Below are 115,343 nucleotides of genomic sequence, written 5' to 3'. Positions count from 1 at the left end.
CGCAGCATATATAAAGGAGTATGAAGAGATAAAAGACGAAATCGATCATTGGGGAGACAAACGCGAGGAAGGGGAACTGAACGTAAGCGTTCCGGCGCTTGTGATGATTGGAAGCAAAATCATCGAAAAACAAATAGAGAACATTGCGTCTTCTCTGACAATCGGGTTGAACTATTTCCTGAATTATCAGAACAAGGGTAGAGGGGACATTGAAGCTGTGCCTTGCACGCTCACTGAATATGTCTCGTTCGTGGCCATTCGGACGACCAAAACATTGAATTCAATTTCGAAGTTACTTGAGATTTCCGAGCCAGGTTCCATTTATGCGTTAGGCAGAAGCCTCTTCGAAAGCTATGTATACCTGAGGGCCATCAATTGCGATACAGAATTCTTCTCGAGCAAGATTTTTCCGTCACTATCTTTCAATGAATATGGATTTGAAATAGAAGACGGTATTATCAATTACAGAAAAATAAAAGTCGATTCGTTGTTCGGCTCTAGTGCTCCAAAACGCAGCAATAAGGATGTGCTGAAGTTTGGTGATGTGTGTAAAAAATACGGAACTGATGTAGATGAAGAGTTACGGAGTCTTTTCTATAGATATGCGTGCCAGTTCGTTCATATCGATGCGTTGACCGCGCGCTCTATCTTCTACGAACCAGATCTTTACACGGAATTCGATGAAAGTTTGATAGCGGCGGCTTGTTCTCTGTCGATGGCAACAATACTTCTAGAGGAATTTGCGAACTTGTCGATTACTCCGAACCAGCAGAAAGCCGATCTTCTGTTCTTGGTTGGGAATCTAGCGAGTGACCTATGCGATTGCTTTATGATCCTCGTCATGGACGGCGAACAGTCTGATGAAATGTACGAAGTGTTTCTTAAGAGGCTCTTGAAGGTCGAATCCAATACTTGGAAACGCAAGGAAGAATATCTTGCAATGCGCGAAGGGGGTGCGTAGCCGGGCATCTTTATTGTGATGAACGCGCTGGTTCGAGCCAGACGAGATGTATCCGAGATCGCGAGCAACTGATTCGAACAGTTGCCAATGGCAACCAATATGGGATTCTGGGCGATCATGACGAAATATATCTGTTAGGGGTGTTCTATTCGACGCGAAGGAGCGTGTATGGCTGTCGCGATATATCACAGGGTGATGAGGAGAGAGGGCTTTGAAGAAACTGCGAAAACCCTGCTGCAACTTGTTAGGGATGCGCAAAAGAAGATGCCCGATGAGCCACGCGATCTGTACTTGGATATAGACGATCATCGCAATGAAGCAGGTGGCTTTGATAGCGAGATGGTTGAGTTGCAGCGGGAGTTCGTCCTCGGTTTTCTCATGCCTTTCCTTAATGAGGCTCATATGCCGCTCGTATCGGTGTCGAATCCACACGAGCAGAGCAATGAAATACCGGACAAGCTCGTCTTCTTCAATTTCGATGAAAACAAGGGCAATGAATCCAATGAACTAGCTTCGCTGTATATCAAAAACTTGAGCAATACCGAATTCGTTTCAGAAAAGCCAGTCTACGCCTATTTGACACAGGTATCCGATTTTCTGGTCGAGCTGCAATCTATTCATCCGATGTATTCCAGCAAAAATGCCGAGGGTGTTCCTGAGTGGCGCTTTTACTGGCATTCGTATTTGGTGGATCTAATGACGGAACTTTTCAATGGATTTGTTTTGGGAAATCTGATATCGGTGTCGGCCATGACGCGAACCCTCATAGAGTCTTATGCGTATATACGCTTATTCGATAAAGACGTAGAAGGGAGGCTTGTTTACCGCTGGTATGCTTCAGCGCTCTTCACGGTCGCCAAGAAGGCATCTGATCAAGATGGCGCTAAAGAGCTTGAACTGCTCAAGGAATATTGTGATTCGGTAGGTGTTTCGTATGAAGAGATGAAAAAAGATCGCCGTAAGGGAGGAGATAATGCATGGCTAAAGCCATTGTTTGGAAAACAACGGATTTCGTTTCGGGACATTTGCGATCATCTTGTTGAACAGGACATGGCCGACGATTATTTGCGCGCGAACTCATTTGTTCACGCGCAAGATGCATCCACCAAAACGAGCCCCTTTACGTATTTCGCCACTATATACGGCAAGTTGTACTTAATGATGGATTATATCTTCAAGGTTGTTAACCTTTTGATTCCTGCGGAGGAAGCCATGCAAGAACGTATTGTGGAACTCCGTGAAGAACTTTATATGCTTGGTGAGAAAATGGTGAGGCAATAGAAGCACCCACATGAATCGCTGCCCTTTAGTGCCTTTTCGTTAGCAGCGCAACACTCATGGGCTTTCTCCACCAGCTTAATGTCGGAAGAAGGCAAGAATGTTGTTTGCTCGAATTCCGAATCACTGATTGGTAGATAGACACCATTTGCAATTGGTTCTCTTCCGTAAAGGTCAAAAATAACTCGATGTTTTCTCCGGTGTCCTCAAGCCTTGACGCATTATTCTGGTCTTCTGGAATAATCTGAGCATTTCCAATGATTCTTATCTTCGTTGCATATATGAGATAGTCTTGGAATGCGCTCATGAGCAGCATCTCGGCTTGCGACTCGCTCAGCTTTAGATTGAATTCGTTCCCTTTCGCAGTTTCGAGTTGCATCTGCTTATTTGATTCCTGGAGCTCAATACTAGGAGATTTGACCTCATTACGGGCCCGTAATTCAATCTTCCGCTTGATTGTTTGGGCGACCGAGCTAGCTCTTGGCGCAACATATTCGTTGATAAGTCGCTGTACGTGTGGTTTTACTCTGGATATCCCGAAGGCAGCCAACGCAGTTGCTGCAACCCCAATTAAAACACCGGTTGCAACCGAGAGTTCGTCTAGACTGCCGTCTCTCTCGTCTTCGCCCGAGGGATATACAGGTTCCCACTCTGCAATATCAACCGTACTTCCATTGTCATAGCTATATACGGTTGAGGCTTTACACTCTTCCGTTCGGCGAGAATCACCAAGGCGTGTTTTCGTCTAAGACAGGTCTGTAAAGAATTTCATCATCATTGGGCATAAATTATTCCTATCGAAGTTCTAGCTAAACTATTCTACATCCTGAGAGCAAGCGAACACTGTCGTTCGAGGATTCCACGTTTGATACGAGCAGGTGATGAAAGCGAAGAACTGCTCTGCCATTTATAGGTTCGTTGAGTATGAGTTTCGTATCGGCAAGCTGATCGGGACCGACCCGTATTCCCACGTGCTTCGGATCTGCAGGAAGAAGGAACGGCAATCGACGAGCAGGCCTCGGATCGCTGCCGATCCGGGTCCGCTCGCCATGGCGGCATAATGAAAACATTTGCACTGAAACTATGCTAATATATCAGTGTGATTGTTTATGGCAAATAGGAACGAACAGAAGATCGAACGACTGCTCGACGAGAACAACGGCGTCCTCATCGCCTCGGAGGCGATAGGCTCGGGGATCCCGAGGAACGCGGTCTACGACTTCGCGAGGGAGCGGGGGCTGGAGAAGGCGTCCCCGGGTATCTTCGTGGACGCAGACGTGTTCCCCGACGAGCTCTACCTGCTCCAGGCGCGCTACCCCAAGGTCGTATTCTCGCACGAGACGGCCCTCTACCTCCACGACATGGCGGAGCGTGAGCCCGTCCCCATCGCGCTCACGGTGGAGTCGGGCTACCACTCGGGGTCCCTCAAGGAACAGGGCGTGAGGATCTTCTACGTGAAGCCGGAGTGGTACGGCCTCGGGATCTCCGAGGCGGAGTCGCCGGGCGGCCATATTGTGAGGGCATACGACAGGGAGCGCACCGTCTGCGACGTCGTGCGCAGGAAGGCAGCCATGGACCCCGCCGCCTACGGGTACGCCCTCCGAAGGTACACGGCGAGCAGGGAGAAGGACCTCGCCAGACTCGGGCGCTACGCCAAGGAGATGGGGGTCGAGAGGCAGGTGCAACAGGCGATGGAGGTGCTTCTGTGATCAAGGGCGCGCGCAGGGTGAAGGACCTGATCCGCAACAAGGCCAAAGGGGACAGCAGCAGGTCCCAGGCGCTCTTGCGCCACTACACCATGGAGCGGTTCCTGGAGAGACTCGCGAACTCCCCATACCGGGACAACTTCGTGCTCAAGGGCGGCATGCTGATGTCCTCTCTCGTGGGCGTGGACCAGCGCAGCACGATGGACATCGACGCGACCGTCAAGGGATTGACGCTCGATACGGGCAACGCCCTCAAGGTCGTGGAGGAGATCGCCTCCGTCGAGCTCGACGACGGCATGGAGTTCCAGGTCGGCGGCGCAGGAGAGATCATGGAGGACTCCGAGTACGGCGGCGTGAGGATTGCACTCACGGCCCGTATGGAGAAGACCCGCATCCCCATGAAAATCGACATCTCGACGGGGGACGCGATCACCCCCGCCGAGGTCATGCACAAGTACCGCCTCATGTTCGAGGACCGCAACATCGGCATATGGGCGTACCCGGTGGAGACCGTGCTTGCGGAGAAGATCGAGACCGCCCTCGCGCGAGGGACCCTCAACACGAGGATGAGGGACTTCTACGACGTCTTCATGCTCCGCGAGCTGGACGAGGGCCTGGAGCCGTCCAACCTGAGAGCGGCGCTTGAGGCCACCATCGAGAAGAGGGGCAGCGGCGTCAGTGCATCCAGCTACGCTCAGACGTTGGCCGAGATAGAGGGCAGCGCGACCATGGCGGAGAGATGGCGTTCCTACGGCCTGTCGAACCCCTATGCCTCCTCGATCGCGTGGCCGGACGCCGTCGGGTCGATTCGCCTCCTGTGCGACGCGTGCTGGCAGGGCGCGCGAGAGTCCGATTAGCCGGTCTCCGACCTGGGAATCCAGCTAAAACGCTAAGGAGGAAGAACAATGAGCGAGGGGCTCGAAGAGCTGCTTGAGCTTCTGACGCTTCAAGACAACTCACAGGCTTATCGGGCGCTGAAGGCGCTAGAGGAAATGAGCGCCGAGGACAACTGCCTCTACCCGCACATGGACGAGTTCATCGCAATGACAGGCAGCAGCAACTCATATATCCGCACGCGCGGGCTCGCGATGATAGCCCACAACGCGAAGTGGGATGCCGACGGCAAGATCGACGGAATAATCGACGAGTACCTAGAGCACATAACCGACGAGAAACCCATCTGCGCGAGGCGGTGCATAAAGCTGCTGCCCCTGATTGCCAAGGCCAAACCCGCCCTTGCGCCCAAGATCGTCTCCGCGCTGAGAGACGCCAACGTCGCCTGCTACCCAGACAGCATGCGGCCCCTGGTTCAAAAGGATATCCGCGACAGCCTGCTCGCGATAGAGTGCTATATTGCAAGGCAGAGGGCCGAACTCATCGTAGACTCACTTTGAACTCATGGTTTTACATTTGAGCAGCTCATGCTTTTACACCCATGCCCTGGTTTTACTCCTGCGTTATTCCTGGGTGTAAAAATGCGTCCTGCTTAATAGATAGCTGAACTCAACTATAATGTGTGCAGAGAGTTTCGGCTGTTCAGGCAGTGAGTTTTCTAGATTCCGGATTTACTTCCTCATGTTAAAACCTGAGGCAACAAAACGAGTGAGTTCAAAATGGTACTGGGAATGTTTGGCGCTAGCTGGACATCCTATAACGAGGTGATACAACATGACTCTGTTCGGACAACTACCCGTCACTCCCACCATCGAGTGGGAATAAACAAATGTTCGCTTTTCAGATGATGGGGTTAAATACTCCATCTGAGGGAACCCTTCAAGCCCGCTGGAGCTGATCAGCGGGCTTCTGTTTTCCCTGCTTGAAGCCGATAAATGCTACATTTGGCGCGATTTGCTCCCCTTGTCACAGGTCTCCATAGCTGACAGCATGCTCCATCAGTTTCATCAGAAGGAATATAAGCCACCAGCAACTATCGTGTTTTGCCGAATGAAGCCGAATAGGTGTATTTACAGCATTGGTTTGAACTCACCCCACTTTTTAGGGATTACAGGACACGTTTTGCCTGTTCAGAAAATGGAATATTTTTTCGGGCGATTCTACGATTTCGAAGACATTTCTACCAAATTTCATGCGATCAAACTGTTCGCAGAATAGTATCGCGCAAGCCACTTCGGAGGGAATTCAGTGACCTTAGATAACCGTTATCAAGAGGTGTTTTGAGATGCTTCGAATTCGGGGGCAATACTAGCAGGTCAGAGCGTCCTAGTTTTAAGGTAAGGAAAGAACGCCGCCTCATGCTGTTTTGAGTCAATCGTGAGCGTTCCGTCCTCATTGGGCTTCATGCCGAAGGCGTCTTCCAGTCGGAAGAGCGCTTCCAGCGCCTCGCGTTCGCTTGGGATTTCGTAATCCTGCAACGCTTGGAGGAGCTAACGTAGTGAGTGTGCAGCTTGGGCTTGTGCCGAACCCAACCACCAAGGTAAAGAAAACCGGATTCACGAAGTCGCATGAGATGGAGATCTGAACAAAGGAGGAATACACAAAGTCCCTCGATGCGGTTTCCGACAAAGACCTCTCGAGAGAGGCGACCTCAGAACATCAGCGAATGCGAAGCGCAGATTTACCACCAAGGCATATCCAGTACATCGCGCACTTCATAGGCAATTGCCAACACCCCACGTCCGGCAGTGTCAACAACCACATCTGCCAGCGCGACAAGAGCTTTTGCATCGGGTATTGAAGTGCCACGCTCCCACTTCGAGACAGTTTGACGCACAACATGCACGCGCTCGGCCAAATCATCTTGACTGAGACCCTTTTCCGCCCGCAGCTTTTTGATGTTGTCTTTGAGCATGCCACCAGCTTTCCGAAGAGTCGTATCTTCTCCTTCGCCCTAGCAGCAACCCCAAAGCCACATAAGCAACGATGTTTAACAAAGTAATGTGACCAGGCATAACACCGCTTCAGATGTGAAAGCGCCCGCCGGAGGGCGGGCGCTTTGGGAGGGCTCCTTGCTTACAGGGCTGCTGAAACGATGCAGCCGGCGAAGGCGAACACGGCGATAGCAAGGAGGGCGGCTGCGCAAAGTGCGGTAATCATCATGGGCTCCTTTCCCTGAGGGATTTCACATCCCTTCAATTCGATGAGTCTATGATGGCAGGCGCGACTTACGTCGCCGTTGCACGCACCTTACAGTTTTGTCACTTAGGCACCGGATTGGAGCAGTTCGAGCATTCCACCATCATCGCAACACCTTCGCAGCGTCTTTTCGCGCCAGAACACGCGGTTCAGCCTACGCGCCATTCGACAACACTCCAAACAGCAAATGCGCCCTGCGAGAATTCCAGCAGGGAGCATTTCGCACCTTAAAATCCTCCTGACCTTTAGCGCTCGGAGTTATTTATCAGCATAGTATTCCACCAGTATGTCAATCTCCTCCTGAGTGAGAGCTGGGCTCATAAGAGCGGCCATCTCCTCCATCTCCTGCTGCACCTCGTCAGGACTCGCCGACCAAGCCTGAAGCTCGGCCACCTTATGGCACGACTGACTGCAGGAGGCCAACAACTCGTCGGCCGTCTGGGGCTGAGAGGTATCGCCCTGCGGCGCTTTCCCCTCGCTGTAGGGCTCGTTTGCCGGCTCGGCGCTGCCCTGGTAGTAGATATCCTCAGTTAGAGGTGCCAGCTCGCCTTCTGCATCGCCCGTCGCAGGCAAATCCGCTGGAGAGGCAGGCGCGCAACCGACACAGAGCAGGACCGAGAACGCGCACGCCACCAGAGCGCCTCGCCAAATCGCAGCATGGAACAATTTCATATTCTTCCCTTCCTCGTCCTAAATCGCTTCCACAAGGGCGCCGGCCTTCTCAGCCAGGCCGCGCTCGCGCGCCTTCTGCTGTAGCTGCCCATGGGCGTCGATGTGGTTGATGCCCACGGGGCACACCGAATCGCATTTCCCGCACAGCTGACAGGCCATAACGCCGCTCTCCACCGCCTGCAGCACACGGTCGGCTTCATCGAGTCCGTCGGATGTCCGCAGGAAGATCTGCGAGAATACGGCCGGCCCCGCATACCCCGCCGTATTCTCGGCGTACACCGGGCAGATGGACACGCAGTTCCCGCACTCGCGGCACTTCTGCAGACGATCCAGCACATTCCAGTACAGTTCATAGGAAATCTCCGGCGACGTGGCCATATCGGCTTGGCTCATAACGGCCACCACTGAATCGTCCAGCTTCCGCGTGAAACCCGACTTGTCTACGGTCAAGTCACGCACCACAGGAAACGCCGCCAGTGGCTCCAGCGTGTGCTCACCGGGCTCCAGCACGGTGTAGCATGCCAGGCGAGGCGTACCGTCCACCATGCAGCCGCAGCGCCCGCACAGGCCGCCCCGGCAGGAGTAGTCGAAGCTCACCGGGTCGTAGTGTTCATTCACGTACTGCAGCGCCTGAAGCACCGTCAGACACTCCTTCCAGGGAACGTCGTGCTCGGTCACGTAGGGTTCGCCGTCTAAGCTCGGATCGAAGCGGGTTATCTTCAGCGTCACAATGGAATCGTTCATTGTTTTCCTCCTTTTCCTCTCGCCCGGCCGTTACGCCTGGGGATACTCGCCGATGCCAATCTCGGGCAGGATCTCGCGAATCCTCTCTGCAGAGATGTGCTTGTCGGCAATATCTTCCACCTCAGTGCTCCAGGCCCCGTCGCGCTTCACGGCGAACACCACCTTCAGCCAGTTCTCGTTGTCCATATCGGGGAAATCCAAGCGATGATGGAATCCGCGGGTTTCGGTACGCGCCAGAGCGCACTGGGCGATAGCCATGCAGCAATCCACCATGAGCGGCACTTCCAACGCCTGGCGCCACTCACCGTTGGCCTGGCGGCTGGAATCGGCCACCACCATAGCGGGCACGTCCTCGGCGGCGATACGATTCAGTTCGTCGATGGCCGTCTGCAGCCCCTCGGCCGTGCGACCACCGAACAAATACTGGTTGGCCAGCCGCTGAACTGCGCGCTGCACCTCGCTGGCGCGCTTTCCATCCCCTTCGCGTTCAAGCACCTCGTAGGCCTCGGACAGCACGGCCTGCACGGCCTCTTGATCGATGGCCGGCGCCACGGCCATGGCAGCTGCGCGCTTTGCAGCGGAACGACCAGCCACGGCCCCACCGGCCAGGGTGTTCCACCCGGCCATGCCATCCATGACGCCTTCCAGGGTACTGGCGTAGAACAGACCCGGGATGACCGTCTCGCCCTCGACGGTAAGCTTAGGCGCACCGGCGGAATCCCATGGCGTGGGCACTAGCTCAATGGGGTTCTCGGGCGTGTAGGAGAGGTTGCGCTCCTGCAGATACTCGTTGCGGCGCCCGAAGGCCTGGAAGTTGTCGGGCTCGGAAAGCCCCGTGATGTCGAAGCGGATGCCGCCATTTTCGGTACCGCGCCCCTCGTAAATCTCCTTCATGGCGATCTTATTGTAAGTGGAAAGCATCGGGAAGTCGTTCCATGCCGCCTGATCGGGCGAGAGAATCTGTTCCAGCTGGCCGTTGAGCACGCTTTCCGGACGATCATAGCAGCTGAAGCCGATATTGTTGCAGAAGGCAGTACCGTCGGGGTGCACGTTGTAGAAGTAGAGCGCGTACTGCTCCATGTTCTTCAGGGGCACGCCATGGCGCGCCAGGATGCCGTAGGCGTCACCAGTGTTCTCGGGCGAGGAATTCGTTTTGGCGCCCACACCGCTCCACCCGTTCACCCAGCAGTATGATCCCATAGCGAAAACGACGCTTTTGGCACGCACCATCACGGCCTCACCAGTAGAAAGGTTAATGCCCACGATACCCGCAGCGGCGCCGTCCTCGGCAGTGAGCACGTCGAGCACCATCGTATGATCGAGCACCTGCGCACCGCTGCGACGAATATGCTGAGCGATCATGCGCGGCATCACATTCACGCGATCGACTGACCACTCGTTCCAGCCCTCGGCGCCCCAGATGGAGCCGTCGCTTTTGCGATCCCACACGCAGCCCATCTTCTGCAGAATAGCGTGCACGTCCTCGTCCATGGACCATTGCACCTGCGACTCGTAGTACTCTTGATCGAGCAATCCTTCGGTGCCCAGCACGGCGTTCTCCCACAGATCCTCGCGATTCACGTCGTCGCAAATCTCGAAGCCCGAGAGCGCGTGCCCCCAGTTGATGCCCGATGATCCGCTGTGGCCGAAGGGCCCCTTGTCAACGAGTGTCACTCGCTGGCCGCTCTTAAGGACGCTGCGCGCCGCGAACATACCGCTGATGCCGCCACCCACAACCACCACGTCGGTGGTGTAGGTGGTGAAGGGCCGCGGTACGGCCGTCCCCGCATCACCTGTAGATGCCAGATCGCCCCCTTGAGACGCGCACGCCGTCACTGCCGGCGCCGCGCACAAGGCCGCGCCCCCTAGGGCCAAGCCCTTCAGCAGCGAGCGACGGGTTAGGCCCCCTTGCTGTTCCTTGTCTTTTCCTGTCATGAGCCTCTCCTCTCCCATTTTCTCGGAAGCACCGGATCTTTTCGAGAAACCGGTGGATCTATTGTGGGAATCGAAGCCATAGCTATCAATACAACAATTACTGAGACTTAAAGTTTCAAGTTCTGACACTTAGCGAATCAAGTATTATGAGATATACCAATAACGGCCCTGCCAAGAATGGAAGGATCGCAGAACATGGGAAAGACCAGCCACGACTTACTCGATCTTCTGCACGATCCCACCTTCCAGCATTTGTACCAACGCTCAGACAACGAGATCATGAACTGGTCGAAGTTCCGACTCCTCCCCATGCCTGCCGGTTACAAAACTGAGGAAGTGTGGAGAGTGATCGAGGCGCTGCGGCGCCTGAAGTCGCACCGTTTCCCCTATCGGCCCTACACCCACGCCGAGCAACCTGCGGAAACCTGGTGCTCACTCACCAACCACATCGGGGCTCTCCTGCGCGAGATCGTGGTCACGGCCCACGAGAATGCCTCGGAGCAGATTCGCGGTGGCCAGTACCGTTTTCTCGACATCTTGTCCACCGACCTGTCCGCCGCCCTTGAGCGCGACGGCATCTCGTTGCCCTACGAGGTTATACATTCTCTAGCCACCCGGCAACGGCAGGCCACATCCCACGATGAGCACGTGGCTGCCGAGGCCATCGCCCTGATCCTGGAGATCGATCGCTATGCCCGCTATCCGATCTCGCCGTGGATGATTGAGGACGTCCTCTCCCACTTCGGGGCCAAGACCAGTCAACTTCACCGCGCCGAGGACGCCGTCTGCCAGCTGGCCTTCGCCCACAACACTGAGCCGCCCGAGCGCATTATCGACACGCTCTTGCAGACCATGAACGCGCGACACCTCGAGCCTGAACTCTATCTGTTGAACCTTTTAGCTACGTCGACCATCATCTGGGATCTCCTCCCCTTCTGCGCCTACAACGGGCTCTTGGAGCTGTTCATCCGCCACTGGGCGCTTGAGTCACGCGAGCTCTCCCACATCCGCCTGGTACCCTACGGGTACCTCTGCCTTCAGTGGGAGCACGGTGACGCCACCATTGTCGAGGCGGCCGGAGATTACTTTGAGGTTAACCCCATTATGGGCGAGGATCACGATGCCACCCCGAACTTCGGTCATGAGCTCCAGCTCATCGCTAACTGGCTGAGCACCGCAAATCAGGGAGCTGAACCGCACATACCCGAAGAGGTCAAGCGCCTTCTGGAGACCCACGATGAGTTGAACGGACGGCAACGGGACACTCTCGCGAGCCTGGCAGCCGACCCGACGAGCCAGACCACCATCAAGCTGCACATGAACCTCTACCGCGTTTCCTACGGCACCGCCCGCACCGACTTGCTCGATCTCGCCGAGAAGGGGCTGCTCGTACAGGATTATCAAAGTCGCGCCATGGTATTCCGCACGCCGACGAGCACCTGAAGCCTGTAAAGCAGCCAAGGCTCTTCGCGGGTGCCGGAGATGTCGTTGTCGTAGATGGCGCCGGTGCGATAGCCCGCTGCGCGTAGGGTATCCAGCGCGAAGGCCCGATATTGGAAGTGCGACAGCGGGAGCGGATTCACTATCGACCGTAGAAAGATCGATGAAGATCATTGCGTGATAGTGCTCATTGATGGGGCGTACAAGAAGCCATTCGTGGCTCAGTTCTCTGGATATGGCGAAGCTGTGACGTATGAAGTCGGGCTCTGCGATGCTATGGAGGAATGGACCTTCATCGTGCATCGAGGAGAAGTCGATGTCGAAACCGCAATGGAGGACTATCGCAAGGTCTCGGATAACGAGTATGTCTACACTTATGACGAACAGGAACGTGACGAGTTTTTTACAAGTTTTCCCAGTTCAGACTTACGGGGTCAATTTGACCCCGTAAGTTTTGGCTATCGAGAAAGACGGTTTGCCGGAATTTATTGCCATCTTAAAACACGAGAACTCGTTTTGAACTCACTTTGTCCGCAGGCACTAAGAAACCCCAGCTTGTGGGGTAGTTTCGGTGTAATCAGTTTTATTCCATCTTGAATGGGTTAACTCGCTAAATCTGAGTGAGTTCAAATCGATGCTGTTATGAAAAGTGGCTAGTTGGATTGTGGCGTATCAGGTGGAAATGGCCTTGCCCCACATACAAAAAAATGGCCTTTCGACCATAGAGTGGGAGTAAATTGCAAGGTCAGAGGACATTTTTTATCTAGCTCATGTTTTGCAATTTTGTGTAATTTCACCCATTCCGTTAGAGGAAAGCTGTAAGCCACCGGGCAAAAGAATGGTGTTGGTTAACCACTCGCCACAGTTGCACAGGTGTGTTTTTCGCTCGAAACGGCGAAAATAGTACCATTTTGAACTCACTCCCATTTTGGCATGTCCGTTTTCATGTTTGCCCAGTTCAGTATGGGGTGTAAAAATTCAGGCGGCGCTGACGAAAACGCCGATTTCGTGGCGTATTTTGAACAAGTCGCACTCCCGCCAAGACTCGGAAAACAGTACCAGGCGGTCAAATGTCACACGAAATATCCCCTTCATCGCACCGAAATAAGGCTCTCTTGGGAATGCCAGGCACCCCGCACCTTCACCAAGGAGCTCAAGCGGCAGATCGGCAATGCGGGGCGCCACCAAAACCAACACCGCTCAAGGAGACGCGCAGCGAACCGGGCATCGCGCACTCCAGGGGTGCAACCGTCCCCTGTCACACCCGTTATGCGAGGCGCATGTGCAGGATGGGGAAAGGGTCTCCCATGCCATCGGTTTCCGAGCGGTCGAACGTGCGGAAACCGAAGTGCTCGTAGAAGCCGATGGCCTGGTCATTCTGCTCGTTCACATCTACCAGCGTGGCGCCAAACTCGTTTGTGGCGCAGTTGAGAAGAAGCGTCCCTAGCCCTCGTCCGCGAAGGGCTGGGTCGATGAACAGCATTTCCACCATAGCACCATCGACGCCAAGAAAGCCCGCAACTGCGCCGGCGTCGTCTCGGCAAACAACCAGATGCGCAACGGATGCAATCGCGTCTGGCACATAGCCCGCAATGCGCTCGATATCATCCGGCGTAAGGAACGTATGCGTCGCCGCCACCGATGCACGCCAGCATGTCACCAGCTCAGCGAGGAGCCCCGCGTCGTCGCCGATTTCAACGTTCTCGATGTTGAACTGCACGATGCCCCTCCTCTATTTTCGCGAAACGTTCGGTTTTCGCTTGATTGCGAGCAAACGCATGAAGCCGATGCAGTTCTTCCGAGCATATAAAGCGCACAGTGTTTTGCCACCTCGGCGATACTTGTATTCGTACTCCCACGCCTTACCACCGCCGGCCCACTGGCGATTCATATCGTATCTTTCATCAATGGCAGAACAGAGGGCTGCCCAGACCTCAAAAAGAGACTCACCGACGAGTGCCGTCAGCTCCTGATCGGTGGGAGTATGTTCAAGCATGGGTGCTCCTAATAACGGCGGGCGCGGGTGGCGAAGAATTGAGGCTCCATATTAACAAGTCGTCGCGCCACTAGCAACGAGCTCGTGCACACTGCGTGCGATCGTGTCAGGGCGCCGAGGGACAAGGGCAATGGCGTGTCGCCTAGCCGAGGGCTTCTGCGACCTTGGCTGGAAGCGCGTCTTCCGAAATTTCAGACCATCCAACAACTCCGCGAATCGGCTGAAGCTCTAGCTTTAGGAGAGCATCTTGGCGCAGCTCTCGATAGGCTCCGAATTCTATCTCAGTCTTATCGCCTGCCGCGTTGACCGCCTCAAGCTTGTACAGGTACGGTTCGTCCGACCTGAAATTGACGACTCCACCGCTCGACTCGTTCTTGGAAATATGGGCATTATCAATCTTGACGTAGTAGTCTCCAGTCAAGAGTAGATTCGTCGCAGAAGCAACAAAAAGAAGAGCCGCCGTCAATCCGACGATAACAATTGCCGTAACTACCGCTGCTTTTCCCTTGCTCATAGGTTTCTCCTCTCGGTTGTTTTTGACTATGAGACGATGATGCCGCTTTGGCGCCGAGACAGCCATCGATTTGCCTTACAGCTCCCTAACACTCTTGAAAGATAAGGCGCCTGCAAAACAGCAGACCCCAACACCTCACCTTGCGGAGCTGCGGTAGGTGCAGGTGCGGCTTAAGGCTAAGCCTTGGGTATTCTCTTCATTGGGCATAGCGAGGTATAATATTGTCTATCGGAGATAAAAACACAGTCCCCGTCGGGTAGTCGGGGCGTAGTATTAGCTACCAGTAACCTGCCTCCTTGGTTGTCCCTTCTCCGCATGGTCTTACATAAAGGAGGAATTGCCATGCGGAAGGTCAGCGTTTCCTCCACCCTGACCGTATTTCATGATGGTCAGTTTTGGGTGGGGGTCATAGAGCGAAATGAGAACGGACAACTTGCAGTCTCAAAGAATCTGTTTGGAGCAGAACCTTCGAACGAAGAGATTTTTCGTTTCGTAGTGGAGAAATGGCAAGACTTGGACTTTTCCGAGCCAATTGCAGATTCAGAATTGCCCAAGAAAGCCGCTAACCCAAAAAGGCGTATGAGAGAAGCTTCGAAGGCTGTAAAGCGTTGCGGTGTGTCCACCAAGGCACAACAGGCGCTGTCTCAAGAACGCGAGAGCAGAAAAGCAAAAGCTAAGAGCGACAATGCAGAGCGACAACAGCTGCTCAAAGACCAGAGATTTGAGCGGAAAAAAGCCAAGCGAAAGCAAAAGAAAAAAGGGAAATGAAGCTTAAATTCTGTGGGTCTTATTGCATCCGAAATGCATCCGGGTGAAGACTGTATTGTTTGTCTATACTGAGAGAATGCATTTCGGCTTAATATTGAGTGGAATAGTGCGCAAGTGACTTACACGGGTGCGTTTGCTCGGTTCAGAAGACTGCGCATCCGTGAAACGAACTCAAAAAGCTTTATTAGGAGAGTCCGAAATCCACAACTTGCAGCAGGTTTCGAGCATCATCGACCGATACCCCGAATTGGTCTTTCGGATGAATATGTCAGCTAAAAGCGAACCGAATGGGCATCCCTCCTCTTCTAGGACGATCGGATCAATCCGATGGTATTCGAAAGAAGGGATGCCCTTATTCGAGGGCGTCCTGCTAAGGCTCGCTTAGGTCCGCTAAGGTCGTTTTTCGCAGAGATTCCACAATAGAGGCTGCGGGGCAAGCGAAACAGGCCGGCAGTCGCGGCTGAGGTCGACGATCCTCTCCACCGCATCGAACTCCTCTTCGCCGTATCTTGCGAACGCCGCCATGAGGCCAGAGAGTCACCTGAGCTCGTCGAGTAAGGCGTCGCTCAGCTCGCCCGCGCTCGCGAGAGCTTCTAGCCTCTTTGTAATCCTCTCGGATTTCTCGCGCAGGTTCTTCATCACCCGGCTGCTCGGCACTATGACCACCTCGCACTCCGGGGCGCGCGTGAGCAGATAGTCCCGCTTCGTAAGGTCACTCGTCTTCACCGTCTCGTTGATCTCTGCGACTTGCCCCGGCGTTACCCAAAACGCTATCGTCTTGCTGCGCTTGCACGCTTCTTTCAGACAGGTCATCGCATGCCTTCCTCTATTTCGAGTGCCTTCGCCATGTCATGCTGGCGCACTGGGAAGAAATGCGCGTAGGTGAACGTGACGGAGATGGAGGATACCCCATCCTCTCCGCTATCGCAGGGACCGGAAATCCGAGATCGATGAGAAGCGACACGTGGCTGTGGCGCAAGTCGTGAACACGAATCTAGGCAAGCCCGCCCTCTCTGCGCCCTCTTGCAGATGCCTTCTCATCTTGTGGTGCGTGAATGGGAATATGCGCTCGTCGGGAGCCGCTCCCCTTCGCGTACATGAGCGAGCTCGGCTCCTCTTCGAGGAAAGGCGGCATCTGAGCGAGACCTATGCGCACCTCGAGGACCTCGAAGGCGCAATGCAGCTCGGGATCGTCTTACACCTGCTCGGAGAAGGCCAGGTACTCCTCCTTCGTCCAAAACCTCATCTCGCCCGCCCGCTTCTTGCCTATCTTGCGAAGCCTCTTCATGGAGTTGCGGACAAGCCCGTAATGGTTGGCGGCGTGGTTCAATATCGCGTCGAGCTGGTTGCTGAGCGATCGGAGGTAGGTTTGCGTATACGGCGAGCCGTCCTTCTTCCGCGCCCGCGCATCAGATCCTGGCAGAGCAGGATGTCGGGCGCTGCGAGCTCTTCGATCAGAGTGTCGCCGAGGTAAGGCTCGATCCTCTTTCTGAGCAAAGCCTCCTTCTGTACCTAGGTGCTCGCGGCCACGGTCGGTTTGACGTCTCTCTCATAGTCTCAAAAAACGCGACAAGGCGAAGAACCTCAGGTATGGCGAGGCTTTCAGGTCCTCCTCCCAGCTCTTCGCCTCCTCTTCGGACTTGAAGCCTCGTTTGATGGTTCGCCTGGCGACGCCGTTGGTGTCCTCGAACCTGCAGGACACCCACCAGCAGTCAGTCGACCTGTTTTTGTAAACGCTCATTTCTGTCTCCTTTCGTTTGCGATGAGCTTGCAACGAGAGTGCAATCACTCGAAAGGAGGGAGTGCCACTTTCATCGGATCACGCAAGACCTGATGACGACCGGAACTGTTTGAGATCATTTGGAGAATGAGCGTTAAGAGAAGAAATGCCAGATCAAACCCGCTGCGCCAATTTGGCGCAGCGGGTTTGGAAATAAACCATTATAGAATTGGCATGACAAGAGGGTAATACACGTATCTAATTAGTACTCAAGTATTTCGCAATTTTCATTTATGTGCTGACCTGGGCGATCTTATTGTGAATACCTTGAGAAGTGCTTCCTGGATGAGTGAACTTGAAGCACCATAGATCAATGTGAAGATATGCTATAACGCCATCGAATCGACAATTTCTGCAATTTTTATACGAGCATTATCAAATCGATTTCTCGTGATATTGAAGCATTGCCTGAGATTATCTTCTGTTCTTCCAATCCTTCCATTGCCTAGAAAAAACAGGGGCAGATCTCTTAGAGCACCTGCGAGATCAATTATTTGATCTTCAAGTGGCCTTAGGATTTTGGATGAATAACCAATTTGAAGAGCAGCTTCTAAACCTTCCTCGATTTGTTCTTGGTTCGCCCTAATAACTTCAGTGAACTCATCTGTATTGATAGTGCCTCCGAGCCAACGGTCGCCAGCTAAGAAAACACGGGAAGCGCACGTTGCTACTTTGTTCAAGATGTCTCTTGCCTGCTGAATTGCAACTGAGTCCGATACTGCCCCTTCTATGTAGAGTTGTCTCACTTCGTCTAATATACTTGAAGTCCATTGCTCATCTATCCAGCATTGGGCCTTATCGCACCATGTTCCGCGTCTAAGTTTTTCGCTTTGTTGCTGTTTAGACCAAATTGCACAATAAGGAAAGAGCGAATTAATATAGTCGTCTTCATTAGCAGCAAAATAGATGAAAAGCACTTCGGTTTCTTTGGCTTCCCATCGGCGCTGCTGCAAGTCGGTGTCATATACCTCATATTCTTTCAATAATTCAATTAGTTTTGGCAATCCTTGGATTATCGACTCCCGAGTCAAACGTGTTTTTGCTATAACCTTGCAACTATATCTTTTGCGATCTGCGAAGCAAGGCTCTACTTTCTTAACCTCAAACAGTTCCGTTTCAGGCAATTTGTCAGCATGCCATTGATAAGGATTGTATGCCGGATCATGAAACATAATTGGTCCAACCGAGGAGTGAAGGAGAAGCGGGCGCTGGTAGTTCCTGGTATTCTGATTTCGATTTTTAACGAGACAGTGCAATATGCGTTCGATATCTGAAAGGCTTTTGATGCCTGCTTTACATCGCGTAATGCGCATAGCTTCAACAAGCATGTTTGTGAAAGCACTATAGGGCGATTCTGGATCAATATAAGAAACTGTATCTGGGGCACAAGAAGCAAATAGAGCACATCCCTCCCCAGCTTTTGCGTTTAGGCTTCCTAAAGGCTCAGCATCAAATGCAATGGCTCCTGCATGGCACATATCGAAGATTAACCAAGACGTCTGGCATAAGTGTCGACAATAATCAACAATTGAAGAAGCAGGCAATAATCCGTCCGAAAGAACGAGATTTACTTCGTGGTTCTTAGATAAAGCACCATGGCCAGAAAAGTAGATAACCACGGTATCGTCGCCATGTGAGAGCAAGACTTCAAGTTCCGAGTTGAAGCTTGCGAGGGACACCGTTCCCTTTAAAACCCGAATATTGCTAGCGTCAAAAAAGCATTCACGTTGCAAGGTATCGCTCATTATAGCCGCATCGCGTTCGCATGCCGGCAAAGCAGAGGCACCTTGTAACTCGTATTTGGAAACACCGATGATCAGGGCGAGTGACATGTTTGAAATTCATCTCATCAATTTGGCGGGAAGTATCGTTAGCTACTATCTAGCGCCATTGATTAGCGCTTTAAGATTATCCCAAGTCCATCTATAGATTTTGTCTGATGTTTTAGCTCTTGTAGGCTTTTTGTTTACACCTTCCGAGCGACCCGACAAGAGAAAGTAGTCGACCGCCTCCTCTTGGGCTATAGCTAACTCGGCATTTACGCCACTTGCGGTATTTGTGTGCTGTCCACAAATAACAATCACAACATCGCACCCCTTGATTCTTCTTCTAGCGTTGGTCTTCCAGTCGCCCGATATGGACTCCTTAATGGACATATCGATGATCTCAAAAGGGGAATCATCGTTGCGCGCCTGACCAACGAGAAGATTCTTTAAGTCATTGTCGTAGTCATAGTCAAAGCTGATAAAAACACGTTTTTTCATTGCATTTCCTTTCAACCTAAATCATTTCTGATGAAACCAGCCGCCAATATTGTTTACCAAGTTCAGTAAGACAGCATGCTTTGGACCACATCGCGGCATAGTACATGTGATCTGCGCCAAGCGGTCTAACAAGCCCAGCTCCTTCGTACTGTTGAAGCAACGCAAGCTTTTCAGTATTTTCCTTCAAAGCAAAAGGCTCAACGACTTCATGTTCGACATCAGGAGAGTTAGTAGGTTCAAAAGAAGGATCGAGCTTAAAGTATTCATCCTCTGAGTTAAATAAGCTTGTTATCTGACGAAGAGAGTCAAGTGGAACCATAGGATTTACGCACCTTAAAGATACAAAGCTATTTACATTTGTTTTAAATACAGGTCGCTGACCCCATGGCCCTAGGGCTTTGTCGACATAAGAATAGATCGATCCAGGTGTAATGTAGCCGGTAACATCCGCTGCACAACCACGGAGTGCCTCAAGTAGAAGAGAGGTGAAAACGCCATGCCCATTTTTTTCTACGGACGGCTCATGTCTTCTGCTAGAGGAGAGAACCGTCATCCCCTCACCGATTACTGCATTATTCTCTCCTAGAGTTGTGATTTCACCCATTGACCCTGAATGGCAGCAATCAAGAATAATAACCTTGTTCTTACAGGAGGATTGAGTCGCAATTGATAGCACTGATTGAAGTGGGACACCCCAATCATCTTGTGAATAATCTGGTGTGACTAAGTATCCGCCATCTATCGCAATGTGACCATGGCCAGAAAAGAAGAGAAGAGCTGTTTCGCAATCCCCTTCAAAGCAGCGCTTAATAAGCGAAAGCAACTCGCCTTTAGTCATTATGTTTTTATGAAGCTCAACACTGAAGTTCTTCGAGCCATCTTCGTTCTTAGACAGAATGTCTGCAATGGACTCTGCGTCATTACAGCATCCATAGAGTGGAGGATTGTACTCATCAATCCCTATTACCATCGCCTTTCTTGTGTTCAAGTATTCTCCTGACCTTTCTGACTAAATCTTTCTTGATAGGTATTAGCGAACACGCACTAAATCGATAAAGCAACATCAAGTTTGAGCCCAAATGCTCTGACAACTTTCTGTACAGTATCGAATAATGGATTGCCTGTAGGCGAAAGCGCTTTATATAGACCGTCACGAGTGATGCCGGTTTCTCTAGCGAGCTAGGTCATCCCCTTTGCGCGAGCAATGTCGCCTAGTGCAGCGGCGATTACGGCGGTATCCCCATTTTCAAGGGCGGCGTTCAGGTATGCGGCAATATCCGCCTCTGTCTCAAGGTATTCGGATGCATCCCATTTCGTTGCAGTCTTCATCATTATTCCCCATCACTTGTATTCCTGATTCAGTTTCTTTGCCTTCACAACGTCCTTATGTTGCGAGAATTTGTCCACGCCCACAAGGAGTAAAACCATTTCACTTCCTCTTAGCACATAGTAGAGGCGGTAGCCTGGGCCATATACGATGCGCATCTCGAAGACGCCATCACCCACTGGTTTCGCTCACCGAAGTTGCCCGTGACCACAAGGCGTTGGATCCTTAAGAGAATGCGAGCTCTCGCCGCAGTCCCCCCCTACGACAAGTTGATGAATTAGCCTCGCGTGACCTTATTTCCAAAGCGCTTGCATTTGAAATACTTCTTGGCTGATCCATTTCTGGCGTCATCTCGTATGAAATAACCACCACTCATAAACGTATCCATGCAGGTCTTAAGCGACTTCTCGGGATTATACTCTAAAGATCCATCACATTTCTCGCATTTTGGGGCAGCCTAACCATCAAGCAGGTTTCTGAACAGTCCCGTGAGACTCCTTTTGCTACTCCGTGTTTTAGTTCAGAACAAAAACAAAAAAGAGCACACCAAAAATGAGCCCTACAATCAGGGACCCAATGGCCTTATTTCGGATAGATCGTCTTTTCGCCTCGTCGTTAGCTGATGCGACAGTGCCGAAAGCAGAGAACAAGAACTCAAAAGGTCGCACGATCAAGATCATCGGAAGCATCAAACAGCCCCCGAGGCAACCTTGATTGGAGACACCGTAATCGGCCATGCCTTCAGTGGTCGATCCATCATTAGGATTGCTAACTGCCAATAGTGATACGAAAGTGATCAGCGCAACTGCTAGAGAAAGTATTATTACCAAATTCATATTTAACTTCTTCCTTGATGCCGATGATTCGATTCCTCAATTCTTCGAAAGAGTCAAGAATCTAGATAGGAACTCGTTCATTGGCTATCAAATCCAAGCACTCATTTCCATAGATAAAGCTATCCGAAACAAGCGATACAAGTTCCTCAGCCTCTTCCATTATTATTGCAATCTCCTCAGCAGATACACCAAACTCCTTGTGAGCATTAAATTGGTCAAGCATAAATCTTCCGGCTTTGTTTCAGCCGCGCAGTGTCTGAAACCGCTTTAGTGCATGTAACACCTTTCAGTTTCATGAAGTTTACGCTTGCGAAAATAACGCTTCTTCTCTGCGTCATTTTAAAAATATTGTAACGTCCAGATATCAGAATACAAGTGCTTCACTTTGTCGAAGCCTTACATTTAATACTTTGCTTTACAAAGCCCTAAACGCAAAGGAGCAAACCTCCTCTTGACATCCCTTTACTATGTGACCCCCGGAACTGAGTTGTTCCGTTTGATACATTGAAAAAGCACAGGCAAGGGAAAAGCCAAAGTGTACTGTTCTAACTTTTCCCTTTCCACAATTATCTTTATTGGCTGCTGTTGTTCAGTCAAGGGCAAGCATTTAGATACATGGCAACACACTTGACCTCACCACTCTGTATCTAAATGATTACCAGCTACTTCGTCCACTAAACGCTTCTGTCTTTGGTGACTTTAGCGCCTATATCATTTTGAAATTCATTTGAATAAAGTTGCTTTCAAGATGTTTCCCCGATTGCTTATCGCATGGTATTGGGGACTCTGATACATTGTCTAATACATGTTAAAATCCATATTTAGGAGACTCATGGCCAACATCAGACCAGTCACTGACCTCCAACGCAAGTTCGGTGAGGTCGCCGAATTCGCGGAGGAGACAAAAGAGCCCATCTATCTGACGAAGCGAGGAAACAAATACCTCGTACTCATCGATGCCGATGAGTACGATCGAATTCAGGCTATCGCTGATGCTTGCGGAAACGGCGGTGCGGATGAATTATAGTTACTGCCTATCCCTCACTGGTGCGGGTACGTACAAGCAAGAGATGGTTCTGACCGCGCGTGCATATCTTGATAAAGGTAACTGGGATGCCGTTAAGGCTTCCGTGCTTGACGACAACCTGCTTCAGTTGAATACCACAAGCAACAAAAAGCGCATCGGCTCCGAGCTGATAAAGAGGCTTAGGACCCTAAGCCCTGAAGAGCTCGAATATCTCGCTAATTGCTCAGGCGATGACCTCTCGGCTATTACCTGGATCACGTTTTGCCGCACATATCCTTTCATGCGCGAATTTTCTAGCGAGCTAATCGCGGAGCGTTTCGCGAAAATGAAACCCGATGTAACTAAAGAGGTATACCAGGCTTTCGTCGAAGACAAGATGTACGAACATCAAGAGCTCGCGAAACTCACGGATGCATCACGCGAGAAGGTAAAGATCCGCGTCTTCGGCATGGCGCGCGACTGTGGCTTGCTTGACCGTTCCGGCACTATCACGCCGATCTATCCCAGTCCATCCTTTGTCTCGCTCATAAAGCGCGAAAGTTCGGACGACCTATCCCTTTTTCCTAAGGTAGGTGCGATCTCATGACGCGCAAGTTCGACAACATTGCAAGCGCTGAGTGCCGTGGGTTTATCACCAGCCAGCTCACCGACCCTGCTCTTCTGGGCAAGAATGGCTATCTCATGCGGCATAACCTCTACGTGCTGCCCTATAAGCCTGTGCAGGAGGCATATGCCAAAGATCTCATCCGCGTTCTCGCTGATGAAGAGCTGCCTCGGCACGACGTCAAAGCAGCGAACATCAACCTTTATGACATCGTACTCGCATACCTTGATGACCATGAGCTCTGGGAGCCCCTTTGCGAAGCAGAGGGCGACAACTCGCGAGACGAGCTTATCATGATGCTCCAAGACACGATCAGCGTCGGAGAAGCACTCAAGCCAACTGTGGAGCAGACTATTAAGGAGTCGGGATGCGATATCGCCTTCATAACGGGGGTTGGTGAGACCTTTCCCTACATCAGGACCCATGCGCTTCTCTCGGAACTCGATGTCGCCATTCCTGTCGTGCTCGTCTTTCCCGGAGAGTACAAGCAGCTCTCTGATGGGACGACATCGCTTGACATCCTCAATATACCCTCGGGAGCTAACGGTGGTTACTACCGAGCAACCAATGTCTTCGACCTCTAAGGAAGGTTAGCTGCAATGGAATTCAAGGAAATGTATGCAAAGCCCATCGATCGTGCGATCGATCCTGTCGTCAAGGCCGGGAGCGAGGAGCATCTGGCAAACGAGCTCGAAGAGTATGTGGTGACACCCGAGATCCAAGGGCATCTCCTTCGCTTCTTCGATGAGTACAACGATGTGGACGCAACGGGCAACGGGGCTTGGATATCCGGCTTCTTCGGCTCCGGTAAATCTCATATGCTGAAGATTTTGGCAGTGCTCCTCGAAGACCGCACTGTGGAAGGGATGCGCGCCTTCGACTACATCTTGCCCAAGGTCAAGGACAGCCCTTCTCTTCATAGCGCTATGGAAGTCGCACGCGAGAAACACCCTTCGGAAAGCATTCTTTTCAACATCGATTCCGTCGCCCCGAACCAGGGGCGAACAGAGGCGGGCGCGTTGCTAGCCGCATTCATCAAATCATTCAATTCGCATCTAGGCTATTTCGACGGAGACCAGCAGCACATCGCTAAACTGGAGTACGACCTGGATAAGGAAGGGCATCTGGAGTCCTTCAAGCAACAGGTTCAAGCGATCTGCGGAAAGCCTTGGGAAGATGTCCGCAAATCAGCCGCCCTCCATGCGAAGAAGATTGATGCGGCCTTCGATGCGGCGCTTGGGAACCCTGAAGGCGCCACAGACAATATCATCCGCTACTACAAGGACACCTATCAGCCGTCCGTCAAGGATTTCGCGCTCCAGGTCAAAGACTACATCGACACCAAGGAGCCAGGCTTCCGCTTGAACTTCTTCGTGGATGAGGTCGGTCAATTCATAGCCAACAACACCGAGCTTATGGTGAATCTCCAGACGGTCGCAGAGGACCTCAATGACTACTGCGACGGAGCCTCATGGGTGCTCGTCACGTCGCAGGAAAACGTCGAGGATATCGTGGGCGAGATGAGCGAGAACAGCGCTAACGACTTCTCCAAAATCCAGGCACGCTTCAAGATCAAGATCCAGCTCACCTCATCGGATGCGAAGACCGTCATTAAACAAAGGCTGCTAGCGAAGAATCCCGATGCCACTCCCGCCCTCGACAACATGTACGATTCCTATAAGGACGACTTCCGTGTGCTCTTCGATTTCGCCGATGGCTCGAAGAGCTATAAAGTCTACGCAGATGCCGATGATTTCGTGGACACATACCCCTTCGTGCCCTATCAGTTCGATCTGTTCATCACTGCCATGCGAGGGCTTTCGGACTACAACGGCTTCACTGGACGCCATCACTCGACAGGAGCCAGATCGATGCTCGGCGTGTTCCAAGAGGTCGCCATCCGTATGGCGAACGGTCTCAATGGAAATGCTCCGGCAAGCACTGAAGAACAGGCGCTCGCCACTTTCGACCTCATGTTCGAAGGGCTCCGCAATTCGCTCAAGAGCGAGGTCTACGGACAGATCACCATTGCTGAGGGGCAGCTCACAGACGATCCACTTGCAATACGTGTGCTCAAAGCGCTTCTTCTGGTCAAGTACTGCAAGGACTTCAAAGCGACCGCCGGAAACCTGCGCGTGCTCCTCTACGGCTCATTCAAAGAGAACACTTCAGTTCTTGAGCAGAACGTGAAAGATGCGCTCTCCAACCTAGAACGACAGGTCTACATCCGTCGCAACAACAATGTCTATGAGTACCTCACCGACGAGGAAAAAGACATAGAGCGTGAAATCAGGAATACCTCAATATCCACAGCAGACATCGAGGCCACTATAGCGGAGCTCGTAAAGGAAGCTGTAGGTTCCCTTCGTGCGACATACAAGAACGGCGCCTTCGAGCATGTCTATCCATTCAACCTGAAGGTCGATGGCAATGGGCAAGGCATCCAAAGAAACGACCTATCAGTCGATATCCTCACATCGTGGGACGAGGGATCTCCGCTCTCCACCATTCCATCGGCCCCAAAGACCCTCTCTGTAGCTCTCATGGGAGCGGATTCGTTGATCTCCGATATCCGCATCTACAAGCAAACTGAAAAGTACGCCAACGTGCATGGCACTAGCGGCGAAGTCCGTGCCGCCATCCTCATGGACAAGCGCGATGCTAACATGGCCCTTTATTCTAAGATCAGGGATGAGTTCACCGACCTACTCGCAGAGGCGCGCTATAGCGCGGGAGGCGCTGAGGTTACTGACTCGCTTTCCGGTACCGGCAAGGATGCTCTTGCAAACGCCATGTCAGAGCTCGTCAAGAAGTCCTACACCGGTCTTCAGCAAGTATCTGAGAGAATCACCGATACAGATGTCTACAACAACTGCGTAGCGGCTCAGACAAAACTCGATGGGATGCTCCCTGAGTATACTGAAACCCTCTACTCCCAAATTGGCGTGCTCTCAAGCGGGGGCGTCGTGACTGTCGGAGGCGACGGCTTATCAAGTCTCACGGCCTATTTCGGCAAAAGTGTTTACGGATGGCCGGACATCGTCGTGAGAAATGCCGTTGCCATGCTCAGCGGCATTGGAAAGATCGAGGTAAGGCGCACGGGGTCTCTGCTTGAAAAAACCGAGCTTGGAAACGCGCTCAAGAAGAACCAGGAGCTCGACAAGCTCGTAGTGAGCAAGGTTGCTGACGTCGATTCCGACAGGCTCAACGAGATCGTTTTCGGATACAAAGCCTTGACCGGTACGAGTCCTGCTGAGAACGACGCAAAGGCTATCGCTCGTGAGCTATCTGCCTATCTTGAGAACACCTCTTCTCCTTGGCAGCAAAGCGAATCGGCTGCAATGGCGTATCCATTCGCTACCGATTACAAGGAAGGCCTTACTCTCGTGAGACGCGTGATAAATGCGCTCGGCTCGAATTGGCAATGGATCGCAACGGACTTCCCCGAGCATGTAGATGAAATAGCTCTCGCCAAAGAAGATATGGACAAGATGCGTACCTTTGTCGCAGGCTCCCCAATGCAGCAGAAGTGGTCTGAGGCAAGATCGTTCTTGAATAGAGGTCTTCGAGAGGCTCGTGCTGTCGATGCGCCTATCGCTGATGATGAAGAGTTCATCGCAGAGGTGCGTACAGTCGTCGAAGACCCGCAAGTCTACAAGTCAAGCGAAATCGCCCGCGTGAGCGGAAAGATCAGGCGCGCTCAAGACGAGATCGCCTCCCAGCTCGCCTCGCTCAAAGAACACGAAACAGAACAGCTCAAGATAAACCATGATAGGTTCAAGAACATGAACGAATATGTGGCTTTGGATGCTGCCCAGAAGACGTGCATCGATGAGGTTTTCGAGAAAGCCACAAACGAGCTCGATGGCGCCCAGGGCGCATATGAGATAAAGGGCTTTGCTGCGACTTTCATGGAGCGAAACGCCAGCTTCCTCCTCTCACTGCTCAATCCTCCTAGCCCAGTTGTCGATCCCGACTCCGAAGGTGTCGTAGGATCAGACCCGGAACCAGTTCAATCTGTATCGATTTCTGAGGTATTAAAGCGAATTACGGGCTCTCCCTTCATCAAAAATGAAGAGGATGTTGAATCTTATATCGAGGGCTTGAAAGCTGTTTTGCTGAACGAGATCCGCTCTGGAAAAGTGGTGGTTAAATGACTCAGCAGATAACAGAGGATCAGGCTATCGAAATCGCGGGGAGATTGGCTGCGTATTTCGACGGAAAGCACAGGCTCGTCTTCTGGGAGGACGAGGACGGCGGCTATTCCGAAATCTTGGACAACCTCAGCGTAGATGGGGCGACCATAGTCGATGTCACTGGGCGCGAGCTCTCTTCAAAGAGACGGATTCTGCGAGACGAACGTGACGGCAAGTTCGTCATATACAGGCAAGGAGCTCTTCCAGCACCTGCCGATGACTTTCTGTACGACCTCAAACTAGCAGCACTTCCCTTCAACGTATCGATGGAGGGCATCTGGGCCGAGGAGTGCGATATTCCGGTAAATCTGTCCGGCGATCTGAATGCCTATGCCCGTTTCTTCAGTTCCGCAGAGAGGAAGCAGAGATTAAGGGATTCAGTCTTGCCGAAGTCGACCCCCAATGATCTCGCGAAGGCCATCCTCGCCGCCTGCGTTACCACGCCTGCAACCCATTGGCGTGACGCATTGCGAGACGTGGTAAAGAAAGTGGTCTCCGAATGGGCTGAAGACAATAACACGACCTACAAGCTCATTTGCGATTGCGCACTAGAGACGCGTTTCTGGTCTGAGGTCGAATCCGTGCTCGGGTATGCTCCAAGCGACGGCAATCCAACCATTGATGACCTTGCATTTGAAATGCTCGCGTCCACTTGCAAGAGCATCCTGCCACCAGGCACGACCTCGGTTACGGCAGATGCAGAGCGTATCCTTGCTGAAATGGCATCTAACACGCGTAAGAGAGACGCATACGATAGCCTCATCGAGAAATGCGCGCAGTCATTGGTAGATCTGATCCCCGACGATAGTCGCACGCCTGAAGCAATCGGCCAGCTTGACTCTATCTCGCAGTTCGACCAATGGGTGCTGACGTCTCTGGCCGATTCCCTTGTCTCTGGAACGCTCAGGCACGAACAGATTGACCAGGTTCTGTCTTCCCGTAGTTCTTCTCAGTGGTTCGAAAGGTACGAAGACAACTACCACACGCTGCTCTCTGCTTGCAGCTTCTTCGATGCGATAGCCTCATATGAATCGACCAGCCCTAGCGTTTCGAGCGCGCAGGATATTTTTGAGCTCTATTGCAACACATGGTATGAAGTCGATGAGTCCTATCGTCATTTCTTTGCGCATTACGCGAATCTCCAAAACGGGAAGTTCAAGCAGAAGCTCGAAACCCCCAAGCAGCGCATAATTTCCTCATACGATCAGTATCTCATGACGCTCACGGATAAATGGCAACTTGCCTTATTCGCAGATGGGGATCCCTACCCTCCTCAGGGCATTGTCTTCCAGGCGCACTTCTTCAAGGAGCGTGTGGCCCATGCGCTTCCCTCTTCCGAAAAGGGGCGGAGAGTCGGAATCATCATATCAGATGCGCTTCGCTATGAAGTGGGACGCGAGCTCGCCTCTCGAATATCGAGGTCCCGCAACACAAAGCTTCGCGACGGAAAGTCGGTTTCTTGCGAAGGGGCACTTTGCATGTTACCGAGCTATACGCAACTTGGTATGGCGGCGCTCCTTCCAGGCGATACTATGGAGATCGATCCCGCCACAGGCAGCGTCGTCAAAGACGGAATGCCAACAAGCGGCCTGGCAAACAGGCAGAAGATCTTGGATTCGACCGTGCCGGGGAGCATCGCCATCAAAGCTGACGCACTTAGAGCTGAAGGCCCTACAGCCATAGGCGACGCTGCGTCTATTATCTATGTGTACCATAACGTCATCGACAAGATGGGTGATTCCCGCGATACCGAGGACAAGGTCTTCTCGGCGTGCGAGGCTGCGTGCAGAGAACTCGAAGGATTGGCTAGTGAGCTTGTATCTGCCGGGTGCGGAACTGTCTTTATCACCTCGGATCACGGATTCCTCTACCAATCAGGAGATATCGCCGCCTATGAGTACGCGGAAGTAGAGGGTCTCTCCATGCTTTCGAAAGTGGAGGACATGGAGATGAACCGAACGCGCCGCTTCATCGTGGCAGATACTCTCCCGAAATCAGACGCACTTATCGAATATGCTTCAGACGATCTATCGCTAAAAGGTAATGCTAAGGTTGCCTTCCCAAGAGGCATCACTCGACTCAGGTTGCGTGGCAGCGGAGCAAAATTTGTACATGGAGGAGCATCTTTACAAGAAGGCATCATCCCCATCATTTCGATTAAACGTGATGTGAACGCGAAGAAGACTTATGAGACCGATGTCCAAGGATTTGCTACAGGGCGTCTCTCCATCACGGGATCCACGGTCGCAGTCGACGTTTATCAAGTACAACCATGCGACCAGTCTATCCTTCCAGTAACCGTCAAGGTCGGCCTGTATGCTCCAGATGATTCGGAGTCTCCAGGCAAGCTCTTGTCAGCGACAGAGAAGACTCTTGTACTCGAAAGCGAGAATAAGGCCTCAGATGCCCGCAAGTCGCGCGTCACCCTCGACGTCACCAACGATATTGATTCATACCGCACCGCAATGGTACGTATATCCAAACAAGTAGGCCAAACCAAGAAGCACAAGTCGGTCTGGGAGCAGGAATACTCGGTAGACCGAGGCTTCGGCAATGATTTCGATTTCTAACACTTGAAGGAAGAGAGCATATGGATTCCAACCGCATCAAGAAACTCGCAACTGGCATAAGAGCAAGCCTCATGGCAGAAGTATCGGCACGGCTTGACCGCGTGCTCGCCGAAGGCAGCCCTGAGCGACTTGACATGCCCAACGAGGTGAAAGGAATCGAGGCGGCAATCAAAGAGCTCGGTCGTGAAAGAGTGGTTGAGGCGAACGCCTATACCTGGTTCAACCGCCTATGCGCTCTTCGCTTCATGGACGCGAATGGTTATACCCCTGCCGGAATCGTCACTCCTAAGGGCAACAGCACGCAGCCGGAGATTCTGGCCGATGCCATGCAGGGCGTTTTCGACTCCAACTTGGGATTCGACCGCCTTGTACGGGACATGATCGCTGGCCTCATTTCAGGCTCGATTCCTTCTGCTAACCCGATGGAGGCCGCTTACGAGGCAATCCTCAGCACCGTTTGCAAGCATTACGCAAATCCGATGCCTTACCTCTTCAAGGATGGTGCGGATGCCTCCAGGCTCCTCATGCCACAAGGCCTGCTCTCCGAGGGATCGCTCCTTCGTCGCATAGTTACCGAAATGGATGAAGAAGCTTGCGAATCGGTTGAAGTATTGGGATGGCTCTATCAATTCTACATCGCAGAAAAGAAAGTCGAGGTCTTCGCCTCGAAAAAGAAACGCGGAGCAGCCGAGATACCTGCGGCCACCCAGCTGTTCACACCGAACTGGATCGTTCGTTATATGACAGAGAACTCCTTGGGGCGACTCTGGATGCTGAACAACCCCAGTTCTTCATTGAGGGAAATAATGGAGTATTACATAGAAGGTGATACACCTGAGGCCTTTTTGAAGGTCTACTCGCCCGAGGAGATAACGGTGCTCGATCCCGCGTGCGGTTCAGGGCATATCCTCGTTTATGCATTCGACCTACTCTACGCGATATATGAGGAGGAAGGATATCTTCCTGAAGAGATTCCGGCAATGATCCTCACGAAGAATCTCTTTGGTTTCGAGATCGATCAACGAGCGGCCGAGATAGCAAAGTTCGCTCTTGAAATGAAGGCGCGAGCCAAGGATTCGAAGTTCTTCGAGCGCTGCATCGAAACGAACATCACAGTACTTGACTCCATACGTTTCAGCGAAGGTGAACTAGAAGAAGCCGGAATGCTTGCAGAACATGCTGAGCTATTGGAAGCATTCGCACATTTGGACGAGATCGGCAGCCTTTATGTGCCGGGACTCTCTGACGACATTTTTATTGACAACGCCATAGCCAATATTCAGCAGAAGAGCGGCATGTACGCTAAAGCAACCGTCTCGCTCCTTCAACAGATGAAGGATATGAATGGAAAGCTTTCGCACAAGTTCTCTGTTGTCATTGCGAATCCACCATATATGCCAGTGAGCTCCATGGAGCCATGGGCGAAAAAGTGGGTGGAGCAGCATTATCCAGATGAGAAGAGTGATCTTTTTGCCTGTTTCGTTAAGAGAAATCTTGAATTCTCAGTTGATGATGGCCAACTAGGTTTTATGACGCCTTTCGTTTGGATGTTTATATCGTCTTACGAACGTCTGCGAAGACTGCTAATAGATGATTCGACTATTACTTCGCTTGTGCAGCTTGAGTATTCCGGCTTTGAAGGAGCAACGGTGCCAATTTGCACATTCACGGTGCAGAAGCTTAAGCAAGCAGGCTATATGGGATCCTACATTAGACTCTCAGATTTTGTTGGCGCAGTTAACCAAGCACCGAAGACGCTCGAAGCGATCAGTAATCCTGATTGCGGTTGGTTCTATCGAGCCGATGCCGAGGATTTTAAGCAAATCCCGGGAAGCCCGATTGCCTACTGGGCCAGTGCAAACCATTTTCTTGCATTTCAAGAAGCAAATTCGCTTGGCGAATTGTCGAATGTAGCCATTGGTATGGGTACCGGTAAAAATGATTGGTTTGTTCGTGAATGGTGGGAAATAGCTTTTGAGCAAATTGAGTTCGACTACAAAACAATAGAGGATATTGATGGCGCTTCAAAAAAGTATTACCCATACAACAAGGGTGGACATTACCGACTGTGGTACGGAAATCTTTCCCAGGTGATTTGGTTCGATAAAGATGGTCAAAAGAAGATGTTCGAATTAAGCGGTCATCGCGAGAATGGTGGATGGAATTACTATTTCAAGCAGGGTCTAACATGGTCTTTTATTAGCTCTTCTAAACTGGGGATTAGATATCTTCCTTATGGTTGTTTGTTCGATGTAGCAGGCTCGTCAATCTTTCCAGTTGATGTTAATCGAGACTATCTTCTCGGCTTTTTGTCTACTACTACTGCCTACGATTTTCTAAGCATTCTCAATCCGACAATGAATTTTCAAGCTGGCAACTTGAAATCTTTACCTGTACTAGTAGAAGATGAGGAGCATGTTGAGGGAATCGTGCAGAACAGCATTCAACATGCAAAACAAGATTGGAATGCTTTTGAAACCTCATGGGATTTCGAGCAACATCCACTACTTCCTCAGGATAATCGCGTCAATACCCCCCTTGAAGACATCTACTCACGCTGGGCGGTCGAATGCCGAGATCGCTTTGACACACTGAAGAAAAACGAAGAGGAGCTGAATCGCGTCTTTGCAAGGATTTACAACATGGAAGGTGTAGTGGCGACAGAGGTACCGGACGACAAGGTTAGCGTTCGTCTGGCAGATAAAGAGCGCGATATTAAGTCTCTCATTTCCTATGGGGTCGGCTGTATCTTTGGCCGTTATTCTGCGGATAAGCCCGGGATCATCCTTGCCGATCAAGGCTCAACTGTTTCAGACTTCACAACGAAAGTTCCCAACGCCACGTTCACCATTGACAAGGATGGTATTCTTCCCGTCCTTGATGGCGAGTGGTTCGAGGATGATATCGTTGTCGAATTCAAAAGTTGGCTCAAATCAACTTATGGCTCAGAAACCTTACAAGCCAATATCGCTTTTATCGAAGATGCGCTAGGCGAGGATCTGCGTACATACTTCGTAAAGCACTTCTATGACGACCATATTAATACGTATAAAAAACGCCCGATTTACTGGTTGTTCTCCAGTCCTAAGAGGAGCTTCAACGCGCTTGTTTACCTCCATCGTTACGACGAGGGAACAGTCGGTGACATTCTTACTGGTTATCTTAGAGAGTACGTCTCTAAACTCAACGCATCAGTTGCCTCTCTTGAAACAAGTGATCGAGCAACAGACCGGAAGCAAGCTGATAAATACCGCAATATGGTCAAAGAGCTTGAAGAGTGGGAACGAAATGTTATTTACCCCATGGCACATGAGCGCATTGCTATCGATCTTGATGATGGAGTGAAAGTGAATTATAACAAGTTCCCTCATGCTCTTCGCAAGGTTACTGGTCTCTCTGAATGGAAATAAAGGTATAGGCATATGGACGATTTGGATCGCAAATTAAACGACACTTTTCCTGGATATGTAGTCCGTAAAGACCTCGTCAAGCAGGTTCGCGGCAACGCCGCCGTGCCCAGTTATGTGCTTGAATTCCTGCTCGGGCAGAATTGCGCGACAGACGACGAGGAGCAGATCAAGCTTGGTATCGAGCGTGTGAAGGATATCCTTGCCAAGCACTATGTGCAGCGAGCCGAAGCCGGTGCCATCCGTTCGGACATCAAGCAAACGGGGTTCCAGCGCGTCATCGACAAGGTTTCTGTTGTCCTCAACGAGAAGCGCGATGCCTATGAGGCAACCTTCGAGAATCTCGGCATCAGCCGGGTACTTGTGGACAGCGATACCGTGAAGAACAATCGACGCCTACTGGTATCGGGCGTCTGGTGCATCGCAGACCTTTCCTATTCCCCAAACGAGGCGAAGGATGAATCGCCTTACTTGCTGCAGAAGCTCAAGCCCATCCAAATGTCTCGATTCGACTTCGAAAGCTACGCAGAGAAGCGCAGCGTTTTCACCATGGACGAGTGGATCGATGTACTTATCCGCTCCATCGGTCTTGATCCCGCTCAGATGGGCAAGCGCTCGAAGTTCTTCCAGCTCACGCGTCTGGTCGCCTACTGCGAGCGCAACTACAACCTCATGGAGCTTGGCCCTAAGGGCACTGGTAAAAGCCATGTGTACAGCGAATTCTCGCCTCACGGCATCCTCATCTCAGGTGGAGAGGTGACGCCCGCAAAGCTCTTCGTGAACAATTCAACCGGGCGCATAGGCCTTGTGGGCTATTGGGATTGTGTTGCCTTCGACGAGTTTGCGGGCAAGAACAAGCGGCCCAAGGCCGATATCGTGGACATCATGAAAAATTACATGGCCAACAAGTCCTTCAGTCGAGGTATCGAGCAAGTGACAGCCGAAGCCTCGATGGTGTTCGTAGGCAACACGAGCCATGACATCGCGTACATGATCAACTTCTCTGATCTCTTCGAGGATCTGCCGACCGTCTATCACGATCCTGCGTTCATAGACCGCATTCATGCCTATATCCCTGGCTGGGAGATGGATATCATCCGTGGAGACATGTTCTCCAGCGATTTCGGCTTCATCGTGGACTATCTGGCGGAAGCGCTTCGTCATACCCGCGCGCTGGATTACTCTGGACTCTACCGCGATCATTTCGAGATCTCCGACACGCTCTCCACGCGTGATAAAGATGGCATCCTGAAGACCTTCTCTGGCCTCATGAAGATCATCTTCCCGAACAAAAAGGCTACTCGCGAAGAAATCGCGGAGATCCTTGAGTTCTGTCTTGAGATGCGTAAGCGTGTGAAGGACTCCCTCTACCGTATCGATGAGACGTTCTCCCGTGTGCAATTCGCATACCGGCCCATTGAGGGTGGTTCCTGGGTGAACATAGAGACGCTTGAGGAAATCGACTTCCCGACGACATATCACGCTCGCGATCTTGTGCCTATTGACGGAGACCAGGCAAAGGACGCCATAAACACAATCGACGAGTCTTCCAAAGATCCAATTTTGCAAGAGGCAACTGTTGACCTTACAGCAGTTCCCGCGATCAAGGAGACAAACCTATTCGAGGGGCACAAAGCATTTCGTGAGAACCAGCGCGGTGTGTCATTCGATACCCTGTTCAGCAACTACCTTAAAGGGGCTCGTCACATAGAGATCATCGATCCATACATAAGGACATTCCATCAGTGCCGCAACCTCATGGAACTGCTGGAGGTTGCGCTCCGAAACTTCGATTACAAAGCACCCTCTTTAAAGGTTCATCTCGTCACCGGCTCAGATGATTATGACGCGAAAAAGCAGCACGATTACCTCAACCAAATCGCAGAAGCCATGGCACCCCAAGGCCTGGACTTCACCTATGAGATAGACACGTCCGGCTCTATCCATGCACGACACCTGAAGATCGACGATTCGTGGGACATTCTACTCGACCGAGGGCTCGATATCTTCCAGAAGTTCGATAGCGGCAATGCTTTCGCCATCGAGAATCGCATGCCCGAAATGCGACGTGTGCGCCAATTCGAGATAACTTACTTGAAGAAATAGCCGCTAAAGGATTCTGAACTTTTCAAGGAACACGCGGTTACGCGCTTTAGCGTCGTTAAGCACTTTATCAAACTGAAGGATCTCAATATATGCGTTGTAATTGTTGCAATGTCTATACATTTCGGGCACTTCCTGCCATCCGCTCTGACCTGCGATAATACTGCATTTTCCCAGGTCATAATGGGTGTGTATTCATGGCAGGATGAGCCCGATATGTATAATAATGAGGGTTGGCGTGAGAGACGTTGTTGAGGTTACGCAGTGGTAAGAGCGCGCTTGCGGCTAATCTCATCTTCCACACAAGATTAGCCGCTTTTCAGTTGCCGTCACCTCTAACGCAGAACGTTGACTATCCAGGTGATGATGAACGCAACAATAAGACCTACGCCAGCCCCGCAGGTAAGCTTAAGGGCATTATTGATAAACGGATGGCTTCTCCCAAGCGCATTATCGTCTGCAGGGGTTTCCTCTCCTTCCATGAAGGCACTTATTTCGCGATAGCTGACCAGGTTGTGATCCTTCTTAATCCGCTCGATGCGGTTGGCGCACGCAATCCCTAGAGCAAAGAGCACAAGGGCTAGCCCAATCCCTACTATGAATCCCCAAGAGAAATGCGGCAGAACCGAGGGCTCCTCCCAAGCAAAAGGAAGTCCTACCATACAAGCAACTCCTGCCAAAATAAGGAAGACAGCACCCCATGCCAGGCGTTCCATTGTCACCGCATCTTTGCTAATCATGTCCTTCATTGAAACCACGTCTCCTTTCACGAGTTCGTCTATGGAGGTGCCGAAGAGCTGACTGAGCAGAAGCAGGCTCTGTACGTCCGGGTACGTCTTGCCATTCTCCCAGCTAGACATCGTCTGACGTGACACATAGATTTCATGCGCAACGTCTTCCTGGGATAGACCAAGCCGCTCGCGATTGGCTTTTAGCTGCTCTGGCAACTCCATTGGCTCCTCCTTTCGTGAGACAAGGTTTCCATTCGTTGTTTTAAAATACCACCAAAATGGCTTTACATCAGGACTTTTGAATTGACTCATGGTGTCAAAAGTGCTTTACACTGAGCGTTTACCTGGTGTTTTAGATTAATGCATCGTATCTATTGTTCAGTGCCATAAGGTATCTTGAATGTCGCCTTAAACGATAGACTCTTGAAATGCAATGTCAAGCGCTCGCATCTTCCTTGTTACAAGCGCCCAAATGGTTATGAGAATCCAGCAGCCAACAAGGATGAGCGCACCAACATAAACACCAAGTGCCTCAACCACTGCAGATGTAAGAAACACTGCCACTGGCGCAGCTACTAACATCAGCGCATTTTGCGCACCTAAGGCACTTCCGCGGCGTTCGCTGGGAATCCTATCGAAAGCAAAGAAGCCAAGCAAAGCTGAAGCAGGACCGGCGCTTATACCCAACATCAAAGCAGATAACAGCATGACGGGATAGTCAGGCAACATGCCCAAGACAACAACCGAAAGTGCCATCCCAAGCAACGAAATAACATACCACGCGCGCTTGCTGATCTTTGTAGCCAAGACGGTGTATACCAGGGAGCCAACAAGCAGACCTGCGGACAGAGCGGACAACACATAGCCCAAATGAGCCGGCTGTCCTGTTTGAGTGAAATAAACCGGAAGAACAAGACCTTGAAAACTACCCATAACCATAACAATCCCAAAAGTGAGAAGCACCGAAGCCCTCAAGAGTGCGTCGTTTTTGAATAGTACGACGACGCTCTCACGAAGCGAAGCTTGAGCCGCAACAAGGATGCTGCGCGGGGTTGTTGCTTCCTCCTCATTGCGTTGCTCCTGCCCTATCTTGCCCACAACACGAGGCAGCGTGAATGTGACCAAAGCCGCAGAAAAAGAAAGCGCCGCTGTAACCCACAGTACAGGACTATCACCCACAAGCCCAATGAGCACCGCCGCCAAAGCCGGGCCAACAATGGTTATAAGAGACTCAAGCGATTGATTGATACCAAGGAATCGCTGAAGACTAATGCCATCGTGCTCCACCACAGCCGGTAATAACGTATCTCGTGCTGTCATCCCCGGTATGTCGCCAATGGCACCAAGCAAGCCCAGCACGACAAACCAGCCAAAGTCTAAGCCCCAGATCATATCCACCACAGGGAGCAACGCAACACTTGTCGCAGAAACAATATCAGAAATAATGGATACATTTAGACGGTTCACACGATCTAGAACAGCGCCTCCCAAAAGCCCTACAAGCATCTGCGGCACTGCGCAAATCAATGCCAAAGAGCCTGCAGCTAATGCATCGCCGGTTCTAGCCAGTAGGATTAAGGGAAGCACAACGCTGGCCACCGAATTTCCTAACAGGGACAACGTGCTAGAGCAAACAAATCGAATAGTAGTTGTTGGTATCTTTCTTTTTTCTGTCATTGTGCAATCCTCTCGCTTCACTAGGATTGCATTAAAAACTACGACGTAACGTCATAGTCAACAATTCACTTTGCGCTAAACACAAACGGTTCACAAACCATCGGATTGCCTTTGGAGAACTCGCTGCGCAATGGCATCCGCAACGCGCTTTTCAACATCAAGCTGGGCGGCATTCCACGAACTTTGCGCAAGGGAATCAATAAGTATGGCACCTTCCCCGTCCTCGGATGCTTCCCAGTTTTGCGGGTCGAAGCAATCCATTAGCGGCTCCAATAAGTCCAGCACTTCCCTAACCAATGCTTCGCGCTTTTGCTCCGAAGCATCAGCAGGCAGCTTGCCAATTTTCTCTTCCACTCTGCGAATGGAATCCAGAAGATCAAGTTCCTCCACTTTGCTCACAAATCTCTCGAGCTCTTGAAGAGATTCCTCATCGTAGAAGTGCGACGCAAGGAGCAATGCCGCACGGTTCTCCGTACTGGACTGAGCTACCAACGCTTCATACTGGCTCCCATAAATACGCTTTACCGCTTTAGCGAAGCGTACAGGCAGCGAAGGATCAAGCTGCTCCTCGCGCAGCTGAGCAATTACTTTCCTGCGATGTTTTAGGTCCTCAATCTGCAGTTTTAGTTCTTCGTCAAGCTTTGTAAGCTCAATCAGCTGCTTATTGAGCGATCCATTCGGGCTTGACTCATCGGATGCAGCATTTTCCTCATCTATCATCTCTTTGATCTGAGCAAGAGAAAAACCAAGGGAAGATAATCGTTTAATATGCAGCACCCGTGTTAGATCCATAGCGTCATATTCGCGGTACCCATTTTGGGATCGCGGGGGCTCAGGCAACAACCCAATAGAATGGTAGTGGCGAAGCGTACGGGTTGTAACACCTGCAATTCGTGCAATATCGCTACTGCGCATTTAACCCCCTATCACATGTTTTTAGAAATTACCGACCTCTTTATTCTTTCATTATGGTCAGTTTGAGGAGGGAATAATAGCCACAAAACTTGCTGCAAACCAAAAAATCACCCTACGTCAGGTATTGCCTGTGACGTAGCGTCATGTTGTCCAATATGCGAACAAAAGGAGATGTTGCTCCATCCCGACACACTATTCTGCAATTGAAAGCGGTGAGAGACAATGAAACGAATCTATCTTTTCCTGGGTATCACATTTGCCCTCTCTTGGATCTACGAGTTTGCGGTGGTCTACCCGCTTGCGAATTGCGATGCCTCTCAAAGCAGCTCCATGATAACAACGCTTGCTATTGGCGCAGTTATGTTCTTCCCCGCTCTTGCCGTCATTCTGACGCGTCTGATTACTAAAGAGGGTTTCAAAAACTGCGTTATCAAACCTTATCCGTTGAAGCGCTCTTTGCCTTGGTTTTTGGTGGCCTGGTTTGGACCTTCCCTGCTCATTATAGTGGGAGCCGTCGCATACTTTCTGCTTTTTCCCGACAGCTTTGATCCGCACGCATCAAACTTCGCCACCTTGCTTGAGAGTCAAGCGGCTTCCGTCGGCATGACCCAGGAGCTTCCCAACATTGAAGTCTTGGCATTAATCCAGATTGTTATGGGCATCTTTATGGGACCGCTTCTCAACATTGCAACTACATTTGGCGAAGAATGGGGTTGGCGCGGCTACCTGATGCCAAAGCTAGCGCGACGCATGAGCATAACATCTACGCTGCTGATCAGCGGAGTTATCTGGGGTCTTTGGCATGCTCCCATAATCGCTCTTGGCCACAACTACGGGCTTGGCTATCCCGGTTTTCCGCTAACAGGCATACTGGCTATGTGTGGCTTCTGCACCGTTGTTGGCATCTTCCTCTCCTATGTGACTATTCGGACAGGAAGCTCTCTTGCAGCGGCCTTTGGACATGGGGCACTCAACTCTCTTGCTGGAGCCTCCACCATCTTTGCTGTAGCAGGAGTTAACCCCTTCGTTGGCCCTTCTCCAACAGGTATCATCGGGGGTTGCGGTCTTATTGTTGTTGCCATCATTATGCTTGTTGATCTGCAAAAACGCGAAAACCGAGGCGAATTGAAAGTGCCTGAAGCTGGATTGAATTAGTTCTTGGAATACTGCGAAGTTCATTACCGGGCTGTTAGAGCTCATCAGGGCAGCTTTCAACCAATTGTGTAAGATGAACATGGTGGCCCGCGGCTACCTTCTTGGAAATGCTTTTTGGTTGCAAGTGCTCTACGGAAGACCCATAGTCGGTACTATCTCTACGACATTTACGCATTAGAATTCCCCGTAAAGCCCAGAACAAGGAGAAGTCTATGCTTGGTAACACCGATGGTCATTCTAAAAGCTTTGTAAGTGCTTGCGCTAAAGCCAATCAAATAGCAAATACCACAGTTCTCTTTCCAGGAGACTATTTCTCACTCAACTCCCCCAATGACAACTTCAGCGCAGAGCTTGATGCGGTGGTTGCCACAAATGGTTTGGAAGCTGCCTTGTTCAATTACGACGAATACCTTGATGGCGCACCGCTCGCGTTAAACAAAGGCATCGAACACCTTCCTAAGCGCGTGATCTATCGAGGATGGATGATGAAGCCGGAGCAATATCAACGCTTCTATGAGGATCTCACTTCAATGGGATTTAGCCCTTTGGTATCACCTCAAAGCTATGAGCAAATGCATTGCTTCCCCTTTGCGGCAGCATTTTTCTGCAGCCAAACGCCCACTTTTAAGGTATACCCTGAAACAAATGGCCAGGTAAGCATAGACGCAAACGAAGTGAATGAAACATTTAAACGCTTCATGGTTAAAGACTACGTAAAATCAGTTAAGAATACCGATTTCCCGGCTTATATAAAAACACCCTTAACCCAAGATGAGCTTGACGAATATGTTCAGGACTTCATACGGCGGCGTGGGAGCCTCTTCACAGGCGGGATCGTACTCAAGGAACACGTAGATCTCAAACAATACGATGGCGCTTACAATGAATGGCGATGTTTCGTTTTCCTCCAAGACCATCAGCTTGGCTTAAATCGCAATTCTCATCAGCCTGAAGAAGCGCCCGCGCCCCCGCGTTCCCTCCTGTCTGCGCTCAATACCATTTCCGCACCGTTTTATACGGTTGACTTCGCTGAGCTGGCAGATGGCTCCTGGACTATCATAGAGGCAGGTGATGGGCAGGTATCTGGAATTGCCGCATCAGATGAGCCGACACGATTCTATGAGGCAATGGCGGAACTCTTAGCCCAATACGATGAAAGCACGGCCTAGGAGGATCACCAAGCACAAACAACAAAACCTAAGACCAAAACCGATATGCTAACCTTAAGAGCAAGATTCCATGAACCACCCGAGGAGACACCAATGAATTACTCTAGCCTTAAAAAGCATCGTTATCAGACTCCCTCTGGGGTCATTACGTATTGGGTCTCAAGTGAAGTTCTTGCCGATAAACCGTGGTTTGTGTTTCTCCCCGGTCTCACTGCCGATCATCGACTCTTTGAAAAGCAGTTAACTTACTTTGATGGAAAAGCCAATGTGTTTGTTTGGGATGCGCCTTCTCACGGTCAATCACGGCCCTTTGCCCTTACATGGAGCCTTGACGACAAAGCTCGCTGGCTCAAGCAGATTCTTGATGCGGAAGGAATAGACCGCCCCATCCTCGTGGGGCAATCCATGGGTGGATACGTCTCGCAAGCATTCATGGATCTTTTTCCTGGCACAGCAAAAGGGTTTGTTTCCATTGATTCGTGTCCGCTACAGCGCAGCTACTACACAAGCTGGGAGCTCTGGTTTCTCAAGCATACGAAAACAATGTTTCTAATGTTTCCCTGGAAGACACTCGTTGACCTGGGATCAAAAAATAATGCCGTCACTGCCTATGGACAGCATCTCATGGCCTTAATGATGCAAGACTACAACAAGCGCGAATACTGCGAATTATCTGCCCATGGTTTTAATGCCCTTGCTTGTGCGGCGGAAATGGATCGCGCCTCTACACCAGACTGCCCGATACTGCTGATCTGCGGCAAAAAAGACAAAGCCGGATCCGCTAAGCGCTACAATCGCGCATGGTCCGCGCAGATCAACACTCCGATAGAGTGGATAGAAAATGCGGGACATAACTCAAACACCGATCAACCTGAAGTAGTAAATGAGCTATTAGAAGCATTCGCTACAACGTTGTCATAGAAATCACCGCGCACCATTAGTTAAAAGAATGCCTAACTAATTACTATCCATTCGTAAACGAACAAGCACCCAGCAACTTCGTCATAAAAAAGCCGTGATAGCTTGAATGCAGAAGGACTTACTCCTTCAATGGTTTGTTGCCTCGAAAAGGAGATCCCCATGTGCACTGGAGTTCGTTTTACTGATAGTCAAGGCCATCTATTCTGGGGTCGTAATTACGACTGGAATGTCAGTTATGGCGAAAAACCCATCGTGATGCCTAAAGGCTACCTACTCAAGATGCAGTTTTGCGAAAGTGAACCTACGAAATATGCCACCATTGGCACCGCCGTTGAGCACGATGGATTTCCGCTGTATTTCAACTGCGGAAACGAAGCGGGTTTGAGCGTTGGCGGCCTGAACTTCGCCGGATATGCCCAATTTGAATCTGGTCCAGTAGAAGGCAAAACCAGCATTGCCGCCTTTGAACTTCCCGCTTGGATTGGTGCTCACTTCGCCACCGTTGACGAAGCTGAGGCGGCGCTCAAAAACACCGCAATCATTGCAAAAGCGCCTTCACCTGAAATGGGTGTCGCATCGCTACACTGGATGATTGCAGATGCAAAGCGCAGCATTATTGTGGAATGCCAGGCCGACGGCATGCATATTTACGATGATCCGGTTGATGTGCTTACCAATCAGCCGCCTTTCCCGTGGCATCTGGAAAACCTGCGCAACTACCTCTGCTGCAACGGCAGCTGGCCGGGCAGCGTCACATGGGGCAAAGAGAAATTGACACCATTTGGCACCGGCTCCACCATGCGCGGCATCCCTGGAGACCCCTACTCTACCTCGCGTTTTGTAAAAGCTGCCTTCGTCAACAACTTCTATCCCCAAAAAGAGGGCGAACTAGACAACGTGATGCGCATGTTCCACACGCTGGGAAGCGTATCGTTTAGCGACGGTATGGCTGCCATGGACGACGGAAGCTATGAGCTCACTCTCTATTCGGACTGCTTCAGCGCTGCTACCAGCACTTATTACTACAACACCTATAACAGCCCAGCAATACAGAGCGCATGCTTAGCTGATTTTGCTAACACACCTACCAACGCACTTATCTCGCCAAAAACGGAAATATTCGCCTAAGTGCGTGCGTCAACACAAGCAAATCGGGAGTTGGTTCAAGCCAACTCCCGATTTTTGATGCACTTTTTGTCGTGTAGTCCCAAATCGAATATAGCTACCTCGAGCTCTTAAATAAAAGATTGTGGCAGCTATTATTCTGGCAAAATACATTACTCTTCACTTCGCGAGCTTCGCCAAGCTGATCCAGGAATCTTGTAGTAAGAGTCGCCTGACCTTTCAAATTGTTACCAGCGACTACATAATCTCCGGCAGCCCAATTAATTCCTTATGCAACAAATGCTTCTCGTCAATTCATCATCAACGAGAAGCATTGTTGTCGTCAAAATGCGAGAAGCGTATAAGAGGGAGGGATTAATGACACGTCCCGCATTCGTAGACTTCTTTATGATGACAACTCAAACATACATCACCTGCCGTTTGAGCTGCATCAGCCGAGGTGTGCATCTTATGACAACTTGAGCACGCAATTTCTTCATGTCCCGTACCTGTGCTCATAACCTCATGTGGATTAACCACCGTGCCTTCACTATCAGTCAGTACGGTAACATCAGCGGTTTTTTCAATAAGCTCTTCTTCGCTATGACATGCTAAGCAAGCCGTTTCATTAACTTGAGTGCGTTTTAAACTACTCCGTGGCGAATCTCCTACCGATACATCATCATGCGCTTTTTCAAGACTAGCATCAAACTCATGACAAGTCAGACACTCGATAGTCGCATGAGAGCCCAGTCCTGCTAAGCAAGCTGCGTCGTCCATTGACTCGGATTCAACCGTATGACACAGAGTGCAATCTGAATCCTGAGAGAATTCAAAATCAACCATCTCAGTAGACGCTGTGTTGTCATCGTGTGCATGAGGGTCATTCTCGCTTGCCTGTTTTTGCGGCGCACAACCCACCAAACAACCAACAACAGCCACGGCAATAGCAAGAAGTAGGAGTTGTTTATTTCCTTTAAACATGACCTTCTCCTTGATTATGCTTCGTCCCAAGCATCCAAAGTTTGAATGTCTTCAACAGCCATGAGCGCCTGAGTCATATTTCCACGCGCAGCAATAGCTGCTAAATACGATCCTACGGTGCCCACGTTGCCAGCGCTATAGAGGCGAGGAATCGGATTATTTGTCCAGTCAACTGTGCGACCGTTGGCATCGGTCATCAAACCACCAATGGTATACAAAACAGAAATACCGAGTTGGACTGCATAGTAGGGACCTTCGCCAAGTGCAACCAGCATCTCGGGATTGCGACCAAAAGCATCCTCGCCAGCTTCGCAACCTGCATTATATGAAGCGACAGTTTCAACCAGAGCAGCAGGATCTACACCCATCTTCCCAGCAAGCTCTTCAAGCGTGTCAGCCTGAAGAATCCAGCCGTTCTCCAATTCCGCCTTATTGTCTTCGCTCCAAATATAGCCATCACTGGGAATAACATTAGCCCATGTCATATTTGAAGTAGTGTTTCCTACTGAACCAGAATCAAAAGCTGCCTGATCAAATACTTCCCACATAATAGCGTTGTCATAATGAGCGGCTGATTGGCGATATTCCGCCATGCTGCCAGTGAAATACGTACACGGAAGCGTAGTCTTGCTATGCTGCATGTTCAAATACTCATCCTGAAAACGCTTTGCATCGCCATTCACATAGATGAGCGAAGGAACGGGTGGTTTCAGCATTTCGATGCCAGTGCCAATCGCCTCACTTGCCGCCTTGGAAACAAATGCATCAAACTCAACGCCCTTTGAAACCTTGCCAATACGAGCACCAAGGTTTGCCGCCATCAGAAGACCGTCTCCTGTCAAATAAGGACTGCTAATTGAATATGTCTCGATGCCCGGAAGATTCAAATCCCACATCAACTGCTTGTTGCAGGTATAAGCACCTGTAGCAATGAGCACTGCACGTTTTGCCTTAAAATTGACAGGTTGCCCATTGCTTGAAGCTACAACACCAATCACTTCGCCAGCATTATTTTGTATAAGCTCTGTTGCAGGAGTTTCGTAACGAACATCAACGTTTTTCGTGAGCATTGCATCGCGAAGGCATTCATAAACAGCCGGGCCATTACCCTTCAGAAAACCATCTTCTACTGTTTCCCATTCACAACCATGCTCAAGCAAGAAATCAACAGTATCAAGACTGCCTTCAACAATCTTTTCTGCCCACTCTTCATCACAATCGCCAAAAGAGTATGAATTCATAAGAAGATCCATAGTCATATTCTTACGATTCATATAACCACCCATGCAGCGCGTATCACCGCCGGCTGTCTCTTCGGGTTGCTTCTCAAGCAAAATAACACTCAATCCTGCATCTGCTGCATGATAGGCACCATACATACCCGCGCATCCGGAACCAAGAATGACAAGATCGGCTTCAGCCTCCCAAACGTGGTCGTCACCAGTAGTAGCCAGTCCTTCATCAACCGTGCTTTCAGCTTGCGAGCATGCAGTAAGCGCACCCGCTCCCGCAAAACTCGCACCTGCCAGCACTGCACCTTGTAAGAAATTCCTTCTGCTTAAACCGTGGATAGCCATGCTAGCCCCTCCTTCTTGAGGTTCCTCAATAATCCTTGCGACCAAACGTCGCCATCTCAAGGTGCATAGTGCTCTTATTTGGCGGAGATTGCTTCACCCCTAAAAGGCAGTTATGTAGTCTTTTTTACCCATCCAAAAAGGGTAGTATTGCCTCTGTACAGGCGCTTTTCAGTAATCCCAGCATTACAAAAGCAAAGGGTAAGGTAAAATGACTATCGTTTATGGAGGGGAATTATTGAGGCTATGAGCAAAGAGACAAGAATACAATTAGACGCGCGCTCACTCAAAGCCAAAGCGCTATCAATGTCAAAAAAAGACGAAGCTTTCACTCTTTTGCTATCCGCATGCGCATTTGGTTTTGCAATGGCATGGGTGCAATTCTCCTACCATGCATCCAACTATCAATTCGCCATGCAGCCTTCTGATTCGTGGGTGTTTAAACAAGCTGCACGTGTTGCCATTGTTGTTGTTTTGCTAGCGTTTCCAAAAGTAGCCAAACAAAAGAGCTCGGATTTTGTAGGCATTGTCATTTGCGCTGCATCTGCTATCAGCTGCTCCATGCTAACAACTTATGCCCTTTCTGCCCAAATTGCTTCCCTACCTCTTGCGTTTTTGTGTGGCATTTTATGTGGGATAGCATTTGCGATTCCTCTTGCAAAGTGGATAGCCACGTCACTTCAAACGAGCTTTCCATCACTTTTCTTAACAGTAAGCATTGGCTCGATTATCACTGGAATACTCGGCTGGTCCATGAGTTTGCTACCGCTTATTGGCGCTGGTGGAACTTCAGCCGCTCTCCCCGTCTGCGCTCTCGTGTTTTTGCTCTTGTTTGAAAAGAAAAAGGTCGCACATCAGATACTTCCCGACATTGAACGCCCTCATCCAAATTTGGTTTATTTTGTAAGCATGGCTATTGCAGGTGGGCTTGTTTGGTCAATTATTGTTCAAAACTGGATGCCTATCATAGAGCTGAGTTTTCTTTGGTTTTTTATACCCTGCGGAATAGCCGCATCAATCATTATTGTTGCTGTTGCGAAAATGCGTGTTGCTTCCGAGATCGTCTTTTCGCTTCTTGTTGGTTTTTGCAGTATCGTCTCACTATTTGCACTCTCGCCATTTTTCTCAAACATAGTGTTTTACTCAGCTATTTTCATGAGTGCTTGGTTGTTGCTTCTGTTTTCATTAGCAGGATCGGTATGGTATGGATCAGCATACAGCGGTCGCGAGTTACGCATTGCCTGCAACTCCATTGCGGTTATCTATCTCGCGCAGTTTATTATCCGCTTCATTATTTGCCTGTTTGATACATACGATATAGTTCTTTTAGTTACAGCTGTAGTTGCTCTTGTTCTTTCACTTATGCTGCTCCTTATTGCGCAGATGCAACAAAACCTCCCTGCAAAAGCGTCGGGCGCAACCGTTGATGAAAATAGCAATCAACACATCACCAAGATTGCTCAAAAGTATTCATTAACAGAACGCGAAATAGACGTATTACAACTTCTTGCCAAGGGTAACTCCGTTAAAGGCATTGCGGAAAAACTAGTTGTTTCGGAAAATACCGTCAAGTTTCATCGAAGCAATATATACCAGAAGCTCGGAATAAGCTCTCGCCAAAGCCTCATTGACATGATCAACGATATCAAGCAGTAAGCGCGTGTGCTTCCTTGTTTCATCAAGCTTTCTCACTGCGTTTTCTTAAGCAAGTCTCTCTTAGAGCCATTCATGGGACAGGGCAACCGCTAACTTCGTAATAAAATGCGCTCAATATAACACTTGTACGCCACGTTTGGTGATCCACCATCAATCAAGAAAGAGCTGACATGAACGGCTGGCCACTCTTTGTCAAACCCCTTAGCGAAAAGCACTTTGACGACAGAGTAGTCACCTGCATTGCCGACTTAAATGGATGCGGTTTCAATAAAGAAAACCTGCCGGTCTTTTGCAGTGAGCCAGTTAACTTTCAAGCAGGATGGCGCTGTTTTGTTCGCTATGGCAAGATCCTTGATGTGCGTCCCTACCGAGGAGATTGGCGTTGTCACTATGATCCCCGCATTATCGAGAGCGCTCTTGCGGCGTATACAGAAGCACCTGCTGGGTATGGTGCCGATTTTGGTGTTACCGCAGATGGTAGAACGCTCTTGGTTGAAATCAACGATGGGTATGCACTCGGCAGTTACGGCTTACAGCAAAACCTTTACGCACAACTACTCTGCACACGATGGAGTAGACTGATGAACACTCCCGACGAACTTGCTTACCTTAACGCCAACACCAACATCTAGAATCGCGCGACAAAATTATACATTTCGGGCACAAACCGTCATGGTGCCGCACCCCTTATGACCTGGGATAATGCAACATAATCGCAGTTCATAGCGGATGGCAGGTTGTGCCCGAAATGTATAGAAATTCGCCACAAAGGATGCTTCATCAAGTGGCACATTCGACAGGAAGCGCCTGAGATCCAGAACTACTTGTCGTTGACCATCAATGTAATTAAAGATACAATCTTGCGAAATTGTATTTCCTGCCGCCGGGTAGGGTTCCGAACGCTCGGAACGACTTTCATCATCAGGCCAAAGAAGATGAAAGTTCGTTTCCGGCGTTTTTTTATTTTGTGCTACTAACTGGAGGTCTTGATGGATTGGATTATATTGATAGCTGCTGGAATGATGGAATCAGTCTGGGCTATAGCTTTGGAAAAGTCCCATGGATTCACCCAGCCAATTCCCACAATAGTTTTCCTGCTAGCCTTAGCCCTGAGTATGCTTGGATTATCGCACGCGCTCAAATCTCTCCCACTTGGAACAGCGTACGCAGTTTGGGTGGGCATAGGCGCTGCACTAACGGTTGTTTATGGAATGGTTACAGGCATTGATCCTGTAAATATTCCCCGTATAGTGCTTATCATCGGATTGGTTCTTTGTGTTATTGGCCTCAAAATAGTGTGATCCAGAAAAACAGCGGCTCAATAGAACCAGCCCATAACCAAACACGCTTTGGTGTAATTGACCAGGCTTGGCAAGCACGAGCACTCGCGACAATCAAACATGCCGCAACAAAGACTAGTGGCAAAGATTAAAGTATCAGCCTATTAGCAACACACATTACCTGCTTGACGGCTTAAAAGAATATGGATAGGATAGCCACAATTGCATAGTCACTTGTATTAATTCTGCCGCCGGGTAGAGTTCCGAGCACTCGGAACGAATCTTTCATCGTTAGGCCTTCGAAGATGAAAGTTCGTTCGGGTGCTTTTTCTTTTTCAAGGGGCTATAGAGTAACCAGAAAGATGAGGAGTCAACCATGATCTCGGAATTACCGCTTCTACTGTTCACCGTCTTGACGGGATTAGCTTCAGGGGGTTTTGTCATGAGCACGATCCTCTGCTTGATGAGCAAACGACGACAGCGAAGTTGGCTTTTTTCCCTCTTATGCCTCATATTGCTTGGTCTCGGCATGCTATGCGTTTTGGCACACCTTGGTCATCCAGAAAGATTCTTGAATGCCTTAGCAAATCCAACAGCAATGATTACCCAAGAGGCATACTGGTCTATTCCTTTTGGCTGCCTCTTGCTTGCTGACATACTTCTTTTAAAGCTGAAGCATTCCGAGAATATCGCAATTCCGATAATTGGCTCACTTTTTGGTCTCGGCCTTATGTGCGTAACATCAATTGCATATTTCACCAGCTATGGAGTAGCTGGTTGGCCCGAAGTTCCCACATTGTTCCTCTTCTCAATTGGAGACCTAGCCATGGGTGCAGTTTTTGCACTCACCGCTTTCGAATTCACGGCAAACCATGCAGACAAAGCTGCGAAGAAAAACAAAAGTACGCAATCCTTTTCTCTTCTTTCAATACTTTTGAATCTTGCATTGGTACTCACCTTTATTGCCGAAGCAATTGTGTTTGCAAATCTTGCGGTAGGCCCTTGGGGCTTCATCGTTGCGGCGCTTCTCACTGCAGCAGCTACAGCAATGCAAGCATGCGTTGTGCTTGGTAAATTTCGCATCAAAAATCTCAATTTGATTTGCTCTATTTTAATCACAATCGCAGTGATTATTACGCGTTACGCATTCTATGCAATGTACTAATTAGCTCAGAAAGAAACACCTTTAGAGATACCAAGAAACAGATACGAGACAGGGGCTGATAACCTATGAAAGAGTTAAGCTTAAAAGATACGCGCCTAAGCAGACGCGCTTTCATTGCTGCTTGTGCGGCATCTGCTGCCGCTTTTGAGGTAGCCGATTCTCATTTTGGCAGGGATTCTCGTTTGGCTTTTGCCGACAAAAAGGATCTCGCCGACTCAGAGGCCGAATGGAAAACTATCGCTTGTCTGCACGGATGCGGCACGCGCTGCATGAATCAAACGTTGGTAAAAGATGGCATTCCAATCCGCCAGAAGACAGACGACACTCATCCTGATTCCATTCTCTATCCACAACAACGTGGCTGCCTCAGAGGTCGCGCGTTAGTTGAGTTTGAAAACGGTGCGGATCGTCTCAAGTATCCCATGAAGCGCATTAGCTGGTCGCTCGACGATCCACATGGAGAATTGCGCGGCAAAGAAGGTTATGTTCGCATCAGCTGGGACGAGGCTTTAGATCTTGTGTCTGAACAGCTTAAACGCACCTACAAAGAACATGGACCTCGCGCGGTATATATACCTTGCAACATAAGTGGAGGTCGCAAATATGTCGCTCCGCTTCTTAACACGCTCGGCGGATACCTCACGGTTTCTGATTCTATTTCATACGGTTCGTATACCCTTAATGCTGACGCACTCGGAATTACCTATGGTGGCGAATGTGGCGGCAACGACCGTCTGGATATGATAGAAAACGCCGATACTGTCGTTTTGTTTGGACAAAACCCCGGTTGGGGCTCTAACGGTAACCCTGCATATTTTTTCCGCGCCGCAAAAGACAACGGAGCGAATTTCATCTATGTTGGGCCTTCTTATAACGTTTCGGCCGCCATGCTTGATGCACGATGGATTCCTGTGAAGCCCGGAACGGATACGGCGTTTTTGCTTGGTGTCGCACATTCCATGCTGAAACTAGACAAAGAAAAAGGCGACATCATTGATTGGGATTTTTTGCACAAGTACTGCATAGGTTTTGACGCCGAGTCTATGCCCAAAAATGCAAAAACCTCCGAGAATTTCCGCGGATACCTAGAAGGCAGCTATGATGGCGAAGTTAAAGATGCTGCCTGGGCGTCTACAATTTGCGGAACACCCGAAGAAGACATCATGTGGTTTGCAGAAGAAATGAGCAAGCAGAAAAACGTTACGCTCTCTCATGGGTATTCTGCGGCTCGTTGCACAGGAGCAGAAGATATTCCTCAAGCTTATATGACAATTGCCTGCATGGGCGGTCACTACGGAAAGCCCGGCAATGCGTGCTCAAATTATTGGGTTGATCGTCAAGGACCAGTTGGCTTTCAGATCATTTCAACTGGTGATGACGGTACTGCAGACATCACACTGCCCGACCTTGACCCACTCTACGATGCTGACGAATTTGAGCCCGTCGACGAAACCGATTACGTTCAAGCACTCCAAATCTGGGACGCAATCATAGATGGCAAATACACCAGCACGGGTCGTTGTTGGTCAGGTAATTTCACAGAGCCGCAAGAAAAGGAATGCGATATACGCATCATTTACGCCGCTCGAGATGGCTCAGCACGTTCAGTGACTAACGGCTCAAAGGCTGCAGAAGCATATCGCAAGCTTGACTTTATCCTGTATCAACACTTTGTACCGTCACCATCTACCCCCTACGCAGACATCATCCTCCCTGTCACATCAGACATCGAACGCAACGCTATTGCGGAAAACGGAGATCGAGACCGCGAAATGGTGCTTGTGTATTCAAAAATGGGCGGAGACACCTACGAAGCTAAAACCGATCAATGGATAGCCGAACAAATCCTTGAACGTCTTGGTTACAACCCCAAAGATGTATATCCCCTCACGGAAGATCAAATGTTTTTCAATCAGCTCAAAAATACTAAGATTGAATATGCTGACGGTACCTCTTCCCCACTTGTAACCATTACCGAGCAAGACATCAAAGAATGGGGTGTTGAAGGAGAACCACAAACGGGTGAAATAGGCATAAACGAATTGGTTAAGCAGGGAATATACCAGGTAGAACGTCATTTTGGAGACCAATATCAGACAATCACCTATGCCGACTACATTGAGAATCCCGAGGAAAACCCACTTGATTCAGAAAGTGGAAAATTTGAAATCTATTGCCAAGCAAAAGCCGACACGTTCAACATGGCAACACTAACAAATGAAGAATACAAACCATACCCCACCTATCATGCGTTAGTACAAGATGAAAACTATCCCCTTCTTATGTTTAACACGCACTATCCAAGAAGCGCTTGCACTGACTTCAATAACGTAGAAACACTGCGCGAAACATTCCTTGCCCCCGTAGTGATGAACTCTCAAGACGCAGAGGCACGCGGCATTCAATCTGGAGACGCAGTACTCATCACAAGCCCTCACGGAAAAATACTCCGCCCTGTCAGCGTAAGCGAGCTTATAGTTCCTGGCAGTATTGATGTTCCAAATGGATCGTGGCCCAGTTTTGACGAGGATGGCATTGACCGAGGAGGAAATCCCAACACACTGTATGGAGGGAATCCACAGGGTATGGGTGTTTCAGGCTATAACAACGTTGCTGTTCAGGCAGAAAAATGGACCGGCGCCCCGCTGCAACCCGACTACGAGACACGCCTTACGTTGGACATAGAAGAATAAAGGAGAGATAGATGGCACGCAAAGGCTTTTACTTCGACAGTTCAAGATGCGTGGACTGCAAGACATGCCAAGTAGCTTGCAAGAAAAAATTCAACGTTCCAAAACTCTTGAACTTTAGAATTGTGAGCGGTTACGAAGTAGGAAAATATCCTAACGCTCGTTTTTATAGTATTTCAGGATCTTGCAACCATTGCGAAGATCCCGCCTGCGTTAGAAACTGCCCCACACGAGCAATGTATAAAGACGAAGCTGATGGCACCGTTCAGCATAATGACGATATTTGCATCGGATGCCAAGCATGCATTATGGCATGTCCTTATGGTGCTCCCGTCTATTTAGAAGAAGAAGGAATTGTTCATAAGTGCAATGCTTGCATTGACACACGCGAAGAAGACGGAGCAACTACCTGCGAGGCTTCATGCGGTATGCGAGCAATAGAATTTGGTGATTTTGAAGAATTGCAAGCGAAGCATCCGGATGCCGTCGTAAGCATTGCCTGTCGCCCTGATGCTGCAATAACACACCCTTCTATGATCATCTCTGGTCGAGAATATCTCCAAGATGAAGACTATAGAGAGCTGGAGTATTAAAACATGGATGACGAAATTCTGTTAGCCGCCCGAGTATTGGTTTACTCTACACTCACCCGCGCCTATACAGAAGAGCCCGATGCGCTGTTTCTTGGAACACTAACAAGTGACTCGTTTGAAACAGCCATCGGACTTGTCGACAGCAGTTCCTCGTCTTTGCTTTTAGATAAGCTTTGCGAAATCAAAGAGCACATTGAAAGCGACAATTGGTCAGCAATGACCTTGCATGTTTCTCAACTTGCAGAAGAATACAATCGAATCTTTGTGGGACCAACGACGCTGCACGCTTCCCCCTGGGAGTCTATACATATAACAGGCAAGCGCGCACTCTTCCAACCTGAAGTCTTAAGCGTTCGCGAAGCATATAAACGCGCTGGGTTGCTGCCAGAGCGATACCAACAGGTATCGGATGACTACATAGGTCTGGAACTTGATTTCATGACGAAACTAGCACAGTTTGCCCTTGAGCGCTATCAGGCTGACGATATAGCATCATATAGAGAATGGCTTCAACAAGCAGAAGAATTCTTACAGCGGCATCTGCTTAAATGGATAGACAGTTTAGCAATTGCCATAAAGACACATTATGGCAATTGCTTCTATGCTCTTATTACAGAGCTCACGGCAATGTATGCCACAAAGGATGCTTCATATATACAAACTTTAAGACCCTAAAAGACCCTCGGGCGTCTCGCGACTGTCTACATAAGCTCGGGCAAGTCGAGCTACTGCATATACGCCAAATACCGCAACAACCACCATAGTAATAGCTCCCGCTACTTCGCCATCGGTCACAAAGTCACTCAAAACACTCGCGATGACTGCCGCCAGAGAAGCCAGCAGAAAGAGGAAAAACCAGACAGCAACACGCCCTGAAGAACGTCGCTGAGCTTAAACCGCTCCAGAGGCGTTTGAGAATCAACGAAAGTGGTGAAAAGGTATTATTAGCTCACAATAACCAATATAATTCCAAGCACGATGAGCCAGTTCAAGGTAAAGGAGATACAAATGTCACTTGAACGCGCAAAAGAACACTTGGCAAAATTCAACAAAGCAGACGACATTATGGAATTCAGCGAGTCAAGCGCCACAGTTGAACTGGCCGCGCACGCAATTGGGTGCGAACCCGCTCGCATTGCCAAAACGCTTTCATTTGCCGTCAACGATCGCGTGGCGCTTATTGTTTGCGCAGGTGACACAAGAATAGCTAATCCCAAATTTAAGGCAGAGTTTCATACAAAACCTCAAATGCTTAAGGCCGAAGAAGCCGAAACGCGCATAGGGCATGCAATAGGCGGTGTTTGTCCTTTTGGAGCATCAAGTGAATGCGACGTCTACCTTGATGTGTCACTCAAACGTTTCGACACCATATTCCCTGCATGCGGCAGTTCCAATAGCGCCATCGAGCTAACTCCCGACGAGCTTGAGGCTGTTGTACCTGATAGCTCATGGGTTGATGTCTGTAAGCTTGCAGAATAAGTGAACTTTTAATATCAAAACGCACACGCTTGAGCGCTTCGGAGATATCTACGAGAGATACCCTTTACACAAGCACGTCCAATGAACGAGCCAAAAGCAAGGCAGCCTGTCGGTAAAATGTCAGTCTAGTTTCTTCTTGCACCTTTTCGGCAAAGCGCGGCATCCACTGCATCACGTGCGACGTCATGAACTCGGCATATGCGCTCGCAGCAGCATCGGCATCTTCGCCAAGTGCAACACGTGCCGCCAAACACTCCAACAGCTCCAGCTCGGTAGCTACATTATCAAGTGGCTCATTCGTTCCCGCCGGGCGACTCAATCCGCATGATTTGCAAAAGCGCTCAACTTCCATTGAGTGCGGATTAATGAACAGCAACGCCTCTCCCCCGTCGTCAGCTGCACGCCAGATGCCTTCATATGGCGAAATTACCGGCTCCGGCGCACCAATGAACAGCCTTGTTGCCTCCGCCCGAAGCGCGTGAAGCATCTGCTCGGCATCGCCCTGATCGGCAGACTCCTGCACATCGGCAGCCCAATCTACCCCCGCTGCTAAAGCCAACTCATTTGCAGCATCCACCCATTCACCACTGGATACCACTTCAGCCAGCACGCTGTCAGGATATCGGAAGCTCAGCGCCAAAAGCTCGCAGAGCGCTGCTCGAACCTGCCACACATTAGTATCCATCTGCTCGGTCATTTCGAAACTCCGTTCACGTTGTTGAAAGCGAACAATCTCACACTATCGAAGACAAACACATCAAATAAAATACCCCAACCGTTCAAAAAAAGCGGTTGGGGTATCTAAAGGTTACTCAAAGGCAAGACGAGGAGTAGACCTTTGAGCTCAGCCAAGAACCCCGATTACTTCTCGGATTCGGCTTGAATCTTATCGCCTGGTTGCAGCGCCAGGAACTTGATTCCAAGAAGAAAGATAAGACCAGCAAGCGCCACAACGCCAAGCATTACACCAAACTCAAGCGGCGTCGGCCAATACACCATGCCAGCATATGCGTCTGCCCAACCTGACTCCCAATTGGTGATCGTTTGAGGTGACAGCACACCAACGTAATCAAGATTCGGCAGCTGGAAACCACCCACAAGCAGCTGAATACGCTTGCAGAGAATACCGACGATAGCCAACAAGCTTGCAATCACAATGAGCGGATTCGTGCGCAGCTTTGGCGTAAAGCAAATCAGAGCACACACCGCACAGCCCACAACCTCAATCCAGAAGAAAGGAGCCAGCTGTCCGCTTACCAACATTGAAACCACGTCAGCACCATGTGCGCCTGGGAAACCCTCGGTCAAAAGATCGCAGGCGAAGAAATACAAATCAACACAGACAAACGCGCCAAGCAGTTTCGCCAGCTTAACGATATAGGCCTGATCAAGCGAAAGATAGCCCACCTTGCGCAAAGCCTCAACTACGCAGATCACCAATGCAGTACCGCAAACGAGCGCCGAAGACACAAACCACGGTCCAAGAAGTGCGGTATGCCACATTTCGCGACCCTGCTGCAAGCCGAAAATCCATGCCGTAACACTGTGCACCATAACTGCACACAAAAGTGCAATTACCGATAAAATACGCAGCGCTTTATCAGAAACCTTACCGCGCTCGTTGGCCATCTGGGCCCACAGGTAAAAGCACGACAGAATTAGATAGGTGCCCAGCACAATGATGTCCCACATAAGCGGACTGCCAATATTTGAGAAGACGAACAGCTCCCAAATGCGTGTTGGCTGACCAAGATCCACCACAACAAAACCAATGGCTGCAATTGTGCATGCGATAGATGACATAATTGCCACTTTCGAAATGCCGCCAAAGCCTTTGATGCCAAATGCCTTCGGAACCGAAGAAATGATCAGGCCACCAGCAGAAAGACCAACAAAGAACATGAAGAAGGTAATGTAGAGACCCCAGGAATCCAGGTTACGCATACCCGTTTGAATCATGCCGCCGCTCAGCTGCATTGCCCACAAAGCAATACCGGCTATAGTGAGTATGCCGCAGACGATGATTCCCACAGTCAGTCCAGTGCTTTTCCAGGGTGTCGAAGATTTCTTTCCCTGTTGTTGCGTGTTTTGAGACACGTTGATTGGAGCGGCAGCAGCCGCAGAAGTCATATCAGTCATGATTTTCTCCTTAGCCTGTCGCTTAACCCACGTAGTATATTGACGGTTTTGTTCCCTCGTCAGCTAAAAGCTGCTTGAAGGATCGCTTCTTAATGAGTTGAGAAACCTCTGAGTTAGGATCATCAAGGTCTCCCCAGAAACGAGCGCGCGCAGGACAAGCTTCAACGCAAGCAGGCTCTTCGCCCTTTGCTACTCGATGTGAGCACATGGTGCACTTTTCTACCGTATGCTTCTGGTGCTCAGGTGCATCCACACCACCGATGTTCATATCAAGCACATGTGTTGGCTCTTCCCAGTTAAACGAGCGAACACCGGTGTAAGGACATGCGCTCATGCACATACGACAGCCAATGCACTTATCAACATCCTGATGCACAATTCCTGTCTCTTCGTCCTTATAAGTAGCGCCAACAGGACATACTTTTGTGCAAGCAGGGTTTTCGCAATGCTGGCAATTAACCGGTACATACTCGATGGTCGTGTTCGGGAATTCACCCGCAGGAATATCCATCTCAGCACCGCCATCAGTTAAGATGCGATTCCACCACACATTATCAGGAAGATTGTTTTCTATCTTGCAAGCTACAGCACAGGTATGGCAGCCGATGCAACGCTCTTGATCAATGACAAATCCGTAATTCATGGCAACCTCCTATCTCTTTTTCACATCCACGCGAGTGTCATAGAAGTTGAAAGCAACAGCCCATTCATCATGAGTGGGATACGTAAGCTCTTGATAGCCGCCTTCAATAAACTGCTCGCGCTGCCAACCCTTCGGCATGCGGCTCATACCCTGCGGAAGACTAGGATCAATAACGCATTTGAGTACCATGTGACCGCGGTCATTGAATACCTCAACAATGTCTCCCGACTCAATGCCGCGCTCCTGGGCATCTTCAGGACTCATCTTGTAGATAGGCTCAGGATCAAGCTCTCTTAAGACCGGAGAGTTAAACCATTGCGAATGCGTGCGCCAGCGCGAATGCTCCTGAATGAAGATGATCGGGAACTTCTGGGCTGCCTCGCTCTCTTCGCATACCTCAGCAGAGGGTTGATAGTACACCAAGTGCTCTTTAGCGAAGCGCTCTTTGACGTCCTGACCATAATTGACACGAGGAGCAGGCTTTTCAGTGTAGAGTTGCGCAAGTCCTGACTCAGTGGTGAACTTCGTGCGACCTACAATACCGGGCTTACCTGGCAAAAGAGACAGATCAATGTAGCCCTCTTCGCGAAGCCTATCAAGTGTGACATTGAATTTCTCGCAAGCTTCTGAAGACAGCAACAGGTTTGCATAGGTCTCAAAGGTGTTTGACTCAGGGAATGCCTCTTCAAATCCCATAGCGCGCCCGATCAGACCGCAAATCTCAACGTCATCTTTTGCCTCATACAACGGATCAATTGCCTTGCTTTGATGCACGATATAAGGGAGATTGTGTGCCTTGCGGAAGTCTTCGTGCTCATAGAACGATGCAACCGGAAGCACCATGTCTGCATAGCGAACGGTATCGTTCATCTCCATATCCATGGCAAGATAGAAATCAAGCGCCGGCAAAATCTTCTCAAGGAAGTTATTCTGAGACGGCCAATTGCTTACGGCGTTAGAGATAATGCTGACCATTGCCTTGATGGGATAGTCTTCGCCATTAAACTTCTGCGTCTCAGCAACTTCATGCAGCATCGTCATGGGGAAAGCGGTTGTCATTCCCACAAATCCTGGTGCTGCCCATAATGCTTTCATGTTGAGGGCAAGCGCGGTGTTCAAGAAGATACCCGTAAAGCCTGCACCATCCCTACCAAGGTTGCCCGTGAGTGCCATAAGAATTGCGATAGCCCAGCAGCTCTGGTAGCCATTCATATAGTGGTCCATACCAAATGAGATGTTTACCGAAACCGCATCGCCCTTCGTAAATACATCAACCAATTCAAGAATGGTTTCCTCAGGCACGCCGGTAATACGCTGTGCTTCGCTGATGCTATAATCTGCCAGCTGCTGCTTCAAAAGCGTGTAAGAAGTGTCAACAGTTACACCATCTACCTCAAAGGTTCCTTCTAAGGCAGGGTCGGTTGCTTCGCCATACAAAGCAATAGCGCCAGTTGCGTTGTCCCATACATATGCTGGGTTTTCTTCACCCTCGGCAACTTCAGCATAATCGCTCTTGTGAAGCAACATTCCCGTATCACGACGAACCAGCAGCGGAGCAGTAGAACGTGCAGCAATAAATTCATTATCCTGCAGATCGTTTTCCAGAATATAGTTGGCCATGGCAAGCGCCAGATAACCATCGGTCGTAGCCTTGATTGGAACATAGACATCGGCCTTGTGTGCAGTTGCCGATTTCACCGGATCAACAACGATGATCTTAGTGCCCTGCTCTTTTGCGCGTTGCATCCAACGCCAGTTTTGCGGGGTGCTGTGAACTGGGTTTGATCCCCACACAACAATATGAGAAGAGTCAAGAACACTCTTTGCTTCGTTAGCGAAATACATAAGGCCAGTTCCAAGCACACGGTCAATGCCGTAGCCGGTTGCCAGGTCATTCATGCCCGCAGGCTTGCTGGCACCAATTACGCCACCAAGGCGGTTAAAGATACCTGTTTGACCTTGAATTTCACCATAGTTGCCCGTGCCGAAATCAAACACGATAGACTTAGGACCGTATTCTTGTGAGATGCTCGAGAGTTTTTCTGCAATCTCTGCAATGGCGTCATCCCACGAGATGCGCTCCCATTCGCCAGCACCACGCTCGGTGCCCTCCACACGACGCATCGGGTATTTGATACGATGCGGGCTATAGATTCGATGCATGTAAGACATGCCGCGCAAACAGCTTCCGCGATAGAGATCCTCTGCATACTCTGCAGGTGTCAACTTGACCAGCTTGCCATCAACAACATGGGCAGCATATCTGCAAGATTGCATACAATTAGAACGGCACACACCATAGCAGATCGTCTCTTCCGCACTTGAATTGGAAGCCTCACCATCTGCAAAAGCTACGAGCGAGCTTGTACCACCAGCAACTGCCGCAACACCAGCAACAGCTCCTGTTGCCTTCAAAAAGCTTCGACGCGTGATCCCAGGTCTCGTAACCGTAGATTCCGACATCTTCTCTCCTCCATTCTTTTGAACAGAACGCTCAAGAAAATCTCGAAGGAATTCGCTTGTTGTGTACAACAAGCTACTCCCCAATTATTGAACACTTTCGAGATTTCCCCCACACAGAGAACCGGCCGATTCTTCTTGTCTTAGTCTGTCATACGCCTTATAGCTCTGTCAACAAAAATATATGACAAAGTATGACAAATATTATTCTATTTTAAGAATAATCACCAAACAGGGTTACCGAGTAGTACTGCGCGACGCTTTCGATGTCTTTGTTGACTTTGGCGCTGCAGGCGCCTCTCCCCCGTCAACAAAGCCTTCACTAAATGCACTCGGAATCACGAGCGTACCACCTGACTGTTTCACGCTTTCATATGCAAGATGCATCGTGCGCAGGCGCATTGCCTCCACGTCGCCGTCATATACTTGAGATGCATCGCGAAGCATCTCAGAAATATCGTGTTCCGCCTCAGCAAGAATCATTCTTGCCTCGCGCTCACGTGACGCCACCGCTTCAGCAGCCATTGAAGATTGCAGCTCTTTAGGAACAACAATGTCGCGCACTTCTACATCAATAACATCTATGCCCCAAGCCGAAAGCTTCTCCTCAAGCTCCTCTTTGAGTTCAACATCAAGCTGATCGCGCCGTGTGGCAACTTCACTCAAAGACGCACGGCCAATGGCCTTGCGCAGCATTGCTTGTGCCATCCACGACACGGCAACAGAATAGTTTTCCACCTCAGTAGCAGCTTTCTCAGCTGAAAACACCATCCAAAAGACAATTGCGTCTACGTTTACCGGAACCAAGTCGTTGGTTAGCGTTTCTTCCGCGCCAAAATAGGTGGTCATAACACGCTGATCTACTCGCAACGAATAGAACTCAACAATAGGAATGGTAAACACCACACCTGGGCCTGCCACACGATTGAAACGACCAAAGCGCATGACAACAGCTTTTTCCCACTGCATCACAATATGCACCGAGGACGCCACCAAATATCCAACTACTGCAGCCGCAATCAACGCAAACAGATCAATATCTCCCGTCAAACACTGCCACACGCACAGCGTCAATACAACGCCAAGCGCAAAAACTATGACGGTAAACGCTACTGCACCATTGCGCGACGTTTTCCTATGCGCCGACGTGACCTGCGGAACATTCATCATCCGAGACGTCGGGGAAGTAGATGATGTTTGAGTCGACTTCTTTTCGTTGCTGCTGTTTAGCATTGGCCGCTCCTTGCTCCTTATTGCGCTTCACCTTCGCCTTGATGATTCCCTCATTAAAGAGCGAAGTAATCTCTGCCAGTGACAACCCCAGTTCCTGACAACGCTGGATGTATTCCATCGTCATCATTTCAGCGGTAACAGCAAGGCTGACCCCTGGCTTATCACTTACATCGCACACAAACACCCCTTGACGATGATGCGATACGATATAGCCATCCTCTTCCAGGCTTTTATATACTTTACTAACGGTGTTGTAATTGATCTCTATATCAGCCGCCATACTGCGAACCGTTGGCAACTTGTCTCCGGGGAGATAGTGCCCTGACGTGATGAGGTATATGAAACGATTCTTAAGTTGAAGCCAAATAGGAACGCTCGCTTTTTCATCAAGCGAAAAAAGTTCAGCCACATTGGCTTGCTTCTTCTGTTTCATCTCATAAACTCCTCATTGTTAAACCTTATTTGCCGGCAACGCAAAAGCCAAAGACTCTTGCTCTTCTTCCGGCACTTCGTCTGCAGCGGCGCTAACAGGTGCAACCTGTAACTCCAAAGAGCGGTGCTCACCTGCCCCTATTATGCTCACGCGCATACAGATAACGCCAACCAGTACCAATACCGCAGCACATCCCAGCGCATTTGATAGCATATCGGAATCTCGCTCCCCTGCTATCAAGAATACAATTTCAGCAATAAGCGGCACTGCCATCCCGCAGAATACAAAACCGAACCACCAAGTCAGCGACTGTGACCCTTCAAGCACGCTTTGAACGCTTATACAAACACCCGGGTTTGCGTCAGAGAGCGCTCCTGAAACAAAGAGTGCAGCACACACTCCTTCAATAATGACCACCGCCATATCAGCTAACGCCAGCCGATGAAGCATTTTTCTGGAGACTTCATCTTTTACCACGAACGCGCTACAAATAACCACCAAAGCTATTCCGCCTGATAACGACGACGCTACAAACAAAGGCACCAGCCATGGCGAATTCCAAAATGCTACACCCGTAAGCCCGCTTACCAGCAAGCCGGTATACGACATCACGGCAATACCAGCCACCAGTGCTACCAACTCAAGTGCAATCACAAAGCCACGGCGAACTTCCGGTATGTAAAGCACTCTAACCAGCGCAAGCAATGCGCTCACAACAAGTAGAACCGATATCGCATATACGCCAAAAGTCATCCAAGTTAGCGATGGGCTCACAAAAAGCGAGAGCAACCGATCTGGGCGACCAAGGTCAAACACCAAACATGCGCATCCCAAGCAAAACACAGCAAAACCAGCAATAAATGCAAAATCAAGGATATTCGCATCTGTACGAACAAGGGGCCCTTGCTCGCGATCAAAGCCAAAAGGTTCTCGCACAAACATAAGATCAAGCAAAGAGCAGACGCTGATACAGCCAGCGCCAAGACCGCCAAGTATGAGATATGTAGTGGCAAGCTCGCTCAGCACGCAGTCCCTCTCCCCGTCTCTGTCCTTCTGCGTTCGCGTCCTTGTATCTGTATTCTTTTACGTCAAAGTATGGCACAAAAGAACTACGCATGTGACAGGATATGACAATATTTTGTCGCAATCTGCACGCCACAGAGCTTGAATACCTTCGTGATAAAACTTGCATGCAGCGTGCGCGAATCCACTCAGCATCAACGTCTTGAAAGCCAGAAAAAAGATTGGCCGCCCCGCACAAGCAGGGCGACCAATTTTCTGAGAGATTACCAATCTCAGTGGAGGGTATTATGATCAGGCTATTTAGAGCGCCGCAAGAGTTTCGCCAACAAAATAACCAGTAGCCATACACGTTGAAACGCTTGCAAACGATTGAAGCGTTACCGCACCAGCTGCATACAAGCCAGGAATCTCGGCATCAGAGGTATCCAATACCTGGTTGTTCGGACCAACGATCAGACCACCTGATGTCTTGTAGCGGCTCACATTGAGCTTAAGTGCGTGATACGGCGGCTGCAGTGACTCCAACCAGGCTTTCTTGCCAAAATCTGTATCCTCACCAGAAGCAACTAGTTCGTCATAGCGGGCGAAAGTTTCCACCAACGTATCAACGGGCACATCCATGCCAACTGCCAACTCTTCAATGGTGTCGGCCTTTACATAAACGTCACTGTGGCTTTTGATATTGCCTTCAACTGAGTTTGCAATAGCACGAGCATCAAAGGCGCGCTGATCAAAGATTGACCACCACTGACGATATCCTGCATCTATTGCAGCTTGAGCGGCATCATGAGATTGCGCCTCTTCAATAAAGCGCTTGCCGTTCGGTAATACCAACACGATAGGTGTCCAATAGCCCCACGTCGTGCAGTTGGGAATGTCGCCCATGAGGTTGCAGAAGGTAAACGATGAATCCATGCCTACCAGCTGAGCACCTGCTGCTTGAGCAAGTTTGTGACCCTCACCAATGCAGCCATGAACCATCTGTCCGTAATTGGACCACTCCGGCAGATACTCCTGAACCATTTCGCCATTATCAGCAAAGCCGCCCGTTGCAAGCACCGTCGCCGTTGCCTTGATGTCGGTCACTTTACCTGAGGTGGTGTCCTCAAAGCGACAACCAATAATTGTGCCCTCGGCGTCTTTAATGAGAGCCGTTGCACGTTGGCCATTGCGAATATCGGTGCCCAGTTCCTTAAGCTTTGCCACAATAGGTTGCAAAATGTTTTGACCGCCAGAGCCAATACCGTCAGCCGGCAGAATAACTGAACCGAACAAGCGAGGCAGCTCAGCCTCGGTGCAGGGCTCTTGGAACGTAGCGCCAAAGTCGTTGATTGCAGAATCCACAAAATGCGTATTTGCGTAAATCTTTCCCTTTACCCAGTCTTCGAACCAATCATATTGCTCATAGCCTGCGGTTTGCTTCTCTTTGACTGCCTCCCAATACTCATCAATAGTAGTGGTGTAGCCGGCTGCTTTCTGCAGCTCGGTGCCTGTGGCAAACATGAAGCAGCATGATGTAGCAGAGTCGCCACCAACCTGAGATTGTTTTTCAGCAATGATAATTTTCTTGCCTGCAAGTGCTGGCGCCATAGCAGCTGCCAGACCTGCATAACCTGAACCAATAATGAGAATGTCGGTCTCTTCAGTAAAGTTAACAGGCGCATATCCCACAAGCGAAGTCTCGCCAGTCTCAGCAAGCGGCGCGTCGCTTGAACCGCCCGCCGGGCTGCATCCAACCAAAGCTGCCCCAGTACCAGCAACGATACAAGAAGCACCACCAATTTTCAGGAAATCACGACGTGAAAGCGTCATCTAAATCCCTCTCTTTCTTTCTTGCCTTCTGATTGCCACCGCCCTTGCCCCTCTCTCGGCTCGCAAGCTTGTTGCTTAAGCAAGCACGGCAACCATAACAGTCAGCAGTCTAGAAAATGGAAGGGTTTTTCGCTCCCCCAAAAAATGGTTAACTTCAAAACTATTGTTGAAACAGGTCAATGACCTGCTGTTTTTTATTGACACCAAGTTTTACATAGAGTGTCTTAATGTAGCCTTGCGCAGTTGACGTAGAAATATGAAGTCCCTCGGCAATGCTTGCTGCGGTGTTGCCTTGCGCCAAACCTATAAGCACATCACGCTCGCGAGGCGACAGCTCATAAGTTGCAACAAGCTCTTCTATACGTTCCGCTTGAGCTTGCGCAAATGTTTCTGGCACACGCTCAACCACTACCTCCACAACCTGAGTGGCATCCTTTTCGCGCAAGTTGCGATAGCCCCACAACAGTACAACCATCCCCAACACATACACGCATACCACGCACACAATAGACAGATGCACAAACGTGTCGCCTTCTTGAAGGTTGCCGCACCACCAGCCTATAGCCAAACCAACCACAAGACACACGCGCATAGCAGCGGAAAGAACCGCCCCAATCCCATAAATGCAGTCATTGGAACGCCGACAAGCACGAACTACACAATACGTGGAGAGCATGGCTGTAAAGATATATGCGGTGTATATCACCGTGCTTAAGGGGCGACCCCACATGTCACCAAAATACGGCAATGCCAAAAAAACTGATATCACACCAGGAAAAATACCGAGTGCCACGAATCGACCATGCGGCACTCGCGCAGTTATCGCTACGAATAACGACGCCAGGATTGCACATATAACAGAGCCCTCAAGCGGCGCATGCGTTGAAATGGTAAATGACGAATGGCTCTCAAACGCATACATATTCACCAAGCCAACAACAAGCTCAAAAAAGGCAATAGCCAAAATAGGTGTTGCACTTTCGCTCAGTGTTTCGCGAAACGTTGGAAGAACTTCATGAGCAGAAGGACCTTTTGGAATATCAAGCTTTGAGCGTAGCGTCGGCATCAATGGAATTATGGCAAGCGAAATAAAAGCACAGATTATTGCTGCAACTGAATCAGGCAAAAAGCTGAGCACGTACGACCCGAGCGCAAACAGAAATGCCGAAGCAATGATTTGGATAATGAGCGCGAGACGAGACGCGCTTCCCATCAATAACTCTAATGCAGTGAAGCCCACCACCGTGATGGTCAGCCCCCACAAGATACCAAAAAACGAAGATGTCAGCATTTGCGTAAGCTGCTCAGCAGGGATACAAGCCACCACGGCATAGACAAAAGCAATAACGACAAGCGGGCTTCGGTATCCAAGCGTACAGGCTCGTATTCTGCCAGTCGCATAGAGTACAAAAACAAGAATGCTTGAAATCAGATTGCCAAGAGCCGCCCCAGCCATAAAGGGAATATTTGATACATAGGCCAAAGGATCAACCCAAAGGCCGAAGTTTGTTACATAGCTCTCATAAGCCAACAGCCGATAAAGCGCATAGACAACCAGCGCTCCAAACGTCGCCGAAGTAAACGCGTCTTGAAAAGCACTGAATCTCTTCCCCATAAGCGCAGCATCCTCCGTCTATCTATAATCGAGATACCATAGCGTTGTAACACTAAGTTGACAAGCATTTTCTTTACCAGCGCGTTTGCGAAAGCTGTCAGCGTACTTTTTGCCTTCGCTTACACTTGAGTTTACTAATGCTCGCTTTCGCCACACCATCGACCTGGGTTTTCCTATGACCTTTGCGCAACAATGCTCCCTCATGCGCCCAAGCCGCCTATAATGGGAGGTCGGAGCAGGTGGCATCACAGTACACCACCTGCGCAAACTCATGATAGGAGCAATGACATGAGCAAACTCAACGGAAGGACCGCAATTGTCACAGGCGCAAGCTCTGGCGTCGGACGCGGTCTTGCGAAAGTTCTCGCTGAAAACGGAGCAAATGTGTGCGTTTGTGCGCGACGTCTAGAAAAACTCGAAGAGCTCAAAGCTGAGCTGGAAGCCGTTGGCGCTAAAGTTCTTCCTGTCGCTTGCGACGTAATGGAGCCCGATCAAATCAAAAATGTGGTCAACGAATGCGTGAACACCTTTGGTGGTGTAGACATTCTAATTAACTGCGCACAAGGTTCAATGAACTACTGCGAGATTGAAAACATTGATATTGATTATGCTATGACTGCCTACAAAAGCGGCGCATTGGCAACCTTGCTCTTTATGAAAGAGTGCTTCCCCTACCTCAAAGAGAGCGGCCATGGACGCATCATCAATACAGCCTCGGCTGCTGGCTACGATGGCAACGAAGGCTTTGGTGCTTACGGCATGGCGAAAGAGGCTATCCGCGCTATCACCCGTACTGGTGCGCGCGAATGGGGCAAATACGGCATTACTGTTAATGTCTTCTTGCCAATTATTGCAACCGACTTCTTCCGCCAGACGCAACCCGAAGCTCTTAAGAGTCTTGAGGCTAAAAGCCCACTTCATCGCGTCGGTACGACCGAAGAAGATTGCGCGCCTTTGATCACTTTCCTGGTAAGCGACGAAGGTAGTTACTTTACGGGTCAATCTTTCATGGTTGACGGCGGCATCCACATGCACACCTAAGCCGCGCGTGCACCTAAGCCACACGCGCATTAAAGCGCCACGGTAGTGTCAAAGCGATGCTGCCGTGGCGCCCCCACCGTCAGCTCGGGCACCCCTCGTTTCGCAAAAGCAAGGCGAAGGTTGTCCCGTAGCGGGTACACCCTCATGATGTCTCTTTTTATACCATCAATTTCATCAGTATTCACTTGATGAGAAGGAGACACATGAAAAAACTGATTGGAACCCTCTTAGCCACAACCTGTCTAACCTGTTCGCTTTTTGGATGCGCTTCGCAAGATAACGAAGCACAAACAACAACAGGAGAAGAGACCACTCCCACTGAAGAAACCACCGAGACAGAACCGGTTTATGTGGATGAATCAGAAATACCCCTCGTATTCAGTAACCCCGAAGCTTACATAGACCAGCATGTTGTACTTGAGGGCAAAGTGTTCAATTACGTTGGACAAGACGACGGCATTGACATTTACCAGGCTTATTACAGCTTCGACCGTACCGATAACGTGTTCATGCTTGCTGTCGAAGCAGGAACCGAGATTGAAACCGACGATTACATTGTTGCCGATGGCATCATCTTAGGCACATATGAAGGAACCAACGCGTTTGGCTCAACCATCAGCAACCTTGCCATAGTTGCCACCGATATAGAAGTCCTCTCATATATGGATGCCGTAGTGCCAACCGTGTCCGAAATCATTCCTGAAGGTGCCTCTCTTGACCAAAATGGCGTCACAATTTCGGTCGACAAGATTGAGTTTGCCGAGAAGGAAACCCGCGTTTATATTACCGAGCAAAACAATTCCGGTGAAACGTTTAATCTCTATTCGTTCAATGCTGTAATACTGCAAGACGGGCAACAAATTGAACCAGACAGTTCATCTATGTCTCGCTATAACGGAGATTATCCTGAGGTATCCTCAGATCTCCGAAGCGGCGCAACATCCTCTGGTGTAATCATATTTCCTGCCATGGACAGTTCAATCGATTTCACCTTCGAGATTGAAGGCCACAGCGATGATTTCCACATGGACTTTGAACCTTACCGATTTGATATCGCCGGAGCCGTTGAGTAATCACCAGTATTTCGCTACCCGAATCTCGCAGCATCACGCAGAATACGCAAAGATGGGAACACACCTCTAACTTACCCGATAGTGGGGAGAAGATTAAACGCAAATATAGTTATCACTCGATGACCGTATGAATCAAGCTCCCCACTATTGTCTCAAGCTTTTGAATCTCCAGCGAAGAGACAACAGCTATCATTAAACAACCTAAAATTGCATTTATGGAGGTACGCGAAAAATGAACACAGCTGCAGCTAACGATGCCAACAAGCGCAAGGGAGTAATCTATGGTGCAGCAATAGGCGATGCACTAGGTGTCCCCTACGAATTCTTGGAGCGAGACACTTTCAAATGCGCAAATATGATCGGAAATGGATCACACCATAAACCAGCTGGGACGTTTTCTGATGACACATCAATGCTGCTTGCAACGCTTGCCAGTGTCGAAGAGCATCGAGCCATTTGCCCAGATGACATGCGAGAGCGTTTCTGCGATTGGTACTACAACGGAGCTTATACCGCTGATGGAGTAGTCTTTGGCGTTGGTAGAACAACAGCAGTTTCGCTCAAGCAAGGACACGGTCTTAACAGCGAACGCTCAAACGGCAACGGATCGCTCATGCGCATTGCACCACTTGCCTTTATTCAGGCGTCAGATGAGGAGATTTGCGCCGCATCCGCTGTTACCCACGCGCATTGGATCTCCACGGAATCATGCGTCATCTTCGTCAGAATTCTCCGTGAAGTTATGAATGGCGAATCACTTGAAGACGCCATCAAAGCCAACTCCACTCACGATGAGCCATTTGAATTCCTCGAGACTCTCGCAAGCACCCCGCGCAAAGAGATAGGATCCTCGGGCTTTGTCTTAGATACATTGCAAGCATCTCTTTGGTGTGCGCTTCATACGAATACCTTCAAAGACTGCGTACTAGAAGCTGTAAACCTCGGCGAAGACACTGACACCACCGCCTGCGTTGCCGGCGCACTAGCTGGAGCAATGTATGGATTCGACGCTATACCAAAAGAATGGGTTGACGCGCTGCGAGGCAAGCTCGTTATTGAGAGCTACCTTTTCTAAAGCCCTCTAAGTCCTCCCGAGCATCTCAAGGCCTACAGCACTCGCAGCAGCAGTCTCTCTCTGATCCACAGACTGCATACTGCCTCTCTTCGACCCAGGTCGCAAACGTTCTCCTTGTTCTTTCCAGCAAGCCTTCAGCAAGCCGCTTCTTTCCGCGAATTATTATACATTTCGGGCACTTCCTGCCATCCGCTCTGACCTGCGATTATGCTGTATTTCCCCAGGTCATATGGGGTGCAGGGTCGTGACGGGTTGTGCCCGAAATGTATAAAAAGACAGGCAAAGCCGTGGGCTGGGCGTCCCGGCACGCGGGCTGAGCGTCCTGATGCGTGAGCTGGGCGTCCTGACGCGTGGGCTGAGCGTCCTGATGCACGAGCTGAGCGTACTGACGCATGGGCGGCGTGAGGTCAACAGTGCGGGCTGGGCGTCCCGACGCGCGCCGCAGAAACAGCTCCGCCCGAAAAACGGTTCCCGTCGAATTCTCGACTCCTTGTCTTGACATCCACAACTATGCAATATATATTTGTCATGTAAGATATATTTTACATGACAAACGATCATCCTATTGACCAATACGAGTACGGAGACCACAAACGTGAGCACGTCAGACCACGATGCATCAAGAAACGAGCGCCTGCGTTACGCGCGTATAAACGCAGGACTATCACAGCAGCAACTCGCCGATGCGGTAGATGCAACACGCCAAACCATTGGCCTCATTGAAGCGGGTCGATACAACCCAAGCCTCAAGCTTTGTACCGCAATCTGCAAAACACTAGGAAAAACCCTCAATGACCTTTTTTGGGAATAGGAGTCATCATGTACCTCATAAATAAATGGAACGAAATTATGGGTCCAAAGGACGAATATCTTGAGGCTCAGGAATGCAAAGCCACCAAACAAGCAGCATATATTCTGTTGACCGGGTCTATCATCACCTTGTACTACGTAATCATGCTCAACCAAGTTGCCTCAACCACCGAAAACCCCATTACAACACCCCTCGGTGCCAGCCTGATCCCTGTAGAGTACCCGCTCATTGCAACCATACTCATTGCTGGAGTTGCATCATTATCAACTCAAATCAAGGCCGGTTCGTTTTCCAGCTACAAGCGTTTTGCTGAAGTAGATCGCATCCCGTGGAACTTTGTCACCGCAGTAGCGCTCCTTTGCGGCATTATCCTTGCTGTCCTCACCTCTGGAATGAGAATCGTTGCCGAGATTCAAATTGTTGGCTTTGATCAAGTTGCGTGGCTGGGAGACTTTGCTATAGGTATTGTCTTCTTTGTTATTGCCTTTGGGCTTGGTTTTGCTTTTACTGCCTGTGCAATTCACAGTGCTATCATACGTCGCCGCCAAAGCGAGATTGAACTAGACAATCTTTTATAGCGCACCGTCAATCTCAAACCACAAACCTCAACTTCGTCATAACACCTGATCACAAGCGATGTAAAACATCTTTGGCATGGGATATTTGTACAATTTGATCTTTTTGGTCATGTTTTACTGCTACGCTTTTTCTGCACTTCTTAAAAAGGATCCTCAGCAATTACGAAGTGAAGAAATCAGCAGAGAACAAAACGAAGGAGACACTTGTGATTACTGAACATGCTCTTATTATTCTTCTCTTATTGCTTGCCGTAGCCATTGTGGCTATATCCTTTGGATTGACTATAATTTCAAGCAGAATTGATAAAGAGCTTAAGCAAATTCACCGAGAACTGCGCGAAAACCGCATGCAGTAAATCATCGCACCTCAAAATAGCTCGCATTAAGAACGGAGAGAAGTTCAATGGAGTTAGCTCAGCAAATTCGTACGCTTCGCCTCAAACAAGGGCTTTCACAAGACGAATTAGCCGCAGCTATCTATGTAACGCGACAGACGGTCTCCAACTGGGAAAACGATAAAACATATCCCGATCTAGAGAGCCTCATTCTTCTAAGCGAGCACTTTGACATCTCAATAGATGAGCTACTTCGCGGTGATGTTGCCCTTATGAAAAAGATTGCCCAAGATGACGCAAAAAACATCCGACAATTCTGCCAAGCTTCGTTGGTCATGGTTGCGCTAGCGGCAATCTTTTTCATAGCGCTTACGTATGCATGGACAGACCCATTCCCTCACGGCGGTCTCACCAAAGGCATTGTGGCGGGCTTGTTTGTCTTTGCGCCTCTCTATGGTCTGGGATTGTATTTTGCTCTTAAGGTTGAACGAATTAAACACCGCCACAACCTGGTGACCTACCAAGAAATAGTGGCTTTTGTCGACAAAGCTCAAGAGCCAGATGCGTGCGAAGACCATCTTTTTACGCGCAAGTATCCCATAGTTTCAATGATAGTAAAGCTAGCGCTTGCCGCATGCGCAGGCGCAGTTGGCGGACTGCTCCTATATAAGCTCTTGTAGCTAGCAAATTCTAACTCACGCGGTCTCTCTCAAGGCATTGCTGCAAAGACTACCCCAGCGCTAGAGGGTTATAGAGCAAAAAGCGTGTCCTGTTACCCTCGCGCTATTCATGAGGCGCATCTAATGAAAAAATATCAAATAGCTCACTTCTATTGTGCACGCCAAGTTTCTTGTACACATGACGAATATGTGACTTCGCCGTGCCATTTGCTATAACGAGCTTTCGAGCGATCATGCTTGCTGAGTTACCCTCAAGCAGCAACATCAGCACCTCTTTTTCGCGCTCGCCAATATTGTGGTCAGCAACTACTTCGTCAAGCTTTGCCTGATACGAAACAGCCTTATCGTGAGCGGCAGTTTCTTCGTCTTCAAGCGCAAATAATTGCTGAGCTCTTTGCCGCGTGACTCCCTTGCGAATCAAGATAATCATAGCCGCAAATGAAGCAATCACTGAAAGCAAAATGAGAATGTCTGACGAATAACTTCCTGCTCCTAAAGTGCAAATAGCCATAACAATTCGACCAATCACGCACCCGCTTCCAAATGCAGCCATGAGAAGCAAGAATTCGCGAATACGTTTGCGACGATTCCCTATGCCACTTGAGCACAAAAGCACCACGGCAAAGGTTAGGAACAAAAACATGCCAAGTGCTGCAATATCAAATGAAAGCGCAGGGTCAAAATGCAACGTTGATGCCGCTATTGTGGCCGTCACAATAGCAGGTACTGCCACACTGGTTAACGGAAGCCCAACCGGATCAACGAACAACAACAGCACGCAAACAAAAAGCATTGGCGCAAAGAAAGCCCCCGTTGTAAAGGCAGCGCTTTCTCCACCGAGTCCTGCAAACGAAACAGCTATGACAAATGCCAAACTGAACAAAAATGTTGCGACCACAGAATATGAGTATTCAAATTTCGTTTGCGAAGTTGACTCAGCCGGTGATTCAAGCTGAATCTCTTTGAGTTTATACGACAGAATTGCTGTGGCTGTGATTACCAAAATACCCATGCAAACACAGATCTTTAAACCTGCAAGCCCCGAAAATAGCCAGATCACAAACGAGGCAAAAATAGCTGAGAACATAATGTTCCACATAACACGCGTTGGCTTTGATCCCAAAAAGAGTCGTACCCACGAGACCAGTGCAACAGGCAAATACACTCCAAAGAGAAAACCAAAAAACCAGTGAAGCGGGTCAACTATTTCAATGCCTAATTCAAAGAGAACATAGTATAAAACGAGGGTACATTGCACGAGTATTGCGCTAACCCACAGCACTTTAGAGTCAAGCACTAATCTATTTGTCTTTTTGAAATATACAATTAATGCAAGACTGCAAATTAATTGCCCCACATAACTTGCATCAGTATAAGAAACAACAAATACCGATGTATGCCAGAGCGCTGGCCAAAAATACACTTGCCCAATAAAGGCCAGGTTACAAGCCAATCCCACCAGGAGACTCACTGAGCCTTTCGCGGTAAATTGCTGAACAAACCGTACTTTTAGTGTCTGCAAGATTGCCGGGATAGCTCATTCACTCCCCCTCTTTTGTGTCACTAATGAAACCATAAAAACCAAAATAAGGATAGTAAATATTTTCTTAGCTCCCCTAGGTTAGTGCTGGGTTAGTGACTAGTTTATTAAATTCCACACCTTGTTACCCCCATGTTACCTCTCACACTAACCGTTTCGACCTTGATAGGATGTGTGCCATTGAAGGAGGGAACCTTAGACGAATGAATGTGTCCTTCAATTTGTTCCTCAAAGAAAAGGAGTGGAAATGAGTAAAGTTTCTCGCCGCCAGTTCTTAACTGGTACTGCAGGTGTTGCAGCTTTGGCAGGCCTTGGTGCTTTAGCAGGTTGCGCACCCCAGCAAAATGGCGCAGGTCTGGCAGACACTGGTAGCAACACCGAAGGCTTCACGTTTGCCGACACTATCGCTTGGGATGGCGAATATGACGTAATCGTAATTGGCTTTGGTGCTGCTGGTGCTGTTTCAGCTTGCTATGCAGCAGACGCAGGCGCAAAAGTTCTGCTCGTTGACAAAGCCCCGAACGGCATGGAGGGTGGCAACTCTCGCTTCTGCGGCCAGATCATCCTGTGGTCTGACAACAAAGACTCTATGCTTGCATACAATAAAGCAATGGCTGGCGACTTCGCCGTTGATGAAGAGCTCTACGACGTATACGCAGAAGGCTTGACCCAGACGCGCGACTTGCTTCGCGACTTCTTCGGCGTACCCGAGGAGAACTTCCTTGACTGGAAATACGACTCATCTGCACAGCCCCTCATTGGCATGTTTGCACCTGAGTATCCGGAACTTGAGGGCGGCGACGACCTCCATGTTCTGACCGTAAGCGACAACGTTTGCAACTCACAGCTGTGGAAGGTTTACCGCAACAAAGTTCTCAGCATGTCTGACAACATTGACGTGTGGTACAACGCTCCTGGCATCAGCTTGCATCAGGATCCGATCAGCAAGGCTGTTATCGGTGCTGTTATCGAGCGCGACGGCAAGAACGTTAACGTTCGCGCACACAATGGTGTTGTTCTGGCCTGCGGTGGTTTTGAGAACAACAAGCAGATGGTTGAAGACTACCTGGGTCTTACCAAGAGCGCTCCTGCTGGCACCACCTTCAACACTGGTGACGGTATCAAGATGGGCATGGGCGTTGGTGCTGACATGTGGCACATGGAGGCATTTGAGGGCAACTGCTTCGCACTCGGTGGAATTTCATTCAACGTTGAAGAGGGCGAGCATGCAAAGACCTTCAACGACCTTCGCAACCTCTCTGGCAGCATCGTTGTAGTAGGCAACAACGGCGAGCGTTACCTCCGCGAGGATGTTTACAACCGCCATGGTCACGTACCGAGCAATGGTGACTGGATTAGCCCGAAGCGTCCGCGCAATACCTACATGGTGTTCGACCAGGCTCAAAGCGATCTTATCCTGAACGAGTATCATGGTATTCCGGAAGATTTCCAGGATCAGATCGTTTCAGCTAACACCTTGGCTGAGCTTGAAGTTGCTCTTGGCATTGACGAAGGCAAACTGCAGCAGACCATCACCGACTTCAACCGCATGGCTGAAGAAGGCTACGATCCGGCATTCTATCGTGACGCAGCTACCATGAAGGCATTCTCAGCAGAAGGTCCTTACTATGCAATCGAAATGATCCAGGCCTTCTTGAACACCCAGGGTGGTCCTCGCCGCAACGCTGCAGCTGAGGTTATTGGCACCGACGGTGAGCCGATTGGTCATCTCTACAGCGCTGGTGAGCTGGGTGGCATGACCCCTTACCAATACAACGGTGGCGGTAACATGGCTGAGTGCTTGATCTTCGGTCGTCTGGCTGGCATCAACGCTGCAGCTGAGAAAGAGGCTCTGCCTCCGCTGCCTATGGGCATCGAGTCTGACGTTAAGTACACCTCAGGCAGCGGCGACGTTGATCCTGATCCTTCAACCACCCCGGTTGGCGAAGGTGAGTACCTCGGCATCTCAACCTTGTGCATGGGCAACGCCTTGGCTCTCAAGGTCAAGATGGACGGCGACAAGATTGCTGACATCGAAGTTGTACAGCAGCAAGAAACCGCTGGTGTTGGCAGCCGCGCAATCGACGCACTCCCGAGCGCGATCATCGAGGCTCAGTCAACCGACGTTGATGTAGTTGCTGGTGCTACGGTAACCAGTAATGCAATCAAGGATGCTGTTGAGCAGGCTCTCGCACAGGCAAAATAACCTGTCACACTAACTTAACACCTCTCAATACTATTCTCTCCTTTTGAAACAGTCGCTGCACTTCGGTGCGGCGGCTGTTTCTTTACATCCAGCCGCGCACCTCTCCAACCTAAAGCACGCATCCAGCCGCGCACCTCTCCAACCTAAAGCACATCAGCTCTTGGCTCTCGCCATCGTGCGCCAATTTCGCAAGCGCGCTACAATCGCTCATGCTGTGCTGCGTAAAATTTCAGCGCAAGATAAAATAACTTTGCGTAATGTCTTGCTCATAACGCGACGTCACATAGTTAAATGAACCCAGAAAGGAGGTGCAACTATGGCTCAATACTCAACGGGTGAGCTTGCAAAGCTTACGGGCGTAACAGTACGCACAGTTCAGTATTATGACGAAAAGGGTCTCTTGAAGCCAAGCGATTTAACTGATGGAGGGCGGCGCCTCTACTCTGAGACGGACCTCACAACACTTCGAGCAATCTTGCTCCTTAAAGACCTTGGCTTTTCGCTCAAAGATATTCACGTTTGTCTATCCGCCAATGGGTTCTCGCCAATTCTGGCATTACTCATGGATCAACAAGAATCAGAACTCAAATCGCGCATTAAAGAAGACGCCGACAAAATTGAGCGCATCAAAGAGCTACGAGAGCAACTAAAGCATATGAACTCCATCAATACGGATTCTCTTGGAGCCATAGCCACCATTATGGGTAACAGAAAAAAGCTTCGTCGCATGCATTTCGCAATGATCGGCATCGGTCTTGTAATGGACGCCGCGTGGATCGGGGCTCTCATCTACGCAATCATCTCTGGCATCTGGTGGCCGTTTGTACTCGGTTTGCTTTTCGCCATTATTCTGGGTATCGGGATCAGCGTTTACTACTTCTCGCATGTTGCTTATGTCTGCCCAGAAGACGGCACCATTTTTCGCCCCTCAATTGCGAAGATGTTCTTCTCCAAGCACACCCCATCCACAAGAACACTCATCTGCCCAACCTGCCATCAAAAGGAAGTCTGCCTTGAGATTTATGCACCAGACGCCCCTTCATGCAAAGACGGCAAAGACACCATCTGGAATCAGTGCAAAGACAGCAACTAGATCACGTATCAACGCCCAGTTTGCCAACAATAAAGGGCTTGACCTTCACGCTGCGTAAAGGTTTAGACTCTTCAATGTAATTTGAAAGCACGCACAAAGTAAGGCGAAATAACTGTGCAAGACAACTCAAACAAGCATCACCCCCACACTGACGCAACTTACAGCATTAAGGAGCTGTCAGCGATGGCCGGTATTAGCGCACGAACACTTCGCTATTATGACGAAATTGGACTTCTTAAACCGCAGCGCGCACTTAATGGGTATCGCTCATACGACGCCGACGATGTTCGCGTGCTGCAGTACATCCTCTTGTTGCGCGCATGCCAAGTTCCGCTCAGCCAGATTGCTGCCGCACTGCAAGATCCTCAATTCGAGCTTACGAGCATGCTTTCAAACCACTTGGATGATCTACACAAACAAAGATCACATCTCGAAGAAACGATTGCCGTTGTGCAACGCGCATTGGCAGGATTGGAGGCGTTTGAAGCCATGAATGATCAGGAGCGTTTTGAGGAGTTAAAACAACACTCAGTTGCAGAATTTGAGAACGAATACGGTCGCGAAAGCCGTCAGCTTTATGGTGACGAAGCCATAGACGCTGCAAACGAGCGCATACTTACCATGTCAAAAGCTGCCTGGGATGCCAAAGAGGAACTCGAGCAGCGCATCAAAGACAACCTCACACTCGCAATGGACGAGAAAAACGTGCATTCAGAGCTTGCTCGATTGCTGGCTGAGCAACATGCACAGTGGATTCGCGTGCATTGGGGCGAAAATGCCTACACGCCCGATGCGCATGTAGCGCTCGCTGAAGGATACCTGCAAGACCCGCGTTTTGTTGCCTACTACGATAAAGCTTGTGGCGAAGGAGCCACCGAGCTGCTCTGCGCCATCATCAAGGCAAACGTTCACTAACCCACAACAGAGTCCAGATCTCCTCGTGATAAAACTTGCAATAAATAACCAAACTTTGGCAGGAAAAGTGCGCGATTAAGTGGATTGGGCCTCAAAATGGCAGGAAATGTGGCCGATTAGGTGGGGCCTCCTTCAAAAACCGCCTAATCGGCCACATTTCCTGCCAAAGTTCGTCAAAAACCGCTGATTTTTATTTCGTGTCTGAAATAATATCGTCGTACTTTTGAACTTGCCACGCTATAGCGCCGCTCGCTCATTACTCATCCCTAGATTCCAACGTCACTACACGCGCATCCAAGCGCTGCGCATCCTCAGCATGATGAGTCGTCAGCAAGAGCGGTCTGCCGTTTTGATGCGACAGAATAAACGCGCACGCACTCTTGTTTGTCTTGACATCCAAACCAGTCAGCGGCTCATCCATTACAAGCGCCTGACCAGGACTATAAAGAGCGCGCGCAATCTGCACAAGCCTGCGAGTACCACCTGAAAGCTCACTGACAGCCCGATCAAGCGTACCTGCCGGAAGCAAAGCCCTCATCTCCTGCTCAAGCTGATCAACTGATACTTCCGATCCACACACCAGCTGCACGTTTTCAAGCGGAGTGAGCACCTCCACCAAAGCATCTGTTTGCGCCACAACACCCAATAAGGCAGGGGTACACACCGTGCCTTTTTGCGAACGATTCTCTCCCATAGCAAGCGAAATCAGCGTCGTCTTTCCCGCCCCCGTAGGCGCCATAAGACATACGCGCTCACCAGGAGGAACCGCAAGCGAAACTCCCTCCAAAACCATCGCATCTCGGTAAGCAAACGCAACATCTTCAAAAACAAGCGCATCGGGCGAAACACGAGGAGGTGTCCTGCGACACGACATCTTCACCGCAAGCCGCGGGCTATTTGCCGTGAGCCCCAGCAACGCAAGGAGCACCTTTTCGCACACCCAACCAAGCGTCATGACCACAACAGTCCACATGAGCAGCGAAGGCATATCCAATGTCAGCTTCGACGCATAAATAGCCGCTCCAACCGAACCAAGCGGTACGCACAAAAGCTCAGCAGTAATGCCTGCTTTCCAAGAAAGCCCCACCGCCGTTTTAGTGGCAGCTAGCAAAAAGGGCAGCATTGTTGGCCAGGTGCAACTCAAAAAAATGCGAACGCGCCCCACACCAGCACAAGATAGCACCTGCTCGCAAGTGCGCGATTGCCCTGCACGCGCGTTACTCCCCTCAAGAACCGCCACATACATGGGCGGCAGAGTTACAAACGCCACAATAGCAACAAGCGCACCCGCAGACCCTGACATTACCAGCACAATAACAACCACGCATCCCACAGGCGCACTTTTCATGACTTGCAAAACAGGTGCTAACAACACCTGCACAAAACGCCAATTTGCCGCAGCAACGCCAAGGAGTGCCCCCAAAAGCGCACTTGCAAGCCCCGTGAGCACAATGCGCATTGTCGTCTGCCCAACGGATCTCCAGAAGCCATCACCTACAAGCGCCTGAGCTAGTGTTTGCAGTGTCTCAAGCGGGCTTGCAAGCAAAAGCGGATTGCCTATCCCCCCTGCTACAAGTGCCCAAACTGCAATCCAAAATAACACGGCGAACACATGCCCGATCTTCGGATTGCTCTCCGTTTTAAAATCGGTTTTGTTCGCCGTATGCTTCATAATGATTGATTGTATATCGAGCGCTCTGAGCTACTGAGCTATAAAGTAGAAATCTTCATCGGGCAGCGCACCAATTGATTCAGGGTTTTGCGCGTAGAGATTCTCAAGGTAACCCGACAAAGCTTCGCGCATCGGTTCACCCACGAGACAAACCACATTACACTGAGGTATAGCCTTTTGCGCCAAGGCTTCGTTGTCGATAATTCCCAGCTCAGCAACGACGGGCGCAATGGCAGCCGGATCGGCATTTGCAGCCGCAGCAGACTCGCCATGACGCTCCAAAAACAGCGCGATTGCATCTGGGTGCTCTTCTAATGTGGATGCTTTTGCTACGGTGACACCTGTAACAATATCGCCAAGCTCTCCGTCAGTGAGCTCAACCCATGCTTTGTTCAGATCAAGCACTGTATGCACATCTGGGTTTTGCACTGAAATGGCAGTAGCATAGGGTTGAGGCAAGATGCCTACCGCAGTGGCATTTTGTGACACTTGCGCAGCAACTTCAGCAGGCTCAGAGCAAAACTCTACCGTCACCTCGTCAGTGCTCATGCCTGCCGCCCCAAGCAAAGCAACAAACGTATACTCAGGAACTGCACCTTTGCCAGTCATATAGACAGTTCGTCCGCGTAAATCTTCAATCGAAGAAACCGACTCATCAAGCGAAACGCCATAGAGTACCCCAAGCGTGTTCACGTCAATAACGCGAATTGCCCCTTCGGTTTTTTGGTAGAGCAACGCCGCCACGTTGGCTGGCACAAGCGCAATATCAAGCTCGTCTTGAAGCAGCAGTGGCGTGAGCTCGTCAGCAGCCGCAACAACGGTAAAATCCCCTTGCTCTTTTTGCATCATGGAAGCAAGACCAATGGAAGTTGGGCCTTTCATAGAACCAATTCGCAACGAATCCGCCTCTGCCGCAACAGCTTTCTCATCAACGACGGTAGCTTCCTCATCACTATCAGTTGCATCAGTATCTGCAGCAACACGTGCATCCGTGCTGGTCTCTTCAGGTTTTACCTCTTCAGATCCATCTATGCTTGCCGCACAGCCACACATTACCAAAACCACCGCAAGCAAAATTGCCGCGCAAGCTCTGCTGAACTTTTTCATACTACTTCTCCCTCTAAAAGAGGCGCCCATTAAAGGGCGCCCACATCATTTTCTTGCTTGTCACCTCATTAGTTGCTTAATCAGCAACGTGTGTGGTGTGCAGCAAATGGTGAGCCAATTCTGAACACGGTTCGCCAAAGTATTCTTCATAAAGCATCTGCACCTGCGGATTCTCGTGAGAATAGCGAAGCGGTAGTTTGGTTTTATCCAGCTTGCGTAGCGTCTGCCCGCGCTCAAGACCGCGCTCGGCCTCTGACCCGTCAATAGGCTGACCGCCGCCACCTGCACATCCGCTTGGGCATGCCATAATCTCAACGAAGTCATACTCAACAACGCCGTTGCGAATTGCATCAAGCAGCGAATCTGCATTTGACAACCCATGAGCAACAGCGCAACGCACAGCCGCATCACCTAACGCAAAAGTTGCTTCAACCCAACAACCGTGAGGTGATTGCACAAACTCAAAACCATCAGGAGGCGGCAGCTGGCCGGTTGCTACAAAGTAAGCCGTACGCAAGGCAGCCTCCATTACGCCACCCGTTGTACCAAAAATAACACCTGCACCCGTATATTCGCCTAATGGATTATCCAGCGGCGCTGGCTCTAAACTTGCAACATCAATATTTGCGGAACGCACCCAGCGAATAAGTTCACGCGTCGTCAGCGAGCCATCCATATCAGGGATGCCCGGATTTGCCTCCATAGGCAACTTGACCTCGTGTTTCTTTGCCGTACATGGCATGAGCGCCACCGAGTAGATCTTCGCAGGATCAAGATTATGTTTCTGAGCGAACCACGTCTTGATAACCGCACCAAGCATCATCATGGGGCTTTTTGCCGTGGATAGGTGCCCCAAAACATCAGGGTAGCAATCCTTCACGCGACGCACCCACGCTGGGCAGCAACTCGTAAACATTGGCCACGTGATACCGCGCTCATCAGGAGCGGTTCCTCCTAAGCCATGAAGCAGCTCGGTGCCTTCTTCCATAATTGTCAAGTCAGCTGCAAGCGAGGTGTCAAAGACATAATCAACGCCCATTTGCTTAAGCGCTGCAACCATAACCTCAACGTCAAGCTTGCCATCTTCGGCACCCAGTCCAACGCCCCATGAGGTACGCGTTGCCGGGGCAATCTGAACAACCGTGGTAATCTCAGGATCTGCTATAGCCGCTTTCAGCGCCTCAACGTCATCGCGCTCAGTAAGTGCCCCGGTTGGACAGTGAGTGATGCACTGACCGCATCCCACGCAGCCTGCGTCACGCATAGAGAGCCCATCAGCAACTCCCACATTTGAGAAAGCGCCTGAACCTACAAAGCTCCAAACGCCAATGTTTTCCAGCTTGTCGCAAGCGGCAATACACCGACCACACTTTACGCACTTGTTCGTGTCACGCTGCACAATGATCTCGCCCGGCCACTTTGCACGCCGACCCTTCACCAACTGCTTTGCGTACGGATTTGCGGTTACTTCAACCACGTTGCCCCAGTCATCCCAAGCAGCAATTCCGTACTCCAGAAGCAGTTTCTGGAGCTTACAAGTACCACTTCTTTGGCAATACGCGCAATTAAGATCGTGCTGCGAAAGCAACAACCTCAATGCAGTTTCGCGCGCCTCCGTGATGGCGTCAGACGAGGTAATAACTTCCATGCCTTCACGCACAATGGTGTTACACGCAGCCGCCAAACGCTCTTCGCCAACAACCTCAACCACACACATGCGACACGCACCCACATCGTTAAGATCAGCGAAGTAGCACAGGGTTGGTATCTCAACACCCGTCAGTGCAGCTGCTTCCAAAATGGTACTCTCATCAGCAACTTCAACAGCGTTGCCGTCAATTATCACCTTTACCATGCGGATACCTCCTCGGTGCGCGTTGCAGCGAATCCGTAATGATCACAGCGTAAACAACGGCTTGATTCTTGCGCCGCCTCTTGACACGACATGCCAATCTTTGCCAAATCAAAGGTTAAAGCAGCCTCAGCAAATGCCACGTCTTTCAAATTGACGCGTCCACACGCACCAATAGCGGGACGTGCAGGAGGAATATCCACAGAGTCAAACACATCGTGAGCATAGCCGAGCGCCTCATCAATATTTGCCGCCGCAACCTTACCAGCAGCAATTGCCTTAATGACAGTCGCAGGACCACTCACCGCGTCACCACCCGCATAAAGAAGTGACGAAGCATCGGCAATGGCACCGTCCTCACGAGCAACAATGCAGCCTCTCTGCGTATCAACCACATGAGCAAAGGCCGAACTATCAATGTCTTGACCAACCGCCACAATTACCACATCACACGGAATAACCTGCGGCTCAACATCGGCTGGGAAAGGAGCGGGGCGCCCGCCTCGTCCTACCGCACCAATGATCTGCGGCTGCACAATGAGACCCGTGACATCCCCTGCATCATCAAGCTGAATTCCCACCGGAGCAAGCAGCTGCGATATTTGGCATCCTTCAGCTTGCGCCTCTTCAATCTCTTCAGCCAAAGCGGTCATGTCAGCAATGCGTCGACGATAAACACACTCAACCCATGACGCACCAAGGCGCTTGGTGGTACGCACGCAGTCCATAGCAACGTTGCCGCCACCTACCACACACACGCGCTTACCAGCCAAATCAAACGGGGTGCCGCTTCCGGCCGCACGCAAGAAATCAACTGCCGAAATAACGCCCGCAGCTTCTTCGCCTTCAAGACCAAGGCTCTTGTCAGCATGCGCGCCAATAGCAAGATAAACCGCATCAAAAGCTGATGCTATTTCGTCATAAGAAATATCTTCACCAACAGCGCAGTCAACCCGCACATCCACACCGGTACTCAAAATGAAATCAATATCCGCATCCAGGCGCGCTTGAGGAAGACGATAATCCGGAATGCCATATCGAATCATGCCACCAAGTTTTTCGCGCTGATCAAAGATGGTAACCGCATGCCCCATAAGCTGCAGGTAGTATGCCGCCGTCAGACCTGCCGGACCACCTCCAATAACCGCAACCTTTTTACCCGTTGCAGGTTTACACGCAGGAGCCGCACTCCATTCAGCATGGTCAGCAGCAAAGCGCTTCAAACCGCAAATATTAACGGCATCATCTTGGAACGTGCGTCGACACGTTGCCTCACAGGGATGCTCACACACATATCCACAGACCGTTGGCAGCGGATTGTCATTGCGAATCACGCGCAATGCATCATCAAGGCGCCCCGCACGGATGCAGGCAATGTAGCCAGGAATATCAACGTGCGCCGGACACGTCTGGGCACACGGTGCCTCAGGCTTCGCCTTACAAGAGCAGCGATCGTACTCAATATGACAGGTGAAATCCTCTGCAAACCCCTCGAGTGCATCCAGCAAAACTTTGCCAGCGGTAAATCCAATTGCACAATCAGATGCGGTATACATAGTGCGCGCTGTCACTGCAAGTGTATCCAGATCCTTTGCCTCAGCTTCTCCATGCAGCAGAGCATCCAAGATTGTCAAAGCGGCGCCTAAGCCCGTACGACATGGAGTGCACTTACCACATGAATCAGATTGAAAGAGTCGTATGAGCGATGCGGTGAAGTCAACAGGGCACTGCTCTGGCGGCAAGGAAGTGAGACGGCGAGCTGCAAACTCAGCAATCTCGTCCTGTTGCCGACGTGCAGCGTCCTTGGCTTCTACAACCAGACGGGACATAGGATTTCCTCTCAGTTTTCTCTCAATACAAACTAGATACACAACGAACGCAATTGAGATAATTGCCTGGCTTCGTGAGCGTAAAAACATGTCAAGACTAACACTGTTACCTCAGCGCCCTTTGAGTCAATCGGTCAAAGGTGGGTGCAGCGCCTATAAAAAAAGCGAGCAACCCGAAGGTTGCTCGCACACTATCACTTTATTTCCTGCGTGTTGCTTTCAGCTCAACATCATCTGCTTTATGTTGGCTTGACTGCTTTAGTCTGCAGAGAGAACCTCAACAACAGGCTCAGCTGCAGGAGCTGCAGAAACAGCAGGTGCCGGCTTGAGTGCTGAAGCCAAGAAGCGCACATAATGGCCGAGCACAAAAAGAACCATTGCAGTTGCGAAAATAGTCTCAATACCTACCAGTACATTGAGCCACTCAATGAAAACCGGAGAAACACCTTGAGCCGCCCAAATTGATACTACTTTTCCAAGAGCGGTGGCAGTAATCACGAAGGGGAAGGTCATGGCAGCAAAGCTCGGATAAAAGCCACCTGCAATGAACTTCGGGAGCTGCGTGAGTACAACAACAAACAATACCTGAGCAAGAACAGCCAATACACTTACGAATGCCACATTCGGATCTTCCGTCACAGCAAGATATCCAGCAATTGAAAGGCTCATAGGCGCTGAATAGATGCAGAACAGCGGACGAGCCGGCTCAGGAATCTCGTGCTTGAGGTAGCGCAGCGTAATCAGGGCAAACATTGCGCCATAAGCAACAAATCCAAACCAGAATAAAACCGTTCCTACGCTTTGCATGCCAAAGATTGGCGAGGTTACCGAAGCCACGATAATGCCGACATAGCAGATAAAGTAAGTAGGAAATACTTCACTCAGCTTGAAATTGCCAAGGTATTTAGCGCTGAACCAAACCATAAGAGTGACATGTCCTATTACAGCTACCCACCACAGTACAAAAGCGGGAACGCCGGCAGTAGGAGCAAGATATCCAGCCAACTGCATAAGCGTCATAAAGAACGTAGCGGAAACACTGGCGAAGATTGAGTTCTGCATGTCCTTACAGATCATTGACGGATACAGCACCAGCTTTGCCACCAGCAAAGCAATCAAGCAAAGCGACACCGTGCCACAAAGGACACGAATGATTTCGCCGTAGGGTGCCAGCAGGTTACCAAGCGCTGCAAAGCCAAGCGCTACGCCTGCTGCTGGAATTGGTAGTTTTTTGATGATCGAGTCCATAAGATCCTTTCGTATGCACAGATGCGACTCTAACAACCGCATGCCTTTAGTAATAAAGCCGCGGGACACCGGAAGGGTCACAGCATCCCGTAGCGCCAATGCATGACAGTATGCACGATACATAACAAAATGTGAACTTATTGTTTATTAGGTATACATAAGCGTATGTTATAGTTAATTCAGCCCACAACAGCGTCAGAAGGATGACCTATGCTTGACTTTCGCGTGAAGACATTTCTTACCGTATGCCGCACCCTCAATTACACGCGCGCAGCAGAAGAGTTAGCGCTCACACAGCCGGCAGTTACTCAACAAATTGCCAGTTTAGAGCGCACCTACGGTGTTAAACTCTTCAGCTATCATCACCGAAAACTCTCATTGACCACCGAAGGGCGCATCGCTTATCAGGGGCTTTCTGCAATAGCGCACGATGACGAGGTTCTTCGCAACAAGATCAGCGCTTCTTCTCGCGGCTCCGCCATTCCCTTACGCATCGGCATGACGCTTACTGCGGGCGAATACTTGGTGGCCGCTCCCCTTGCGCGTTATTTGCGCGAACACCCCGAGATTGCGGTAACAGTAAAGTCTGGTGGCACGCGCGCTGTGCTTGATATGTTAGATGCCAACGAAGTTGACTGCGCTTTTATGGAAGGCTTCTTCGACAAATCCTCTTATATCGGGAAAAACCTCTGCACAGAACGCTTTGTAGCCATCTGCTCAGGTAATCATCATTTTGCGCAAAAGCCTCGCCGACTTGAAGATCTCTTGGGCGAAACGCTTATTTTGCGCGAACCAGGAAGCGGCAGCCGTGAAGTGCTCACCCACGCTCTAGCGGCTCGCAACCTCACCACCGAAGCGTTTGCAGCAACGTGTACCGTGGAAAGCCTTGATATCATCAAGATTTTCGTGACTGAAGATTTAGGTATTTCGTTTGTGTACGAAGCCGCTGTAGAACAAGAATGCCAAGAGGGATCATTGCGCATTATTGATCTGCCTGAAACCTCCATGAGCCACGATATTTGCTTCGTGCGCCTAAAAGGTTCGCTTCACGAAGAGGAAATGGAAGAACTCTTTTCCGCCATCAGCGCTCAACAAGGCTCGGGGCGCAAATTCTCTTGAAGAATGCGCAAAAGCTTGCGTGTATCAAGCGGCTTTGTCACATGCGCCGTCATGCCTGCCTCACGAGCTCTCCGCTGCCCTTCCTCAAAAGCATCAGCGGTAGTGGCAATAATGGGCAGCTGATCGGTGTCAGGACGCGGCAGCGCTCGGATAGCGCGAGTTGCATTATCCCCGGTCATACGCGGCATACGCATGTCCATCACCACCACATCAAAATACCCAGGCGCAGAATTCTCAACTGCCTCAACCGCTTCATCTCCATCGCTTACCATCTCAATGCTAAAGCCATACTCCATCAAAATAGCAGCCATAATCTCACGAGAGAGCTCGTCGTCATCAACCACCAGCGCACGAAAGCCGTTAAAGCGAAGCGTTGTCACATCAATCTCATCTAATGATTCAAAAGTGGCAAGGCGACTCTCCTGATCAAGCTTTAAGGGGAGCGTGATGTCAAATTCGCTTCCTTCACCAAGCGTACTTGTTACTTTGACGGTACCCCCAAGCAAATCAATAAAGCTCTTCGCGATGGTCATACCAAGGCCCGTTCCCTCTTGCGCCCCGGGATTATGGGCAACATCACGCTCAAAGGGCATAAATATGCGCTCGATAAACTCCGGAGACATGCCGCAACCGGTATCGCGCACGCAAAAACGAAACATTGCTACACCATGCGGCGAGACATCTTCTTCGCAAACACTCACGCTCACCTGGCCACCCTTATCGGTATATTTCACCGCATTGGCTACCGTGTTAACCAATATTTGGTTGATACGCAAATCATCTCCGAGCACGCGTGGGTGACGAATACCCGTGACATCCACTGCAAAAGCAATCCCCTTTTCAGCGGCTTGTGTGGAAAAGACGTCAAACAAGTCATCCATAAACGCAACAAGATCAAGCGGTTGCTCTTTCAGAACAATTTTTCCACTCTCAATGCGACTCACGTCCAAAATGTCATTAATAAGATCAAGCAGGTGCTCCCCGGATACAACTATTTTTTCCAGGCTATTTTGCACTGTCTCTTCTTCGTTTACATGATTGAGAGCCAAACGCGAAAAGCCTAAGATTGCATTCAGTGGTGTGCGAAAATCGTGCGAGATATTCGTTAAGAATGTTGTCTTGGCTTCGCTTGCGTGTTCAGCAAGCGTCAAAGCACTTTGTAGTGCATCCTTTTGATCAAGCTGGTCTTTGAGTTCTTCATTAATGTTGCGCGTTGCTAAAACCACTTCATTATCAGTGCCCGAGAGTCGAATTACACGCAACTCAATATAATGCTCTTCATCTTGATAGCGGCGCCTACAACTGATAGAGAAATCTCCGTGAAACTCATCCAAGTAAGCCCCAATTGACGTTGGATCCAGATGCGAGTACACGTTAAGTCGATCAGCTTTGACAATATGATCGTCACAGTAGCGCTCAAGCCATTCGGTGTAAGAATCATTCTCCCCGATCAGATCTGCAAAGTACTGCGCTACCTGGTTTCGCAAAAGATACGGCATCATCGTGTTGTCTTGGTAATTAATGAGGTATAAGGCGAAGTATTCCGAGCTCAAACTCTCAATGATCTCTGAACGACGAGCGCTTTTTGCTTCTATCTCCTTCAAGAGCGTGATGTCTTCCAAGAATCCATGCACAAAACGCGCTGTTGTGCCTTTGTGGGACATACTCAGACGAATCCAACGTCCATTTTTGAGCTGGCCTTCGCAAAGCACTTGTTCGCTTTCGTCAGAAAAACCAACAATGCTGTCGTAAATCAGCTGCGCGGTTGCCTCATCAATGAAGCAATTGGCGAAATCGCGTACATCAAGATACCCCACTTCAAGACCGCAGCACTCCATAGCAGGATCAGTGAGCAGCAGCAAATGGGTTCGCATCTCATAAAAGAGCATACCTGCTGATACGTTCTCCAAAACCGAATGTGTATGCGTCATCCACGATGTAATGTCTTGGATTTCGTAGCCACAGTAACCGCGCACAATGGGGAAAATTGCAACATTTTGAAAGGTTCGATAAGCAGCCGAAACGGTCTCAAACTCAACTGATTCATCGCAATAGGCAGCCCGATAAAAATAGTCGAGCCATGTCCTATCACCATCAGGCCAAATCTCATAAATGTTTTTGCCGCAATAACTATCTGGCACGCTATCGGCCGTAGCTGCCATAGCATCATTGAGATACTCAATGGTGACGTCAAGCGGGTTGCCTGCGTCATCAATATGAACTTTTGCAATACCAAAAGGACGCGTACTGCGATCAAATATCTTTTTGCAGCACTCAAAGATCTCGTCCATGACCACTACCTACCCTCATCAATGACAACGCATAGCAGTTGAGTGTGATTATCACCCTGTTCATTATAGGGTGCTAAGAGTTACGCAGATCAAATTCTTAGTCTTGTCCGCCAATCACCATATTTTGAAAGTGCTCAGACATAAAATTGTTGTTGAAATTTTCATCAATCCACGCTTCGAAGGCATTCGCGGGAGGAATACCTTCGTCGCGCTCTGCCCTGCGTTCAAAACACATGATAGTCATGAAAATATCGGCGACAAGATATATCGAAAGCAGGGTGACAAAAATTGCTTTTCTCCGCGTAGTGGGAACACCAAGCGCCCACAAAAGATCGGGCATAATGAGTTTGTACCAAACATAGCCAAGAATGCCCCAGAAAAACAAAAAAGGCACTGCCACCCATTTGGTGATGGCACCCGGTATGCCGCCTGCAATGTAGTCCCACGATACCGCGCCAAAAAACGTCTCCATACCCCATCCAGTCAACTGTTCAAGCAGGCCGCCCACTATCATAGAGACAACAAAAACCACAAGACCAGATGCATGCATTTGACGCAGCTTGAAGGTAACCAATGTCAGCAACACTGCCCCAACACCATAAAGCGGGCTAAATGGACCCCACACCAAACCCACGCGGCTTTCAGTAACTCCTGCCGTCACAAACATCCAAGCTTCTTCAAGTAGCAGTCCTAATACTGAGCCAATAAAAAACACCATGACGATCTGATACCAGCCAAGCCTCAGATGGTTCAAAAACTCATCTCGCACTTGTCGTTCTGCTTTTTGCACTTCGCTTCTCTGTCGTCTATTCAAGCGAACAACGGCACGACGATTCCCTTTGTTGAGTTTTTGAGCTGCCTTTATTGCATCTATTTCTTGAATCTTTGCCTTAATGTCAGCAGAAATAAGATCTTGATCATAAACGCGTCTTACTTGTTTACCGCGACCAAGCCACGACCAAAATGCGCTGATGCACCAAAAAACAAAAATAGCAATGAGAATAGTGGCTACGAGAGAGATAATAGAAAAAAGCATGTTATATCCTGGTCAGTTTAATGTCGGTAAAACTTAAGCTGAGTGCTCAATTATAGCTAAGAAATCTTTGCAAAAAGTGGAGAGAAGATGTCAACAGGAAACTTTGCCAAATACCTAAGCGACTCTCACCATAGTAACTCGCAACACGCAAAGAATCTCTTGCAATCAAAGATATACGAGGTCATAGCCTCAAACGACGGCATCACTGCGCGCGAAATAGCCAACCAACTAAACCTTGATCGTAAAAGCATTAATCAACAGCTTTATAACAACCCTTTCGTTCGCGACCTCTGCTATCACGACGACGCATTTCAATGGCACTGTCTCATCCAGCAACGAATACCCCATGTAGGTCTTTTTGAATATGCAGGCTGGTATGGCTCAGTGGAAGAATTCATGAGACTTGAAGAGGCAGCGTGGCTTGAAGAACTCAAGGCAGGCTGTGTTCGCATCGGGCGCAACTTAAATGATACGCGCGGATTAATTCACTCATTTTGCGACACTCGTGAAACCATGCGGCAGCTTTTCGACGACTTATACGCCTATGGCGTTACCTGCGCAGACTGGGAGTTGGTATTTGAACTGCGTATTAAAACTGGCAAATGGATACGTATTTATGCTGATGTAGTGCTCATTGCACCACGTTGCGCCTTTTCGCTTGAGTTCAAAATGAAAGATGAAGCACCGCAATCTGAAGTTGATCAGGCAGCAAAGTATATCCCTTATCTGCAAGTGGTCCTGGGTTCTCGCTTGCCCATTCTCCCTGCACTTGTGCTTACCAGGGCATGTGATCAATTTGAAATGCTCAGCGCACATAACGGCTTGCAGGTGGCACTGGCATCGGGCGACGCTCTCTTCAACGTCATCAATGAGCCTCTTCAATTTTTGCGTTAAGCTTACAATGTTGTTTTGCTTGCTCGCTTTTCACCACAGTCTCTGCGGCCCAGAAATATCACCTGATCAGATGTTTTGCAGATACACTATACAATGCAACACAGTAATGCAAAGGAAGCAATTATGACATTAGAGACAAAGAGACTCATTCTTCGCACCTGGGAAGAATCCGATGCAGAAGAGTTATACGCCTATGCAAAAGACCCCGCCGTTGGTCCTATTGCAGGCTGGCCGCCGCATGCAAGCGTTCAGGAAAGTTTGCAGATTATTCGCCAAGTCTTTTCAGCGCCAGAAACATATGCTGTTGTTCTCAAGGAAACAGGCAAACCCATTGGAAGTGCCGGCTTTTTGTTTGGCGATAATTGCACTATTTCTCTGCCTGAAGACGCATGCGAACTTGGCTATTGGATTGGTGTACCCTACTGGGGTCAAGGACTTATCCCCGAAGCATCTCGTGAATTAATTCGTCATGCTTTTACCACTCTTGGTATGCAAGAAATTTGGTGCACTGCCAACTTGGAGAATGCAAACTCATTACGCGTACAAGAGAAGCTCGGATTCACCTTTGATCACGACATTCCACAGTATTACAGCGAGCTCACCAACGAGGTTGTCAGTCTGCGCGCAAGCCGCCTATCACGCGACGATTGGGAAAGCATGGGCTAAGCGCGGCAGCAAGCGCATTAGTCAACAAGACTTATTTGGACATATACGCGCCACCAACTATCGCGCAATTCGTATGAGAGAAGTTTAGCTTTGAGCGTTTTGCCGCCGTCCATAAGGCGTGCCAGTAAAAAGTTATGGTCAGCTGGAATGTAGCCCATCTTTTTACCATTGTGCTCAATACGAATAGCGCGTTCATCTGCTTGATTCTGCGGTTCGCGTATTAAGACAAGCTGCGCTTCATCGGGTATTTCCGCAATAATTTCGTCAATATTCTTTACGTGGGTAGTGCCGGCTATTCTTAATTCGTCATAGAGAATAATCTCGGACTCAAAAGGCATTGGCACTGAAAGAGATGCGTTTCCTACTAGTCCGAGCTGATTTGCTTGAGTGACAATAGAAAGGCCTGCTTCACCTGTATAACCCTGCGCATTGCTCATAAGACCTCCCCTCCCAATTCAATAATCTTTTGCTTATAGCTTGCATAGACTTCTTTTTGCTGCTCAATAAGCGCCTTCAACTCAGCCCTGCGACTAGCAAGCTTTTTTGGGTTTTCAAGCAACTCAACAAAATTGTACGGAGGAGTGCTTTTGATGTTCGCAAGCTTTTCTTGAGCAAGGCTGAGTTGTGCTTGCGCCATTGTCAAATCTATCTCAAGCTGCGATTCACTCAGCGCCTCTTCATTATTGGAAGCAACACTCTCTTCAGTCTCGTATTCTTCGGTAGCTGTTGCCACCATTCGCAGGGTTTCAATATCTCCGTTCTCGTAGGCCGACTGAGCAATGAGGAAAAAGCGATGCGCCTCATCAGGCAATTCTCCATGAAGATCAGGATGAAGCCGCTTGATCAGCACACGATGCAGCTTTTTTAATGCTCGGGATTCGGCTTCCGAAAGTACGCGTGCATTACTGAAACGCTCTAAAAGTTCCAGTTGCTCTGCACTGCGCTGCATAATCAGCGCCTCCCATGCAGCAAACTCATCCTCAAGCGCTACTGCAATTTTTTCTGCTTGCGCTCGTTCACCTCTATTTGCTGCAGCTTGCATGAGGCCAAATTGCCTCCTTGCGCGACGTGCTTTGATTTGCCACTTGAACAGATCATCTTCCAGGTAACCAACGTTTTTGACATACTCTACCTGAATCTGTGGAATGACCTGCAGAATAAGGTCATCAATCTCAAGCAGTGTCTCTATAATCTGCTGGCGCACTGCTTCAAGCTTTTTGCGCTTGCTCTCTTCGCTTGTAACCTCAAAACTCATGCGAACATCTCTCCTACCCTTGTCACAATGCATACAGTATGACATGTCTTCAAACAGGAGGTTGTCCCATACTTGGTCACAATACCGCACGCGCTCAACACTCAAAAGTACCCTTCACGCATGATGGAATTTGCAAAAATTTGCTGCTGCTCATTGCCAAAAAAATAGGATGCTAGCTAGTGCTAGCATCCTATTCATTCTCACGTTGCTACAGAATTCGCTAACTTATAGCAAAATTATATGTGGCAGAAGACCATAGGCTATAAGAGTAACCCTCCACCTGAACATAATAGGCACCTACCGGCAGATCAAGCGCCATCGACTTACTAGTTTGCAAGCCTGTAACCTCCATGCGAGTCACCCGTCTTCCGTTCAGCTCATATACTGAAACATACCACTGACCAGCTGAAGTGTTCCGTTTTGGATGCCTAAAATTGAGCGTATATCGACCAGAGCGAGATATTGAGAAACGATAGCAATCTGTGTCATATGAATCACGGATTGTGCCATACATTCGCGTCTTCAATGCCATAGAAGTAGCATTGTCTGAGTAATCGTTTAACTCTTTTTCCCACACATTCGTCTTTGTAGCGTTCACCACGAAGTTATATGGTGTTGATGACCAATAGCTATTGGAAGCTGGCGTAATCTGGATGAGATATGAGCCAACGGGCAGCCCTATCGGAATAGTTGTCACGTTGGTCTGAATACCAGTAATATAGCGATCCACAATAACGCGGTTACTCAAATTGCGAATACGTAAATGCCATTGATCATAGTTAGTGTTTCGCCTTGCATGCTTAAAATTTACTGTCACTTTTGAAGGATTGCTAATGGTGAAACGGTACCAATCTTCGTCGCCATTGTCGCAAGTCGTTCCATAAACGCGTTTTCCAGTTGAGATGGAGTCTGCATAGTTTTCACCATCGTTATACTCAGTCTCCCATGCAGATGTTTGCGTTGAACCGATAAACAGGTCGTAAGTTTTGCTTGACCAATAAGAATAGGTATAGGGCTTAATTTGAATCAAATACGAACCACTACCTAAGCCGAGTGCAGGAATTGACACCAACGTCTCCAGACCAGTGATATCTCGTGAATAAAGCCTGGTTTTACTGTAATCGCCAGGATTTGCTCCTTCGTAAACATCAATATGCCACTGTCCATATCCGGTCAAAAGGCGCGGGTGCTGGAATTTGATTGAGACCTTTGCAGGCGATGAAAGAGTAAAACGGAACCAGTCGTCGTCGGAATTGCTGCTAGTTCTTCCCTTTATATGGGTGTTTACTGGCACCACATGAGGACGACCATCGTAAGAGTTGTTGTTGTTTTCACGCTCATAGATAGTAGGATAAGACGCTTGAGCAGATATCTGATCATCGTAATTTGCTTGAGGAGCAATCAGGGCATCATCAAGCATAACCGCGCTAGCGTCACTTTCTTCGTTCTCAATAACCGCAGCATTTTCAATGGTATCAACTGGTTCAATAACGGGTACGACAACCTCTTCGCTATCCTCTAATACCACGTTCTCGGTTTCTTCAGTTGTAACTTCTTCGGCATTATTTACAACAGGTACTTGCTGATTGTTAGCTTCCTCGGTTTCTTCACTAGAAGCATCAATAACACCGTCGTCGGTAGTAGCAACTGCGTCATCCTCGGCAGGTACTGCTCCCTGAATGTCAACCTCTTCTGCTAAACCTGTCTCATCAGCCAAAGCCATTCCCGGAACAAAAGAAGCCAACGACACTGCTAACAGTATCGACAAAGCTTTATGCCCCACACCTTGAGACGCTCGTTTTTGCCCCATCATCCCCTTCTCCTTTCTTGCTTATGCTATCTTCCTGCGTACATTTGCTCGTAGTATTCGCGATATTCCCCACTTGTTACGTTTTCCATCCAGTCCTTATGATCCAGATACCAGTTGATGGTCAAGACAATGCCATCTTCAAACTTGGTCTCAGGATACCAGCCCAAATCGGCTTTAATCTTGTCAGGCGCAATACCGTAACGACGATCATGCCCCTTGCGATCCTGCACATAAGTAATGAGCGATTCGGTTATTTCAGGGTCATCCACCGCGCGTGAGCACTCTTCAATGATCTTCTTCACAATAAAGATGTTCGGACGCTCGTTATGGCCGCCAACGTTGTAAACCTCTCCTACAACGCCATCAGAAAGCACCATATCTATGGCCTTGCAATGGTCTGCCACATACAACCAATCTCTCACATTGAGACCATCACCATATACCGGCAGCGATTTATGTTCAAGAGCATTATTAATCATGAGCGGGATAAGCTTTTCCGGGAATTGGAACGGCCCGTAATTATTTGAGCAGCGCGTAATATTGATCGGCATGCCATAGGTGTCACCGTAGGCTTGCACAAACATATCTGATGCTGCTTTTGAAGACGAATAGGGCGAATGCGGTGAAAGCGGAGTGTCTTCACGGAAGAATGCCTCAGGATCATCCAAAGGCAACGATCCGTAAACCTCATCGGTTGAAACCTGCAGGTACTTTTTGCCCTCGGGGTAGCTTCCGTCCTCTTGCTCCCAAGCCTCACGAGCAACATTAAGCAAGTTCACAGTACCCATCACGTTTGTCTGGGCGAAAATTTCTGGCGTCTCAATGGAGCGATCAACGTGTGATTCTGCAGCAAAGTTCACCACATAATCGGGATCGTATTCTTTAAACAAATTACGCATGGCCTCTTTGTCGCAAATATCTGCTTGCACAAAGATATGGCGCGGGTCATCCTCAATGGTTTTAAGATTCTCCAGATTGCCAGCATAGGTAAGCTTATCAACATTCACAATGCGAATGTCGTCGTGCTTTTCAAGCATGTACAGCACAAAATTTGACCCAATAAAACCAGCACCGCCGGTTACCAAATATGTTGTAGTCATAGTAGTCATCTTTCCGTTCTAGCACGCAATCTCAGATTAATCATCGCGTTTGGGGTTATAAATCTCACCATTAGCAACACGCTGGAGGTACTCACCATACGGCGACTTACCGTATTTCTGAGCAGACTCGCGCACGGTATCAAGTGAAATCCAATTATTGCGATACGCAATCTCTTCAAGTGATGCAATTTGCAAATGTTGCGAATTCTCTACGACGCGTACCAGCTCAGCTGCCTCAAAGAGCGAATCTACCGTACCAGTATCAAGCCATGAATAGCCACGACCCAGCGTCACAACGTTGAGTGATCCGTCCTCTAAGTACATCTGATTTAAGCTTGTGATCTCATATTCACCGCGCGCAGAAGGTTCCACCTGCTTAGCAAATTCACACACGCGGTTGTCGTAGAAGTACAAACCGGTAACTGCATAGTTTGACTTGGGATTCTCTGGCTTTTCCTCAATAGAGATAGCTACGCCATCGTCATCAAACTCAACAACACCAAAGCGCTCAGGATCATCAACATAATAACCAAACACCGTCGCACCGCGTTCGTTATTCTTAGCGCGAATAAGATGTCGACCCAAGCCGTTTCCGTAGAAAATATTATCGCCCAAAACCAACGCACAAGGATCTCCAGCAATAAACTCTTCGCCGATCACAAATGCTTGTGCTAATCCATTTGGTTCTGGCTGCTCAGCATAAGAGAGCCGCAAGCCAAACTGAGAGCCATCGCGCAACAGCCGCTTGAAATTCGGCAGGTCGTGCGGAGTAGAGATAATAAGAATCTCACGAATTCCCGCCAGCATGAGCGTTGAGAGCGGGTAATAAATCATCGGTTTGTCATAAACCGGAAGAAGTTGCTTGGAGGTAACCGTTGTCAACGGATACAATCGCGTACCTGAACCGCCTGCCAGCACGATACCTTTCATTGGCAATCTCGCCTTTCTTAACTATCTTGCACCATATGCCATTCCACTATACAGTACAAACAAAACAATATTACTGCGCTTCTTCAAAAGTAGATTTTACCAGTGAAGCTTGCTTAATCACCTGATTATATGTTTGTTCCCTAACAAGCTGATCGTTTGCACAGAGAACAAAATGCTCAATAGATCTTTGAAACTGATCACATGGCGAACAAGCATACGTACCAGCAGCTTCAGTATTACCAGTGATCTCAATGGATGTTTCCATATCGGCTGGTGGCGTAAAGATACGATCCGCTCGTAAATATCCCAAAGATCCCCAGATCTCTAAATCGCACTTATAAGCGTTATCCATACCAAAAGACAGCTGAGCCGACACATTATCATCGTCAACTAATGCCAAGGAGCCGTACACATCTACATCATGATTTCGAGTAGAAGCCAACATGGCTCCCCGAACAGAGGCATTTTCACCCAACAATAACGTTGCTAATCGAATAGGATAACCGCCGCAGTCCAGCAAGGCACCACCGCCCATGGATTGATGATAACGAAAATCAGATTCTCCTCGATAAGGAAAACCAAACGCAGCGCGTACGTTACGAAGCTCCCCAAGAGCTCCGTCACAGATTAATTCTTGTATTCTTTTTACTCGATCGTGGTAAATGAAGGCATAGTTTTCATGAAGTGCTAAATTGCGTTTGGAAGCTTCATCAACCAAACGTTCAGTGGAAAGAACATCGGGTGTCGAGGGCTTTTCAAGCATGACATGCTTACCATGCTCAAGTGCACACAGACCCCATCGCTCATGCAACGCTGGAGGTAAAGGCAGATAAACAGCATCTATGCTTTCATCATTTAAAAGATCCTCATAGCTATCAAATGCTCGAGCCCCATATTGCTCTGCAATCTGACGTGTCTTTTTCTGACTTTCAGACAGATGTTTCTCGTCTACTTGCACCCCTCGCTCTTGTGCGCTCGCGCAAGCAATACCCGCAAATTCAGCCTGCGCAGAAGCCTTAAGAGCGGGAATGAAACGGCGAACAGCTATATCGGAAGGAGATAAAATCCCAATCTTAAGCATTTGCAAACACCACTCCCAATAACGACAACACATTTCTCAGCTGAATATTGACATAGCGCTCTTGGCATAACCTTACCAACGTCATATAGCTACACCAAACAAACCCTTGCGGTGCGTCAAGAGCAGCAACATCAGCGATAATGATGACGTTGCGATTCTCTTCATGGTAAAATCGGCCGCCTTCTTCTGATTGCAAAACATCTACTATCGCATCGCCTTGCTCAAGCAACGAAAAGAAGTATGCATCCATATCAGATGGCTCGTTTGTTGCATGAGCCTCACGTTGAACAGTTGGACCTAGTTCAACGCTATCAAATGCACCAATCTCAGGAGCTAAGCGAACCAAGAATTCTAGACCCTGCTCACCTTTTCGACCAAGTAAGCCAAAAAACGCCTTACCCTGTGCCTCAAAGAGGGGCTGACACCAATGACGAACCTCGCGCCCTTCAATGTCTATATCGCAAAAGACCACACGATAAGGATAGTCGTACACACAGTGAATATCTTCTTGCGTAATCTCCCAATCTTGAAGTTCGGTAAGCGAAACCAACTCTCTGCGACCAACTGAAAACATTTTATGGTCATTGATGAGGCGTACGGCTTGTTCATATTCATCCCAATTTGGGCTAGCTGAAAGTACCTGTACCTCAGGCCAATCATGCGCATTACCGCGAGGCAGAATATCGTAAGGTATACATGAAAGAACTGTTCGTGCATCCATATTTACCATGTTGTCTTGCTGCATATAATGAGCCACTTGGCCCAAGGTCATCCAACAATGACTTGGCAACACTTCCACTGGTTGATCCGTATACACCATGATGTTGCGATTACGCTTTTCCAGAAAACGTGAACCTTGCTCAGACTGCAAAAGATCAACCACCACGTTTGCTGGATTGGCGTCACGAAACCATTCTAGATACGCCGGAACAGCCCCTTTATGCGCTTGAGTAAAATTCGATTTTGTAGCTTGAATAGTAGGCGAAAGTTGAACGCAATTCACATTTCCCGGCTCAATTTTTGCTTGCATCAGCACATGCAAAACACCATTAAACTTAGCACACAAAATGCCAAGATAACCAATTTCGTTTTGCAGTAATACAGGTTGCTCAACAACGCCACCGCCATCGACAAAAGCCCTCATGCCGGCAACTTGAAAAAAGGATCCTGCATCGTTGCGAATGACCCCTTCGTCTTCGTAAAGCGCCCAACCACTACAATCATCGAGCGTGATTTTATTTATAGCAACCGCTACCGTTTTGTTGCGGCGTGAAACCCATTCGTCTACCTCAGCTAAAGAATGAATTCCTGCTTTGGCCTGCCAGGAAGCAAAAAAATCAGCTGCTGTTAATTCACCGAACGCCACAAAGCCCTCCTTAAGCCAATGCTTCTACCAGGACTTCACAAACCCGATCTACTTGCTGATCAGTTAGGCCAGCATACAGAGGAAGTGTTATTACTTCTCGCGAAGCTTTAAAAGCAATCGGCGTATCATGCGGATCAACCTGCAGATAGTCAAAGCAGCTATATTCCGATGTTAATGGATAGAAGTATTTGCGAGGGTGAACACCAGCCTCGTCCATACGTGAGACTACAGCATCTCTATCGTAGTATTGCGCTTCAATAGTCAAAGGCAAATATGCATGATTGCTTTTCACCTGTGGCTGTTCGGGACAAAAGTGAATTCCCTCAACATGCGCTAAATTATGCTTATATCTATCATATGCTTGTTGACGCTTTTTTTGCTCTTCTTCAAAATGGCGAAGATTGCAAAGGCCCATAGCGGCAGCAAATTCAGTCATCTTGGCATTTGCCCCAACAACCTCAACGTCTCCACCGCTTGTTTCAAACCCATAATACTTCCAAGCATCAAGAGCACGCTTAATTTCGGGATTGTGGCAAGCAACACCGCCGCCTTCACCGGTGTTGAACACTTTTGTGGCATGAAAGCTAAACATCGACATATCACCAAAAGACGCAATACCCCGACCATCAACTTGTTCACCAAACGCATGTGCAGCATCGTAAATCACTGTTAAATTGTATCGCTGAGCAATCTCGTCTATCGCAGCGCAATCGCACACGTTGCCATACACATGCACAGGCGCAATAGCTACCGTGTTTGAGGTTATCGCAGCTTCAATTTTTGCCGGATCAATCGTATACGTCTCAGGTTCAATATCGCAAAATACTGGCGTTAATCCTGCACGAGCGATAGCTAGTGTTGTGGAAACAAACGTAAACGGCGTAGTTATTACTTCACCGCCACGAGGAAGCGTCGAAAAACAAGCTTCAAGACCTAAATGTCCATTCGTAAATAGTGTCATGTATTCAACACCAAGCAACTCACAAAGCTTGTGCTCAAGCTCCTGATGCTTTACGCCACTATGCGTCAGGATACCTGTTTCCCATAAACCAGATACCTCCTCAAAGTATTCTTCTTTGGTGGGCATAGACGGCTTTGTGACAAATATCTGTTCAACCGATGGCATGGAAGCTCCTTTGCGCTTAGATAAGCTAATTTAACTAAAGTATTGTACTATATTCTTAAGTACACCTCTTCTTGCCAAGAATGTCTTTGCACAAACTGCAGCTTTTACGCCAATCGCTTAAGGGACAATCGATGAAAAACCAGCTTGATCAGCAACCGCAAGTAACTGTCATCTGCATCACCTATAACCATGAGAACTATATTGAGCAAGCCTTACAATCAATAGTTTCGCAACAAACATCATTTCCATTTGTTGTGTTTGTAGGAGACGATTGCTCCACAGACAACACGCGTGAAATCATAGATGAGTTTGCGCAACGTTTCCCAAATCAGGTTTTTGCCTTTTATCGCGAAACGAATGTAGGAGGCGGAAAAAACTGGCAAGACCTTCTCAGCAAAGCCCGCACTCCTTATGTTGCCTTTTGCGATGGTGATGATTTTTGGACAGACCCAAACAAGCTACAAAAGCAATTCGATTACCTTGAAGCACATACAAAGCTTCGCGCATGTTTTCATGATGTTGAGATTCATGATGAAAGCGTTGGCGGAACTTGGTTTCAGCGAAAAGACTTCAGTCATACAAAAGATGGAAAACTACGCTGGCCTTCTGGCAATATTCGCTTCTTCAAGAAAAAAACCTACCGTCTCGTTAACTATATACCGTTCGGCTTTGTTCACACCTCTTCAATGTTCATACGCTGGGATTACACTATTGGCTTCCCTGATTGGATCAGAGGGCATGGTTTTAGTGACTATCCTATGTGGTGTATTCAAGTTAATACCGGCAAGTTTGGCTACCTAGACGAGGTTATGTCGATCTATCGACGTACCGGATCCACAGACTTTGATTTTGTTTCACGCTATGATTTTTGGGCGAAAAGCAAAACAGGAAGTATTGAAATTGATGAAGGTCTCATCAATTTCTTCACTGTCACCAAACCAGCGCGGCGCATTGTGAAAGCATTACAAACAAGAGAACGAGACGATCTCGCTAAACTTATCAAAGGAACCCAAGAAACCGAAAGCCCTGAAAAACTTGCAGACATTCTAGAAAGCCAAAAGTCCCGCATTAACAGCGTTCTTCGCGTCTCATTGCCCACAACAATCACTGTGTCTAACATCAAGCCGACAATGAGTCTTTTAGCCAAAAAGCTACCGCTTCCCCCTTATAATGCCTCAATTGGCGCACGTATTAAGCGCCTCAAAGATGTTGCTGTTACTGCATTTCGCACCTACTGGTAAAAACCTCAGGCATATGCAATCTTAAAACTCTGTTCAAATTGGGCTTGCTCTAACGCCTTGCACGTGTTGAGACTATCCCCTGTTACAACAATCTGGCCAACGCAATCATGAAGCGATGAGAACGCATGAACAGCTGATCCTGGTTTAACGAAAGTGCGCAAATTGGCAACCGAGTTGTTGAGCTTTACTGGATCAAATTCTTCTAGAACGCCATCCTCTAAGACGTACTCCATTTTGCCTAATGCGGTCAAATCCTTAAGATCAAATTGCTCTTTATCAATGGTTTCACCAACAGCAATAAGTGCAATTTTCTCGTAGTAGTCTACCCCGTATGCAGCACTTACTAATTCAGGCAAAGTATTAGCACCTGCTCTACCGGTTAACTCTAAAATCATACAACCTTGTTCGGTATTCATGATGTCTATATTTACAGCGCAATTATCCAAATCTAGTGCACGTATTGCCTGTTCAGAAACTACTACAGCATCATCTACTACGCGCTGGCCAGCGTCAAGCGGAACAAAATGTCCAACGGGAATTGGAGCCTGCAACGTATAAGTAATATCCCCATGGGGCATAACAAACACTATTTCGCCATTGTTTACACAAGCTTGAGCTCCAAATTCTTCGCCACTCAAAAATTGTTCAGCAATGCATAATCCTTCTTGAGAAAGCATGTTTTGCGCAGCTTGATACGCCTGGTCGGCGTCATAAGCAACCACAACACCGCTGCTTCCTTGCGAGGCACAGGATTTTATAACCACCGGTAATCCTAATGAGGCTATTGTTTCCAGATCGCTTTCCTTGTGTATTTCAACAAAAGGAGCAGTTGGCACACCTTCTTGCACCAATCGGCGCTTCATACAAAGCTTGTCGCCGCAATCTAATGCGGCTTGAGCGCTCAAGCCAGGGAGCTTTAACTCAGATGCAACATAACCAACCGTCTGAAGACCTGTATCCATGCAACAAGTCACAATTCCATCAATTTCAAGAGCTTTGGCTTTTTGAAGCACTGCATCTTTGTCACAAATATCAACGATGCAAATCTCGTCTGCAAGCGCAAATCCGGGATAATCCCCTTCGATACTTGCAGCAATGCTGTAAATACCGAGTTTTTTGCACGCCTCATACAGCCCTACTTGTCCCCTGCTAGCACCAAGTATCATAAGTCGTTTCATAGGGGATCCTTTCTTTATGCTGTCGCCTAAATGCCCTCTAGGTTTGGAACTACCGGATGATAATGAGATACAAGTTCTTCAAAGGTGCCATCAGTCTTTTGCAGATACACGCCTGGAGGTGCCTGAATAAAGAACTGAGGTGTAAATGATGCAGTATAAGCTCCGGCGTTTCTAATCAATACCAAATCACCAGCCTGCAGCTCAGGCTCTTGAGTTAGATCGCACAGCCTATCCATTTCAATACAGGTGTATCCACACAAAATCTGATTGTCCAAAATTTTACGATCCTCATTAATGAGGAGTTCATAAGAAAATCCTCGCCGTGCAAACGCCGTGCTATTTAAATTCAACTTGGACAATTCCGTCACAACAAAGGTTTTATCACGCACCGTTTTCGTATCAATTACTCGACCGAGATAAAAGCCTGGAGTACACAATACCGAACCACCCGGTTCCACAACGAGCGTTACTTTATCAGGATCGAATGCCTTTACGAGTTGTTCGGTGATGGCGCGAGCATAATCGTCATACATACTCCTGCGCAAACCGCCACCATAGTAACCTCCACCCATATCTACGTAGTCTAAGGCGTTTAGCGCAAAGGATTCCTTTATTTCGCAAACGCTCTGAGCTATCACCGCGAAGGTTTCAGGAAGATGATCTTTTGTTGAAAAATGAGCGTGTAGCCCAGCTGGCTCAATTCCCGCAGCACGCAATTGCGCTATTGCCTCAGCAAGAGACCCATCTTCGAAGCAGAAGCCAAAACGTACGCCTTCTGCTTCGGCCATAGATTGACCTGGCGCCGCAGCTTCCAAATCAAAATTTATGCGTAATCCAACGCGAGGTGCACTTCCGTGGCTTTTTGCGTAATCGATAGTCCAGGCAAGTTCGCGTTTTGAATCAATATTGACTATGCAGCCCTGATCAAACGCAAAATCAAGCCACTGCTTTGTTTTAATTGGCCCATTAAAAACAATATCTTTTACTGGACACCCTGCTTCCAAAGAAAGAGCAAACTCGTCATCAGATACAACCTCAGCATAACAGCCCGCATTGACTGCACATGAAATCAAGCCAGCTATCGGTGTAGTTTTAACCGAATAACCAACGATTACTCCACCTTGCCCCCAGCAAGCTTCAAAGGAGTTCCTAAAGGCTCGAATATTACCAAGCAACTCGTCCTCATCAAAGATAAAGCACGGAGTGTTGAGCTGTTCATAAGGCTTCATTGGCACCCTTTCAAGATCGTTAGCGAGTCGGAACCAACTTAACAAGAAGCTCCTTGTATGACTTAACCCCTGGTTGCGCAAAAAGCATCTGAGGGTCTACCTCTTCACCCTCACGCCAACGAACCAAAGCGCTTGGCAAGTCTACGCCGGCAGCATGAGAAAAAGGATACCCTCCGCCAAAACGTGCGTTGAGCTCAAGCACCCAAGCTTGCTCGCCTTCAACAAAGACATCTACATCAAGGTTTCCTGGGTGTGGACACACCTGCGCTAACTTCTTTCCCAGCTCTTGCAGCAAAGAAGAATCAACCACAACGGCACTATCAGTTTCCCCTGAACGCATAGCAACTTTTTGTTTTGCTGATGTAGCTTGATATGTGCCGTCTAAGTCACACATAACATCTAAACCGTGCTCTTGACCCGGAAGCATATTCTGAATAATGATTGAAGACTCAATGCAAACAGCAGATTCATATTTGAGATAGGAATCTGCAATTTCGCGCTCAACAATTCCATAGAGAACACGAAGTTCAGACTCGTTGGTTGCAATATGAGTACCAATAGAAGCCATACCCCATCGAGGTTTTACTACCACAGGATATTGAAGGCTTCCGTTCGCAAGCATCTCAAGCGCCTGCTCAAGACCAAGCGCAGTGGTCGGTACTTGAATATCGTGTTTTGCAAGATATTGCACTGTCTGCCATTTGTCGTTGCAGATTTGTGCAATCTCATAATCAGGAACAACAACACAAGTGCCCAAAGCAGCAAACTGATCCTTATGCTGAGCTAGTACAGGAATATCGATATCAAAAAGCGGGATAAGCAAATCTATATCATGCTTCTCGCAATAATCCAACAAGAATGGAATGTAGTTCTCATCGTAAATAAGAGGTGTAATTACCGATTCGTCAGCAGCATAAAATGCCGGACAGTCACCACTATTCGCCGCAATGACACATCCAGCGCCGCCTACTGCCGACTTAAAGTATTCGACCAGATAGCTACGTCTACCAGCGGAACTCAATAATATATTCACAATGACTCCTATCTAGTCACGACCGTATATGGTTCAATAATTGCGCCATCTTCGATAATAACATTTGGGCCAATTGTTGCCCCTTCACCAAGGGTAACGCCATCTCCAATTCTGCAACCAGACATTACGGTTACGCAATCACCAACAGTACAACAAACGCCCAAATAAGAGTCCTCAATCAGAACCCCTCGACCTAAATTAGTACCGAATTGCACTATCGAGCCAGGACCCACCAAGCTGCCTTCACCAACTTCGGCATCAGGCCAAACCCATGAAGACGCAGAAAGAATGGGGTCTACATCAATCTCATTTTCTTCTAAATAGTCAATAAAACGAGCGCGTTCTTTAGGATCTTCTATAGTAGCGACTATGCGCTGATCGTCAGCCAGTGCAAGTAACTGACCCGTAGTTCCAATCACATCAAGCGCACCAATTTTGTCATTAAGCGTCTCGACGGTGTCACTAATAAAACCTGCCGGAACATAGCGAGGAAGAGAACGCCTTATATTGCCAGCCCAACGAATGGCGAAATTGTCGGCACCCATCAAACAGACGCGATTACAAGTCACCGGAACACTTCTTGAATAATATGGCAACAAGCACAAATAATTCTTTTTACGCGGATAAGCATAGTTCTCATCCATAACGACCTCAGGTTGCACCCCTTCAAGCTCACGTAAGAGAGGGCTTGCATCAGTGAAGCATGAGAACAACTGATCCCATGCACGTGCGGCACTTAATGGATGATAATGGTCAATAACCCATTGTCGCGCTACAGTCGAATCAGGCATTTGCAGAAATTCTTCTTCGGTAAGCTCTTCAAGAGATTCAAACGCACCTATTTCTATACCTTGACTTTTAAAATAGCCGTATACAGGATTATCGCGAGACAGAAACACCTTATTGCCCATATAAAGCAATTTGATTATATTGCCAACTCCATTTTGTCTATTAGCTGGGAATATGGCTATGTCCATATTCCAAAGAAAATCATTATAGGCTTCCTTTGAGATCAGCTTCTTTAAGAAGTGCGCCCGTTGACCAAACAGATCACGAGCTAAATCTACAACCTCTTTCTCGTAACCTTGAATATGACCTGGCCAGGTTTTTTCGTTTCCATAGCTCATCGGAAAAATATAGTGGGTTTTCTCCGTATCAAAATGAGAAATGGTTTCTATGACATCGAGATGATGATTAAACGGATAGCTATTGTGGGCAACTTGGACAAATATTTTGCCATTAGCGCGCGGCAACGCATGCCGCCTGCCCTCCATGCGTCCAAATGCTTCAGCGCTCATCGGGTATGGAGCTACAAAACATTTTCCTTTATAGCGAGACTCATACACTTCTTTGTCGGTGGGAAAAACTACAACGGCTGTTTTAAATGCAGCTCTTACACGATCGTTAATGAAATTGACGAGCCTTGATCGCAAGGTCTTCTTTTCGTCTTTCCAGCTATGCAGATCAAGACCCCAAATAACCCATGTTGATTTGCGAAGAAAACGACGGCAAGTAAACAAGAAGAGCATAAATCTATCTGGATAAAACAAGCCGTGCCAAATAATATGATCAGCCTCAGATAACGCTTTCATAACATTACCCGCTTTGGCAAACCTGTTTTGTCCTGTCATCGTATAGATTTCTTTTTCTGACAGCTTATCTGCCACGGGTATTCGTTTTGTCGAATAAAACTGATGCTCGCCTTCAGGAAAATACTCTTCGATCATTTCAACCATAGAACCCATTGTTCTTGAGCTCGGAGGAATCATGTGTAAAAACTTCATAAAATCAGTCTGATCCTTTTTACTTATTCAATAATGGACACAAAATACTCAGTTTACGCAACTGTAAAGCATAACGTATCTTGCAAATACCGCGCAATATCAACTCTGGACTATTAGCTTAACAAGCGTAACTGCCGGATCTTTTGGGGCGTTAGCAAAGCTGTCGCCAACAAAATTCCTCAAAGCTTCCCATGGGTATGACACCGGATCAGCGCGCCAAGCCTGCAGCATTCCTTGCAATTCCTGTTCGCTCTGCGCAACTATTTCGGGTGCCAAATCAACAGGATTAGCATTCAAACCAGGGGTCGCGCAATAATGATCAATATCCGGCACATAGAAAAAGACTGGCTTTTTGAGAAGATAAGCTTCATACACTATTGACGAATAATCGGTCACCACGCAGTCTGCTGCCTCAAGATTAAGCGGCACCCCTTGCGGAACTTCCTCTCCTATATCAAGCGGATGAAAAGACCAAATTTCCTCAAATTGATTAGGATTAAGATAGCAATCATGACGGCGATAAAGATCTGCAAATGGATGAACAGACTTATCGTATTTTCGAACTGTCGGAGCAAAAAGCACACGAGCTTTGTCTGCAGAATCAAGCTTGACGCCTTTTGCTTCATGCGCAGATTGTTCATCACAAAGCGTCTTATACTCTGGGCGCCCAAGCGGCAAAACGCGTGAAACTGGGTAACCAAAGGCCTCTGCAAAAGGTCTTCGCGCGCCCTCACCCGAACAAATTACCCAGGTATAGTTGCGATGAATCTTGAAGAGTTCCATCTCAGAAAGCGGATGCCCTTCTGCGGTGTCCACTGTTTGGTAGCCAAACTTCTTAAACGCACCAAAGGCATGCCAAAGTTGCACTATCACCGGCTCAACAGGCACTTCATCAAAGCGCACATAATCTTCGCCCGGCTCAACCTCCACCTGCTTTGTCTTAAAATGCAGCAAGCTAATAACCGGGTCATAGCGATCAACAAAGCAAACTTGACACTTCGCAAGATGATAGATTTCTCTCACGACAAGCACAGCATAAGCAAGTGCCGCGCGTTTGGTAAGGCGCTGCGAGAGATATACCACCTGGTATCCCGCGTCCTCATAAGCTTTCCCAATGGCAATAAAGTCATCAGATGGGGTGCTTGCCTGACGCGTAATGAAGAGCACTTCCTCGCGACGACCGCCAAGCCTACAGATGATATAAAGCGCATTAAATAAGAAGGCGGCAATTTTTACGGCAATCTGTTTCACAAAGACACCCAGCTTACGCGTTCCACGCCATGACCACTTTACCCATGGGTTTGCGAATATCAAGCTCAAACGCATCGCTCATCTGGCGCACCGTCTGAACCGGCACGACATCATATACCAAAGCACGCAAGTAATCTGCCACTTCAGGATGGGCGTGATAGAGCTTAATTACTGCTTCAAAGTCTTCGCGCGAACTACGACTATTTCCTACCAATCGCAGTCCCTTTTCAAGCACCATGCGCGTATTGATGGGAACCTGCTGTTCGGTAACACCAAGTAAACTGATGGTTCCCTCGGGCTCAATCACATCAATAATCTGATCTATTGCATCAATAGATCCGCTGCCACCGACACATTCAAAAGCATGATCAACTGACATGCGATTGGCGTTTGCAACCAAACACACCTCGTCAACAAAGGTAAAATCAGCCAATTTAGCAGGGTTTTTGCCAAAGACCACGATGCGCGATGTGGGCTCTAAGATCTTTAAGAGCAATGCAACCAAATATCCTACATTGCCATCTCCCCAAACACCCAGCGTGTCACGCTGCGCATGCGCCGTCTTTTGGAACCGCGCAATAGCTTGATGCGCAACACTCAGCAGCTCAGTAAAGGCCGCGCATTCAGGTGCAATATCTGCCGGAAGAGCAAGTACGCGCTCGGGCGGTAAAAAAAGATACTCTTGCATAAAGCCATCAACACCCGAGCCACAAAACTCAGAAGTGCGTAAATAGTTCTCTGCCACACATGAATTTTCCTCATGCGCTTGGTTTGGAAGCATAACTACCAGTTCGCCCGCTGAAAACGTATTGGTCGGGTCAAAGAGGACCTCACCAACCCCTTCGTGCACCAGTGCCATTGGAAGCTTTTTTGCCAGCACTTCAGGGGCACGCGAGCCCGTATAATAACGAATATCAGCATTGCAAAGCGACAAATAGGTAGGTCGCACAATCACCTGATCGGACAGCGTCACCTCAACTTCAACAGGCTCAAACTGGCGAGGCGCCACTAATCTGTAGACGCGATTAAGCACGCTTATCCTCCATCAGCGCGCGAGCAATGCGCAAATCGTGCGGGTAGGTTATCTTCATGTTTGCCGCATCACCTGCAACAAGCGCCACCGGCTCTTCAGCCAGCACTACCGCCTTGCATGCATCGGTTAACGAATCGCGTTCTTCTTGCGTAAGAGCTTCTAAGCAGCGCTTAAGCAACAAAAGCCGAAAAGACTGAGGTGTCTGACCTTGATAAAGGGCGCTGCGAGGCGGAATAGAGGTAATAACTTCACCTTCCACCGATTCTACAATGGTATCAGTTGCGGGAATAACCGTATCGCATGCTCCAAATTGTGCAGCAGCTTGCAAATTATCCATGATGATACGGTGGTCAACAAACGGGCGAACTGCATCATGGGTTACCAGCAGGGTATCTTCATCAACCGCGAAGCGTTCCTGAACTTCAGCGATTGCCGCACATACCGTATCGTTGCGCGTTGCCCCTCCTGCACACACGATCACTTGCGACGCACAACCGGGCGCATATTTAAGGAGCAGGTCTGTGGTTTGCTGGCGAAGCAGTTCTGGGCACATAATCAGCACTGCGTCGAAGGCGCCTGTTGCCACAAACTTCTCCACCGTATGAACAAACACGGGCTTTTCGCCCAGCATAAGATACTGTTTAGGTTTATCAGCACTTCCCATGCGACTTCCCGAGCCGCCCGCCAGAATTGCTGCAAATGCATTATGAATCACAGGGTTTTGAACCATTGTTTCTCTCCTGGCTTTATCGTGAGCTGGCAGTTTGTTTAGTAATTTGCTTCGTAGTAAGCCGTAGCTTCATCAATGGGCCCATCAAACACTTTTGTACCCTTATCAAGCACAATGCCGCGGCTACAAAACTCCTGTGCCACCGAAGAGGCATGCGTAACAAATAAGACAGTGACATTCTCGTCCATCATAATCTCGCGAATACGATCTATGCATTTACGTTGAAACGCTCGGTCACCCACTGAAAGCGCTTCGTCAACAACAAGAATCTCAGGGTCAATAGCAACAGCAAAGGCAAAGCCCAAGCGCGCCTTCATACCACTTGAGTATGTGCGCATAGGCTGGTCAATATATAAGCCAAGTTCAGCGAAATCAATAATGGCAGGTTCTAATTCCTTAATCTGAGCACGCGTCAGACCCATAATTTGTCCGCGCAGTGCAATGTTTTCACGCCCCGTGAGCTGCATATCAAAACCTGCGGTGAGCTCAAGCAATGCCGAGACGCGACCCTTTACTTCCACCGTGCCTGACGTAGGATGTGTAACACCAGTTACCATCTTGAGTGCCGTAGATTTGCCGGCGCCGTTATGCCCCAAGAAAGCAACAGCTTCACCCTTTTTAATCTCAAAAGAAAGATCTTTGCTAGCATCAACGCTGCCTAAAAAGGAGCCTTTTCGATTGTAGTTAAAAATTCCCAAAAAGCGCCCGCGGTCATTCTTATACAGGTTATAAGTCTTGGTCACATCGTCAAACTTGATAACAACTTCATCGCTTACGCTTGTCTTGTGAAGTTGCTTGGCATCAGCCAATGAAGTGGTTGTTGGCTCATTAGAGGACATCAGCAACCTCCTCATTAAACTTCTTATAAACCCAGACCGTTGCAATAAGCGTAATTACAAACACCACCGCAAACCCAATGCATGCCATAGGGTTATCCCAAAACCATGTCTTGTTATAAAACGCATCACGAAATGCCGTTACAAAAAACGTAATGGGATTAAAGTAGAGCACGTCTTGGATCCACGGGATGGGAACGCTTTTTACATTAAAGATGACACCCGAAAGCCAGAACAGCGGCGTAGAGAGCGCCTGCATCAAATTAGCCACGTCTTTGCTAATTGCCGATAACTGCGAAAACAGAATAGAAACCAAATCCCAAAACACAAACATCATAATCAGCAGAATTGGCACTTGGAGCAGATACAAATCAAAGGGCTGCCCGCACGCAAAGTAAATAATAAAAAGCACTGCCATGAGCATAAGCTGAATGATCATGGTTGCCAATGTAAAGATAGTAGAGATGCCACTTAAAGGAAACTTGATCTTATTAACAAGGTAAGGATAACGGTGCATCACATCTATGCCCGCACCAAGCATATCCTGCATAAAAAACCACGGGATAATGCCAGCACAAAGCCACAAAATGAAGGGGGCAGACCCTGAAGCTTCTGAGCTACCAACACGCAAGCCCATGTCAAGGGCAAACCAGAAGCAAAAGATATACATGCCTGGCTTGATAAGAAACCACGCCCAGCTTAAAACTGCACCACGTGATTTTTTCATCAACTCAAAAACTGCTAGGCGACCAATTTGCTTTCGCCATTCCCAGTTATCTTTAAGAATTGTTGCTAGGGTAGAAAACACGCCACTCCGTTCAACAAGTCGTCATCAAAGCCACTATCATAGCACACTCGCTAGTTCTTTAATTGCGGCTCCTCCACAACCCCACGAGGGTCTTCTCCGCTATCTACCAGCGCTATAAGCTCTTTCCACGTATCATCATCCTGATCAATAACCCACAAACCGTCCTTGTTTTCGCCACCAGCGTAAGGACCCGTACACGAGTAAATAGTTACTTCATCTTTGTGGGTCACAAAATCAAGAACAAGCGCAGTCATTTCATCCATAGGAAGGTTGGTAGAAGTGTATTCCTCTAAATCAGCCACACTCTTATTTGCTTCAAGGTCATTTTGATTGAGCACTTTTTCAATCATTGCAACTTCAAGACTCCGCACATTGTTTTGGCGAATAGCATCCTGATCTTCCACATACTCTTTACGAGCCCGAGCAAAAACAAGCGCTTCAGAACCGTCAAGTGTTTGATTGTTTCCCTCTTTAACTGTCACATTTTCAGCGGTACTCGGATCAGGCACCGTAATAGTGCGCGGAACATCCACTTTCAAACCGCCAAGCGCATCAATGAGTTTTTCATACTCCGTAAAGGTTGTCATCATGTAGTTTTGAATGGTCAACCCGGTAAGTGACTCTACCACCTCAACAACCTTACGAGGATCGTTGTCAATAAGTGCGTCGTTTATTTTGTCGCTTCTGCCTGCAAGCTGAGTATCACGCGGAATAGTTACTAACGTAATGGTATAGGTTTCTGGATCTACACGCATGAGTGTCATGATGTCTGAATGCTGATCAAGTTGAGCGTGTTCGGTTGCTTTGCCGGTGTAGAGCGCTGTTCCTTTGCGCGAGTCAGAACCAATGAGCAGCACATAAAATGGTTCCACTTCCACTTCATCCACATCTGCCGAAGGAGCAACAATTTCCTCATCATCTCCTGCGAGTTGATTCAAGCCAGACACCAGACCGATAAAAGCAGCAGCGAAAACGACAACCCAAACTACCGCAAGTATTGCATTGTGGGTTGATGAATGCTTTCTTTTCTCTTGTGCTTGCTGATCTCGGTTTTCTTCAGCACATGGTTGTTCATCTTTACTCATGCAACCCACCTCCTACTTGCGGCTCCACGGCACGCGCGGACCGGTCTTTCCGCGGTTGTCATAGTGGTGGCGAAGAACGGGTTTAAACAAACCAAACTTCCAAATAACAAAGAATACTACTACACCCAAAATAAAGAGAATTGCCCAACGCATGGGTCCTGATACACCAACCATCAGACAGCCCATAATAGCTAGCGCCGCTGAGCAGAGCCACAAAACCGCAACTGAGCGCTTCTGCGACAAACCGGCACGCATAAGGCGGTGATGAACATGCCCCATGTCTGCTTGATCAACAGGCTGATGCCCTCGTAAGCGACGAATGACTGCCGAAGCGGTATCCAACACGGGAACACCAGCAATCACGAGCGGTACAAGCATGACAATAAAGCCTTGTGTGCGCACAACTCCCGCCACCGAGATGATACCAAGCACCAACCCAAGAAGAAGAGAGCCCGAGTCTCCCATGAAAACCGATGCTGGGAAGAAATTGAAGCGCAAAAACGCAAGACACACTGCAATAAGCGCAATGCATGCCAGCGCAAGCGTAACTGAACCACGAATAAGCACCAAATAAAGCAAGCTGCAGGCTACAATTGCAACCAGCCCCGAGGCAAGACCATCAAGACCATCAATAAGATTGGTGATATTTACGAAGATGACCAAATAGGCAATAGTAAGAGGATAGTCTATCCAGCCAAGCGCAACATATTCGCTTGAGATAACAGCACGAACACCACCAATAGTCACACCAGCAAGCACCACTACAAGCGCAGCTAGAATTTGTCCTGCTAGCTTAATTCCGGGCGAAAGCTGAGTGATATCGTCCACCAGCCCCACGGCAAACATAATGGTTACGCCTACATAAAGCACCAGGTAGTTAACGTTATTAAGCACGTAAAGATCGTGGAATTCCCAACCGGCAAATCGCACACCAATAAAAATGGTAAAACACGCCGCTATGAGTCCCACATAAAGCGCAATTCCGCCACAGCGCGGGATAGGCGCACGATTCACGCGACGGTTTCCTGGATAATCAATTGCACCAAGACGCCAGGCAATATGCTTAGATACAGGCACCATGAGATATGTGACAACAAATGCCACTGCAAATACTATTGCTCCCTGGTACCATTCCATAAACCGCCCTTATCATTTGAGGCACTTACGAGATGAGCAAAACATCTCAAACTCTCTAAGTATATCACGAGCTCTTTCGACCAAATAATCCGAAGCCTCTTTTTCGTGCTGGCGCATTTTCAGAAACCACAACATAGTGATCAAAAACGTCTTCAAGAGATTGAGATAAGCTCCCAGCTGAAGACCATCCAAACTGCTCCATAAACCTCGTTGCATCAAGTGACGTATTTTGCCAAGGGCAATCATAGTTGACACTAAACGATGACTGATACCCATGTCGCTTTGCGATGTCTGACATGGTGCGCAAGATGTAATCATAGGTATAACCCTCACGCTGAGATCCTACGTTATACACGCTTTCCCAAGTGCTCGGATCCGACTCTGCTACGGCTATCAGCGCATCGCTTGCATCTTGATAGGTAATCAGTCCATATATTTGTTCGTAACCATGAGCTACAAAAGGCTTTCCAGACGTCGCTTGTTTTATCAAATTATTAATAAAACCTGGATTAGAGTTTTCCCCATAAAGCGTAGCCATGCGAAGCGAAGTATGCGCAATGTCACCCAAAATGCCATCACATATCATCTCGGCAGCGTATATGCCCATACCAAAGATACTGTCTGGATTAACGGGTTCTTCTTCAGTTGCCGCCTGGTCACGAGCAGATGAATATACGCGCTGAGACGAAACCATTACAAATGAATCAACACCAGCTTCGCGCGCAGTTAAGCAAAGATCTTTAGTAAAGCGAAGCCCTTCAGCTATATTGCTACCCTTTTCAGTTTGAGGAAAAGAGCAATCAAACACCATGTCGACAGGCTGCATGGCTAACTGGGCTGAATCGGTAAGTTCAATCACCGTATTATTATTCGCTGTTAATTTTTCCGCGAACAGTTTTCCTAGCGTGGTATTAATACCCGCTATTGCAATAGTTTTACCCATTTGTCCCTCTTTCAGCCTGAAAACAGGTTTATTCAAATACGATAGTTAGGTGCAAGTTTGCTACAAACTATCCAAATAAGTATGCGGCAACTGATGTGCAAAAACAACAAGCCCCCATCAAAACCTATTAAAGACTCTGCGCTATGTTAGTCTACTAAAAAGAATTGCAATATTATGAAAGGGTTTGCATTATGAATGCCTCATCCCCTACAAACGCTGATTACACGCGCGAATACTTCGACATCATCAACAGCCTCAATGGCGACATTGCAAGCAGGCGCAACGCACTTGCGTATATGGAAAACTCCACCGCTATTGTGCATCATCGCGTAGTGGCTTGTTCATTTGTGCCTCGCCTCTTTAATCAGCAGACGTTTGATGCTATGAAAACCACCTCAGAAATGGCGCATCGCATTCTGTGCAAGGTCATACAGCACTATCTGGATGATCCCGAATACCGCGCTGCTTTTGATTTTGATCCGCGCCTTGAGGAGCTAATTATATTGCCGCGTGGCTATGACTCTCTCTTGCCTTTTGCGCGCGTTGATACGTTTTTGGACGAGAACGATTATCGCGTCAAATTCTGCGAGTTCAATGGTGATGGCTCATCTGGCATGAACGAAAACCGCGAAATCACCCACTCGGTTGAACTTTCGCAAAGCTTTGCTGATTTCGCCTCGCATCATACTGTGCAGCGCTGCGAGCTCTTTGAAACCTGGGTACAAAAGTTCATCAACATCTATAACACCTACGAGCATAAAGTTGATCATCCGCGTTTTGCTATCTGCGATTACTTGGAAAATGGCGTAGTGGACGAATTCCATATATACGCTCAGCTTTTCCGCGACCATGGCTATGACTGCGTGGTGGCTGATGTGCGCGACCTTTCATTCGATGGAGAAGTGCTCAGTGACGGCGAAGGCAAACGCGTAGACGCCATCTGGCGACGCTGCGTAACCAATGACGTCATAGACTATTGGGATGACTCTCAAGATCTCATTGAAGCGGTTCGCGCGGAAAAGGTTGCTCTGATTGGGAGCTTTGCCGGACATATTGTGCATGATAAGCAGATTTTCGACGTACTGTTCGACCGTCGTACACAAGAATTTTTAACGGGCGAAGAGATTTCATTTGTTGAGCAGACAGTGCCTATGACGGCATTCCTGAACGATGACGAGGTTAATTTAGAGCAAATTCGCGCGCATAAAGACGAATGGATTATCAAGCCGACCGACCACTATGGAGCTGACGACGTTTGGGCAGGATGCATGGTTGATCAGGATAAATGGGAAGAACTTATCGATAAGTTCGCCAACGAGGCAGCCGGCTTCCCCTTTATCGTGCAACGCTATATCACACCCTTCAAAACTGAAACACTGCCCCCTGATACCGACATTGCGCACCTTGCCGATGACCAGGTGTCATCTCAGCCTCACCTCTACAATAATCTCAATGGTCTTTATTTGTTTGATGGCGAGTTTGCTGGCGTATTCTCGCGTCTTGGACCACTACCAACAATTTCAAAGCAACTCAAGGGCATTACTGCAGCTACCATTTGGGTTGATTGTGCGCCCGATGCTTTTACGCGACCGTGCGATATTGAGGTGAACGAGTGAGCAAAAAATCCGCAAACCAAAAAGGAGTAGCAGCCCCA

At 48.9% G+C, this 115,343-nt stretch carries 102 protein-coding genes and 1 pseudogene (2 of these 103 only partly in view); 43 read left to right on the top strand and 60 right to left on the bottom strand.

Annotation, left to right across the window (positions count from 1 at the left end; all coding sequences use genetic code 11):
* Both NFR28_RS04655 and NFR28_RS04650 read left to right on the top strand, forming a co-directional pair.
* Positions 1-961, top strand: partial view of an SEC-C metal-binding domain-containing protein gene (locus tag NFR28_RS04655; protein ID WP_251178665.1) — the 3' portion only. The gene continues 389 nt to the left of window position 1, outside the view; the window shows 961 of its 1,350 coding nt (coding positions 390-1,350); its start codon lies beyond the left edge, outside the window; it ends in the stop codon at positions 959-961.
* Positions 962-1,129: 168 nt separating this feature from the next.
* The gene (locus NFR28_RS04650; protein ID WP_251178664.1) at positions 1,130-2,242 is read left to right on the top strand and encodes a hypothetical protein; all 1,113 of its coding nucleotides are present in this window, start codon (positions 1,130-1,132) and stop codon (positions 2,240-2,242) included.
* 25 nt (positions 2,243-2,267) lie between these two features.
* On the opposite strand, the gene NFR28_RS04645 is transcribed toward NFR28_RS04650, so the two are convergent.
* The gene (locus tag NFR28_RS04645; RefSeq protein WP_251178663.1) at positions 2,268-2,618 is read right to left on the bottom strand and encodes a hypothetical protein; all 351 of its coding nucleotides are present in this window, start codon (positions 2,616-2,618) and stop codon (positions 2,268-2,270) included.
* Between the two features lie 730 nt (positions 2,619-3,348).
* Between NFR28_RS04645 and NFR28_RS04640 the strand changes: the two genes are divergently transcribed.
* Genes NFR28_RS04640 through NFR28_RS04630 form a run of 3 tightly spaced genes read left to right on the top strand, consistent with a single transcriptional unit; the run spans position 3,349 to position 5,339 of the window.
* Positions 3,349-3,948, top strand: a complete 600-nt coding sequence (locus tag NFR28_RS04640) for a type IV toxin-antitoxin system AbiEi family antitoxin domain-containing protein (RefSeq protein ID WP_251178662.1) — start codon at positions 3,349-3,351, stop codon at positions 3,946-3,948.
* Positions 3,945-4,802: a nucleotidyl transferase AbiEii/AbiGii toxin family protein gene (locus tag NFR28_RS04635; RefSeq protein ID WP_251178661.1), complete on the top strand. Its 858-nt coding sequence runs from the start codon at positions 3,945-3,947 to the stop codon at positions 4,800-4,802. Before NFR28_RS04640 ends, NFR28_RS04635 begins: the two co-directional genes overlap by 4 nt.
* 48 nt (positions 4,803-4,850) lie before the next feature.
* On the top strand, positions 4,851-5,339 hold the full coding sequence (locus NFR28_RS04630) for a hypothetical protein (protein ID WP_251178660.1): 489 nt from the start codon (positions 4,851-4,853) through the stop codon (positions 5,337-5,339).
* Between the two features lie 1,181 nt (positions 5,340-6,520).
* Here NFR28_RS04630 and NFR28_RS04625 read toward each other — a convergent pair.
* From NFR28_RS04625 to NFR28_RS04610, 4 genes are all read right to left on the bottom strand, one after another.
* Positions 6,521-6,754 carry a helix-turn-helix transcriptional regulator gene (locus tag NFR28_RS04625; RefSeq protein ID WP_251178659.1) on the bottom strand — a complete coding sequence of 78 codons (234 nt, stop codon included), beginning with the start codon at positions 6,752-6,754 and terminating at the stop codon, positions 6,521-6,523.
* Positions 6,755-7,296: 542 nt separating this feature from the next.
* Positions 7,297-7,710, bottom strand: coding sequence for a hypothetical protein (locus tag NFR28_RS04620; RefSeq protein ID WP_251178658.1), 414 nt, complete (start codon positions 7,708-7,710; stop codon positions 7,297-7,299).
* An 18-nt stretch (positions 7,711-7,728) separates the two neighbouring features.
* The gene (locus NFR28_RS04615) at positions 7,729-8,454 is read right to left on the bottom strand and encodes a succinate dehydrogenase/fumarate reductase iron-sulfur subunit (RefSeq protein ID WP_251178657.1); all 726 of its coding nucleotides are present in this window, start codon (positions 8,452-8,454) and stop codon (positions 7,729-7,731) included.
* Between the two features lie 30 nt (positions 8,455-8,484).
* The gene (locus NFR28_RS04610) at positions 8,485-10,389 is read right to left on the bottom strand and encodes an FAD-dependent oxidoreductase (RefSeq protein ID WP_251178656.1); all 1,905 of its coding nucleotides are present in this window, start codon (positions 10,387-10,389) and stop codon (positions 8,485-8,487) included.
* 195 nt (positions 10,390-10,584) lie between these two features.
* Between NFR28_RS04610 and NFR28_RS04605 the strand changes: the two genes are divergently transcribed.
* Together NFR28_RS04605 and NFR28_RS04600 are read left to right on the top strand one after the other, a co-directional pair.
* A complete protein-coding gene (locus NFR28_RS04605) occupies positions 10,585-11,832 on the top strand; it encodes a Fic family protein (RefSeq protein WP_251178655.1) in 1,248 nt (415 codons plus the stop codon).
* 213 nt (positions 11,833-12,045) lie between these two features.
* Positions 12,046-12,426, top strand: a complete 381-nt coding sequence (locus NFR28_RS04600) for a hypothetical protein (protein ID WP_251178654.1) — start codon at positions 12,046-12,048, stop codon at positions 12,424-12,426.
* 670 nt (positions 12,427-13,096) lie between these two features.
* On the opposite strand, the gene NFR28_RS04595 is transcribed toward NFR28_RS04600, so the two are convergent.
* The 3 genes from NFR28_RS04595 to NFR28_RS04585 all read right to left on the bottom strand — a co-directional run bounded on the left by NFR28_RS04595 (position 13,097) and on the right by NFR28_RS04585 (position 14,339).
* The gene (locus tag NFR28_RS04595; RefSeq protein WP_251178653.1) at positions 13,097-13,549 is read right to left on the bottom strand and encodes a GNAT family N-acetyltransferase; all 453 of its coding nucleotides are present in this window, start codon (positions 13,547-13,549) and stop codon (positions 13,097-13,099) included.
* Between the two features lie 12 nt (positions 13,550-13,561).
* Complete coding sequence (locus tag NFR28_RS04590; RefSeq protein ID WP_251178652.1) at positions 13,562-13,825, bottom strand: DUF3788 family protein; 264 nt, start codon at positions 13,823-13,825, stop codon at positions 13,562-13,564.
* 142 nt (positions 13,826-13,967) lie between these two features.
* Complete coding sequence (locus NFR28_RS04585; RefSeq protein WP_251178651.1) at positions 13,968-14,339, bottom strand: YxeA family protein; 372 nt, start codon at positions 14,337-14,339, stop codon at positions 13,968-13,970.
* Positions 14,340-14,654: 315 nt separating this feature from the next.
* Between NFR28_RS04585 and NFR28_RS04580 the strand changes: the two genes are divergently transcribed.
* Positions 14,655-15,107, top strand: a complete 453-nt coding sequence (locus tag NFR28_RS04580) for a YjdF family protein (RefSeq protein ID WP_251178650.1) — start codon at positions 14,655-14,657, stop codon at positions 15,105-15,107.
* Between the two features lie 537 nt (positions 15,108-15,644).
* Here the strand turns inward: NFR28_RS04580 and NFR28_RS04575 are convergent.
* The 9 genes and pseudogenes from NFR28_RS04575 to NFR28_RS04540 all read right to left on the bottom strand — a co-directional run bounded on the left by NFR28_RS04575 (position 15,645) and on the right by NFR28_RS04540 (position 21,537).
* Entirely contained in the window at positions 15,645-15,920 is a 276-nt protein-coding gene (locus NFR28_RS04575; protein WP_251178649.1) for a plasmid mobilization protein, read from the bottom strand.
* 736 nt (positions 15,921-16,656) lie between these two features.
* Entirely contained in the window at positions 16,657-16,848 is a 192-nt protein-coding gene (locus tag NFR28_RS04570; RefSeq protein WP_251178648.1) for an Arm DNA-binding domain-containing protein, read from the bottom strand.
* A gap of 365 nt (positions 16,849-17,213) precedes the next feature.
* Entirely contained in the window at positions 17,214-18,719 is a 1,506-nt protein-coding gene (locus NFR28_RS04565) for a caspase family protein (RefSeq protein WP_251178647.1), read from the bottom strand.
* A gap of 45 nt (positions 18,720-18,764) precedes the next feature.
* Positions 18,765-19,151, bottom strand: a complete 387-nt coding sequence (locus NFR28_RS04560; RefSeq protein WP_251178646.1) for a TIR domain-containing protein — start codon at positions 19,149-19,151, stop codon at positions 18,765-18,767.
* A gap of 16 nt (positions 19,152-19,167) precedes the next feature.
* The gene (locus NFR28_RS04555; protein WP_251178645.1) at positions 19,168-20,139 is read right to left on the bottom strand and encodes a caspase family protein; all 972 of its coding nucleotides are present in this window, start codon (positions 20,137-20,139) and stop codon (positions 19,168-19,170) included.
* A gap of 56 nt (positions 20,140-20,195) precedes the next feature.
* Positions 20,196-20,480 (bottom strand): annotated as a pseudogene (locus tag NFR28_RS08910) (addiction module antidote protein).
* A 12-nt stretch (positions 20,481-20,492) separates the two neighbouring features.
* Positions 20,493-20,657 (bottom strand): type II toxin-antitoxin system RelE/ParE family toxin, encoded by a 165-nt coding sequence (locus tag NFR28_RS08940; protein ID WP_420840398.1) that lies wholly within the window; start codon positions 20,655-20,657, stop codon positions 20,493-20,495.
* A 336-nt stretch (positions 20,658-20,993) separates the two neighbouring features.
* Positions 20,994-21,314 (bottom strand): hypothetical protein, encoded by a 321-nt coding sequence (locus tag NFR28_RS04545; protein ID WP_251178643.1) that lies wholly within the window; start codon positions 21,312-21,314, stop codon positions 20,994-20,996.
* Positions 21,315-21,375: 61 nt separating this feature from the next.
* Positions 21,376-21,537 (bottom strand): hypothetical protein, encoded by a 162-nt coding sequence (locus NFR28_RS04540; RefSeq protein ID WP_251178642.1) that lies wholly within the window; start codon positions 21,535-21,537, stop codon positions 21,376-21,378.
* A gap of 609 nt (positions 21,538-22,146) precedes the next feature.
* Between NFR28_RS04540 and NFR28_RS04535 the strand changes: the two genes are divergently transcribed.
* From NFR28_RS04535 to brxL, 7 genes are read left to right on the top strand one after another with little or no spacing between them, the layout of a single operon-like run.
* On the top strand, positions 22,147-22,341 hold the full coding sequence (locus NFR28_RS04535) for a type II toxin-antitoxin system Phd/YefM family antitoxin (RefSeq protein ID WP_251178641.1): 195 nt from the start codon (positions 22,147-22,149) through the stop codon (positions 22,339-22,341).
* The gene (locus tag NFR28_RS04530) at positions 22,331-22,927 is read left to right on the top strand and encodes a DUF1819 family protein (RefSeq protein ID WP_251178640.1); all 597 of its coding nucleotides are present in this window, start codon (positions 22,331-22,333) and stop codon (positions 22,925-22,927) included. The genes NFR28_RS04535 and NFR28_RS04530 overlap by 11 nt, the downstream gene beginning before the upstream one ends.
* The gene (locus tag NFR28_RS04525; protein ID WP_251178639.1) at positions 22,924-23,529 is read left to right on the top strand and encodes a DUF1788 domain-containing protein; all 606 of its coding nucleotides are present in this window, start codon (positions 22,924-22,926) and stop codon (positions 23,527-23,529) included. Before NFR28_RS04530 ends, NFR28_RS04525 begins: the two co-directional genes overlap by 4 nt.
* A gap of 15 nt (positions 23,530-23,544) precedes the next feature.
* Positions 23,545-27,102 (top strand): BREX system P-loop protein BrxC, encoded by a 3,558-nt coding sequence (gene brxC, locus NFR28_RS04520; protein WP_251178638.1) that lies wholly within the window; start codon positions 23,545-23,547, stop codon positions 27,100-27,102.
* Positions 27,099-29,711: a BREX-1 system phosphatase PglZ type A gene (gene pglZ / locus NFR28_RS04515; RefSeq protein ID WP_251178637.1), complete on the top strand. Its 2,613-nt coding sequence runs from the start codon at positions 27,099-27,101 to the stop codon at positions 29,709-29,711. Before brxC ends, pglZ begins: the two co-directional genes overlap by 4 nt.
* 20 nt (positions 29,712-29,731) lie before the next feature.
* Positions 29,732-33,121, top strand: coding sequence for a BREX-1 system adenine-specific DNA-methyltransferase PglX (pglX, locus tag NFR28_RS04510; protein WP_251178636.1), 3,390 nt, complete (start codon positions 29,732-29,734; stop codon positions 33,119-33,121).
* A 12-nt stretch (positions 33,122-33,133) separates the two neighbouring features.
* Entirely contained in the window at positions 33,134-35,224 is a 2,091-nt protein-coding gene (gene brxL, locus NFR28_RS04505; RefSeq protein ID WP_251178635.1) for a BREX system Lon protease-like protein BrxL, read from the top strand.
* Between the two features lie 332 nt (positions 35,225-35,556).
* Here brxL and NFR28_RS04500 read toward each other — a convergent pair whose 3' ends face one another.
* The 3 genes from NFR28_RS04500 to NFR28_RS04490 all read right to left on the bottom strand — a co-directional run bounded on the left by NFR28_RS04500 (position 35,557) and on the right by NFR28_RS04490 (position 38,544).
* Positions 35,557-36,174 carry a helix-turn-helix domain-containing protein gene (locus NFR28_RS04500; protein WP_251178634.1) on the bottom strand — a complete coding sequence of 206 codons (618 nt, stop codon included), beginning with the start codon at positions 36,172-36,174 and terminating at the stop codon, positions 35,557-35,559.
* A 186-nt stretch (positions 36,175-36,360) separates the two neighbouring features.
* A complete protein-coding gene (locus tag NFR28_RS04495) occupies positions 36,361-37,629 on the bottom strand; it encodes an MFS transporter (RefSeq protein WP_251178633.1) in 1,269 nt (422 codons plus the stop codon).
* A gap of 90 nt (positions 37,630-37,719) precedes the next feature.
* Positions 37,720-38,544, bottom strand: coding sequence for a MerR family transcriptional regulator (locus NFR28_RS04490; RefSeq protein WP_251178632.1), 825 nt, complete (start codon positions 38,542-38,544; stop codon positions 37,720-37,722).
* A gap of 222 nt (positions 38,545-38,766) precedes the next feature.
* Between NFR28_RS04490 and NFR28_RS04485 the strand changes: the two genes are divergently transcribed.
* The 4 genes from NFR28_RS04485 (at position 38,767) to bsh (ending at position 42,917) form a co-directional block, all read left to right on the top strand.
* Complete coding sequence (locus NFR28_RS04485; protein WP_251178631.1) at positions 38,767-39,699, top strand: CPBP family intramembrane glutamic endopeptidase; 933 nt, start codon at positions 38,767-38,769, stop codon at positions 39,697-39,699.
* Between the two features lie 212 nt (positions 39,700-39,911).
* Positions 39,912-40,868 (top strand): ATP-grasp domain-containing protein, encoded by a 957-nt coding sequence (locus NFR28_RS04480; protein ID WP_251178630.1) that lies wholly within the window; start codon positions 39,912-39,914, stop codon positions 40,866-40,868.
* 93 nt (positions 40,869-40,961) lie between these two features.
* Positions 40,962-41,789, top strand: a complete 828-nt coding sequence (locus NFR28_RS04475) for an alpha/beta fold hydrolase (protein ID WP_251178629.1) — start codon at positions 40,962-40,964, stop codon at positions 41,787-41,789.
* 159 nt (positions 41,790-41,948) lie between these two features.
* On the top strand, positions 41,949-42,917 hold the full coding sequence (bsh, locus tag NFR28_RS04470) for a choloylglycine hydrolase (protein WP_251178628.1): 969 nt from the start codon (positions 41,949-41,951) through the stop codon (positions 42,915-42,917).
* A gap of 351 nt (positions 42,918-43,268) precedes the next feature.
* Here the strand turns inward: bsh and NFR28_RS04465 are convergent, their stop codons facing one another.
* Together NFR28_RS04465 and NFR28_RS04460 are read right to left on the bottom strand one after the other, a co-directional pair.
* Positions 43,269-43,877 carry a hypothetical protein gene (locus NFR28_RS04465; RefSeq protein ID WP_251178627.1) on the bottom strand — a complete coding sequence of 203 codons (609 nt, stop codon included), beginning with the start codon at positions 43,875-43,877 and terminating at the stop codon, positions 43,269-43,271.
* Positions 43,878-43,891: 14 nt separating this feature from the next.
* The gene (locus NFR28_RS04460) at positions 43,892-45,454 is read right to left on the bottom strand and encodes an FAD-dependent oxidoreductase (protein ID WP_251178626.1); all 1,563 of its coding nucleotides are present in this window, start codon (positions 45,452-45,454) and stop codon (positions 43,892-43,894) included.
* Between the two features lie 303 nt (positions 45,455-45,757).
* Here NFR28_RS04460 and NFR28_RS04455 point away from each other — a divergent pair, with 303 nt between their 5' ends.
* The 7 genes from NFR28_RS04455 (at position 45,758) to NFR28_RS04425 (ending at position 53,510) form a co-directional block, all read left to right on the top strand.
* The gene (locus NFR28_RS04455; RefSeq protein ID WP_251178625.1) at positions 45,758-47,107 is read left to right on the top strand and encodes a helix-turn-helix transcriptional regulator; all 1,350 of its coding nucleotides are present in this window, start codon (positions 45,758-45,760) and stop codon (positions 47,105-47,107) included.
* 170 nt (positions 47,108-47,277) lie between these two features.
* Positions 47,278-47,739: an ATP-grasp domain-containing protein gene (locus NFR28_RS04450; RefSeq protein ID WP_251178624.1), complete on the top strand. Its 462-nt coding sequence runs from the start codon at positions 47,278-47,280 to the stop codon at positions 47,737-47,739.
* A 357-nt stretch (positions 47,740-48,096) separates the two neighbouring features.
* Positions 48,097-48,408 (top strand): DMT family transporter, encoded by a 312-nt coding sequence (locus NFR28_RS04445; protein ID WP_251178623.1) that lies wholly within the window; start codon positions 48,097-48,099, stop codon positions 48,406-48,408.
* 355 nt (positions 48,409-48,763) lie between these two features.
* Positions 48,764-49,552, top strand: a complete 789-nt coding sequence (locus NFR28_RS04440; protein WP_275556964.1) for a DmsC/YnfH family molybdoenzyme membrane anchor subunit — start codon at positions 48,764-48,766, stop codon at positions 49,550-49,552.
* Positions 49,553-49,617: 65 nt separating this feature from the next.
* Positions 49,618-52,245, top strand: coding sequence for a molybdopterin-dependent oxidoreductase (locus tag NFR28_RS04435; protein ID WP_251178621.1), 2,628 nt, complete (start codon positions 49,618-49,620; stop codon positions 52,243-52,245).
* Positions 52,246-52,256: 11 nt separating this feature from the next.
* Positions 52,257-52,835: a 4Fe-4S dicluster domain-containing protein gene (locus tag NFR28_RS04430; protein ID WP_251178620.1), complete on the top strand. Its 579-nt coding sequence runs from the start codon at positions 52,257-52,259 to the stop codon at positions 52,833-52,835.
* A gap of 3 nt (positions 52,836-52,838) precedes the next feature.
* On the top strand, positions 52,839-53,510 hold the full coding sequence (locus NFR28_RS04425; protein WP_251178619.1) for a TorD/DmsD family molecular chaperone: 672 nt from the start codon (positions 52,839-52,841) through the stop codon (positions 53,508-53,510).
* Here the strand turns inward: NFR28_RS04425 and NFR28_RS04420 are convergent.
* Positions 53,499-53,642, bottom strand: a complete 144-nt coding sequence (locus NFR28_RS04420) for a hypothetical protein (protein WP_251178618.1) — start codon at positions 53,640-53,642, stop codon at positions 53,499-53,501. The two genes, NFR28_RS04425 and NFR28_RS04420, sit on opposite strands and share 12 nt — an antisense overlap.
* Positions 53,643-53,843: 201 nt before the next feature.
* Here NFR28_RS04420 and NFR28_RS04415 point away from each other — a divergent pair, with 201 nt between their 5' ends.
* Complete coding sequence (locus tag NFR28_RS04415; RefSeq protein ID WP_251178617.1) at positions 53,844-54,314, top strand: YbaK/EbsC family protein; 471 nt, start codon at positions 53,844-53,846, stop codon at positions 54,312-54,314.
* A gap of 64 nt (positions 54,315-54,378) precedes the next feature.
* Here the strand turns inward: NFR28_RS04415 and NFR28_RS04410 are convergent, their stop codons facing one another.
* From NFR28_RS04410 to NFR28_RS04370, 9 genes are all read right to left on the bottom strand, one after another.
* The gene (locus tag NFR28_RS04410; protein WP_251178616.1) at positions 54,379-55,011 is read right to left on the bottom strand and encodes a TorD/DmsD family molecular chaperone; all 633 of its coding nucleotides are present in this window, start codon (positions 55,009-55,011) and stop codon (positions 54,379-54,381) included.
* A 164-nt stretch (positions 55,012-55,175) separates the two neighbouring features.
* Positions 55,176-56,453, bottom strand: a complete 1,278-nt coding sequence (gene nrfD, locus NFR28_RS04405; protein ID WP_251178615.1) for an NrfD/PsrC family molybdoenzyme membrane anchor subunit — start codon at positions 56,451-56,453, stop codon at positions 55,176-55,178.
* A gap of 22 nt (positions 56,454-56,475) precedes the next feature.
* On the bottom strand, positions 56,476-57,096 hold the full coding sequence (locus NFR28_RS04400; RefSeq protein ID WP_251178614.1) for a 4Fe-4S dicluster domain-containing protein: 621 nt from the start codon (positions 57,094-57,096) through the stop codon (positions 56,476-56,478).
* Positions 57,097-57,105: 9 nt separating this feature from the next.
* Complete coding sequence (locus tag NFR28_RS04395) at positions 57,106-59,559, bottom strand: molybdopterin-containing oxidoreductase family protein (RefSeq protein ID WP_251178613.1); 2,454 nt, start codon at positions 59,557-59,559, stop codon at positions 57,106-57,108.
* Between the two features lie 234 nt (positions 59,560-59,793).
* Positions 59,794-60,789: a slipin family protein gene (locus NFR28_RS04390; RefSeq protein WP_251178612.1), complete on the bottom strand. Its 996-nt coding sequence runs from the start codon at positions 60,787-60,789 to the stop codon at positions 59,794-59,796.
* On the bottom strand, positions 60,692-61,222 hold the full coding sequence (locus NFR28_RS08870) for a GntR family transcriptional regulator (protein ID WP_275556963.1): 531 nt from the start codon (positions 61,220-61,222) through the stop codon (positions 60,692-60,694). The genes NFR28_RS04390 and NFR28_RS08870 overlap by 98 nt, the downstream gene beginning before the upstream one ends.
* Before the next feature lie 18 nt (positions 61,223-61,240).
* Complete coding sequence (gene nrfD, locus NFR28_RS04380) at positions 61,241-62,248, bottom strand: NrfD/PsrC family molybdoenzyme membrane anchor subunit (RefSeq protein ID WP_251178611.1); 1,008 nt, start codon at positions 62,246-62,248, stop codon at positions 61,241-61,243.
* A gap of 297 nt (positions 62,249-62,545) precedes the next feature.
* Positions 62,546-64,057, bottom strand: coding sequence for an FAD-dependent oxidoreductase (locus NFR28_RS04375; protein ID WP_251178610.1), 1,512 nt, complete (start codon positions 64,055-64,057; stop codon positions 62,546-62,548).
* 160 nt (positions 64,058-64,217) lie between these two features.
* Positions 64,218-65,672, bottom strand: a complete 1,455-nt coding sequence (locus NFR28_RS04370) for a helix-turn-helix transcriptional regulator (RefSeq protein WP_251178609.1) — start codon at positions 65,670-65,672, stop codon at positions 64,218-64,220.
* Between the two features lie 288 nt (positions 65,673-65,960).
* Here NFR28_RS04370 and NFR28_RS04365 point away from each other — a divergent pair, with 288 nt between their 5' ends.
* From NFR28_RS04365 to NFR28_RS04335, 7 genes are all read left to right on the top strand, one after another.
* Positions 65,961-66,713, top strand: a complete 753-nt coding sequence (locus tag NFR28_RS04365; RefSeq protein ID WP_251178608.1) for an SDR family NAD(P)-dependent oxidoreductase — start codon at positions 65,961-65,963, stop codon at positions 66,711-66,713.
* A 203-nt stretch (positions 66,714-66,916) separates the two neighbouring features.
* Complete coding sequence (locus tag NFR28_RS04360; RefSeq protein ID WP_251178607.1) at positions 66,917-67,786, top strand: hypothetical protein; 870 nt, start codon at positions 66,917-66,919, stop codon at positions 67,784-67,786.
* A gap of 232 nt (positions 67,787-68,018) precedes the next feature.
* Positions 68,019-68,861 (top strand): ADP-ribosylglycohydrolase family protein, encoded by an 843-nt coding sequence (locus NFR28_RS04355; protein WP_251178606.1) that lies wholly within the window; start codon positions 68,019-68,021, stop codon positions 68,859-68,861.
* A 595-nt stretch (positions 68,862-69,456) separates the two neighbouring features.
* Positions 69,457-69,672 carry a helix-turn-helix transcriptional regulator gene (locus tag NFR28_RS04350; RefSeq protein ID WP_251178605.1) on the top strand — a complete coding sequence of 72 codons (216 nt, stop codon included), beginning with the start codon at positions 69,457-69,459 and terminating at the stop codon, positions 69,670-69,672.
* A gap of 8 nt (positions 69,673-69,680) precedes the next feature.
* Positions 69,681-70,250, top strand: a complete 570-nt coding sequence (locus tag NFR28_RS04345) for a hypothetical protein (RefSeq protein ID WP_251178604.1) — start codon at positions 69,681-69,683, stop codon at positions 70,248-70,250.
* Positions 70,251-70,456: 206 nt separating this feature from the next.
* Positions 70,457-70,606: a hypothetical protein gene (locus NFR28_RS04340; protein WP_251178603.1), complete on the top strand. Its 150-nt coding sequence runs from the start codon at positions 70,457-70,459 to the stop codon at positions 70,604-70,606.
* A 47-nt stretch (positions 70,607-70,653) separates the two neighbouring features.
* Positions 70,654-71,265 (top strand): helix-turn-helix domain-containing protein, encoded by a 612-nt coding sequence (locus tag NFR28_RS04335; RefSeq protein ID WP_251178602.1) that lies wholly within the window; start codon positions 70,654-70,656, stop codon positions 71,263-71,265.
* Positions 71,266-71,368: 103 nt separating this feature from the next.
* On the opposite strand, the gene NFR28_RS04330 is transcribed toward NFR28_RS04335, so the two are convergent.
* Entirely contained in the window at positions 71,369-72,736 is a 1,368-nt protein-coding gene (locus NFR28_RS04330) for a helix-turn-helix transcriptional regulator (protein ID WP_251178601.1), read from the bottom strand.
* A gap of 316 nt (positions 72,737-73,052) precedes the next feature.
* Here NFR28_RS04330 and NFR28_RS04325 point away from each other — a divergent pair, with 316 nt between their 5' ends.
* The 3 genes from NFR28_RS04325 (at position 73,053) to NFR28_RS04315 (ending at position 77,019) form a co-directional block, all read left to right on the top strand.
* Positions 73,053-75,011, top strand: a complete 1,959-nt coding sequence (locus NFR28_RS04325) for an FAD-dependent oxidoreductase (protein WP_251178600.1) — start codon at positions 73,053-73,055, stop codon at positions 75,009-75,011.
* Positions 75,012-75,327: 316 nt separating this feature from the next.
* Positions 75,328-76,104: a MerR family transcriptional regulator gene (locus tag NFR28_RS04320; RefSeq protein ID WP_251178599.1), complete on the top strand. Its 777-nt coding sequence runs from the start codon at positions 75,328-75,330 to the stop codon at positions 76,102-76,104.
* A gap of 114 nt (positions 76,105-76,218) precedes the next feature.
* A complete protein-coding gene (locus tag NFR28_RS04315; protein ID WP_275556962.1) occupies positions 76,219-77,019 on the top strand; it encodes a MerR family transcriptional regulator in 801 nt (266 codons plus the stop codon).
* Positions 77,020-77,275: 256 nt separating this feature from the next.
* Here the strand turns inward: NFR28_RS04315 and NFR28_RS04310 are convergent, their stop codons facing one another.
* The 5 genes from NFR28_RS04310 to NFR28_RS04290 form a co-directional block, all read right to left on the bottom strand.
* Positions 77,276-78,691 carry an ATP-binding cassette domain-containing protein gene (locus tag NFR28_RS04310; protein WP_251178597.1) on the bottom strand — a complete coding sequence of 472 codons (1,416 nt, stop codon included), beginning with the start codon at positions 78,689-78,691 and terminating at the stop codon, positions 77,276-77,278.
* 30 nt (positions 78,692-78,721) lie between these two features.
* Complete coding sequence (locus NFR28_RS04305) at positions 78,722-79,798, bottom strand: ABC transporter substrate-binding protein (RefSeq protein ID WP_251178596.1); 1,077 nt, start codon at positions 79,796-79,798, stop codon at positions 78,722-78,724.
* Positions 79,799-79,874: 76 nt separating this feature from the next.
* On the bottom strand, positions 79,875-81,653 hold the full coding sequence (locus NFR28_RS04300; RefSeq protein WP_251178595.1) for a [FeFe] hydrogenase, group A: 1,779 nt from the start codon (positions 81,651-81,653) through the stop codon (positions 79,875-79,877).
* Positions 81,647-83,479 carry an NAD(P)-binding protein gene (locus NFR28_RS04295; RefSeq protein ID WP_251178594.1) on the bottom strand — a complete coding sequence of 611 codons (1,833 nt, stop codon included), beginning with the start codon at positions 83,477-83,479 and terminating at the stop codon, positions 81,647-81,649. The genes NFR28_RS04300 and NFR28_RS04295 overlap by 7 nt, the downstream gene beginning before the upstream one ends.
* A 258-nt stretch (positions 83,480-83,737) precedes the next feature.
* Positions 83,738-84,727, bottom strand: coding sequence for a TDT family transporter (locus NFR28_RS04290; protein WP_251178593.1), 990 nt, complete (start codon positions 84,725-84,727; stop codon positions 83,738-83,740).
* Between the two features lie 210 nt (positions 84,728-84,937).
* Between NFR28_RS04290 and NFR28_RS04285 the strand changes: the two genes are divergently transcribed.
* On the top strand, positions 84,938-85,846 hold the full coding sequence (locus NFR28_RS04285; protein ID WP_251178592.1) for a LysR family transcriptional regulator: 909 nt from the start codon (positions 84,938-84,940) through the stop codon (positions 85,844-85,846).
* Here NFR28_RS04285 and NFR28_RS04280 read toward each other — a convergent pair.
* Both NFR28_RS04280 and NFR28_RS04275 read right to left on the bottom strand, forming a co-directional pair.
* Complete coding sequence (locus NFR28_RS04280; protein WP_251178591.1) at positions 85,816-88,137, bottom strand: ATP-binding response regulator; 2,322 nt, start codon at positions 88,135-88,137, stop codon at positions 85,816-85,818. The genes NFR28_RS04285 and NFR28_RS04280 overlap by 31 nt on opposite strands.
* Positions 88,138-88,234: 97 nt before the next feature.
* Complete coding sequence (locus NFR28_RS04275; RefSeq protein ID WP_251178590.1) at positions 88,235-89,173, bottom strand: putative ABC transporter permease; 939 nt, start codon at positions 89,171-89,173, stop codon at positions 88,235-88,237.
* 87 nt (positions 89,174-89,260) lie between these two features.
* Between NFR28_RS04275 and NFR28_RS04270 the strand changes: the two genes are divergently transcribed.
* A complete protein-coding gene (locus NFR28_RS04270) occupies positions 89,261-90,067 on the top strand; it encodes a winged helix-turn-helix transcriptional regulator (RefSeq protein WP_251178589.1) in 807 nt (268 codons plus the stop codon).
* Positions 90,068-90,190: 123 nt separating this feature from the next.
* Positions 90,191-90,733 carry a GNAT family N-acetyltransferase gene (locus NFR28_RS04265; RefSeq protein ID WP_251178588.1) on the top strand — a complete coding sequence of 181 codons (543 nt, stop codon included), beginning with the start codon at positions 90,191-90,193 and terminating at the stop codon, positions 90,731-90,733.
* A 17-nt stretch (positions 90,734-90,750) separates the two neighbouring features.
* Here the strand turns inward: NFR28_RS04265 and NFR28_RS04260 are convergent, their stop codons facing one another.
* The 8 genes from NFR28_RS04260 to NFR28_RS04225 form a co-directional block, all read right to left on the bottom strand.
* Positions 90,751-91,170: an HIRAN domain-containing protein gene (locus NFR28_RS04260; protein ID WP_251178587.1), complete on the bottom strand. Its 420-nt coding sequence runs from the start codon at positions 91,168-91,170 to the stop codon at positions 90,751-90,753.
* Entirely contained in the window at positions 91,167-91,988 is an 822-nt protein-coding gene (locus NFR28_RS04255) for a J domain-containing protein (protein ID WP_251178586.1), read from the bottom strand. Before NFR28_RS04255 ends, NFR28_RS04260 begins: the two co-directional genes overlap by 4 nt.
* A 220-nt stretch (positions 91,989-92,208) precedes the next feature.
* Positions 92,209-93,801, bottom strand: a complete 1,593-nt coding sequence (locus NFR28_RS04250; RefSeq protein WP_251178585.1) for a hypothetical protein — start codon at positions 93,799-93,801, stop codon at positions 92,209-92,211.
* A 23-nt stretch (positions 93,802-93,824) separates the two neighbouring features.
* Complete coding sequence (gene rfbB / locus NFR28_RS04245; protein WP_251178584.1) at positions 93,825-94,898, bottom strand: dTDP-glucose 4,6-dehydratase; 1,074 nt, start codon at positions 94,896-94,898, stop codon at positions 93,825-93,827.
* A gap of 36 nt (positions 94,899-94,934) precedes the next feature.
* The gene (rfbA, locus tag NFR28_RS04240) at positions 94,935-95,828 is read right to left on the bottom strand and encodes a glucose-1-phosphate thymidylyltransferase RfbA (RefSeq protein WP_251178583.1); all 894 of its coding nucleotides are present in this window, start codon (positions 95,826-95,828) and stop codon (positions 94,935-94,937) included.
* A 70-nt stretch (positions 95,829-95,898) separates the two neighbouring features.
* Positions 95,899-96,909, bottom strand: a complete 1,011-nt coding sequence (locus NFR28_RS04235) for a Gfo/Idh/MocA family protein (protein WP_251178582.1) — start codon at positions 96,907-96,909, stop codon at positions 95,899-95,901.
* Positions 96,902-98,275: an NDP-hexose 2,3-dehydratase family protein gene (locus tag NFR28_RS04230; protein WP_251178581.1), complete on the bottom strand. Its 1,374-nt coding sequence runs from the start codon at positions 98,273-98,275 to the stop codon at positions 96,902-96,904. The genes NFR28_RS04235 and NFR28_RS04230 overlap by 8 nt, the downstream gene beginning before the upstream one ends.
* A gap of 10 nt (positions 98,276-98,285) precedes the next feature.
* Entirely contained in the window at positions 98,286-99,401 is a 1,116-nt protein-coding gene (locus NFR28_RS04225) for a DegT/DnrJ/EryC1/StrS family aminotransferase (protein WP_251178580.1), read from the bottom strand.
* Positions 99,402-99,532: 131 nt separating this feature from the next.
* Here NFR28_RS04225 and NFR28_RS04220 point away from each other — a divergent pair, with 131 nt between their 5' ends.
* A complete protein-coding gene (locus tag NFR28_RS04220; RefSeq protein ID WP_251178579.1) occupies positions 99,533-100,642 on the top strand; it encodes a glycosyltransferase family 2 protein in 1,110 nt (369 codons plus the stop codon).
* Between the two features lie 5 nt (positions 100,643-100,647).
* Here NFR28_RS04220 and NFR28_RS04215 read toward each other — a convergent pair whose 3' ends face one another.
* The 12 genes from NFR28_RS04215 to NFR28_RS04160 form a co-directional block, all read right to left on the bottom strand.
* Positions 100,648-101,820: an ATP-grasp domain-containing protein gene (locus NFR28_RS04215; protein WP_251178578.1), complete on the bottom strand. Its 1,173-nt coding sequence runs from the start codon at positions 101,818-101,820 to the stop codon at positions 100,648-100,650.
* Between the two features lie 26 nt (positions 101,821-101,846).
* A complete protein-coding gene (locus NFR28_RS04210) occupies positions 101,847-103,049 on the bottom strand; it encodes a type III PLP-dependent enzyme domain-containing protein (RefSeq protein ID WP_251178577.1) in 1,203 nt (400 codons plus the stop codon).
* A gap of 19 nt (positions 103,050-103,068) precedes the next feature.
* Positions 103,069-104,082 carry an ATP-grasp domain-containing protein gene (locus NFR28_RS04205; RefSeq protein ID WP_251178576.1) on the bottom strand — a complete coding sequence of 338 codons (1,014 nt, stop codon included), beginning with the start codon at positions 104,080-104,082 and terminating at the stop codon, positions 103,069-103,071.
* Between the two features lie 8 nt (positions 104,083-104,090).
* Complete coding sequence (locus NFR28_RS04200) at positions 104,091-105,866, bottom strand: TDP-N-acetylfucosamine:lipid II N-acetylfucosaminyltransferase family protein (protein WP_251178575.1); 1,776 nt, start codon at positions 105,864-105,866, stop codon at positions 104,091-104,093.
* Between the two features lie 99 nt (positions 105,867-105,965).
* Entirely contained in the window at positions 105,966-107,117 is a 1,152-nt protein-coding gene (locus NFR28_RS04195) for a CDP-glycerol glycerophosphotransferase family protein (protein WP_251178574.1), read from the bottom strand.
* 13 nt (positions 107,118-107,130) lie between these two features.
* The gene (locus NFR28_RS04190; RefSeq protein WP_251178573.1) at positions 107,131-108,150 is read right to left on the bottom strand and encodes an alcohol dehydrogenase catalytic domain-containing protein; all 1,020 of its coding nucleotides are present in this window, start codon (positions 108,148-108,150) and stop codon (positions 107,131-107,133) included.
* Positions 108,143-108,880 (bottom strand): IspD/TarI family cytidylyltransferase, encoded by a 738-nt coding sequence (locus NFR28_RS04185; protein WP_251178572.1) that lies wholly within the window; start codon positions 108,878-108,880, stop codon positions 108,143-108,145. The genes NFR28_RS04190 and NFR28_RS04185 overlap by 8 nt, the downstream gene beginning before the upstream one ends.
* A 38-nt stretch (positions 108,881-108,918) precedes the next feature.
* Complete coding sequence (locus tag NFR28_RS04180) at positions 108,919-109,719, bottom strand: ABC transporter ATP-binding protein (RefSeq protein WP_251178571.1); 801 nt, start codon at positions 109,717-109,719, stop codon at positions 108,919-108,921.
* Complete coding sequence (locus tag NFR28_RS04175; RefSeq protein WP_251178570.1) at positions 109,709-110,524, bottom strand: ABC transporter permease; 816 nt, start codon at positions 110,522-110,524, stop codon at positions 109,709-109,711. Before NFR28_RS04175 ends, NFR28_RS04180 begins: the two co-directional genes overlap by 11 nt.
* A gap of 50 nt (positions 110,525-110,574) precedes the next feature.
* The gene (locus NFR28_RS04170; protein WP_251178569.1) at positions 110,575-111,609 is read right to left on the bottom strand and encodes an LCP family protein; all 1,035 of its coding nucleotides are present in this window, start codon (positions 111,607-111,609) and stop codon (positions 110,575-110,577) included.
* 12 nt (positions 111,610-111,621) lie between these two features.
* Positions 111,622-112,746 (bottom strand): glycosyltransferase family 4 protein, encoded by a 1,125-nt coding sequence (locus NFR28_RS04165; protein ID WP_251178568.1) that lies wholly within the window; start codon positions 112,744-112,746, stop codon positions 111,622-111,624.
* Between the two features lie 64 nt (positions 112,747-112,810).
* Positions 112,811-113,689: an NAD-dependent epimerase/dehydratase family protein gene (locus NFR28_RS04160; RefSeq protein ID WP_251178567.1), complete on the bottom strand. Its 879-nt coding sequence runs from the start codon at positions 113,687-113,689 to the stop codon at positions 112,811-112,813.
* Between the two features lie 191 nt (positions 113,690-113,880).
* On the opposite strand from NFR28_RS04160, the gene NFR28_RS04155 reads away from it, so the two are divergent.
* Positions 113,881-115,305, top strand: a complete 1,425-nt coding sequence (locus tag NFR28_RS04155) for an ATP-grasp domain-containing protein (protein ID WP_251178566.1) — start codon at positions 113,881-113,883, stop codon at positions 115,303-115,305.
* Positions 115,302-115,343 carry the 5' portion of a lipoprotein intramolecular transacylase Lit gene (locus NFR28_RS04150; RefSeq protein WP_251178565.1) on the top strand. The gene runs 720 nt beyond the window's last position, so 42 of the gene's 762 nt are visible here — the first part of the coding sequence; the start codon lies at positions 115,302-115,304; its stop codon lies beyond the right edge, outside the window. Before NFR28_RS04155 ends, NFR28_RS04150 begins: the two co-directional genes overlap by 4 nt.

Origin of the sequence: Adlercreutzia agrestimuris (genome assembly GCF_943193125.1) — a bacterium.
Taxonomy (GTDB): domain Bacteria; phylum Actinomycetota; class Coriobacteriia; order Coriobacteriales; family Eggerthellaceae; genus Xiamenia; species Xiamenia agrestimuris.
Note: the sequence above shows the minus strand (reverse complement) of the source record. Positions and strands in the feature narration are given on the sequence as shown.

What these genes read in the sequence shown, in the direction of transcription:
- NFR28_RS04285 (WP_251178592.1), top strand. Translation starts at nt 84,938, where the DNA reads ATGCTTGACTTTCGCGTGAAGACATTTCTTACCGTATGCCGCACCCTC.
- rfbA (WP_251178583.1), bottom strand. Translation starts at nt 95,828, where the DNA reads ATGAAAGGTATCGTGCTGGCAGGCGGTTCAGGTACGCGATTGTATCCG.
- NFR28_RS04395 (WP_251178613.1), bottom strand. Translation starts at nt 59,559, where the DNA reads ATGTCGGAATCTACGGTTACGAGACCTGGGATCACGCGTCGAAGCTTT.
- NFR28_RS04180 (WP_251178571.1), bottom strand. Translation starts at nt 109,719, where the DNA reads ATGTCCTCTAATGAGCCAACAACCACTTCATTGGCTGATGCCAAGCAA.
- NFR28_RS04625 (WP_251178659.1), bottom strand. Translation starts at nt 6,754, where the DNA reads ATGCTCAAAGACAACATCAAAAAGCTGCGGGCGGAAAAGGGTCTCAGT.
- NFR28_RS04325 (WP_251178600.1), top strand. Translation starts at nt 73,053, where the DNA reads ATGAGTAAAGTTTCTCGCCGCCAGTTCTTAACTGGTACTGCAGGTGTT.
- pglZ (WP_251178637.1), top strand. Translation starts at nt 27,099, where the DNA reads ATGACTCAGCAGATAACAGAGGATCAGGCTATCGAAATCGCGGGGAGA.
- NFR28_RS04320 (WP_251178599.1), top strand. Translation starts at nt 75,328, where the DNA reads ATGGCTCAATACTCAACGGGTGAGCTTGCAAAGCTTACGGGCGTAACA.
- NFR28_RS04495 (WP_251178633.1), bottom strand. Translation starts at nt 37,629, where the DNA reads ATGACAGAAAAAAGAAAGATACCAACAACTACTATTCGATTTGTTTGC.
- NFR28_RS04530 (WP_251178640.1), top strand. Translation starts at nt 22,331, where the DNA reads ATGAATTATAGTTACTGCCTATCCCTCACTGGTGCGGGTACGTACAAG.
- NFR28_RS04265 (WP_251178588.1), top strand. Translation starts at nt 90,191, where the DNA reads ATGACATTAGAGACAAAGAGACTCATTCTTCGCACCTGGGAAGAATCC.
- NFR28_RS04225 (WP_251178580.1), bottom strand. Translation starts at nt 99,401, where the DNA reads ATGCCATCGGTTGAACAGATATTTGTCACAAAGCCGTCTATGCCCACC.
- NFR28_RS04620 (WP_251178658.1), bottom strand. Translation starts at nt 7,710, where the DNA reads ATGAAATTGTTCCATGCTGCGATTTGGCGAGGCGCTCTGGTGGCGTGC.
- NFR28_RS04455 (WP_251178625.1), top strand. Translation starts at nt 45,758, where the DNA reads ATGTCAAAAAAAGACGAAGCTTTCACTCTTTTGCTATCCGCATGCGCA.
- NFR28_RS04565 (WP_251178647.1), bottom strand. Translation starts at nt 18,719, where the DNA reads ATGTCACTCGCCCTGATCATCGGTGTTTCCAAATACGAGTTACAAGGT.
- NFR28_RS04545 (WP_251178643.1), bottom strand. Translation starts at nt 21,314, where the DNA reads ATGAATTTGGTAATAATACTTTCTCTAGCAGTTGCGCTGATCACTTTC.
- NFR28_RS04475 (WP_251178629.1), top strand. Translation starts at nt 40,962, where the DNA reads ATGAATTACTCTAGCCTTAAAAAGCATCGTTATCAGACTCCCTCTGGG.
- NFR28_RS04220 (WP_251178579.1), top strand. Translation starts at nt 99,533, where the DNA reads ATGAAAAACCAGCTTGATCAGCAACCGCAAGTAACTGTCATCTGCATC.
- NFR28_RS04275 (WP_251178590.1), bottom strand. Translation starts at nt 89,173, where the DNA reads ATGCTTTTTTCTATTATCTCTCTCGTAGCCACTATTCTCATTGCTATT.
- NFR28_RS04215 (WP_251178578.1), bottom strand. Translation starts at nt 101,820, where the DNA reads ATGAAACGACTTATGATACTTGGTGCTAGCAGGGGACAAGTAGGGCTG.
- NFR28_RS04580 (WP_251178650.1), top strand. Translation starts at nt 14,655, where the DNA reads ATGGTCTTACATAAAGGAGGAATTGCCATGCGGAAGGTCAGCGTTTCC.
- NFR28_RS04270 (WP_251178589.1), top strand. Translation starts at nt 89,261, where the DNA reads ATGTCAACAGGAAACTTTGCCAAATACCTAAGCGACTCTCACCATAGT.
- NFR28_RS04335 (WP_251178602.1), top strand. Translation starts at nt 70,654, where the DNA reads ATGGAGTTAGCTCAGCAAATTCGTACGCTTCGCCTCAAACAAGGGCTT.
- NFR28_RS04375 (WP_251178610.1), bottom strand. Translation starts at nt 64,057, where the DNA reads ATGACGCTTTCACGTCGTGATTTCCTGAAAATTGGTGGTGCTTCTTGT.
- NFR28_RS04415 (WP_251178617.1), top strand. Translation starts at nt 53,844, where the DNA reads ATGTCACTTGAACGCGCAAAAGAACACTTGGCAAAATTCAACAAAGCA.
- NFR28_RS04465 (WP_251178627.1), bottom strand. Translation starts at nt 43,877, where the DNA reads ATGTTTAAAGGAAATAAACAACTCCTACTTCTTGCTATTGCCGTGGCT.
- NFR28_RS08870 (WP_275556963.1), bottom strand. Translation starts at nt 61,222, where the DNA reads ATGAAACAGAAGAAGCAAGCCAATGTGGCTGAACTTTTTTCGCTTGAT.
- NFR28_RS04525 (WP_251178639.1), top strand. Translation starts at nt 22,924, where the DNA reads ATGACGCGCAAGTTCGACAACATTGCAAGCGCTGAGTGCCGTGGGTTT.
- NFR28_RS04645 (WP_251178663.1), bottom strand. Translation starts at nt 2,618, where the DNA reads ATGCAACTCGAAACTGCGAAAGGGAACGAATTCAATCTAAAGCTGAGC.
- NFR28_RS04445 (WP_251178623.1), top strand. Translation starts at nt 48,097, where the DNA reads ATGGATTGGATTATATTGATAGCTGCTGGAATGATGGAATCAGTCTGG.
- NFR28_RS04480 (WP_251178630.1), top strand. Translation starts at nt 39,912, where the DNA reads ATGCTTGGTAACACCGATGGTCATTCTAAAAGCTTTGTAAGTGCTTGC.
- NFR28_RS04160 (WP_251178567.1), bottom strand. Translation starts at nt 113,689, where the DNA reads ATGGGTAAAACTATTGCAATAGCGGGTATTAATACCACGCTAGGAAAA.
- NFR28_RS04610 (WP_251178656.1), bottom strand. Translation starts at nt 10,389, where the DNA reads ATGACAGGAAAAGACAAGGAACAGCAAGGGGGCCTAACCCGTCGCTCG.
- NFR28_RS04360 (WP_251178607.1), top strand. Translation starts at nt 66,917, where the DNA reads ATGAAAAAACTGATTGGAACCCTCTTAGCCACAACCTGTCTAACCTGT.
- NFR28_RS04235 (WP_251178582.1), bottom strand. Translation starts at nt 96,909, where the DNA reads ATGCTTAAGATTGGGATTTTATCTCCTTCCGATATAGCTGTTCGCCGT.
- NFR28_RS04630 (WP_251178660.1), top strand. Translation starts at nt 4,851, where the DNA reads ATGAGCGAGGGGCTCGAAGAGCTGCTTGAGCTTCTGACGCTTCAAGAC.
- NFR28_RS04200 (WP_251178575.1), bottom strand. Translation starts at nt 105,866, where the DNA reads ATGAAGTTTTTACACATGATTCCTCCGAGCTCAAGAACAATGGGTTCT.
- NFR28_RS04560 (WP_251178646.1), bottom strand. Translation starts at nt 19,151, where the DNA reads ATGAAAAAACGTGTTTTTATCAGCTTTGACTATGACTACGACAATGAC.
- NFR28_RS04295 (WP_251178594.1), bottom strand. Translation starts at nt 83,479, where the DNA reads ATGTCCCGTCTGGTTGTAGAAGCCAAGGACGCTGCACGTCGGCAACAG.
- NFR28_RS04290 (WP_251178593.1), bottom strand. Translation starts at nt 84,727, where the DNA reads ATGGACTCGATCATCAAAAAACTACCAATTCCAGCAGCAGGCGTAGCG.
- NFR28_RS04535 (WP_251178641.1), top strand. Translation starts at nt 22,147, where the DNA reads ATGGCCAACATCAGACCAGTCACTGACCTCCAACGCAAGTTCGGTGAG.
- pglX (WP_251178636.1), top strand. Translation starts at nt 29,732, where the DNA reads ATGGATTCCAACCGCATCAAGAAACTCGCAACTGGCATAAGAGCAAGC.
- NFR28_RS04310 (WP_251178597.1), bottom strand. Translation starts at nt 78,691, where the DNA reads ATGAAGCATACGGCGAACAAAACCGATTTTAAAACGGAGAGCAATCCG.
- nrfD (WP_251178615.1), bottom strand. Translation starts at nt 56,453, where the DNA reads ATGACTGATATGACTTCTGCGGCTGCTGCCGCTCCAATCAACGTGTCT.
- NFR28_RS04305 (WP_251178596.1), bottom strand. Translation starts at nt 79,798, where the DNA reads ATGAAAAAGTTCAGCAGAGCTTGCGCGGCAATTTTGCTTGCGGTGGTT.
- NFR28_RS04575 (WP_251178649.1), bottom strand. Translation starts at nt 15,920, where the DNA reads ATGACCTGTCTGAAAGAAGCGTGCAAGCGCAGCAAGACGATAGCGTTT.
- NFR28_RS04490 (WP_251178632.1), bottom strand. Translation starts at nt 38,544, where the DNA reads ATGCGCAGTAGCGATATTGCACGAATTGCAGGTGTTACAACCCGTACG.
- NFR28_RS04460 (WP_251178626.1), bottom strand. Translation starts at nt 45,454, where the DNA reads ATGGCTATCCACGGTTTAAGCAGAAGGAATTTCTTACAAGGTGCAGTG.
- NFR28_RS04370 (WP_251178609.1), bottom strand. Translation starts at nt 65,672, where the DNA reads ATGGGGAAGAGATTCAGTGCTTTTCAAGACGCGTTTACTTCGGCGACG.
- NFR28_RS04435 (WP_251178621.1), top strand. Translation starts at nt 49,618, where the DNA reads ATGAAAGAGTTAAGCTTAAAAGATACGCGCCTAAGCAGACGCGCTTTC.
- NFR28_RS04640 (WP_251178662.1), top strand. Translation starts at nt 3,349, where the DNA reads ATGGCAAATAGGAACGAACAGAAGATCGAACGACTGCTCGACGAGAAC.
- NFR28_RS04605 (WP_251178655.1), top strand. Translation starts at nt 10,585, where the DNA reads ATGGGAAAGACCAGCCACGACTTACTCGATCTTCTGCACGATCCCACC.
- NFR28_RS04485 (WP_251178631.1), top strand. Translation starts at nt 38,767, where the DNA reads ATGAAACGAATCTATCTTTTCCTGGGTATCACATTTGCCCTCTCTTGG.
- NFR28_RS04440 (WP_275556964.1), top strand. Translation starts at nt 48,764, where the DNA reads ATGATCTCGGAATTACCGCTTCTACTGTTCACCGTCTTGACGGGATTA.
- brxL (WP_251178635.1), top strand. Translation starts at nt 33,134, where the DNA reads ATGGACGATTTGGATCGCAAATTAAACGACACTTTTCCTGGATATGTA.
- NFR28_RS04345 (WP_251178604.1), top strand. Translation starts at nt 69,681, where the DNA reads ATGTACCTCATAAATAAATGGAACGAAATTATGGGTCCAAAGGACGAA.
- NFR28_RS04500 (WP_251178634.1), bottom strand. Translation starts at nt 36,174, where the DNA reads ATGGAGTTGCCAGAGCAGCTAAAAGCCAATCGCGAGCGGCTTGGTCTA.
- NFR28_RS04390 (WP_251178612.1), bottom strand. Translation starts at nt 60,789, where the DNA reads ATGCTAAACAGCAGCAACGAAAAGAAGTCGACTCAAACATCATCTACT.
- NFR28_RS04355 (WP_251178606.1), top strand. Translation starts at nt 68,019, where the DNA reads ATGAACACAGCTGCAGCTAACGATGCCAACAAGCGCAAGGGAGTAATC.
- NFR28_RS04210 (WP_251178577.1), bottom strand. Translation starts at nt 103,049, where the DNA reads ATGAAGCCTTATGAACAGCTCAACACTCCGTGCTTTATCTTTGATGAG.
- NFR28_RS04430 (WP_251178620.1), top strand. Translation starts at nt 52,257, where the DNA reads ATGGCACGCAAAGGCTTTTACTTCGACAGTTCAAGATGCGTGGACTGC.
- NFR28_RS04410 (WP_251178616.1), bottom strand. Translation starts at nt 55,011, where the DNA reads ATGACCGAGCAGATGGATACTAATGTGTGGCAGGTTCGAGCAGCGCTC.
- NFR28_RS04400 (WP_251178614.1), bottom strand. Translation starts at nt 57,096, where the DNA reads ATGAATTACGGATTTGTCATTGATCAAGAGCGTTGCATCGGCTGCCAT.
- rfbB (WP_251178584.1), bottom strand. Translation starts at nt 94,898, where the DNA reads ATGACTACAACATATTTGGTAACCGGCGGTGCTGGTTTTATTGGGTCA.
- NFR28_RS04365 (WP_251178608.1), top strand. Translation starts at nt 65,961, where the DNA reads ATGAGCAAACTCAACGGAAGGACCGCAATTGTCACAGGCGCAAGCTCT.
- NFR28_RS04185 (WP_251178572.1), bottom strand. Translation starts at nt 108,880, where the DNA reads ATGGTTCAAAACCCTGTGATTCATAATGCATTTGCAGCAATTCTGGCG.
- NFR28_RS04170 (WP_251178569.1), bottom strand. Translation starts at nt 111,609, where the DNA reads ATGAGTAAAGATGAACAACCATGTGCTGAAGAAAACCGAGATCAGCAA.
- NFR28_RS04540 (WP_251178642.1), bottom strand. Translation starts at nt 21,537, where the DNA reads ATGCTTGACCAATTTAATGCTCACAAGGAGTTTGGTGTATCTGCTGAG.
- NFR28_RS04260 (WP_251178587.1), bottom strand. Translation starts at nt 91,170, where the DNA reads ATGAGCAATGCGCAGGGTTATACAGGTGAAGCAGGCCTTTCTATTGTC.
- NFR28_RS04165 (WP_251178568.1), bottom strand. Translation starts at nt 112,746, where the DNA reads ATGGAATGGTACCAGGGAGCAATAGTATTTGCAGTGGCATTTGTTGTC.
- bsh (WP_251178628.1), top strand. Translation starts at nt 41,949, where the DNA reads ATGTGCACTGGAGTTCGTTTTACTGATAGTCAAGGCCATCTATTCTGG.
- NFR28_RS04280 (WP_251178591.1), bottom strand. Translation starts at nt 88,137, where the DNA reads ATGGACGAGATCTTTGAGTGCTGCAAAAAGATATTTGATCGCAGTACG.
- NFR28_RS04585 (WP_251178651.1), bottom strand. Translation starts at nt 14,339, where the DNA reads ATGAGCAAGGGAAAAGCAGCGGTAGTTACGGCAATTGTTATCGTCGGA.
- NFR28_RS04250 (WP_251178585.1), bottom strand. Translation starts at nt 93,801, where the DNA reads ATGATGGGGCAAAAACGAGCGTCTCAAGGTGTGGGGCATAAAGCTTTG.
- NFR28_RS04255 (WP_251178586.1), bottom strand. Translation starts at nt 91,988, where the DNA reads ATGAGTTTTGAGGTTACAAGCGAAGAGAGCAAGCGCAAAAAGCTTGAA.
- NFR28_RS04155 (WP_251178566.1), top strand. Translation starts at nt 113,881, where the DNA reads ATGAATGCCTCATCCCCTACAAACGCTGATTACACGCGCGAATACTTC.
- NFR28_RS04425 (WP_251178619.1), top strand. Translation starts at nt 52,839, where the DNA reads ATGGATGACGAAATTCTGTTAGCCGCCCGAGTATTGGTTTACTCTACA.
- NFR28_RS04590 (WP_251178652.1), bottom strand. Translation starts at nt 13,825, where the DNA reads ATGCTTGAACATACTCCCACCGATCAGGAGCTGACGGCACTCGTCGGT.
- NFR28_RS04570 (WP_251178648.1), bottom strand. Translation starts at nt 16,848, where the DNA reads ATGAGCGTTTACAAAAACAGGTCGACTGACTGCTGGTGGGTGTCCTGC.
- NFR28_RS04450 (WP_251178624.1), top strand. Translation starts at nt 47,278, where the DNA reads ATGAACGGCTGGCCACTCTTTGTCAAACCCCTTAGCGAAAAGCACTTT.
- NFR28_RS04650 (WP_251178664.1), top strand. Translation starts at nt 1,130, where the DNA reads ATGGCTGTCGCGATATATCACAGGGTGATGAGGAGAGAGGGCTTTGAA.
- NFR28_RS04615 (WP_251178657.1), bottom strand. Translation starts at nt 8,454, where the DNA reads ATGAACGATTCCATTGTGACGCTGAAGATAACCCGCTTCGATCCGAGC.
- NFR28_RS04300 (WP_251178595.1), bottom strand. Translation starts at nt 81,653, where the DNA reads ATGGTAAAGGTGATAATTGACGGCAACGCTGTTGAAGTTGCTGATGAG.
- brxC (WP_251178638.1), top strand. Translation starts at nt 23,545, where the DNA reads ATGGAATTCAAGGAAATGTATGCAAAGCCCATCGATCGTGCGATCGAT.